The organism is Acinetobacter chengduensis (genome assembly GCF_003664645.1).
GTDB lineage: Bacteria > Pseudomonadota > Gammaproteobacteria > Pseudomonadales > Moraxellaceae > Acinetobacter > Acinetobacter chengduensis.
The window spans coordinates 1-115,343 of record NZ_RCHC01000006.1 but is presented as its reverse complement, the minus strand read 5'-3'; the positions used below and the strand labels follow the sequence as shown (position 1 = coordinate 115,343).

Genomic DNA, 115,343 nt, shown 5'->3' with positions numbered 1-115,343 from the left:
TATGGCAATAGCAGTATCAACAAATCCTCTTACAATTCTATGAGCGCTGGTGGTGCATATTCATGGTTGGTGTCTCATCCATTACCAGATATGAAGCGCGTAAGCTCTGATTTTGGCGGTCGTACCATGGGTGGTCGTGCTGAAAATCATTCTGGCTTAGATTTATCTGCGCCAAGTGGTACACCTATTTATGCAACTGGCCCAGGTATTGTAACAAAATCGGGTTGGGGTACAGGCTATGGTCAATATGTTGAAATTAACCACGGCAATGGCTATTTAACACGTTATGCGCACGCATCTCGTTTGGTTGCGCGTGTAGGCGATCGTGTACAAGCAGGTGAGCTTATCGCTAATGTGGGTTGTACAGGACGTTGTACTGGCCCTCACTTGCACTATGAAGTTGTGAAAGATGGCCAGCGTAAGAATCCATCTACGTATTTAGCGATGTTGCCATAATTTAGGTAAAACACCGCACCAAATAGCAAACCTCTTTTTTTAAATACCACTGTTGTCCTTTGAAGAAATACTCAAATGGTCGCGGTGGTATTTTTTTGGAAGCTTAAACTTCTGAGTGGTTAATTCTGAGTGGTTAATAATGTTTTCACATTGATTAAAGATCACACTATCACTAAAAATGCATAGCAACTGTATATAAAATGCACGAAATTGGCTTTTTATTGTGCTTTTGTGTAATAAAAAGTCAGTCATTATTTATTTTATAAATAGTGGTCCAAAAGCGTATTCACCTGCGACCATAACTGCCACCGACCTAAATATGATACATATAAGAACATTACATTAGGCTTATAGAATAGGTGAATTATGGCGTTTTACGGCGATACTGATGCGCAAGAAACCCAGGAATGGCAAGAAGCATTTGACTCAGTTTTACAGCATATGGGCACAGAGCGAGCGGCATTTTTGCTCGAAAAACTGTATCAGCAAGCAATCGCTAAACACGTTCCTATTCAGCGCCTAAATACCCCTTATTTAAATACTATTTCTGTGAAAGAAGAGCCAGCTATGCCAGGCGATCAGGATATGGAGCGTCGTATCCGCGCTTTGATCCGTTGGAATGCCTTAGCAATGGTACTTCGCGCGAATAAAACGGGCGATGATTTAGGTGGTCACTTGGCCAGCTTTGCATCTTCTGCAACCTTATATGATGTGGGTTTTAACCACTTCTTCCGTGCCAATAGCGATAGCTTTGGTGGCGACATGATCTATTATCAAGGTCACTGCGCACCGGGTATTTATGCGCGTTCATTCCTTGAAGGTCGTTTGACTGAAGAACATCTGAATAATTTCCGTCGTGAAGTGGACGGCATTGGCTTACCTTCTTACCCGCATCCATACTTAATGCCGGACTATTGGCAGTTCCCTACAGTATCGATGGGTCTCGGCCCGATCATGTCAATTTATCAAGCGCATATTCAAAAGTACTTGATGAACCGTGGCTTGATTAAAGAAGAAAATCGTAAAGTCTGGGCTTATCTTGGCGATGGTGAGATGGATGAGCCAGAAAGTACAGGTGCAATTTCACTGGCGGGTCGTGAAAAGCTCGACAACTTAATTTGGGTAGTGAACTGTAACTTACAGCGCTTAGATGGCCCTGTACGTGGTAACGGTAAAATTATTCAAGAACTTGAGTCGTTATTCCGTGGTGCAGGCTGGCGTGTGATTAAAGTCGTGTGGGGCCGTCACTGGGATCCACTCCTTGATAAAGATGATAGCGGTGCCTTAAAAGCCGTAATGGAAGAAGCTGTTGATGGTGATTATCAACGCTACCAAGTGAAAGGCGGCGCTTATACACGCGCGCATTTCTTTGGTAAATATCCTGAAGCTGAAGAGCTGGTGAAGGGCTTGAGCGATGAAGACATCGACAACCTGAATCGCGGTGGTCATGACCCATACAAAGTGTATGCAGCGTATGCTGAAGCGATGAAAGCCAATGGTCAGCCAACAGTTATTCTTGCGAAGACTGTAAAAGGTTACGGCTTGTCTGAAGAAATTGAAGCGGTGAATAAAACTCACCAAATCAAGAAAATGCAGTTGGAATCTTTAAAATACGTTCGTAACCGTTTTAATCTGCCATTTACCGATGAGCAGTTGGACGAAGTGCCGTTCTATCGCCCAAGCGAAAACTCACCTGAATTGAAGTATATGAAGGCGCGTCGTGAAGCTTTAGGGGGTTACCTGCCAGCACGTCGTAAAGAAAGTGAACAGTTGGCGATTCCAGAACTTTCTGTGTTTGATGCCGTGTTAAAAGGTTCTGCAGGTAAAGAACAATCAACGACTATGTTGATGGTGCGTTTGATTTCATCGCTATTAAAAGAAAAAGCGATTAAAGATCGTGTAGTACCGATTGTTCCAGACGAAGCGCGTACTTTTGGTTTAGAAGGCATGTTCCGTCAGCTGGGTATTTATGCCGCGCATGGTCAAAAATATACCCCAGAAGACCAAGAACAATTAATGCATTACCGTGAGGCGAGTGATGGTCACATGCTTCAAGAAGGTATTAACGAAGCGGGTGCGATGAGTGCATGGGCGGCGTTGGCAACCAGTTATTCAACCAATAACTTGCCAATGATTCCAATGTATATGTACTACTCGATGTTCGGTTTCCAACGTATCGGCGATATTGCATGGGCTGCAGGTGATGCGCAGGCGCAAGGCTTCTTGTTAGGTGCAACAGCAGGTCGTACGACGTTGAATGGTGAAGGCTTGCAACATCAAGATGGTCATTCGCATATTTTAGCCAATACGATTCCAAACTGTATTTCATACGATCCATGTTTTGGTTATGAATTGGCTGTGATCGTACATGACGGCTTAAAACGCATGTATGTGAATCAAGAGCGTGTGTACTATTACTTAACTGTAATGAACGAAAACTACGAACATCCTGCAATTCCTGCAAATGCGGAAGAAGGAATTAAACGCGGTTTGTATTTATTTGAAGAAGATGAAAAAGCAACAGTTCAGTTGATGGGCTCTGGTGTGATTCTTCGTGAAGTGATTAAAGCTGCGCAAATTCTTCGTGATGAATATCAAATTCATTCAAACGTGTGGAGTGCAACAAGCTTTAACGAGCTTGCGCGTGACGGTATGGCGGTTGAAGAATATAACCGCTTACATCCAATGGCTGATGCGAAAGAATCTTGGGTATCTCAGCAATTGCGTGGCACCAAAGGTATTGTGGTGTCTGCAACAGATCACGTCCGTGCATACAGTGAACAGATTCGTGCTTATCTACCAGACAACCGTCCATTTGTGGCGTTGGGTACAGATGGCTATGGCCGTTCGGACACACGTGCGAAATTACGTAGCTACTTTGGTGTAGATGCTGCACACATTGTGGTGGCAACATTGAAGAAATTGGCTGATGAAGGCGAAGTAGATGCGCGCTTGGTAAAAGATGCGATTTCGAGTTTTGAGTTGGATACAGACCGTCCAGTGGCTTGGTTGCCACAAGCGACACCTGAACTTCACTCTGTTGCTGACTACAAAGAGGAGAACTAAGTATGAAAATTACCACTCCTGATATTGGTGTAGATAAAGCCACAGTCGCTGAAATTTTAGTAAACGTTGGTGACACGATTAGCATTGATGACAGCATCGTGCTTTTAGAATCAGACAAAGCCTCTGTTGAAGTGCCAAGCACTTCGGCAGGTGTGGTCAAAAGCATTTTAGTCAGCCAAGGCGACGAAGTTGCCGAAGGTGCGGTATTGGTTGAACTTGAGGCTGAAGGTCAAACTGCAGCGCCAGCTGAAGAAGCGCCTCAAGCAGAAGCTACACCAGCACCCGTTGCTGAAGTAAAAGCTGAAACGGTTGCTCCAGTCGTTGCACAAAATACTTCTACTGCAAGTGTTGATGTGCAAGTACCCGATATTGGCGTTGAAAAAGCCATTGTGGGTGAAATCTTGGTTGCTGTAGGCGACAGTATTGAAGTTGATCAAAGCATCGTAGTGGTTGAATCGGATAAAGCGACTGTAGAAGTGCCAAGCACAGCTGCAGGTGTGGTTGAGTCAATCAGCATTCAAGTTGGCGATAGCGTGAAAGAAGGCGTGGTGATTTTGCAAGTGAAGTCTGCTTCATCTGCGACGCCTGCAACACCAGAAGCGCCAAAACCAGCAACAGAGTCTGCACCAGTAGCAGAAGTGTCAAAGGAAGAAACACCAGTGGCAACGGCACCTGCGGGTGATGTTGAAATTGCTGTGCCTGACTTGGGTGTAGACAAAGCTACTGTGGCTGAAATTTTGGTTGCAGTAGGCGATAAAGTCGAAAAGGACCAAAGCATTATTGTAGTTGAGTCAGATAAAGCGACTGTAGAAGTGCCAAGCACAACTGCTGGCATTATTAAAGCGATTCATGTGACCTTGGGTCAGAACGTGGCTGAAGGCATTGGATTGGTGACGATTGAAGCTGAAGGTCAGGCGGCGCCTGCTGCTGTAGCTAAAGCACCTGCATCTACACCAGCACCGACTAAAGTGGAAGCGCCTAAAGCTACTGCACCTGTGACTCAAGCACCTGTCTCTCAAGGATCAGATAAGCTAACCAAAGAGCAAAATGCTGCCAATGCTAAAGTGTATGCAGGCCCAGCTGTTCGTAAATTAGCACGTGAATTGGGTGTGGTGCTTGCAGAAGTGAAAGCGTCTGGCCCACATGCACGTTTAATGAAAGAAGACTTGTTTGCCTATGTGAAAACGCGTTTAACCACGCCACAAGCAGCACCTTCGGCAACAGTTGCTCAGGTATCAGGTTTACCAAAACTTCCAAGTTTTGATGCCTTTGGTGGTGTGGAAGAGAAAGTATTGACACGTTTACAACAAGTGTCGATTCCGCAGTTGTCATTAAACAACTACATTCCACAAGTAACGCAGTTTGATCTTGCTGATATTACAGAACTTGAAGCTTGGCGTAATGATCTAAAAGCTGGATTTAAGAAAGACGGCATTAGCCTTACGATCATGGCGTTCATCATCAAAGCTGTATCTCATCTTCTGAAAGAGGAACGTGAGTTCGCAGGTCACTTGTCTGATGATGGCAAATCTGTATTGTTACGCAATGAAATCCACATGGGGATTGCGGTCGCAACGCCAGATGGTTTAACCGTTCCTGTGTTACGTAACCCAGATCAAAAATCAATTAAGCAAATTGCAGTTGAATTGGGTGTATTGGGTCAAAAAGCACGGGATAAGAAACTTTCTCCAAAAGATCTTCAAGGTGCAAACTTCACTATTTCAAGCTTAGGCGCAATTGGTGGTACTGCATTTACGCCGTTGGTGAACTGGCCACAAGTTGCAATTTTGGGTATTTCACCTGCAACCATGCAACCTGTATGGAATGGTCAAGGATTTGATCCAAAACTGATGCTTCCATTGTCATTGTCGTATGACCATCGTGTCATTAACGGTGCAGATGCAGCACGCTTTACCCATAAATTAACTAAGTTACTTAAAGATATACGTACCTTGTTAATCTAAAGCTTAAGTTAAAGCCCCTAGCTGTACTCCTGAGTTGGAAGTAGAGAGTATGGGGCGAATAGATAAAAAACACCTTGCTACGGCAGGGTGTTTTTACATGTGTAAATTTAATGGGCAGAAGATTGAAAATTTTCTATGCACAGCTTAAAATGAACACACTTCATTGGGGAGTAGCCGCTGTTCAGCTTGAACAGGTGATGGTCAACATATTTGCTCTAAAACGAGCATGGTCATCATAGCAAAGAACCAAATGAGCTTCCTAAAGCTTTCTTTTGTTGGCAAGACCTTTGATTTATCACTCTGCACATTTGGCTAGCAGGAGGGATAGGTCATTGGTATATGTTATTGCTAGCCAGAGAAATGCATCATGTTATCAGCTTTCTTTATTTCCCTCGCTGTTGTTGCTCTATCAGAGATGGGTGACAAAACACAGCTTCTTGCCTTACTGCTTGCCGCAAAATTTCGAAAACCTCTTCCTATTCTGGCTGCTATTTTTTTAGCCACTGTGGTTAACCATGGTGTGTCTGCTGTTTTAGGCCAATGGATTACCACCGTACTGAGTCCAACAGTATTATTGTGGATTGTGTCTTTAGGCTTTATTGCCATGGCTGGCTGGATGTTAATTCCAGATGAGTTAGATGATGAGTCTGAAAGCATTAACAAATGGCAAAAATATGGCGTCTTTGGTGCGACCTTTGTGTTGTTCTTCTTGGCAGAAATTGGAGATAAAACCCAAATTGCAACCGTGGCTTTAGCTGCGCGTTTTGACAGTATTGGTTGGGTCACTTTGGGGACGACGCTAGGCATTATGTTAGTGAATGCGCCTGCCGTATTTATTGGCAATAAGTTAGCAGAAAAACTTCCAATTTCTTTAATTCATAAAATCGGCGCATTGGTGTTCTTGGTGATTGGTGTGGCTGCTTTGACACAACATTATTTATTTTAAACATAATATATAAAAATAATATTCAATTAAATCCTGAGTTAAAAGCTCAGGATTTTTTGCTTATAAATGTGAACCAATTCACTGATATTTCAGACAATATAGTCTGTTTTGCTTGTTGTAACTTTAATTAAATCTCTATATCGTAGACGTATATATAAATTCAATTTTTAAAAGAAAATTTTGGGGAATTGGTATGGCTTTTGAACGTACTACATCGCAGGTCTTATTTGATAATGGCATCCATAAATGCATCAGCTTTACCAGTTTGGTTAAAGGTGAAGGTGTACAGGCCAACCAATTCCTGATTATTGATAATGGTCGTGCTGCGGTACTTGATCCAGGGGGTGATTTGACTTATGTGCCTCTGACTATGGAGCTAAACAAGTATACCCGTTTGACCAATTTAGATTTGGTGATGGCATCGCATCAAGATCCAGATATTATTACCTCAATGCCACGTTGGTTGGTTTATACCGATGCCAAAATTGTGGCATCAAAGCTATGGGCACGTTTCTTACCGCACTTAAACTCTTCATTTATGAGTGATCGTATGAAGGGCAATTGGTTAGATCGTTTGATCGAATTACCAGACCATGGTCAGGTGATTAGTTTAGGTGAAAGTAAGATTATTGCTGTGCCTGCGCATTTCCTACATTCGGTGGGTAATTTCCAGTTTTATGACCCGATTGCCAAAATTTTATTTTCTGGTGATATGGGTGCATCTATGGTGGAAGATGCCTCAAAACCATTAGAAAACTTTGCGGCGCATATTCCAAAAATGAAAGGCTTTCATCAACGTTATATGTGTTCGAACAAAGTTATTCGTTTATGGGTACAAATGGTTCGTACCATGGATGTCGAAATGATCGTGCCACAGCATGGCACTCCATTTGTGGGCAAAACGCAAATTAATCAATTTTTAGATTGGATTGAAACGCTGGAATGCGGTATTGATTTAATGGATGAAACGGTCTTTACCTGCCCAGAATAATGAACGTGGTATTCAAAGAAAAATATTGAGTTGAAAATCAGCATTTTTTAAAATTTTTCGTCCAAAAATTAATGTTTTAGATGACGAGAATAGTAAAAAATGTTGTCTCAAGTTCCAACACAGGATGCGTGTTTAAGTTGTGGCGCCTGTTGCGCCTTTTTTAGGGTCTCATTTTACTGGGCAGAGGGTTTGAATTTACCCGAGCACTATACAGAGCCAGTGACGGCGGTATATTCATGTATGGTTGGAACGAATCAAAGCTCACCACGTTGTATCGCCCTACAAGGAGAAATTGGTCAACACGTGAGTTGTGGGGTGTATCACCAGCGCAGTGAATCTTGTAAGGATGTCCAAATTGCAGATGTGCAATGTAATAAAGCACGTCGGGCATATAATTTAATTCCATTACTGGCTATAGAGACCACGCCAGCTGAACATTTTGATCAAGTGAGTTAAATCAACCACCACCACAAGAGTGAAGCCAGCACTTCGCTCTTGTAACATAAAAATTGAGATTTTTAAAAAAGTAAAAACCTTCAAATAAAGCACGATAAAATCAATAGTTGAGAGAGTAATAAAAAAATTAATATTCACTTTTGACAAAAAAAATCTGCATTGCTTGAAATAGGCATGAATAAAAAGCAAATTTTTGTTTATAATAGCGCACGGAAATTACCAGTGAGACTGTTATGTTGACCATCGTTCAAGACGCTTTGACTTTTGATGATGTCTTATTACTCCCTGCCTACTCGACTGTCCTCCCAAAAGATGTCTCATTAAAGACACGATTCACTCGCGGCATTAATTTAAACATTCCTCTTGTTTCAGCAGCTATGGATACAGTGACTGAGTCACGTATGGCCATTGCGATGGCGCAAAACGGCGGTATTGGTATTTTGCACAAAAACATGGATATTGCTGCTCAAGCTACAGAAGTACGCCGTGTGAAAAAATTCGAAGCGGGTATGGTGAAGGATCCTATCACTGTAACGCCAGAAACTTCTGTTCGTGATCTGATCGCAATTACACAAGCCAACAACATCAGCGGTGTGCCCGTTGTAAAAGATGGCAAAGTGGTTGGTATTGTGACAGGCCGTGATACACGTTTTGTGACTAATTTAGAACAACCTGTAAGCAACATCATGACCGGTCAAGACCGTTTAGTGACTGTACGCGAAGGTGAATCTAAAGAAAATATTCAAGCATTACTACAAAAGCACCGCATTGAAAAAGTTTTGGTTGTTGGTGAATACAACGAGCTTAAAGGCTTAATTACGGTAACTGATTTCCGTAAAGCAGAAAGCTATCCAAATAGCTGTAAAGATGACTTAGGTCGTTTACGTGTAGGTGCGGCAGTAGGTACAGGTGCTGAAACACCAAGCCGTGTTGAAGCATTGGTTGAAGCAGGTGTAGATGCGATTGTTGTAGATACCGCACATGGCCATTCAGCTGGCGTCATCGAACGTGTTCGTTGGGTAAAATCAAACTATCCTCAAGTTCAAGTGATTGGCGGTAACATTGCAACTGGTGATGCTGCGCTGGCACTGCTTGATGCGGGTGCAGATGCAGTTAAAGTAGGTATTGGCCCTGGTTCAATCTGTACAACACGTATTGTTGCTGGTATTGGCATGCCACAAATTTCTGCAATCGACTCTGTTGCAAACGCGCTAAAAGATCAAATTCCATTGATCGCTGACGGCGGTATCCGTTTCTCTGGCGACATGGCGAAAGCGATTGGCGCGGGTGCAAGCACAATTATGGTTGGCTCATTACTTGCGGGTACTGAAGAAGCACCTGGCGAAGTCGAATTCTTCCAAGGTCGTTACTACAAAGCATACCGTGGTATGGGTTCATTGGGCGCAATGGCAGGCTCTACAGGCTCTGCAGACCGTTATTTCCAAGATGCTAAAGCAGGCGCAGAGAAGTTAGTACCAGAAGGTATTGAAGGTCGCGTACCATACAAAGGCCCTATGGGTAATATCGTTCACCAAATGATGGGCGGTTTACGTTCTTCAATGGGTTATACAGGCTCTGCAGTGATTGAAGATCTTCGTCAAAATGCGAAGTTTGTTAAGATCACTTCAGCAGGTATGTCTGAATCACACGTACATGATGTAACTATTACTAAAGAAGCGCCGAACTATCGTGTTGGTTAATTTTTAGTAGTATTTACTCGAAAAGCCGTCATTAATATGACGGCTTTTTTTGTTTTTGGTGTAAAGTATTTTGAGTTTAAATCGGCTGATAAATATCACCGCACGTGAATAAGAAAGTGAGTAAAAAATGAGTTATTTTGGTACTGATGGTATTCGTGGAAAGTTTGGGGAACTTCCTATTACACCTGAGTTTGCATTAAAACTGGGATTTGCCGCAGGGAAAGTTTTAAAACGTACAAGTAAAAAAAGCAAACCAATTGTTGTTTTGGGTAAAGATACACGTCTATCAGGCTATATTTTAGAAGCCGCATTGCAGGCGGGCTTAAATGCTGCCGGTGTTTATGTGCATTTGTTGGGGCCACTTCCAACACCTGCAATTGCACATTTGACACGTGCATTGCATGCCAGCTTAGGTATTGTCATTTCTGCATCGCATAACCCTTACTTTGATAACGGGATTAAATTTTTCTCGAGTGAAGGTAAAAAATTACCTGATGAATTGCAGGATGCAATCAATCAAGAAATTGAACTCGATATGGTGATTGAAGACACGGCTAATTTGGGTAAAAGCGTGCGTGTGAATGATGCCAATGGTCGTTACATCGAATTCTGTAAATCAACCTTTCCATATCACTTAGATTTATCTCATCTAAAAATTGTTGTGGACTGTGCCAATGGTGCGGCGTACAGCGTAGGGCCATCTGTTTATCGTGAATTGGGCGCCAAAGTGATTGCGCTTTATAATGAGCCAACAGGTTTGAACATCAATGAAAACTGCGGTTCTACACATCCAGAAAATCTGCAAAAAGCAGTGATTGAGCATGGTGCAGATGTAGGGATCGCTTTTGATGGTGATGCAGACCGCGTGATTATGGTCGACAAAAATGGCGAGCAGATTACCGGCGACCATATTCTGTATATCTTAGCGACGCAAGGTACACATAAGCCAGCAGGGATTGTGGGTACAGTCATGAGTAACATGGCGCTGGAAATTGCTTTAGATAAAGCAGAAGTTCCATTTGTTCGTGCGAAAGTTGGCGACCGTTATGTACTTCAAGCTTTAGATAACAATAAATGGGTGACTGGTGGCGAACCATCGGGCCATATTTTAACGCTAGACAAGAGCACCACAGGTGATGCGATTATTGCGTCTTTACAGGTGCTTACGGTGATGGTTGAGCAACAAAAAGCGTTAGATGAATTGGTTGCAGGCTTTAAACTTTTACCAAATGTATTGGTGAATGTGCGCTTAGAAGCGATGTTTGACCCGTACGCTGTACCTGCTTTAGTGACTGAGTTTGAAAAAGCAGAAGCGCAGTTGAAAGGTCGAGGTCGTCTATTAATTCGTAAATCAGGTACAGAGCCTGTGATCCGTGTAATGGTTGAAGGAGATGACTTGGCAGAAGTAACCGCTTTGGCTCATCATTTGGCGGATGCTGTTCGTGCCAATGCTATTTAATTGGGAGTCGTGCTGTGAGTGATGTGATTAAAGACTTAAGTGAGCTACGTTTGAGTTATCAAAAAGCGGAGCTACATGAAGATCAAGTGAATATGGATCCACATGAGCAGTTTTTGGCTTGGTTTAATCACGCATTAGAGGCTCAATTACCTGAGCCTTATGCAATGTCTTTGGCAACGTGCAATGCGCAAGGTCGTCCACATGTACGGACGGTCTTGCTGCGCGGTGCAACCGTGTTGGGTTATGATTTTTATACCAACTACGACAGCCAAAAAGGCAATGATCTTGCTGAAAATCCGTATGCGGAATTGTTGTTTTATTGGCAAGAGCAAGAGCGTCAAATTCGTGTGAGCGGGCGTGTGGTTAAAATTGATGAAACTGAATCAATAGACTACTACCACAAGCGCCCACGTGACAGTCAAATTGCTGCGCATATTAGTACGCCGCAAAGTGGTGTCATTGAAAGTCGTGAAGAGCTTCAAGATCGCTTTCAGCGTTTACATGATCGGGTAGAAGGTCAAGCAGTACTGAATAAGCCAGAATTTTGGGGGGGTTACCGTTTACAGCCAGATCATTATGAATTTTGGCAAGGCCGACCAAACCGTTTGCATGATCGCCTAAGCTATGAAAAAGTAGATGGTGTCTGGACTCTTCAAAGATTAATGCCTTAATGCCAAAGATGTTGATAAAACATAGACCTTTATTGTCGCGCCCTGAATCTTTTCAGGGCGTTGCGCCCTTTATTGCCGAAATTTTGGCACGTCGTGGTGTCAGGTCAGAACAAGAATTAGATTTAAAACTTAAATTTTTACTTGCGCCTGAAATGAAAGGGCTAGAGCAAGCCATTCAGCTTATTGATCAAGCCATAGATCAGCAACAGAAGATTGTCATTGTGGGCGATTATGATGCGGATGGCGCGACCAGTACCGCACTGATGGTCTTGGTACTTCGGCAGATGGGAGCACAGGTTGAGTATTTAGTCCCTGATCGTTTTAAATATGGCTATGGCCTAACGCCTGCGATTGCCGATCTGGCATTTTGTACCTATACCCCAGATTTACTGATTACCGTCGATAATGGTATTTCCAGCCATACAGGTGTTGCGCAAGCGCAAGCGCATGGCATGAAGGTGATTATTACAGATCACCATTTAACCACTAAACCTACGCCTGATGCAGAGGCAGTGGTCAATCCGAATCAGCTCGGATGTCCATTTCCAAGTAAAGCTTTAGCAGGTGTGGGGGTGGCTTTTTATGTATTGGCCAATTTGGCGACCCACCGTAAACAACTTGGAAAATCCACTGCGGCCGTGGTGCAATATTTAGACTTGGTTGCATTGGGCACTTATGCCGATGTCGCAAGTTTAGATTATAACAATCGGATTTTGATTGATGCAGGCTTAAAGCGCATCCAGCAAGGGCAATGCCGTGCGGGAATTTGCGCGTTGTTAGATATAGCAGGCCGTGACCCTGCAAGCCTTAAAGCACAAGATTTAGGCTTTGTGCTTGGGCCACGGATTAATGCCGCAGGACGCATGGAGACCATGGACATTGGAATTGAGTGTCTATTGGCACAAGACTTAAACCATGCCTATGCTTTGGCCCAGCAATTGAATCAATTAAATATGGAACGTCGCCAAGTTGAGGGCAAAATAAAGCAAGAAGCCTTGGCTGAGTTAGAAATGATTCAACTGGATACACAAGACTTACCAGCAGCCCTCATTATGTATGAGCCACATTGGCATCAAGGCGTAATTGGGATTGTGGCAGGGCGTTTAAAAGAGCAGTTTCATCGACCAAGTATCGTGTTTGCTTCGGATGAAGATGGACTACATATTAAGGGTTCGGCGCGTTCAATTGAAGGTATTCATATCCGAGATTGTATTGAACAAATAGCAGAGCAACATCCGCATTTGATCAGTCATTTTGGTGGACATGCGGCAGCGGCGGGCTTAAGTATATTCAAAGAGCATTTTGAAGAATTTAAGCAAGCTTTTGAGGCGCTCATGGCTACGCAGGATGAACAGCTATTCCAAGCAGTCTTGTGGACAGATGGTGAGTTGCCTGAGCAGGTTTTTAATATTGAAACGGTCGATCTTTTACAAAACCTCAGTCCTTGGGGGCAAAAATTCCCAGCCCCTATTTTTGATGGCTTTTTTAAAGTGGTCGATTATCGTTGGTTAAAAGATACACATTTAAAATTACGTTTGGCTTTGGCTTCAGGTCAAGTCATCGATGCGATTGCATTTAATGCAGCTGATAAATATCAGTATGATCCAATGCAATCACAAATTCGTTTGGTATATGAACTGGATAAAAACACGTTTAATGGTGTGACCAACTTACAGCTCAGAGTTTTACATTTGGAGCAGTAGTCGGGCAGGGTTTATATCGCTGTAGGTTTAAGGCAGCATAAAAAAACCGCTCTTAAGAGCGGTTTTTTTATGGGGAAACTTGTTTGGATTAGAAGCGGTATTTCGCTGCTACACCAAATGAGTTGTAATCATTTTTGCCAGCTTCACCAAAACCAACGCGACCTTCTAAGCTCACTTGTTGATTAATAAATTTACGTGCATTGATACCCACTTCACTACGATCAGTTAGATCGTTGTTGTAGTAGTCTGCGCCAACGCTGAACGTTTTATCAATGAAGTAATCTGCTTTCACATTGAATTCATCAAGATCACCAAATGAAGCGCCAGCTTCTAAGTTGATGTCTTTACCGTTACTTAGAGTTGTTACGTATTTGGCACGAATCGTTGGATCTGCACCGCTGTCGTTGTCGTTGTCATAACCTTTCACACCCGCAGCCACCAAGAAACCAGGTGCTGGGAGGTAACCGACTTCAGCTGCATAATATGTAGTGTCGAAGTCACGTTTGCCTAGCGGTGTTTTCACTTCTAAATTATTACGGCTAATATCGCCACTTAAGTAAAAATCAGAGTTTGGCACGAAGTATTCAACGCCAGCGCCATAAGTGTTGTCATCTACATCACCACGGTCTGCAAATGTTGCATGTGCACTCACGTTACTTGCACGGTCAAGGAATGCTGCTTCTGCAAGTGGAGCATTACGAGTTTGAACTGGTTTGAAGTAATATTTACCATTTACACCAAATTCGCTACCTGAACTGCCATTGTCTGGATCAACATACGCTGCTGACGCGCCAACTTCGGCTTGGTATGCATGAGCAGTACCTGTAATTGCAACAACTGAAAGTAGTGCTGAAGCAAGTGCTAATTTTTTCATGGATCATACCCCTCTGAAATTTGCCTGAATAAATACATTTTTTGTTACAAGTTTTAGTCTAGAGAAATTTTTAGCGCCGTCAAATTGTTCAAAGTTACAGAAATGTTTCCACGGTAATTTTATGTAAAATAAATTCATTATGTTATTGAATAATAGGTTAAAAAATATAATGTTTAGTTTTATTAAAATTAAGGATTTTTTGTGAATTTAATTGTTTTTGTTGGTTTTTTGAGCAAAATTGTTAGCGCGCTCATTTTCTTTTCAGAAAAAAAGACACGCTTAAAACGTGTCTTTTTTATGCGATTTCACTGCAAATTTAGACGATTAGAAGCGTAAAGTCGCATTGATATTGTAGGTGTTTAGGTTATCACCAAAACCAATTGCACCACCTACTGCCAAGTTTGGATTGATGAAGTATTTGCTACGAATGAGGAAGGTATCTTCATCAGGCGTATTGTTACTGTAGTCGATAGACTCATAGCCAATACCAGCACTAAATGCTGGGTTAAAGTAGTAGTCTGCACCTAAACGTACTTCGTCGATATCACCGAATTCAGCGGCAGCTTCTAGGTTAATCGTGTTGCCATTACTAATTGGTGTGACATATTTTGCTTGGATTGCAAAACGGGTGTCATCTGAGTTTGGAAAATCGCTATTGTAACCATCAATCCCTGCTGCCAAGAGCAAGTTTGAAATTGGCATATAACCCGCAAGCGCTCGGTAGGTAAAAAGATCATAGTCTTTTTTCGGTGGTTTAACTGAATCTTGGCCATAGCCTAATTCAGCATTGACATAGAATTGATCAACAAAGTACTCAATCCCTGCTGATAAAAGGTTGGTTTCATATTTTGTGCTTTGACCTAATACTGGATTAAATTTAGTAAAGTCATATCCATAGCCCAAATATACATTGCTATTATGGCCCAAGAAAGCAGCTTCATTTAAAGGACCTTTGCTATTTACATTTTCAAAGTAAAAGGTGCCTTTTAGCTCAAACAATCCAGAAGTGTCTACAGCATTGCTATCAAAATCACGAAATGTATATCCCCCTTCGACTTGGCCATTATAAGCAAAGCTTGTCGTTGCTAAACCCATTAAGCTCAATGCGATGAATAATTTATTCATTGTTTATTATCCTAGTTTTGTATGTAAAAAAAGTGCAGCAAATGCTTCAAAAGCGTGCGTATTGTTTATAAAGTAAGCACCAAAGTCAATCGATGATTCGCATGGCGGGGCTGAAATTGCATAAACGGTCTGTGCTATAATTGCGGGCTATTTAAGCCAAAATTTTGATTTGAGAGAATTCGCGTGGAAATTAATCCTTATCTACTCCAGCTAAAAGACTTAAACGAACGTGGTCAAACGCTACGGGGGTATCTTTGACTACGATCTAAAGAAAGAGCGTTTAGAAGAAGTTCTCCGTGAATTAGAAGATCCAGCGATTTGGAATGACCAAAGTCGCGCACAAGCCATGGCCAAAGAAAAAGGCGAGCTTGAAAATGTCATTAATGTACTTGAAGGTTTGTCTGAGCAATTAGACGATGCACAAGCCATGCTGGATTTAGCCGTAGAAGCTGAAGATGAAAGCTTATTGGCTGACGTACAAGCAGAATTAACGACTGCTGAAGAAGAACTTGCGAAATTAGAATTCCGTCGCATGTTTAGCAATCCAATGGACCCGAACCCATGCTATGTCGAAATTCAGGCAGGTTCTGGTGGTACTGAAGCTCAAGATTGGGCATCTATGCTACTTCGGATGTACTTACGTTGGATCGAACGTCATGGTTTCAAAGCTGAAGTGATGGAAGAATCTGACGGCGATGTTGCAGGGATTAAATCTGCAACGATCCGTGTAGAAGGTGAGTATGCTTACGGCTGGTTACGAACTGAATCAGGCGTACACCGTTTAGTGCGTAAGTCACCATTTGACTCGGGTAACCGTCGTCATACCTCATTCTCTGCAGTCTTCGTTTCGCCTGAGATTGATGACAATATTGAAATTGAAATCAACCCTGCGGATGTTCGTACAGATACTTACCGTGCATCAGGTGCGGGTGGTCAGCACATTAACAAAACTGACTCTGCGGTACGTTTGACGCATGCACCAACGGGTATTGTGGTGGCGTGTCAGAACCAGCGTTCACAACATGCTAACCGTGACCATGCTTGGAAACAATTACGTGCAAAACTCTATGAATTGGAGATGAAAAAACGTAATGATGCAGCACAAGCTTTAGAAGATACCAAGTCTGATATCGGTTGGGGCAGTCAAATTCGTTCATACGTTTTGGATGACTCACGCATTAAAGACTTACGTACCAGTGTTGAGAGTTCAAACACAGGTGCAGTATTGGATGGTGATTTAGATAAGTTTATTGAAGCCAGCTTAAAGCAAGGTCTTTAATTTAAATTTTATTTAAAAACAAAGCGTTTTCAGTTTCTTTATAATATATCTAGAAAAATCGATATTAAAATCGGAAAAATACGATATATTAAGTCTAGAAGCTGGATAACGCTTTGTGTTGCTTTTATTATGAGTTCATTCAACTGGTCTGAATCATGGATATCGATTTAATATTTAAAGCACTGGCAAACCCAACCCGAAGGCAGATTTTGGAATGGCTGAAAGCGCCAGAGCAGTTTTTGTCTGAAGAACAATGTGGCGGTTTTAACCGTGGGGTATGTGCAGGCAATATTGAAAAACTCGGTAATGTTTCGCAATCGACAATGTCCAATCATTTGTCGGTACTGCAACAGGCTGGCTTAATTAAAGCAGAGAAATACGGACAATGGTCTTATTTTTCACGCAATGAAGTGCTTATTCAGCAATATATTGATTTCTTACAAAACTCACTTTGATCTCAAAAAATCGATATCAATATTCGTGAGTAAAGAGGCAAGCATGGCTGAATTTAACACTCCTTTAATTCTTGGCGATTTACATCTTAAAAACCGTGTTGTGATGGCGCCTTTGACTCGAAGTCGCGCAACAGCTGATCGTGTGCCTACTGAGATGATGGCGCAGTATTATGCACAGCGTGCAAGTGCAGGTTTAATCATTTCAGAAGCAACGGTCATTTCTGAAGAAGCCAATGGTTATTTAAATACCCCAGGTCTATTTAGTGATGCACAAGTGCAAGGTTGGAAAAAAGTTACTCAGGCTGTGCACGAGAAAGGTGGCTTAATTGTAGCGCAACTGTGGCATGTCGGCCGTGTATCACATCCAGATTTACTCAATGGCGAAACACCTGTTTCAGCAAGTTCTGTACAACAGGCAGGTCATGTGAGCCTACTGCGTCCAAAACGTGAATATGTAGTACCACGTGCTTTAGAAATTGCCGAAATTCAAGCGATTGTTGAGCAATTTAAGCAAGCGGCTATTCGTGCCAAAGAGGCAGGCTTTGACGGTGTAGAATTACATGCAGCCAATGGCTATTTAATTGACCAGTTCTTACAAACCAAAACTAACTTACGCGATGATATTTACGGTGGTTCAGTTGAAAACCGTGCGCGTCTATTGCTTGAAGTGGTGGATGCCTTAATTGAGGTTTGGGGCGCAGGTCGTGTAGGCGTACATTTGGCACCACGTGGCGACGAGCATGATATGGGTGATAATGATCCACGTGAAACCTTTGGTTATGCATTAGAGCAGCTGGGTCAGCGTAAGATCGCATTTTTCTTTACCCGTGAATATTTGGCCAATGACAGTATCAGTGAATATTTAAAACAGCGTTCAGGCGGTGTGCCATATATTGCGAATATGAAGTTAAGCCGTGATGATGCAATTGATCTGCTTGAAAAATCAAAAGCGGATGCGGTGTCTTTTGGTAAGGCTTATATTGCCAATCCAGATTTGTTTGAGCGTCTTGTACAAAATGCACCTTTAAACGAACTGGTTTTTGAAAATATGATTGGTTCGCAAACTGCGGAAGGTTATATTGATTATCCAAGTTTGCAGGATAAATTTGGTGCAGGTCACGTACAAGACTAAATTAGCGCACCGCTATCGAATCAAATAGTTTTGGGCCGCATCGATTAACAAGTTGATGTGGCTCTGTTATATTCTGCGAGACTATTCGCATCCGAGCATTCTATTTGGCTACTCCTTTTTGGTATAACGCAGCGCTTTCACTTATTAAGCCTTTGTATCGCTCTCGTATTAAAAAACGTGCCGACAATGATGCGCAGTATCAGCAGGAATGTCTTGAGCGTTTTGGCCCATTTCAGCCCGTCAAAAATCTGCATGCCATTTGGTTTCATGTGGTGTCTGTTGGTGAAACCAATGCTGCTCAACCTTTAATAGAACATTATCTTAAAAAAGGACATCCCGTTTTAGTCACGAATACGACAAAAACAGGGCAGGCCCGTGCCAAATCTTTATTTGTAAAAGCGCCTTATGAAGCGCTATTTCAAGCCGTTTATTTGCCCGCTGACCAAAAGCATTTGGTTAAACATTTTATTGAAAAATATCAGCCTAAATTGTTGGCTTTGGTTGAAACTGAATTGTGGCCAAATCTCATCGATCAAGCCAAACAGCTACAAGTACCATGCATATTGATAAATGCACGTTTGTCCGAAAAGTCGGCCAAGGGGTATGGCAAAGTGCCGAGTTTAACCCGTCCAATGCTACAGGGGCTGGATCAGTTATTGGCACAGGATCAGGCCGCACTAGAACGCTTTATTGGCTTGGGTGCAAAAGCTGAACGTAGTCAGGTGGTGGGGAGCATTAAATTTGATATTCATGCCCCACCACATGCCGTTGAGCAGGCTATACAGTTAAAAGCAGATTGGGCTTTGGCGGGCCGAAAAATTCTGACCATTGCCAGTACGCATGCACCTGAAGAACAGACGCTTTTAACTGCATTAAAACCGTATTTACAGCGCCATCCAGAACTACTCTGTATTGTAGTGCCACGCCATCCAGAACGCTTTGATGAGGTTTTTGCAGTCGCACAGACTTTGGACTTACGCACACAGCGCCGAAGTTTGGCACAAGCAATTTTGCCCGATACACAAGTGTATTTGGCAGACAGTATGGGCGAGCTTTGGCTGTGGTTGGCTTTAAGCCAAGCCTGCTTTGTGGGTGGGTCGCTGAATGAACCTGGTGGCGGGCATAATATTTTAGAGCCGATTGCATTGCAGGTGCCAACCGTCTTAGGCAAAAACTATTTTAACTTTCAAACCATCGTGGATGAGTTTGTGGCGGTACAAGGTGTTGAAGTGGTTCAAGACGCTGTACAGGCTGCCAAGGCACTGTTTGAGCTTTTAGAAAATGTGCAAAAAGCACAGGTCTTAAATGTAGCCGCTCAAGCGATCATGCAGAAGAATATGGGATCACTTCAGAAACATATTCAGGTGATTGATCAGTATCTTTGATTTTTTTCAACAATGATTCAAATGAGTTGATGCTTTAAATAGATGAATGAATAGGCACGACGGAGTCTTGTTATGATTCATTTAATTGTTGGAGCTGTTCTTTTTCTTTTGTTTAGGCAAAACTAACAAAACCATTTGTCAGTCACAAAACTCGTCGAATTTTTATGTCTAACAAAATAATCGCAGAAATTTGAGTGATTATATTGAGTGTTGCCTCGAACAGTTGTAGATGACGTTTTCGCGTATCCAATTGAACTGAGTAAGAGAATTTTTATGAACATCGTCTTGCTTGATCCACGTCAAACGGAATCTGAGCTTTGGATTATTAGCGCAAAACGCCAGCTCGAACACTTAGGCACACATGTGGATGTGCAAGTGGGTGATACGCTGAAAGTAGGTATACGTGAAGGTAAACGCTATTTAACAGAAGTGATGAGTGTGTCTGAACAGCAGATTCAACTTAAGCCCCTGCATGAAGAGCCTGTGCCTGCAAAATTACCTGTGACCTTAATTGTAGCGATGCCACGGCCTAAAGTACTACGTCGTTTAATTATGGACAGTGTCACGCTGGGTGTAGAAAAGATCATTCTGCTACACAGCTATCGTGTAGATAAAAGCTATTGGCAAACGCCATTTTTACAGCAGTTAAGTCACTATGTAGATTTAGGGCTGGAGCAAGCTGGTGATACGATAGCGCCCCAAATTCAACTGCATAAGCGCTTTAAACCTTTTGTGGAAGATATACTACCTACGCTGATTTCTGCGGATCGACCGGCCTTTGTTGCACATCCTTATGTTGAGCAGCGCATGCCAGCGGGAATTGGCCATGCTTGTAGCATTATTATTGGCCCAGAGGGTGGCTTTATCCCATACGAGATTGATTTGCTCATAAAAAACGGCTGCCAAGCAGTCAGCTTAGGCAACCGTATAATTCGCACAGAAACAGTGATTCCCTATGTGTTAGGGCGCTTATTTAGTCTCTGATACAACCTCAGTTTCGCCACGGAACACTTTCACTTCCTGTACAGGATAAGGAATAGAAATACCGTGTTGAGTGAAGGCTTCAATCACTTGCTCTTGAACTTCACTCACGGAAGCTGCTGTGGTGGTTTCAGTGGTATCGACCCACCATCGCACATTCAAATTCACTGAGAAATCCGCCAAAGCATTGACGTTCACCGCGAAACCCGGTTGGCTTAAAATCGCTGGGTTTTTGTCTAAAATGCTCAAAATTACCTTTTTGGCTTTTTGGATATCATCTTCATAACCAATGCCCACCACAAATTCGCAACGACGACGTTGGTAAGCTGTATTTACAGTCACAGCGCTGGTATAAACCGTCGCGTTTGGAATGACGATACGACGACCATCTGGAGAGCGAAGGAATGTCGCACGAATTTGAATATCTTCAACAGTCCCTTCCATGCCTGACACAATAATGTCATCGCCAATTTTGAAGGGTTCACTGAGTAAAATAAGAATACCAGACAACAAGTTTTGAAAAATATCTTTAAATGCAAAACCGATCGCTACAGAACCGATCCCCAAGGCACTCATCAATTGGCCCGGTGTGAAGCCCGGAATGGCAATGACCATCGCAATGAGGAAGCCGAAAAATAGAATTGCTGAACTACCCACACGGTTTAAAACTAAAACTAAGTTTTGTTTGGTATAAGAGCGTTCAGAGAGGGCTTTACGGACAAATAGCTTGAATACTTTTGAGAATAAATAAAAGATGGTAAACACTAACAGCGCAATACAAATATAGGGAACGCGTTCCCAGAAACCATCGATAAATTTATCAATGGTGCTATATGCATCATTATATTTTGCAGTGTGCTGTAACACTGTTTGCGCCGTCTTTTCGGTTGCGTCTTGTAGAAGTTGAGTGGTGTCTTGAGCGACGTTACTCAAGCCATTTGCTTGTTCGGCCACGAATATTCCGATTGATAAAAGTTTTCTGTATTTTGCCTTAAATTGAGCAAGAACTTAACTGATAAATACAAGGTATTCTGTGTAGTTTTGCTCAAAGTTTGTAGTTGGCTTAAAAATATTCGGTACTTTTTTGAATCGCTTCTTGTGGTGTTTCAATTTGACCTGATCCCATCATAAATGACACAAGACTCCCTGTAGCCAAGATGCTGAGTATGGTCAAAATAATCATCAGCCATGCCAAAATTTTTTCCCAAATGGCACTTGCACGTGGCCAACCATATTGGTTAGGGCCTGTGTTACCTGCAGCCAATAAGAGATAAAAAAGAAAAAGAATATTCAGCACGGGAATGAAGAGCAATAGCATCCACCAGCCAGATTTATTCAGATCATGTAAGCGGCGACTCACCAGCACAATAAAAAAGTATAGATAGACCAAAAAGAGTAGGGAATAACTTAGCCCAGTCGTGTTGGCAAGCGCCTGAAAGAGCTGGCTGTCTAGACGCAAACTTGTCAGGTTAAAAACACCTGTGAATAAGCTTAAGCCGATACCTATGAAAAACATCACAATGTTAAAAAATACATACCAAGCAATAAAGCTCAGGCGTCCAAAGCGACCGTTAAATGATAATGGATTGTCTGGTGCAGGCTGAGGATTACGTGAGAAAAAAGGCGAAGATTCTTGTGGATTCATGGGCTATGCCAGTGCTGAACAGAGAAAATAAAGAAAACAATAAGGCATATTTTAAGTGTGCATAGATAAATATACTGACAAAAAAACATGCAATATCAGCTGTATTATAAAAGTAATTCGACTGTTCAGATATAAAAATCAGATCGAAAATTGTTGAATTGAGTCGCTTGCTTATGGTTTAAATGAAAGCATCAAGCTGCGACCAAAGCATGATTGATCCGTATAAAAAATAAGCGCAATACTGCATAAAGCACCATAAATAACAGTAAAAAAATGGCAGCACATCTCGTGATGAGATGCATAAGAGCAAGGAAGTAAAATATGAAAGAAAGATATCCTGTACCTGAAAGCTTCAAAAAAACTGCCCGCGTAACGGAGGCTGAGTACTTTAAGCGCTATCAACAATCTATTGAGCAACCTGAGGTTTTTTGGGCGGAACAAGCACAGCGTTTAGATTGGATTAAACCGTTTAGCCAAGTCAAAAATACCAGCTTTGCAAAGGACGATTTTAAAATTGAGTGGTTTGCTGATGGTCAACTCAATGTGAGCGCCAATTGTTTAGATCGGCATTTAAAGGAGCATCCACATAAGCCCGCAATTATTTGGGAAGGGGATCATCCTTCACGGCATAAAATTATTTCTTTTGAAGAACTCCATGATGAAACTTGCCGTTTTGCCAATGTACTAAAAAAGCATGGTGTAGGCAAAGGTGATCGTGTGGTGCTGTATATGCCGATGATACCTGAAGCAGCGATTGCAATGCTGGCCTGTACCCGTATTGGCGCAGTGCATTGCGTGGTCTTCGGGGGCTTCTCACCTGATTCATTGGCCAGTCGTATTGAAGACAGCCAAGCCAAAATGGTGATTACTGCGGATTGTGGTATGCGTGGAGGCAAACCTATTCCTTTAAAAGAGAATGTCGATGAGGCTCTGACCATTGAGGGAACGACCTCAGTTGAGCATGTGATGGTGGTACACCGCACAGGTAATCCAATTGATATGAAGCCTGAGCGTGATTTGTGGTACCACATGGAAATTATGTCGGTAAATGACATTTGTCCACCAGAGCCGATGAATGCAGAAGATCCACTATTTATTTTATATACATCAGGTTCTACAGGAAAACCCAAAGGCGTATTACACACCACAGGGGGCTATTTAACCTATGTGAACACCACCTTCCGTGAAGTCTTTGACCTCAAGCAAGACGATGTATTTTGGTGTACGGCGGATGTGGGCTGGATTACTGGACATTCTTATGTGCTGTATGGGCCATTGTCGAATGGCACCACAACAGTGATGTTTGAGGGAGTGCCTCAATATCCAACATGGGCACGTACAGGACATTTAATTGATAAGCACAATGTGACCATTCTATATACAGCGCCTACGGCCATTCGCGCCATGATGCGAGAAGGCGATGCCTTTGTACGTGAAAGTGACCGCAGTAGTTTACGTTTATTAGGTTCGGTAGGTGAGCCCATTAATCCAGAAGCTTGGAACTGGTACTACACCGTGGTGGGTGAAAGCCGATGTCCAATTGTAGATACATGGTGGCAAACCGAAACGGGTGGTTTCATGATTACACCATTGCCGGGGGCAACCGATTTGAAGCCCGGCTCCGCGACACGGCCATTTTTTGGCGTGCAACCAGCCATTGTGGATGCCGAAGGCAAAGAGCTAGAGGGTGCAGTGGAAGGCAACTTAGTGATTAAGGACTCATGGCCAGGGCAAATGCGCACTATTTGGGGTGATCCTGCACGTTTCATTGAAGCATACTTTTCTACTTATCCAGGCACGTATTTTACGGGGGATGGTGCACGCCGAGATGAAGATGGTTATTACTGGATTACAGGCCGTGTAGATGATGTATTGAATGTCTCAGGGCATCGCTTGGGCACCGCAGAAATAGAAAGTGCTTTGGTGGCGCATGAACTGGTCGCGGAGTCGGCTGTAGTGGGCATGCCTCATGACATTAAAGGACAAGGGATATGTGCCTTTGTCACCTTACAAGCTGATGCAGCTGAATCTGAGGAGTTGCGCAAAGAATTGGTTGCATGGGTACGTAAAATATTAGGTCCTGTTGCGACACCTGATGCCTTGTATTGGGCACCTGCTTTACCTAAAACCCGTTCAGGTAAAATTATGCGCCGTATTCTAAGAAAAATTGCAGCCAATGAGTTAGACAGCTTAGGCGATACCTCGACCTTAGCAGATCCTGCCGTAGTAGATCAGCTGATTGCGGAAGTTCAATCTAAAGGCTAGGCCAGTTGGTATGTTTAGCTTTTGGTCAGGCTTGGTGATGATCAATTGCGATGCTATATGCCCTAAATGCTGCTGTCATGGCAGCATTTTTAATTTTTGAATAAGTACAGCAGGCATTGATATAAATCAAGCATAGGTGCTCTGTTAAGCTTGAATAGAACGAGAACATTAGATTTGAATAATATGAATGCTTCAACGCCTTTGACGGTAGACCCTTTAGAGATTGCACAACAACTGGCTGATGAGTTTGCAAAAACAGCGGCGGTACGCGATAAGCAGGGCGGAAATCCAAAGCATGAGCGTGATTTAATCCGTCAAAGTGGCTTGTTGGCGTTGTCTATTCCGCGTGAATATGGTGGCCAAGATGCAGGCTGGCAACAGATTTTTAAAACTATCCAAACCATTGCACGTGTGGATAGCTCATTGGCACATGTGTATGGCTTCCATCACTTATTGATTGCTACCGTGCAGCTCTTTGCACAGCCTGAGCAATATGGTGCATGGTTTAAACAAACCGCAGAGCAAGATTTATTTTGGGGCAATACCTTAAACCCCTTAGACCGTCGTACGACTGCTGTAAAAATTGCACCAGAAGAATATATCTTTCAGGGCGATAAAAGCTTTTGCTCAGGTTCTATCGATTCCGATATTTTATTGTGTTCAGGTTATAACGAGGCAGGTAAATTACTTATTGGGGTGATTCCTACTGCACGTGAAGGCGTAAGCTTTTTAGGTGACTGGAATAATATGGGGCAACGTCAGACAGACAGTGGGACCAGTCATTTTGAGCAGGTAAAAATTCATGAAAGTGAGCTGTTATTAAACCCAGGACCATTTAGTACGCCGTATTCCAGCTTGCGTCCATTGATCGCGCAACTGATCTTTGTACATCTATTTTTGGGTGTGGCCGAAGGTGCTTACCAAACTGCAATAGAGACAGTGAAAACGCAAAAGGCATGGTCAAAATCTTTAGCTGAAAATGCAGTGAATGACCCCTATACGCAAAAACACTTTGCAGATTTTTATGTACAGCTAGAAGGTGTCCGTTTGTTGGCACACAAAGCGATTGAGCGTTTGCAAGCAGCGTGGGATGTGGGAGAAAACTTAACAGCAGAACAGCGTGGTGAAGTGTCTGTTGCAATTGCCACCGCAAAAATTGCAGCCACCAATGCATCGTTAAATATTACGCAAAATATTTTCCAAGTGATGGGGGCACGTGCCACTACAGCCAAACTGAATTTAGACCGCTTTTGGCGCAATGTGCGTACACAGACTTTGCACGATCCTGTCGATTATAAATATCAGGAAATTGGCGAGTGGATTTTGACAGACAAAGTGCCTGATCCAAGTTTTTATTCTTAAATGAAAGTAGGCAAAAGGGCTTCATAGATGAAGCCCTTTTTTATATTTTTAAAATTACTATTTACGATGAATATTTTCTAAGGTATCTACCAAAGTACGTGTGGTTTGATCAATTTCGTAGTTAATGGGATCACCTGCTTTAACATCCTTCCAAGTGGTTAGACGCAACGTTTCGGGAATCAAATCAATTGAAATTTCTGAGGCGTCGCGATCTACACGGTTCACCGTGAGGCTACAACCATTGAGGCCAATAAAGCCTTTTAAGAAAAAGTATTTGATATTGCCCTGTGGAATTTCAATATCAATATGTACGGTTTCACCCGTGCGACTCAGTTGCTTAACTGTGGCTGTGCCTTCGATATGACCATACAAATTATGGCCACCATTTTCAGCACCCACTTTGGAAGAGCGCTCAATATTAACTTCATCACCTGTATTGAGTTGGCCTAATGTTGTGAGGCTGAGGGTTAAATTAGAAACATCAAAATGAACTTGATTGGCGGCTAAATCGATATGCGTTGCAGTCAGACATGTGCCATTGATCGCAACACTTGCTCCAATAAACACATCATGGAAAAAATCATGATCATTGGAAATGACCAATGTAATAAAGCCATCCCCTTGGCGGATTTCTAGAATTTTTTCTAAGCCTTGAACAATGCCTGTGTACATCTGCAGATTTCCTTTGAGCTGAATGTGGAGCGTTTTAAGTGTAAATGGATTTTATGGTTTTGGTACTGAAATTTGTGCTGGAATTTTACGTTTTAAAAACAGGCTAGCACAGAGCTGCGGTATACACTTGAAAGCCAACTGTCTTTTTGAGTTTAGGATGAAAAACATATTTTCCATGCTTTTTTTGAGTTGCACGCCTATGCTGATGCATGGCTGTGCAAGTACTCAGCCTAAAGTTATGCCAGAAAGCCCAGAATGTATTAACTACCGTGGCATGATGACAGCACCGATGGCACCCGATGCCATGCAACGTTTGAAGCAAGACTGTGAGGATTCAAAACTGAAGGCGAATAAATAATACTTAGTCATAAAAAATCCTCCAAGCCGAGCCTTGGAGGAACAAATCACAATTGCCAAAATTATAGTCGTTATTAGGGTGTGTTGAGTTTGCTAAGCGACTGAGGCCGTCTTTGCTGGAATTTGCTGCTGTGCTTCCAACTCTCGCACCAATGGCAATACTTTTTCACCGAAGTATTCGACTTCTTCAATAAAGTGTAAAAAGCCCGATAAAATTAAATCCACGCCAACGCCTTTGAGCTCTACAATACGTTCGGCAATTTGTTGTGGTGTACCAATCAGATTGGTACGGAAGCCATCGTTATACTGCACCAAATCTTCAAAGCTTGATTTTGCCCAGTTACCTTCACCTTCTTGAGTGGACGCACCAGCTTCACGGGTAGCATCACCAAAGGCATTCACGGCTTCTACATTGGCTTTATCAATGATTTCTTGCAACACGGCTTGTGCTTCTTCTTCGGTATCACGGGCAATAATAAAAGCATTCACCCCAATTTTTACTTGATGGTGATTGAGCTTGGCTTTTTCGCGGATATCATCAATTTGTTTTTTCAGCTCCGCAGGGGTATTGCCATTGGTGAAGTACCAATCCGAAACCCGTGAAGCCATATCGCGGGCTGCGCGTGAGCTACCACCTTGGAAAATTTCAATATGAGGCTTTTGTAGCGGTTTTGGACTCAATGTATAGTCATTAAATTGATAGTACTTACCATCAAAGCTAAAGTTATTTTGTGTCCAAATACCCTTTAAGCTACGAATGAACTCTTCTGAGCGCGCATAGCGTTGATCATGTTCGGGCCATTCTTCACCAATCGCATCAAACTCACCGCGGAACCAACCACTCACCACATTAATGGCAATACGGCCATTGGTCAGATGGTCAATCGTTGCCAGCTGTTTAGCGGCCAGCGCAGGTTTCCATGGGCCAGGTAAAATGGCCGCAATGACTTTTAGGCGCTCTGTTTTGGCCAATATGCCATGACTGAAGCTGACGGACTCATGCTGATTTTCAGCATTGTAGCCAGCCGTAAAGCGGATTTGCGTTAAGGCATAATCGAAACCACTTTTTTCAGCAGCTTGCGCTAAACGGACGTTGTAGTCATAACTCCAATCGGTGCGTTGTTCAATTTGGCTTACCACTAAGCCACCGCTTACATTAGGAACCCAGTATGCAAAGATGATGTTCTGATTATTCTGTGACATGGCATATACCCTCGAATGAGCTCAAGATTAAGCGACTTGTGTTTTTGGTTTTTTATGATGTAAACGCGCTTCAGCAGCATCTAAACTTGGCACTGCGGCTGAAGGTAAAACTTCGGCTTGTTCAATTTGTTTGTTAATACCCAAGTTTTGATTGGCTTGTTGAGATTTTTCTTTAACTGCTTCTGCACGAAGACCTTTGGCAGGTGCCCATTCAAGCACAGGTAAAGCACGTGCTACGGCTAAAGTAATACGTTCACGTAGTAATTCACTATGAATGGTGTATTCAGGTGTGAAGTCGCGATCTGTGGCATATACGCCAATTGGGAGCGTTTGCGCTTGGAAGAAACTAAACAATGGACGTAACTGATGCTCAAGTACCAGTGCATGACGCTCAGAGCCACCAGATGCGGCCAATAGTACCGGTACATCAACCAATGCGGTTTGTTCTACAAAGTCAAAAAAGTGCTTGAATAAGCCCGTAAATGACGCACGGTAAACTGGTGTACCAACAATCAGTGCATCGGCAGCTTCTACAGCGGCCAAATCATCTTGTACGCGTTGAGGTAATTGATTACGGTAAATTGCACCACCTAATAAATGGCCAATTTCACTAAATTTAATAAAATGTACATTAATTGGTGTAGCATCAGCCAGTTCATCTAAAATCGCCTGAACCAAGGCTTCAGTTTTTGAAGGATTATTAAGACCACCTGAAACAGCAACAATATTCAGTGGTTTTTGTAGACTTACATTTGACATTTTTTAACCTGAAAATGGGTTAGCTCGGAATAATATTCATTAAGGCCGACAGGCTAATTTCTGTAAAATAAGGAAAATACGAAAAGTTATCTGTTTTTGAGATATATGTTTTTAAGCACTGTTAAAGTAGATAAATAGGTATTAATTAGTTGAAATTTAAATTTATATTTTTAGTAGCTAAGCATTTTCATGTCGTTGATAAATTTTATATAAAAAAAAGATTAGAAATCCAGATTTAAAGAAATTATCAAAAAGTGGGTAAATTCAGGTGAAAAAAAGCATATTCTTTTAAAAATAGTGAGTTCCTGCATATCCTAAATAGAGCTTGTGTGGTTAGAATAGGGCTATTGTGCACAAGATCTCTTACGCTGCTTATGAATATTTTAATCGTTGATGATCACCCATTGTTTCGTCATGCTTTAATTCAGGCTGTTCGTTATAGTCTACCTCAGGCTCAAATTCATGAGACTGCTGCAGTTAATGAATTTTATGAACGTTTAGAAAGTGGCGCAGAGCCAGATCTTGTTTTACTCGATTTAAATTTACCCGGTGCATCAGGCTTTTCTGCCTTGGTACATGTCCGCGCACAGTATCCTGCGATTCCAATTATTGTGGTTTCCGCGCATGAAGAATCTTCAATTATTCATCGTGCAATTGCACATGGGGCTATGGGCTATATTCCAAAATCAGCACATCCAAGCCATATTGGTGAAGCCATTCGTCAAGTGTTGGAAGGTGATATCTGGTTGCCACCTAATTTGCCAAACAGCGCCGCTTTCGACCCACGTGCAGCAGATGAAACTGCATTGGCAGAACGTATTCAGTCACTTACGCCACAGCAGTTCCGTGTACTGATGATGGTGGCAGAAGGTTTGTTAAATAAACAAATTGCCTATGAATTAGATGTTTCTGAAGCGACCATTAAAGCGCATGTCACCGCAATTTTCCGTAAATTGGGTGTACAAAATCGTACTCAAGCAGTATTGGCGATTAATGCTTTAAATATTGAAGATAAAAAAATGTAAATCTGCTGTGACATGCCTAGCATAGATCGCAGAAAAAAGACCTCGAATGAGGTCTTTTTTTATGTGGTTGCTTTGCTATAGTGATATCCGGCTAGGCTTAAACCACGTAGTTTTGTTTTGGATTCAAATCTGTACAAAACAGTGGATTTAAAGCACATTGCAGTTCTTCAATTTGTTCATCGGTCACATAGCCTTTGCTCTTTAAGTAAGCTGCTACATGGTCATCGCGTAGGCTTAAAAAGGCTGCATCATATACGCCAAGGTCGACAAATAGTGCCGCCGTTTCGAGGCTATTAAAACGATCCAAATAAACCTCTTGCCCTTGCATCAGGAAAATATGATCTTGGGTCGAATTGATGTCGACATCTAGATATTGGGCCAACTCAAAAGGTGAGGTCTTAATAAACAGTAAGTCAGACAGTTCATCAAACTGAGTGGTATCTATTTGGTTGTGGCCAGTTTTGACTTTGCCCAGCCATGCTTTAAAGACTAATACCGCACCACCACGCAGTAACATACTCCAAATCTGATGATGCACCGCCGCATCTAGGTGTTTAGACTCTGCGCGTAAGCGTGCCAAAAGGGCTTGCTCTTGTTCGGCCAATCGATCAAATAAACCTAAACCTTGTGGTTTATAGGCTGCAGGTGTAAATACATCAAAATTTAGTTCTTCAAATACCTGAAGTGCTAGGGGGACAGCACTTTGATACAGCACATCTAGTGCTTGTAATTGTTCGGGTGCTAAGGTGCTGTGATCAAAAACTTCAGTCCAGCAGATTTCTGGTAGGAGTGCATTGGCGCCGTATTGGCGATGAAACTGCTGTGTTTGGGCTAAGCCTTGTGTTAAATCTTTGGACATATCCATAGCGAAATTCCTCTAAATGGGATGAGCCTGATATTGAGCTAAAATATGGCTGTGGTTAGTGTTGTTTTGAGCTTTTTATTGTTTAAAAAAAATACGACTAAAGTATTAAAAATAACAAAAAATACAAAAAATAATTTATATAACAGTTATTTGAGAAATTGTAAGTAAGTGTACAAATGTTCACTTAAAATGAAGTTATATTTCGCCATAGGCAAATAGGTTTTGATATTTTTGGTCAATCAATCTGTTTGTGTTTGCATGTTTTTTGAGCTTTTTTGCACATTTGCCTAAAACTACAGCCAATACAGGAACTGATTACACCGCTATAAGAAAAAAAAGCCTATTTCAAATGCTTGAAATAGGCTTTGATGGCGCTACATTTTGAGTTTAATCGGCACTGGAAATTTTTAAGCCAGAGAGCCAAGAACGCAAAGATGCAGGTTTAAGCGGTTTTTTCAGTAACACAATATTATGCTCCTTAAGGCGCTGCGGTAATTCTGGATCAGAATCCGCCGTAATGAGCGCAGTCGGCACATTTTCTTGGCGATTACTTAAGATAAAGTCGAGCCCGATCTGCCCGTGATTTAAATGCTGATCGACTAACCACACCTGAATATTTTCTTGCTCAATCATAGCCAATGCTTGTTCAGGTTCTGTGGCTTTAAACACTTGATAACCCCATTTGGTGAGTAAGGTGGACATGCCTTCCAAAATGGTTTCATCGTTGTCTAAGCATAAAATCTTATAGGCTTTGGTACGTAGCGGTACTGCTTGTACAGGGGCTGCCACCACTTTGGGTGCTTCCACTAACGGTACTTCAATCATAAAGCATGAGCCTTTGCCCAAATCCGAATACACATGCACAGGGTAGTCGAGTAAGCTGGTCATCCGCTGTACAATGGCCAAACCTAAACCTAAGCCTTGTTCACCCCAAGGAGACGTATGTCCACAGCGTTCAAACTCTTGGAAGAGCTTGATTCGTTGTTCTTCTGCAATCCCTGGACCTGTATCCCATACACCAATGCGAATATGTTGCGGTTTGCTGCTGGAGCGTAATACACCTACTACCACACGACCACGTGCGGTATAACGTAGCGCATTACTCACAAAGTTTTGAATAATCCGTCGAATCCATTGTGGATCGGTGTCAATCCAGAACTGAACATCATGCACTTTAAACTGAATGCCACGTTGCGCCGCAATCGATTTAAACTGCAATTCTAGATCGCTGAGTAAGTCATGCAGTGGATAGGCCTGACGTTTTGGTTGAATCGTGCCACCTTCTAAGCGTGCAATATCGAGTAAAGCAGACAACATGCTCTCAGCACCATGTAGGGCACGGTCAAGCTGTTGTAAGGTACGGCGGTCTTCGTCATTTTGTACACTTTGCTCTAAAGCGGTACTAAATAAACGTGCTGCATGCATCGGTTGTAATAAGTCATGACTGGCGGCCGCAATAAAGCGACTCTTCGACATATTAGCTTTGTCTGCTACTTCACGTGCCAATTGCTGTTCAGATAGTGCATCGGCCAACTGTTGGGTACGATCTTGTACACGGGCTTCGAGCACCGCTTCATTTTCACGAAAAGCTGTAATGTCGGCAAAGGTCGTAACAAAACCACCACCTTCAATTGGATTACCACGCATTTGAATGACACGGCCATCTTTACGAATGCGCTCAAACTCATGCGAACTGCCCACTTGCATCCAATGAATACGCTTACGTACATGCTCTTCTATAGAACCTGGGCCACATTCACCGCGTTCGGCGTTATAGCGAATCAGATCTGAAATTGGGCATCCGACATAGACAATATCTTTTGGATAATCAAACAGCTTGAGGTATTGGTTATTCCATGCCACCAAACACATATTTTCATCTACCACACTTACGCCTTGGGTCATGTGGTCAATCATGGTCATGATGAGATTTTGGTTAAAGCGTTGCCACTGTGAGGCTTGGTCTAAAATGTTGGCCACCTGACCGAGCGCTAGTCCATTGTTGACCATTGCAGTGGTGAGTAGCGTACGAGCAGAAGCAGCACCAATCGTACCAGCAAGATATTGCTCGGTAAAACGCCACCACATGCCATTGGCACTGCTGTTTTCATTAAGGGTGACATTGTTTTGTGTGCAAAACTGTTGGAAAGCACGTACGGTCGGGCCATCCCCAGTAATACGTTTTGCGAGGGTCAATAAATCGCCCACTTTTAAACGCGCAACGTCGTGGTGTAAATAATTAATATCGCTTGAGGCATTGTGTGAGGGCAGTGGCTTGGTTTCATAATAGAAAAAGCTTTCGGCCTGAATTTGCTCAGCAACACTTGGGCGGAAAATACGTGATACCCAAATATATAGCACGATATTTAGACCTAGCGCCCATACCACGCCATGCGTGAGTGGATCAAAAGATTCAAAGCCAAGTAGAGCTTCGGGACGTAACCAACTGATACCAAACGGGCCTTGTTGAATGATCTGCTGGCTTAAGGGTTCAAAGCGTGCAGGCAAACTACGTAAGACGGTTGGGAAGAATAAGGTATAAGCCCACATGGCAAAACCAGTGAGTAGGCCCGCATAAACCCCTTGCTTACTACCACCTCGCCAGTACAAGCCACCAATCAGCGCAGGCGAGAACTGTGCAACTGCACTAAATGCCAATAGACCAAATACAGAGAGTTGATCAATATCATTAAAGAAATGGAAGAACAAAAATCCCATCAGCATGACAGCTAAAATACATACGCGACGGGTGAATTTAAGAACTAATGGCAAGCGTTTATCATGACGTGCCAAAATATTGGTTCGCCAAAGTGCAGGCATAATCAAGTCATTGCTGAGCATGATGGATAATGCTACAGACGACACCAAAAGCATTCCTGTTGATGCTGAAAAGCCCCCTAAGAACGCCAAGAGTGTTAACCAATCTTGGTTATAGCTGAGCGGTAAGGAGAGCACGGCAATATCTGGAATCGCCAAATAAGCAGGCGCTGCATGTAAGGCCCAGCTTGCAATTGGAACAATCGCGATGGTGGTTAAAATCAGATAAATCGCGAACCAACGCCGAGCCCCACGAATGTGTTTTTCATCGCGAAGCTCGACCACCGCCACGTGAAACTGGCGAGGTAAGCAAATAATGGCTAAGGCTGCTAATAAGGTCTGCACCCAAAAGCTTTCGGGTACACCAAACATTTGTACTTCTTTAAAAGTAATGCTGATGTCTTTACTAATTTGATGCAAATTTTCGGGTGCTTCAAACATGAAAAAGGCAGCGACAGCCAATAGTGCAAACAATTTAACAAAAGACTCAAAGGCCACGGCCAGCATGAGGCCACCGTGTTGCTCGGTATTGGCAATTTGTCGCGTACCAAAGATCATTGCTAAAATTGCCAAAATTCCGGTCAGGAACAGTACACCATTGGTGGTCGAGGCCATACCACCGGTTGTTGGCTCTAAAATGACGGTGGCACTTAAGGCAATTGCACGAAGCTGTAAGGCCAAATAAGGAATAATCGCAATGACGGCTAAAATGGTCACAAGGGAGGCCAAGGGCCCACTTTTACCATAACGTGCTGCCACAAAGTCAGCAATCGATGAAATTGCATGGTGCTGACGTACACGCCCCAAACGGCGCCAAATGTCGTAACCAAGTGCAACAAAAATCAGTGGCCCCAAATAGATGGGTAAGAAAATAATACCTTCTCGTACTGCCGCACCTGTCGCACCATAAAAGGTCCAAGACGAACAATACACGCCCAGCGTGAGGCTAAACAGTAACATTCGCCCGCGTGTGCTTAAGCGACTGGCATGCTTTTCACCAAAAAAAGCGCAAATAAAAAGTAATGCGATATAAAGGGCGAGCACCCCAATAATGAGCCAACTGTTCATATTGTCTGCAGCAGATAAATCATGGCTTTATCATACCGCATCTACCGAAGTGCCATCGATAATGATCAAAATTTAACGACCAAAGTCTAAATTACAAACAATAACGAACATTGGTAAGTTTAGCTTCGAAATAATTCGAATTAAAAAATTGACGCCAAGGTTCGGCGTAAGGAGAACATTATGGATGAGAGACAGGTAGAGCAAATTCTACAAAATCCAAAATTTAAGGAAATGGTGAGCCGTAAAAGTAAGCTTAGCTGGACTTTAACCATCATCATGTTAGTGGTGTATGTCGGCTTTATGTTACTGGTCGGCTACAACAAAGAGTTTTTGATGCAATCCGTGAGTGGTGGTGTAACAACCATTGGTATGCCATTAGGTCTCAGTATTATCGTTCTGTCATTTGTGCTTTGTGGTGTGTATTCATATATCGCCAACAACAAATTAGATGCACTGAACGAAGAAGCAATGCGTGAAGTGGAAGCAATTACTCAAGAAAAAGGACCGCACTAAGATGAAATGGAATTCATTGAAAGCGCAGGCGTTGGCTATTCCAGCCCTGCTCATGTCGAGTGTTGCTATGGCTGGCCCAGATTTGGGTGAAGCACAGCAACAAGCAACCAACTGGCATGCAATCATTATGTTTGCCATCTTTGTTGGTTTTACCCTATTAATTACCAAATGGGCTGCGAAGCAAACCACCAATACAGCTGACTTCTATACAGCTGGTGGGGGTATTTCAGGTTTCCAAAATGGTTTAGCGATTGCAGGTGACTATATGTCAGCCGCATCGTTCTTGGGTATTTCTGCCATGGTGTTCAGCTCAGGCTTTGATGGCTTGCTGTACTCATTGGGCTTCATGGTGGGCTGGCCAATCGTATTGTTCTTGGTTGCTGAACGTCTACGTAACTTAGGTAAGTTTAACTTATCAGACGTTGTATCATTTCGCTTAGCAGAAAAACCAGTCCGTACCTTGGCGGCTGTAAGCTCGCTCGTAGTTGTTGCGTTCTACTTAATTGCGCAAATGGTGGGAGCTGGTCAGCTGATCAAATTGTTATTCGGTTTGAACTACAACATTGCTGTGGTGATTGTAGGCCTTCTCATGATGGCTTATGTTATCTTCGGTGGTATGTTGGCGACAACTTGGGTACAGATTATTAAAGCAGTGATGCTTTTGTCTGGCGCAACCTTCATGGCATTTATGGTTATGAAAGGTGTGGGCTTTAGCTTCTCTGAAATGTTCTCACAATCAATTGCGGTATTCTCTAAAGTACATGATGTAACTTTAGCTGAAGCGGGCAATATTATGGGTCCAGGTAAACTTGCAGCCAACCCAATTGATGCGATTTCTTTGGGTCTTGCATTGATGTTTGGTACAGCAGGTCTTCCACACATTTTGATGCGTTTCTTCACTGTAAAAGATGCGAAAGAAGCACGTAAATCTGTGGTAGTTGCAACAGGTTTCATTGGTTACTTCTACTTATTAACTTTCATCATTGGTTTTGGTGCGATCCTTTATGTATCGAACAACCCACAATTCCTTGATGTAGCAAAAATGGCTGTAACTGGCAAACTTGAGCTTGTCGGTGGTAACAACATGGCTGCGGTGCACTTGTCTGATGCTCTTGGCGGTGACTTGTTCATGGGCTTTATTTCAGCGGTAGCTTTCGCAACAATTCTTGCAGTAGTGGCTGGTTTAACATTGTCTGGTGCTTCAGCAATTTCACATGACTTGTATGCAAACGTATTCAAGAAAGGTCAAACTACACCTGAATCTGAACTTCGTATGTCTAAAATTGCAACTTTAGGTCTTGCGATCTTTGCAATGATTTTAGGTATCTTGTTCGAGAAGCAAAACGTAGCATTCATGGTGGGTCTAGCATTCTCTGTAGCTGCATGTGCAAACTTCCCAGTACTTGTTCTTTCAATGTTCTGGAAAGGTTTAACGACACGTGGTGCTGTGATTGGTGGCGTAGTCGGTCTAGTTACAGCGGTTGTATTGATTGTATTGTCTAAAGCAGTTTGGGTAGATACATTCGCAATCTCTGAAACACCAGTTAACCCGTTCAATGGTCCTGCAATCTTTGCAATGCCATTAGCATTCATCTGCTGCTGGTTGTTCTCTGTGACTGATAACTCAGCACAAGCTCAAGCAGAACGTAAAGCATTCGATGCACAGTATGTACGTTCACAAACTGGTATTGGTATCTCAGGTGCTTCAGATCACTAATCTGAACACCTTAAAAAAGCCCCCTAGAGAGGGGCTTTTTTATTGCGAAATGAAATGTCTATACGTTCAAGGTAATTTATATTTTGCAGGACTGATAATGATGTCTTTCCAAGTTTTTGTCACATTATCTTCGAGCGTAACTGTGCCTGCCTGCGCATAGTAAGTTGCATTATCTTTGTTTGTTAAGGCAGTCAATGTCAGGTAACGGGTGCTGTCATTTTTAAATTGAACTTTGAGTTTTCCAAGTGTAGGGTAAGTGTTTCCTGCTAATGTGCTCCAATCAGAATCTTGATCGAAGCTAACGGCATACAGTGTCTGACCGTCTTTATCTGTGACGGTAAGTTCTCCAGAAGCTTTATTGATAAATGCTGAGTTGGTTTCGGTGTTTTTCAGGATAAAGTTTTTGAAATAGAATTTATTTCCAGTTGCTTCAGAGCTAATAACTAAATCATTTGTGCTATGTGTCTCAGTGTTTGCACTGTCTTTAATATTCAGCGTGCCATCCGCAGTGAATACAGCGCCATCAACATCAATTTTTAAGTTACTCAGTTTGGTATTCAAGCCAGTACTGCTTTCTGGATCTCCAGATTCACTAAAGGCGCCAGATAAGCCTTTAAAGGATGAGCCTGCATCATAGGGCACAGTACACTCTTTTGTTAAAGTAAAAGTGCTACCAGCTATGGCTGTTTTTTTATAACAGTCTAAATTATCTGCTTCATCGTCAAGCATATATTCTTGTAGATAGAACAGTCGGTCAATTAAGCCCTTATTGAGTGTTTCAGCTGTAATGGCATGAAGAAAAAATGCTGCAATTTCCTGTGCTTCAATTTTTTCTTTATCGCTGGTTGGGTCGCTTGGAGTAACAGGTGTAGTCGGGATTGAAGGATTGCTTGGAGCGGGCTGTTCTGAACCTGTGCTGGAATTGTTGTCATCATTGCTGGAGCTTCCGCATCCACTTAGGGAAAAGCTTGCGCCAATAAATGTTGCCAAAAGTAGTTTTTTATTCATAGCCGTACCCTGAATTATTTTTTATGAATATTAAGTTTTATTAAATAAATAGGTAAAAAACAAATAAAGAGGATTAATAGGGTGAAAAAGGACAAAATTTCATTAGCCATAGATAAATCAATACATTAACTGTAGATAGTAAGTGTTCTCATTTTAGTTTGACATGTATTGAATTTTTTAGAAAAAATAATCAGTTTTCTTATATGACATATTGATGCTATGAATCAATTTATGAAATTTATCATGTAAATATTTATTGATAAAGATGAACATAATTCTTTTCATCCAAAGCAATATAATAAAGCTTCTTGAATTTTTTGGAGAAATGGTGCCTATTGGCAAACAGCAGTATCAACTTTTAGATAAAGAATCAGTGATCCAAATGGAAGTGGATATTGATGCGATGAAAAACAAAAAGGATAAAGTGTTTATGCGGGCATTTATTGATTTTTGGAAAGGCTTTCGCTTGTTGCCTTCGGCTTGGTTGTTACTCACACAATTTGTGATTTTAGTACTCACAGCTTTTGCCCGTGAAAGTACATCATTTCGCGCTTTATTGTGGGTCTTGGGCGTATTGGTGTTATTGATTATTGCCAAAGTCATTCGACAAACTCCAATGTTTACAATTTTAGGGCTGAGTTTTGTCGGATGTGCGGTGCTATTTTCAACCCTAATTATATTTGGGGTAAATGATCCAAATATTCAGATCATTGCTCATGCATTTGAAGCTTGTGCTTACTTGAGTGCAGCTTATGGTGTAGTGCGTTATATGTTTGCAGATCGATATCTAACCAAAGATGAATTATTTGCAGCGGGTACTGTTTTTACTTTAATTGCATGGGCTTTTGCTTTCTTATATAGCATTTGTCAGTTAATTTATCCTGATAGTTTTATGAACCCAACTAAGCCTGGTTTACAGTCTTGGCTTGACCTCTTATTCTTGAGTTTTAGTTTACAGTCAGCGACAGGTTTGTCTGATTTAATGCCGATGAGCGCGCCAGCACGTGTATTGGCGATGCTACAAATGTTTTGTGGTGTGATGTATTTGGCTTTAATTGTATCGAGGTTAATCGCTTTACATTATATTGCGCATTTACCCAAGCATCATCAATCTAAAGATGAAGAATAAGATGAGCACAAAAAAGGACGCAATTGCGTCCTTTTTTTGATTCAGATTCTAAAATGAATTAGAAACGGAATTTAGCGTTCACGCCAACAGTTTGAGTATCTGTCGGTGCGTTGTTTGTAGCATTCACGTTTACATAGTCAACACCAACAGCAACAGCTGGAGTGATGAAGTAGTTAGCGTTTACGCCCCAAGCTTCTTTGTTGTTTACAGCACCGTTAGCTTGTGCATAAGAAGCACCAACGCTTAGAGCTGGATTGATGTACAAATCAGTTTTTAAACCGTATGCATTTTTTTCAGCAAACAAAGCGTTAGTTTCGAAACCGATTGCCATGTTAGTGCCGTCGATCGCGCCAACGTATTTAGTACGTGCAGTGATCGCGTCTTGGTCTTGACCAATAGTTTGTTGTTCTTGAGCAGCTTGAGCTACGCCATTTGCAAGGATACCGAATGCATCGTAAGCAACTTGGTTAGGAGCACTTGTATAACCAACTGCAACTAAGAAGTTAGGCGCAACTACAGCACCAAGTTCTACAGAGAAACGGTCGCCGTGGTCGTCAGCTTTGTTATCTTTGTTGTCAATAATTGTGTTGCTGTAAGATGCGCTAGCATATACAGGAACATATTTAGTTGGAACGTAAGCTTCAGCTTTAGCACCAATTGTGTGAGTGTTTTGGTCAGCAATACCATTTACATCGTATTCGCCGTAGTTATACGCCAAAGATGCATTTGAAGCTTGGTTTAAAAATGCTGCTTCAGCCAATGGACCTTTAGAAGAGTCAACATTTTTGAAGTAATAAGTACCTTGTACAGCACCAGTGAAGTTTTTAGAGTTAACAGTGTTGTCGATGTATTCTGATTGACCTTGAACTTCTACTTGGTACGCTTGTGCACCGGTCATGGCTAATAATAAAGCAGTGGCTAAACCGAGTTTTTTCATGAGAATTACCAGTTATGTTACTAATGGATTAAACATTGAGCATTGTATTGTAACAATTTATTAAGTCAATGATCTTAAAAGCAATTAAATTCAGGAAATACATTTTGTTTAATTTTTATTCAAAAAGAAGTTTTTCTATAAAATAATGTCAACCAATTAAAAAAATGATTCATAACAATGCACTCAGCGCGCTATATAGCGTATTTTTGAAAAAAAAACGCCCATAAATAAGGCGAATATTGATTGTAAAAAACGATTGATAATTGGGTTTATTGGTAAATTCCAATTGTTTAAAAAGTAAGCTAAGTGAATTTAATCTGCATAATTTGCTAAATAGTGTGACTTAAACCTGTTTAAAATATGCAAAAAAAAGTAAATAGTATAAAAAATAGTCACTAGTCGGTTGGTAATGTGACCAAATAGACAGAATGGTTGCAAAACAGTGTTGTGTTTCAATCCTTACTAAACTAATATGCTTTACAAGTTCTACGATTATTATCATAATTCAGACATCGAATACGACATCGTTTTTTAAAATGTTGTGATTTGATTCTCCATAAATGATTTATTTTTATATGCCCAGCTTTCCCCAAGGTTGGGCTTTTTTTTGTCCGTTTTTTAGTTTTAAGCTTGTCACTTACTTAACTTTGCCTCAATTAAAATGCCTTGATTTGGCAATCAGGAGATTATTTTTTAAATTAATATGCATCAATATGGTGCATTTTTTATAAAGCATAAATATTCAAAACTTTTTAAAAAGCAAAAAAAATCCCAGTTTTGAAACAAAACTGGGATTTTTACGCCAAAATTTGCGGGAAAGCTAAATAATCTGCTGAGGAATTAATTAGATTGCCCTAATGCGGTGCATTATGCACTAATTTGTAGCGTGTGTAAATATTTAAGCCAAAAAATGATTAAAAATAGGCTATATATTTTAAAAAAGCGTGTAATTATTCATGCGAGGCATTTTGCTCGTAGAATCATAAATAATATGCAAATGTATATAAATTTTGTTACATCAACGTTTATAATTTAAACAAGATGTTTATTGAACTGATTGGCACTTCACATGCGATACCGTGTTAGAGAAGCGTTTTATTTGGGAATAATGTAGGAGCGTTTAACCAATGTATGCTTTGCGCTCTCAGCAAATCAGCAAACGCCTATATTGGGCGATGTCGATCATTATTTTGTGTTTATTGTGCATTTGCGTTCCCTTAATGGTAAGTAGTATTCAAAGCTACACCCAAACTTTACGTAGTAGCCAAGAACTGCAAGCGCTACGTGAGGTGGCTGTACTAGCACATAAGATTTCTCGTGAACGTGGCCCAGCCAATAAGCTGATGTCGAGTGCGCCGGAAGATTCACAAGAAGAGCATCAGGTATTAAACGATTTTCGCAACAATGTAGATGCCCAAATGGAGCATACCGCAAAGGTATTAAATCAATTGGGGTTCAGTGATCTGAGTCAGCAGGTCAACACTCAGGTCAGACACAGCCTTGATTTGGGGCGTGCCGAAGTTGATGCTTATGTGAATCTGCCGATGAGTCAGCGCACGGCGACGCGTTTAGATCAGGCAATATTAAAAATGTTTAGCGCTTGGGATGCTAGTCGCGAAATTTTGAAGACTATTGTTTCGGCTTCAGATGCATCTTCGGCAAGTTTGAGCCCATTCATTACTCAGATTTTACTATTGGCTGATTTGCGTGATGAAGCTGGGCGGGTGGCGTCAAATATTATGGCGCCTGTGACTTTTAATGAGCCTATTTCAGCGGCGAATTTAGGTCGTTTGTTACAAACGCAGAAGCAAGTGGATTATTTGCTTGGCATGATTGATACGACACAGCCAGCCATGGCGCAAACCCTAGAATTTAAGCGCTTACATGCAAGAATTCAAACTGAGTTTATTCAAAAGGGTATGCCCGTTGTATCACGGTTGATGCAGGAAAGTATTGAAAAGAAACCTTACTTCCTGACAGGCGTAGGGTTGACTGATGTCATGGTGGACAAGTTCGTTACAGTTGTAGATTTACAGACTTATATGTTGCAACTCACAGAGCAAGTGGCAGAACAAGAAATGGCCCGAACGCTTCGCTATTTGCTGTGGACGTGTGGACTGTCTGTGATTTCGTTGCTGGTGGCATTTTCAACGATGATTTTTGCGCGAAAAAGGATTATTGAGCCTTTGATTGAGGCGCGAAATACCTTATTGGATTTGTCTCATGCTTCAGAAAGAAATACAGGGTACAGCGCGACTCGGCTGGATGATGATCATGATTCTTTATTTGTAGCGATTGAGAAATTACAACGTGTCATGCAACAACGTGATGCTTTTGAATTCCGTTTAAAAAATATTGCACATTCAGACTCTTTAACAGGTCTATCAAACCGTTTTGCTTTGGAAGAATATATCCGTTTTTTGGAGAAGCACCCTGAGCAATTTGCCAAAATTTGTCTGATGGTGATTGATATTGATCACTTTAAACAGGTGAATGACAGTTATGGGCATATTGTTGGGGATGAGGTGATTTGTGCAGTGGCGGACAGCTTGCAATATAACGTGCGTACATCAGATTTGGTGGTGCGTTACGGCGGGGATGAATTCTTAATTTTAATTGAAGATATTGAGAAACAGAATGCGTTGAATGTGGGTCAAAAAATTTGTGATGAGATTGCGACTATGCATATTCCATTGAGGGATGGGCAGGGACTCCATGTTTCGGTAAGTATTGGTATTGCTGTCGGGGCTGATTCTTGGATTGAATTGTTTGAAAAAGCGGATCAAGCGCTGTTTAGTGCGAAGGCAAAAGGTCGGAATACTATTTCGTGGTAATGGTTATTAGATCTATTGTATTTGAAATAACTAACAAGTGAGTTTGGTTTGCCTCACTTTTGATAGGGCAAAATGATAAAACCGCTTTGTTTGATTGAAGATACATCCGTATATCCCAGTCAAACGGGTGACATTCATGTCACTGGTCATGTGATTGAATTTATGATTTTTTGCAGATATAAAGGATACAAGTTATTAATATTTCAAGAAAATGAACCAGTCTCAAGAACAACGTTTAGAAGAAATTTTTAGAAAAAATGAAAATAATGGAATCGCTATAGCGATTATAGGTTGCTGGGGAGTAGGGAAGACCTTTGCTTGGAATAAATTTCTCGAAACACGTGCAAAAGAAGAAGAAGAGAAAATTAAACATTTGCCTGCTTTCAAAAGAAATAACGATCAAAAAGTATTTAGCAAAAAATACGCTTATATATCGCTTTTCGGTATAGAAAATTTGTCGGATCTTAAAGTTGCAATATCTACAAATATGAGTAGCAATTATTTTAATCAAGAATCCTCAAAAAACTTTGAGATACCTGCATTCATTAAAAAGGGGCTTACAGCTTTAAGAGAGGTGAAGTTAACGAGCAGTGAATATGGGGTTAGTTCATCGGCACGAATTTTTGAATCCATGCTCTATGCTCAAGTTAAAGACGCAATTATCTGTTTTGATGACTTTGAACGAATGTCAAAGAAACTTGATATTAAAGATGTTATGGGTTTGGCAAATCAGCTTAAACTTGAAAAAAATTGTCAGATTATTTTAATTTTGGATGAAGACAAAGCTGAGGGTGAAAACAAGAAAAAATATGCTGAATATAAAGAAAAATTGATTGATGAAACAATCAAGATTACATCGGTTGAGCCTTTAATTCGTGAAAATGCAAAAGATATAGATGAGCCCTTAGTAGGCTTGATGGTTAAGTTTGCAGATGAGTTGGATATTCATAATTTTAGATTTTTTCAAAAGGTAATTAAGCTATATCATCAATTTTTAGAGGAATTGCCAAATAAAGTTGTAACTTCAACTAAAGAGATAATTCTAATTCGTGTTTTAGTGGGATATTTTTTAGAATTATTTGGTCAAAGCCAAAAAATTGATTGGGTAGATATAAAAAATGGTGAAGAAAAATTAGATAATGAAAAACTTGAGATTTATAAGAAATTAAGAAATATTTCCTATAGCACTGTTAGAGCTGATCCATTGTTTTTAGAGTTTGAGAAAATATTTCAACAGGTAGGATCTTATGATTCTGAGATACTTATAGATATTGTTAAAAAAGAGTGGTTGCGAAAAGAGAACTTGAATAAAATTCAAAAAATTGAGTTTTTAACTGAAAAATATTATGAAGAGAGTTTTACTAAAGCTGATTTAGATAATTTAATCGGATTAATAAAAAATGATGTAAATTTATTTTCAGGCTATCAATTAAAAAAAATTATTGAATTTTTGTGTGATGAAAATAAAGAAGAAATTATCTCATTGATTAAAATATATATAAAAAGACTTTATTTGGCAGATGTAAAAACAAAAGCTCAATTAAAAGAAGAGTATGGCAAAGACTTTGAAATTTATATAGATCTTTTAGATGAGAAAAAAATAGATATAATTATTGATGATAAAGTTACTGTTTTATATAAAGCTATTACCAGTGGTTTTGATAAGAATACATCTGATCCGGAAATTTTAGACAGTTTCTCTAAAGCTGATTGGAATAGCTTTTTAGGCGAGTCAAGAGGTAATATTTTCCCTGAAAAATATAAATTTGATAATTTTAATCGTATTTTGAGAGCAGTCAGATGGTTGTTTGATAATCAATTTATTTCTGAGGAATGTTTAAAGCAGATTGAAGTTAACTTCGGAGCTGTTTTAACGGATCTAGAAAGTGTAATAGGTGAAAAAGACCCTAAAGAGATTCGATTGCGTTTCAGTCATTGGAAGGAAAAGTTAAAATTAGACTAAACCAAATAGAAATAAAGACTAGGAAATACTGGATTTCCTAGTCTTAAAAAAATTATAACATCGGTTTCAAAAACTTCGCTGTATGCGAAACTTTAGATTTAGCCACTTCTTCAGGTGTACCCTCGGCCACAATCATACCGCCACCAGAACCACCTTCAGGGCCTAAGTCCACAATCCAGTCTGCGGTTTTAATCACATCCAAATTATGCTCAATCACCACAATGGTATTACCCTTGTTGCGTAGCTCATGAAGAATATCGAGCAACTTGGCAATGTCATGGAAGTGCAAACCTGTGGTCGGTTCATCTAACACATACAAAGTTTTACCTGTATCGCGCTTCGCAAGCTCACGAGCAAGTTTCACACGTTGTGCTTCACCACCTGAAAGAGTAGTGGCAGATTGACCCAAACGAATATAGCCCAAGCCAACTTGATGCAAAGTTTCTAAACGACGATGAATCACTGGAATCGCATCAAAGAAATGCATCGCATCTTCAACGGTCATTTCTAACACATCAGAAATATTTTGACCTTTATAACCCACTTCTAGGGTTTCACGGTTATAACGTTTGCCATGGCAGGCATCACAAGGCACGTACATATCGGGTAAGAAATGCATCGCTACTTTAATCATGCCATCGCCTTCACAGGCTTCACAGCGTCCACCTTTTACGTTAAACGAGAAACGACCTGCAGCATAACCACGCGCTTTAGCTTCTGGCGTCTGTGCGAACAACTCACGAATAGGGGTAAATAAGCCCGTATAAGTTGCAGGGTTTGAACGTGGTGTGCGTCCAATTGGGCTTTGGTCAATATCCACAACTTTATCGAGGAATTGCAAACCATCAATCGAATCGAATTTTTCCGCAGTTAACGTGGTTGCACCATTGAGCTGCGTGGCTGCTAAAGGCAGTAATGTGCGGTTAATTAAGGTTGATTTGCCTGAACCTGATACACCTGTCACACAGGTCATAATGCCTAAAGGAATGCTGAGATCAACATTCTTTAAGTTATGGCCTGCAGCGCCCATCAGCTTAATTTGCTCTTCGGGTTTTGGTGGCTGTACGCGTGTTTTAGGCACTTCAATTTTCAGCTTACCAGAGAGGTAATTCCCTGTAAGCGAATTTTCATTTTTCAAAATTTCATCGTATGTACCTTCAGCAATCACATGACCGCCATGAATGCCTGCACCTGGCCCAATATCAATAATATGGTCGGCGGCACGAATGGCATCTTCATCATGCTCTACCACAAGCACGGTATTGCCGAGGTCACGCAAGCGGACTAAAGTTTCGAGTAAACGGTCGTTATCACGCTGATGCAAACCAATCGAAGGTTCATCCAGCACATACATCACACCCATTAGACCTGCACCAATTTGTGATGCCAAACGGATACGCTGCGCCTCACCACCCGATAAAGTTTCAGCAGAACGAGATAGGCTTAAGTAGTTCAAGCCGACTGACACTAGAAAGTGCAAACGCTCACGGATTTCTTTAAAAATCTTATCGGCAATTTCACCTTTAGCACCTTCCAAATTCAGGTCTTGATAATAATTTTCAGCATCGCCAATCGACATTTTAGTAATTTCGGCAATGGTTTTGTCTTTTACGCGGACATGACGTGAGATTTCATTCAGACGTGAACCACCACAGGCATCACAGGCTGCATTAGATAAATACTGCGCTAAATCTTCACGCACATAATTGCTTTCTGTTTCACGGTAACGGCGTTCTAGATGTGGCAAAATACCTTCAAACGCTTGTACACGATTGTGCTTACGGCCACGCTCATCAATATAGCTTAGATCAACTTTTTCTTTGCCTGTGCCGTAAAGGAATTTCTTTTTGGTGTCGGCATCCAGTTCGTTCCAAGGCGTATCCAACGAGAAGCCAAAATGTGCTGCCACTTTTTCAATCATGCTGTAATAGTAAGGGCGCTGACGATCCCAACCACGGATTGCACCTTGGCTAATAGAGACTTCATTATTTGGAATCAGTTTATCTGCACTAAAATGACTACGTGTGCCTAAGCCATCACAAGTCGGACATGCACCAAATGGGTTGTTAAATGAAAATAGGCGAGGTTCTAATTCAGCAACTGCACGGTCACACTCAGGGCAAGAGTGTTTTGCTGAAAACACACGGTCATCTTGCTCACCCTTCATCCATGACAACATTGCAATATCACCGCCTAAACGCAGTGCAGTTTCAAAGCTTTCAGCAATACGATTACCCAAATCATCACGAACTTTAAAACGATCTACCACCACTTCAATGGTGTGTTTTTTCTTTTTGTCTAATTCCGGAATCGGGTCAATGTCGATGACTTCTCCATCGACACGCGCGCGAACAAAACCTTGGCTTTGTAACTGTTCGAATAGGTTGGAATATTCCCCCTTACGCTCGCGAACCACAGGTGCAAGCAACATCAAGGCAGTACCTTCCTCTAAGCTTTTAACCGCATCAACCATTTCAGATACGGTTTGTGCGACCATTGGCAGATCATGTTCAGGGCAGTAAGGTGTGCCTACACGTGCATACAATAAACGTAAATAGTCATAAATTTCTGTAATCGTCCCCACGGTTGAACGCGGGTTATGACTGGTTGATTTCTGCTCGATGGCAATCGCAGGACTCAAGCCTTCAATAGAGTCGACTTCAGGTTTTTCCATTTGCGAAAGGAACTGGCGTGCATAAGCTGACAGCGATTCGACATAGCGGCGCTGTCCTTCGGCATACAAGGTATCAAAGGCAAGGGAAGATTTACCTGAGCCTGACAGCCCCGTAATCACCACGAATTTGTCGCGGGGAATATCAAGGTTCACATTTTTTAAATTGTGGGTACGTGCGCCTCGAATTCGGATATGGCTTTGGCTCATGAAATGATCCTAAAATTTATTTTCAATACAGGTCTATATGATAGCGCATGAAAAATGTTCAAGTGTTGTTCAGATGATTTTAAGGGTCAATTTATGTCGTCTTGAATGTGATTTTTCATATTTGGCCTCATTGTTGTATTGTAAAACGGCATACAAGACATGTAATGCTTCTATTTAATAAAAATAACGTGAATCAAGGAGTGTAAAGATGATACTCGGTCAACTGTGTATTGCATTGGTAGCAATCTTACATATTGGGTTTTTGGTGCTAGAAATGTTTTTATGGGATCAACCTTTGGGCATGAAGATTTTTGGCAATACGCTACAAAAAGCACAACTGACTAAAGTTCTTGCACAAAATCAGGGGTTATATAATGGTTTCTTGGCTGCTGGATTAATCTGGTCGCTTTGTGCCACAGGTTCTTTTGCCATTTCATTGGCCAATTTCTTTTTGGGCTGTATTGTGGTGGCTGGTGTTTATGGTGCAATCACCGTCAGTAAAAAGATTTTATATGTACAGGCTTTACCTGCGTTTATTGCCTTGGTGGTGGTTAATTGGTTTGCATAAAATTTCATGCAGAACAACCATAAAGAGGCCCTAGGATTTCCCCTTTATGGTAAAGATCATTTTAATAATGCTATGAATTAGCAGGCATGCGAGTAAGGGCGTTCAAAAATAGATTCGATGTCTTCAAATACTTGAGTTCGAGGTATTTCATGATGTGTTCGAGCATAAAAATTAATTTCATTTTCTAAAATGCTTAAAAATTGATTGTAGTCGGTTTCAAAATCATGCAAATCAAGTAAATCCATGCGTTGTGACAGATGGCATTGATACTGCTGAATAAATTGCAACATCAGCTTTTGAATATGAACGTTAGTAAAATAAATTAAATACGTGGCAGCGGAGCCACAATGCGTACAGCCTTTTTCTAAATACACTTCTTCACTGTTGAGCCAGCAACATTGCAATGTAAAAAATGCGCGGATGGCTTCAGTGCCTAAATTATTTTGATGCATTTGTTTTGCCTCGCAAGAATTAAATATCCAAAAACTGAATGATAATTATTATCATTTATAATGCATGATTTATAAAATAAAGTCTAATGCAGATTTATTATTTTTTTATGACCGATTAAAAGGAGCGCATGTTTAAAATTGGGCAACCGGCGTAGACTAAGGTCTTTAAATCTCAAACCATTGGATGGGCTATGCTGTCTTTATTTTTGAAATGTGTCATGGGGGCGGCAGTGGTGCTTCTGATTTCTATTCTTTCAAAAAGTAAGGCATTTTATATTGCAGGTTTGGTTCCTCTGTTCCCAACCTTTGCTTTAATTGCGCATGTGATTGTAGCGCAAGAGCGTGGCAGTGAAGCCCTAGCACAAACCGCCTTGTTTGGACTGTGGGCGCTGATTCCTTATTTTGTTTATTTGTTGGTGGTTTACCTGTTGGCAACTCGCATGTCCGTAATTTCGTGTTTGAGCCTTGCGACCTTGTGTTGGGTGTTCGTCGCTGCAGTGCTCATTTATGGCTGGAATGCCTATATGGCACATGGATAATTGTTCCCTAACTATCTCATTTTATGCGTTGGAAGGATGAAGCCCATAGCCTATGAGCTTCTGTATCTGAACGATAATATTTAATTTATTCTGGGCTTAAGCCTGGCCATTTTAATTGATGGTAGGCACTGTCCCAAAACAGCCATTCGAGCTCAGCCCCTTTGCGATAGGCCTGATGCATTTTTTTTAAGGTATCGGCATCGCAGCGACTCGCTATACGATCAATGGTCGCTAATACATTATTCACTGCGTCATTAAATTCATCGCCTGCATAGGTATCAATCCATGCTTGATAGGGGTTATCGGGTGCAGACTGTTGCACAATAGCCTTACCTACTTCAGCGTAAATCCAAAAACATGGTAGTAATGATGCCAATACCACAGGGTAGCTTTCAGACCATGCGGTTGCAGTTAAAAATGAGCTGTAATGGTGACAAGCTAGACTGAGAGGCGTATTGCTAAAATCGGTTGCGCTAATGTGAAAGTTTGCAAAGAAGCTATTATGCATATCACGTTCAAATACAATCGCTAATTTGGCTGCTTCCGAAAACTGAATAATATCTTCTGCATCGAAGGCTTTGGCTGCACAAACAGCGAGGGCACGTCCATAGTTCACTAAATAATGCGCATCTTGAATAATATAATGGCAAAAGGCCTCTTGCTTGAGAGAACCTTGCGCAAGCTCTTGATTAAAAGGGTGGGCCAATATTTGTTGATAAAGATTTAGATTGCGTTGCCAAAGATCCTCAGAAAAACGCATAGACATGTCCTATATAAGCATCGTGTGCTAAGAGTAATGGATAAAGCCTAAAACAAGGTTGTTGTTTTGAAAAATTAGCAGAGTCGGCAGTGGTTTTTACACATAAACAAGCCATAATAAGCACATTTTATGACGTTCTTGATTAAAAGCTTGCGCATTAGTCAGGTCAAATAAAAGTTAAACAAAGCAAAAACCTTAGGTACACGCGTGAAATAACTATATTTAAGTTTTTGTTCTGTCTAATTTTTATGTATTCAAATACTAATTTTAGGTCGATTGAATTATGTGGAAACATTTTGGTTTCTCTATTGTATTTACAATCGTGTGCTTAGCTATTTCTGCATATTGGGGGTTCAATCACGGACCCAATGCAGGCGTACAGGCCATGATTACGGCACTGACCATTACAGCGATTTTAGCGGTAATGGAAGTGTCTTTATCTTTTGATAATGCGGTTGTGAATGCATCTGTACTACGTGGTTGGGATCATTTTTGGAAAATGATTTTCTTGACCGTAGGTATTGTGATTGCGGTGTTTGGTATGCGTTTGGTGTTCCCAATTGTGATTGTGGCGGTTACCGCAGACATGGGAATGCTAGAAGTGGTGAATATGGCGTTGAATGATCCAACGCATTATTCCGAAAAACTCATGGCACATCATGCAGAAATTGCAGCCTTTGGTGGCGCATTCTTATTGTTAGTATTTTTAAACTTCTTTTTGGATGAAGGTAAAGATACCCATTGGTTTAAGTGGATTGAGCGTCGTCTAGCCAACTTGGCTAATGTCCCTGCTATGTCGGTATTTATTGCATTAATTGCATTATTGATCATGGCAGCCAATGTGGATGAAAGCAAACGCTTAGTGGTCACTATGGCAGGTATTTGGGGCATCGTGATTTATATTGGTGTACAAGTATTAAGTCACTTATTGGGTGGCGAGCCAGAAGTGGACGAAAATGGCAACGCGGTTGGCCATGATTCAAATGGTGCGCCGACAGGTGTGATTAAAGCCGGAATTGGTGGTTTTATCTATCTTGAAGTGTTAGATGCCTCATTTAGTTTTGATGGCGTGATTGGCGCATTTGCGATTACATCAGATGTGGTCATTATTATGCTGGGTCTTGCGATTGGTGCGATGTTCGTGCGTTCAATGACGATTTACTTGGTTGATAAAGGCACTTTAGATGCTTATATTTTCCTTGAACATGGTGCGCATTATGCGATTGGTGCATTAGCATTCATTATGCTTGCCAGCGGTACAGGTGTACATATTCCAGAAGTAGTTACAGGCTTGATTGGTGTGGCATTTATTGTTTGGGCAGTGATTGCATCAATTCAGTACAAAAAGCGTCAAGAACAGCTGGGTTAAGCCAGATTTAAGAAAAACCAATACAATAAAAAAGGGTGCAGTCATGCACCCTTTTTTATTGCCTATGAGTCATCAATACATCTGCATTGGTGGCTGGAATGATGTACGATAGTTGCACCAGTTTTCCTTTTTAATTTTCGCTTATTGATATGATGAATGCCTTAGAACGTCGCTCAACCTTTGCCCTAAGCAGTATTTTTGCATTGCGCATGTTGGGCTTGTTCATGATTATCCCCGTATTTTCAGTTGCAGGGCAGTCATATCAATATGCAACACCTGCGCTGATTGGTTTAGCTGTAGGGGTGTATGGTTTAACCCAAGCGATTTTACAGATTCCATTTAGCTTAATTGCTGACCGTTATAGCCGTAAACCTTTGGTGGTCATTGGTCTCTTGCTCTTTGCATTAGGCGGTGCGGTAGCTGCGATGTCTGAAACCATCTATGGCGTCATTATTGGTCGCGCAATTGCAGGTGGTGGCGCTGTATCGGCAGTGGTGATGGCACTTTTGGCCGATGTTACGCGTGAAGAGCAACGTACCAAAGCCATGGCTGTTATGGGTATGAGCATTGGCTTATCTTTTGTGGTGGCGTTTAGTTTGGGGCCTTGGCTCACCAGCATGGTTGGAATTTCAGGCCTTTTTTGGGTGACGACTGTGATGGGCTTGGCTGCAATTGCTATGTTGCTCATGGTTCCCAAAGTCACTCGTCACCATCGTAATTTCCAACAAGGCTACCTCACACAGCTCAAAGAAGTCCTTAAAATGCCAGACTTAAACCGTCTGCATGTCTCGGTGTTTTCTTTGCATTTATTGCTCACAGCAATGTTTATTTATGTACCTTCACAGCTGATTGATTTTGCAAAAATCCCATTATCTAGTCATGGTTTGGTGTATTTGCCACTGTTGGTGATTAGTCTATTTTTTGCCTTTCCAAGTATTATTTTGGCAGAAAAATATCGCAAAATGCGTGGCATATTTCTCACAGCCATAGGCGGGATTATTCTCGGTCTATTGGTATTGATCTTTGGTTTTGAATCCAAATATATTTTGCTCACAGGTTTAGGCTTATTCTTTATTGCATTTAATGTAATGGAAGCTTTATTGCCGTCGTGGCTATCTAAAGCAGCACCGATTCAGTCTAAAGCCACAGCAATGGGTGTGAATGCCAGCAGTCAGTTTTTGGGTGCTTTCTTTGGTGGTATGTTGGGTGGTCAATTGCTTCAAATACAAGATACTTCGGTTGGGTGGGGCATACTTACCGTGATTGCCATTCTTTGGTTAGTGATTAGCTTTGGTTTAGCGCAACCACGTTATTTGTCTTCTATGGTGTTTCGTTTGCCAGAAACACAACAAACAGATGAATGGGCTTCTCAGCTTTTAGCAATTCGTGGTATTGAAGAGGTCGTGGTAATGGCCGACCAGCAAGTGGCGTATGTAAAAGTCGATAAGCAGCTCATAGATGAGCCAGCGCGACAGCACTTAACGCAGTTGCTTGGGAAAGAGCTAGCCATTTAAGCATAACTCTTATAAAGTAAATAATAGAAACAAATAGGAAGAATACGTCTGATGCGTGGTGTAAATAAGGTCATTTTAGTGGGTACTTTGGGTAAAGACCCAGAAACCAAAACTTTTCCAAATGGCGGCTCTTTGACTCAGTTCTCAATTGCGACGAGCGATTCGTGGACTGACAAAAATACGGGTGAACGTAAAGAACAAACTGAATGGCACCGTATTGTATTGCACAATCGCCTAGGTGAAATTGCACAGCAATACCTACGCAAAGGTTCAAAAGTGTATATCGAAGGTTCACTACGTACTCGCCAGTGGACAGATCAAAATGGTCAAGAACGCTATACAACTGAAATCCGTGGCGAACAAATGCAGATGCTAGACAGCAACCGTCAGCAAGGTGATCAAGGCCAGGGCTTTGAGCAACCACGTTTTAACAATAATAATGGCGGTCAGCAAGGCGGTTACGGCCAGCAGGGCGGTTATGGCAATGCGAACTCTAACCAAGGTGGCTATGGTGGCGGTCAGCAAGGTGGTTTTAACAATAACCAATCGAATGGTTATGGTAATAACAACCCTGCAGCTTTTGCGCCAAAACCACAAGCAGCGCCAGCATCTGCACCAGCAGATTTAGATGACGACCTTCCGTTTTAAGTCGAAAGATCGTTATAAAAAAACCGCCTGTTATAGGCGGTTTTTTTATGTCGTATTATTGTGGTTTATTTTTTAGAGACCTGCATGGTAATGACAGCACGGAATACAATATCTTGTGCTTGATCGCTAATTTCGACATGAACCAAATATTCCCCACTATCCGTCCAGACAACATTCGTTTGTGCTGAAGTCGCTATAGCGGTCAAATCGGTTTTGGCTTTTTTAAGATATTCGACGCTCATACCTTTTGGAATCCAGCGATGTGTGCTGGGTACCGTAGCATCGGTCATGGTGCCACCAGCGAGTTCTGCCATGTTGCACATGGCAATGGCATGCACTGTTCCCAAATGATTGAGCACAGCACGGTGCTTTTTCATTTTTATCATGCAACGGCCAGGCTCAAGCTGTTCAAATAGCGGTGAAATACTGCTGAAGTAAGGGGCCTTTAGGCACAGCATTTTAGAAAAAGTCCATTTTCCCGCAGGCTTATTTTCTAGTGCCTTCCATACTTTGAGGGCTTGGCTCATCTTTTTTTCCTTGATTTGTTTTTCTACACTTTAAAACAGAATAATATTCTGTAAATGGCTTTGGTGACGGTTGAGCTCTTTCAAATTGCCATAAAAATATTATGATAAGCACAGGATATAAATGGCGACCATAATGCACGAACAAGATTTACTACAACGCATTTACTCAGGGAAACGAGCTTTACTGAAACGTCAAATCTTGGCAGAAGCATTAGATTGCTTTTTGGAACAGGGCATAGAAACGACAACGATTGAACAGATTTGTGAGCGCTCTGGAGCCAGTGTAGGAGCGATTTACCATCATTTTAAAAATAAAGAAGGCATCGTTAGCATGCTTTATTTGAGTGCTTTACAAGATCAAAGCCAGCAACGTTATCAAGCTTTAAAAGATGTGCAAGGTCTACAACAAGGGATCGCTGTTCTCATACATCATTATATTCTTTGGACTGTGCAACATCCCCAATTTGCACGATTTTTATATACTGCGCGTAGCAATTTTAGCAGTGAGACCCAAAGCCAGATTGAGCGACAGAACCAGCAAAGAAATCAGCACTTGCTCAGCTGGATTGACCAGCAATCAGACGCTACGCAACTGGAAAATATTCCTTATGAACTATTATTTTCTTTGGTGATAGGCCCAACTGAAAATTACTGCCGGGCTTGGCTATCAGGCCGTGTACAAACTTCGCCATTGCACTATCAGGAGCAATTAGCACGTTCTGCGTGGTATTCGTTAAATACCATCTAGCATAGCTAAATTAGATAATTTTGAGAAAAATGATAGAAATTATAAATCGAAATATTCGATTGTTTTTATAAAAAAGAACAGTTTTACCTATGCAGGTATTTTTCGTATTCTAGCTTCAACAGATAAGCAATCCCATAAATGATTGAAGAGGAATACACGATGAGTTTGATTAACACAGAAGTAAAACCATTTAATGCAACGGCTTACCAAAATGGTCAATTTGTTGAAGTATCTGAGCAAGATATGAAAGGCAAATGGTCAGTTGTTTTCTTCTATCCTGCTGACTTTACTTTTGTATGTCCAACAGAATTAGGCGATTTAGCTGATCACTATGCTGAATTCCAAAAATTAGGCGTAGAAATTTACTCAGTATCTACGGATACACACTTCACGCATAAAGCTTGGCATGATTCTTCTGATGAAATTAAAAAAATTCAGTATCCAATGATTGGCGATCCAACTTGGACATTGTCTAAAAACTTTGAAGTACTCATTGAAGCAGATGGTCTTGCAGACCGTGGTACGTTTGTAATTGATCCAGATGGCAAAATCCAAATCGTTGAAATTAACGCTGGCGGTATTGGTCGTGATGCATCTGAATTGCTTCGTAAAGTAAAAGCAGCTCAATATGTACATGCTCACCCTGGCGAAGTTTGTCCAGCGAAGTGGAAAGAAGGTGAAGCAACTTTAGCTCCTTCTATTGATCTAGTCGGTAAAATCTAATCTGAAAAGATCATGATTTAAAAAATCCAGCCACTTGGCTGGATTTTTTTATGGTTTTTTGCACAAATGGTAGATGCTTAAACCAAATAGCCTTTATAAGTTTCTGCATGACTACGCAGGCCTTCTACCAAGTGATCAATTAATTTTTCCATCACCAGACGTTGGCCTTTACGTGAAGCATAGACCAATTGAATTGTGCCGACATTAGAGCACCACTCTGGCAGAATGTGCACTAAGCGTCCTTCAGCAATATCTTTTTCAACGGTCAAATAGGGCAGGTCAGCAATACCAAGGCCATCAATCACAGAATAATACACTCCAGCCAAATCATTACTTTTCACGCGTGGCTCTAAAGGAACAACGATTTGCTCATTTAGCTCTGTATGATGGAGCGTCCACTGATAATTTTGTTTCTGTGTACCCAAAACAATGCTTGGATAATCGTTGAGTTCTGTTGCATAGCGAATAACGCGCCCTTGAAGTAATGCTGGGCTAGCCACTAAGCAATGTGAGGTTCTAATAACGTCACGCACTACAATGCTCGAATCTTCATTGGCTTGAAAATTAGTTCGGATTGCTAAATCAATATCATCGTGCAGTACATCAACCCGACGGCTTGTCAGTTCCATTTCTACGCTAACCTGCGGATACTGCAGTAAAAAACTGTTCAGCAGACTACGGATTTGATAGCGCATCATGACAGATGGACAACTAATTTTGACCAAGCCTTGTGGCTCGCTTTTTTGTTTTAAAAGCACATTGTTAGCACATTCAACTTGATGAATCAGTTTGGTACATTCCTCAAACAGTTCTTGGCCTAAGGGTGTCACTTTAAAATGGCGAGTTGAACGTTGAATGAGCGTAACATTGTATTGTGCTTCTAAGTCTAAAATACGGCGACTCAATTTAGATTTAGTAATGTTGGAGGCTTCGCTGGCGGCACTAAATCCACCGTGTTTAACTACAAGATAGAAATAATAGTAATCATCAAATGAATGCATCGCGGCTCCATGGATAATGAAATGCAAAGGCAAAATGCATGATGAAAATAAGGTGGCTTAAATCAAGCACATGAATAGACTGATAGTACAAGGATTATCGGCATAAAAAAAGCGGTCAAAAGACCGCTTTTTTGTTAGCACAATAAATTATTTTGTGGTGTTTTTGACATAGCTTTGAATCAGGTTTTTATAGTCAGGGATATGAGCTGCAAACAGTGCACCTAAACCATCCACATCGTTGCGCCAGTCACGGTGCAATTCACATGCTGTACCAAACCAAGTCATCAGCTGTGCACCCGCTTGAGACATACGGTCCCATGCTGAGTCACGAGTAAGATGATTGAATGTACCTGAAGCATCAGTGATCACAAACACGTCAAAGTCTTCTGCAAGTGCAGAAAGTGTTGGGAACGCAACGCAAACTTCAGTGACCACACCCGCAATGATCAATTGCTTTTTACCTGTTGCTTTTACTGCTTTAACAAAGTCTTCATTATCCCATGCATTAATTTGGCCTGGGCGTGCGATATAAGGCGCATCTGGGAACATTTCAACTAATTCAGGAACAAGAGGACCATTTGGACCATCTTCAAAACTTGTTGTTAAAATTGTTGGAAGATTGAAATATTTTGCTGCTGCTGCTAAAGCAAGAACGTTATTTTTAAATTTGTCTGGATCAATATCGCGTACAAGAGAAAGAAGACCAGTTTGGTGGTCAACTAAGAGAACTGCTGCGTTATCTTTATCTAAACGAACGTATGGTTTACCCATTTTATATTTCCTCTTTGGTGTTTTGCACAAGGTTGAGGGAGGCGCAAAACGTGTTTAGGGAGTTATATTGCGGTTTTATATTAGTTCTATTATTAAGACAATGAAAGGGTGATAAATGGGAAAAATAATCATATAAATAGGATTATTCGCAATATATTAGGGATTATTACAAAAATACTATAAATAAAAATGTTAAAAACTTTAAATTATCTCATTTTTAAGATTATGAATATTGCCAAGCATCTGTAAAGTGGACCAGCAAAAGAATAAGATAGATCCCATGTTCATCCTATCGCGTATATAGGAGTTAAAGATGAAAAAAGTTGTAGGTGTATACCGTAATCAAAACATGCATTGGGTTGGTGATGGTTTTCCAGTTAAAAATCTATTTTCTTATGATCGTTTAGGTCAGGCCATTAGCCCATTTTTACTCTTGGACTATGCGGCACCTTACCAGTTTAGCCCAACGACTGCACAGCATGGCGTAGGCTCACATCCACACCGTGGTTTTGAAACGGTTACTTTAGCTTACCAAGGTGAAGTGACACATAAAGACTCAAGTGGCGGTGGCGGTACGATCCAATCAGGTGATGTGCAATGGATGACAGCTGGTTCTGGTGTCGTGCATGAAGAGTTTCACTCTCCTGAGTTTGCTCAAGCGGGTGGTTTGTTTGAAATGGTACAGCTTTGGGTGAATTTGCCAGCCAAAGATAAAATGACTGCACCACGTTATCAAGCATTAACCGTGGCTGACATTCCACGTATTGAAATGGATGATCAAGCGGGTCACATTCGTGTGATTGCAGGTGAATTTGGTGGTCATCAAGGTCCTGCACTAACCTATAGCCCAGTCAATGTTTGGGACGGTGAGTTGAAAGCAGAATATGAAACTTTTGTTCATGTGCCTGCGTTGCACAATACCATTGTGGTGGTATTAAGCGGTGAATTGGTCATTAATGGAACTCAAAAAGTGGTGGACAGCTCAATTGTGATGTTTGCCAAAGATGGCGAAACTGCCATTCAGCTTCAGGCTTATCAGGACACAAAATTTCTTGTGTTGACTGGTGAACCTTTAGATGAGCCTATCCAAGGCTATGGTCCATTTGTGATGAACACTAAAGAAGAAATCATTCAAGCATTTGATGATTTCAATAAAGGCAAATTTGGTGAAATTCCAGTTCAAGCTTAATGTTGCAGTTTAAGTTGTTGAAATAAAAAAAGCCCCTGAAGTGATTCAGGGGCTTGATTTTTTACGCTGTATTTTCTTTTTTTGTCGTGATCGCACAAGCTATTAGAATAAAAATATGCGACACAGTTATCGTTTTTATGTGCTTTGAATGATAACGAGAACAGGTATTGAAGTAAAACTGAATTTTAAAAAATGGTTAAAGTATATTGCTTTTTTATAAGGTTTTTTATTTAAAAATGCATAAAATTAAATTAATTCATGTGCTTATTCATGCCGTTTTTGAATGTTAAGATTTGTTAACGCAATGTTTTTTTAGTCCGATTGCGTAGTTTCTGAAAACAACAGAATTTGGCAGTTTTTAATAGCCTATTTTTCTATGGCATGGGTCATAATTTTAGAAAATTTCAAATATGGAATAGAAGATTGGATATTGCAGTCATCGGCAGCGGCATGGCTGGTCTTGCTGCCGCAAGAATTCTGAAAGATGCAGGACATCGCATTACAATTTTTGAAGCGCTTCCTGGGCGTGGCATGGATAGTCATAGCACTGAATTTGAAGGTGGCATTATTGATGCACCTTTGCGCGTGATGAATCCGCATCTATGGAAAAATACGCTCAGTCTGGCAGCTCATCTGGGTATTCCTACTTTTCCAGTGCGTACCTATATGGCCTGTAGCTGGTTATTTGAAGATAAAACCGAAACATGGTTAACCACTTCACGCACACGTATTGGCAATATTCCAATCATTAATAACCGTAAAGGTATTCAGCAGTACGGCTGGCGTTTGGTTAAAGGCATGTTGCAACTAAAAACTGCACTGAGCAAATTCTTCAAATCGAAAGACCAAGACATTACCTTAGCGGAATTTATTAACCGCAATGATATTGAAGAAGTGTTTTGGCATGGCGCGGTGATGCCTGTGCTGTATACCATTTGTACGTGTAACCCTAAAACCATTGGCGATTGGCCAGCCAAACCTTTATTAATTTTTTTACGCCAATTGACGGATGGCGATGCCTTACTGCGTATTCAAGGTGGCACTTCGGCTTTGGTGAGTAAGCTGATTGAAAACATTGAAGTGGTGAGTGGCTCTGCGATTACCAAGGTAGAAGAGCAGGGTGAAAAAGTTTTGGTCGAAAATACCCAAGGTCAGCAGATATTGTTTGATCGTGTGGTGGTAGCAACACCGACAACCAAAATTGAAGAATTTTTAGAGCCAACTCAGTTTGCTGATGATATTGCGCTGTTAAAACAATTTAAGTTTGAACAAGGCGAATTAGTCATTCATACAGACAGCACTGTGATGCCACCAAAGCGTAAAGACTGGTCTGTACTCAGTTATATGATGGATCGTAAATTTACTCGTCAGCAATTTACAGTGTGGTTAAATTCGATTGAGCCAAGTTTGGTTGGCAAAACACCAGTTTTCCAAACGTGGCGACCAGTGACTGAGATTGACCCTAAAAAAGTCATTTCAACTGTGACTCTGACACGTGCAGTTGTGGATTCAAAAACGGTGGCTTTAAATAAGCAATTGCAACAGCGCCATACGACAGCACAGCGTAAAGTTTTCTTCTGTGGTTCATGGTCTTGTGACGGCTTGCCAATTTTAGAATCGGCAGTGACCTCGGCCATGCATATTGCAGAAATTTTGGGTGCACCATTGCCGTTTGTGGGCTTAAAACCTAAAGTAGAGGTTGCACCGCAACTCGGTTATTAAATCCATGAAATGGCTTCAAGCAGTTAAGCAGTATATTCCAACCCATAAATATGCAATTGATACAAAATTTTTGGGTGATGATGCGCTGTTGGCTTGGAGTAATTTAGGATATTGGCAGGCAGAGGATGATCCTTATCCTCAAGCTTGCCAAGCACTTGCAGATCATTTAGCACAGTGTTTAAAGCTACAACCTAATGATCAGCTCTTAGATTTGGGTTGTGGTCAGGGTGCAAGTGTATGGCATTGGCATACGCAGTATCAGGTTTCATCCATCAAAGCAGTTGAGCTACAAGTGGCTTGTGTTCAACGCATTCAAAACGTTTTAAATTCAAAACAAATATCGACCTCACAGATTGAAGTTTTTGCTGATTCATTTTTAAATTTAAATTCAATCTTCCCTCAAAATCGTTTCGATGTGGTGATGTGTATCGATGCGGCGTATCACAGCAATTTAAATTCATTCTTGTTATCCACAGCCTCAGTTTTAAATTCAAAAGGTCGTTTAGGCTTTCATTATTTAATTGTGGATGAGAAATTTTTGAATTTAAATGCAGTACAACAGCTTCATTACCGTGCCTTACTTAAAGTCGCCGATGTTGATGTGACGGGTTTACCCACAGAAAATGACTTAGAAAATCGCTTGAAGCGATTTGAATTTAAAAATATTCAAATTGAAAATATTAGCATGCAGGTATTGGCGGGCTTTGCAGAATATGCACATCAGGTTTTAAATTCAAAAATAACGGCACAGCGTTTGGCACAGTTTAAAATTCAAATGACCGCCAAATTATGTAGCACTTTATTTGAAGAAGGCTTAATTCATTATGTACAGGTGAGTGCAAGCAAAGATGCCTAAATGATGCGTAGGGCACATTGAATAAGGATGGATAGTTAGACTTGCAGAGTGTTTCGTGGGCAAGAAGAGATATGAAAATATACAGCCCAGAAACATCAAAGCCTCACTAAAAAGCGAGGCTAAGATAATGGTGCCGGCACACGGATTCGAACTGTGGACCTACTGATTACAAGTCAGTTGCTCTACCAACTGAGCTATGCCGGCATTATGGGTTGCATTCTACAGAATTTTCTTGAAGCTGCAAGCCAAAAAATAGACAATTGAATTTTAATTTTAAATATTGTTGCCATAACCCAATCAGATCGGGCTATGGCAATGCTTGTAGGGGGATTTCAGGTTATTTTTGTCTTAGGATTTTATCGAGATCTTGGGCGCATTCTTCTAAAGTAAAGGCCATGTCTAGTTGCATTTGTGGCTTAAGTTCGTTGGCCAATTGCCTCCATTGTTCGATCAGTCTGAGGGCTTTTTGAATTTTATGCTTATTTACATCCTTCGCGATGGTGGGAATATAGCCACCACGTTTGGCATTTTTAATTTGTTTGGCGTAGTTATTTGCATTGTTATTCATGCTCACTCCAAAAAATAGCAGGGTTTTGGTACTTGCTGTATGCTGCTGCGTCTTTGTTTAAGCCTTAATAGAAGTGTATGGGGGAATTAGCACCTTGTTTTTTAGTGATGTTTTAAACATAACATAGCTTTTATTGCATGTGTATGAAGCTAAATGTATGCCAAGTTGAATGAGTAGGTTAAAAATAAGAATCTAAAACTGAGGATAAAGGCTATTTATTGAATATGTGATTGATTTTACAAGGCTATAGATGGATTTCACCCATCTTAAATCTGCAGATTTCGCCATTATAAAAAAATCCCTAAATGAAATCATTTAGGGATTTTAAATTCTGGCGGTGAAAGAGGGATTCGAACCCTCGAAACGCTATAAACGTTTACACACTTTCCAGGCGTGCTCCTTCAGCCACTCGGACACTTCACCTTATTGCGCGGAGGATAATAGCGAAAAATAGTGGGACTGCCAAGCTGAAACAATTGATTTAGAGAAAAACTTTTTTTATGGTGATATGATGCGCCAAAATATTGTCTAAATTGAAGACACATAATATGCAAAGTACTGCACAAAAAGCCGCATTGCCCGCTATTACCCTAGCAGCACTCGGCGTGGTGTTTGGTGATATTGGGACCAGTCCGCTCTATGCGCTGCGTCAGTGTTTCCTTACTGCACATTTAGCCATTTCAGAAGCATCGGTGTTGGGTATTCTATCGCTGATTTTCTGGTGCATGATGCTCACCATTAGTTTTAAATATGTCATGATTATTATGCGTGCGGACAATAATGGTGAAGGGGGAATTATGTCCCTACTTGCATTAAACTTACGTACGACACTCATCAATGACAATAAGAAAATTTATCTCATCGCCTTAGGTTTTATTGGTGCTTCGCTGTTTTTTGGCGATGGTATTATTACACCTGCGATTTCCGTGCTCTCTGCGATTGAAGGCCTCAGCATTGCAACGCCAATGTTTAATCAGTGGCTAGTGCCATTGTCGATTGGTATTTTGGCAGGGCTGTTTTTGGTACAAAGACATGGCACAGGAACGATGGGTAAATTCTTTGGGCCAATCACTTTGGCGTGGTTTTTATCTATTGGTTTGTTTGGTCTGTGGAGTGTGATTCAAACCCCGCATGTGCTCCTAATGGTGAATCCTTATTGGGCACTAAGCTTTATTTTCCAACAACCTTATGTGGCCTTTTTGACCATGGGTGCTGTGATTCTAACCATCACAGGGGGCGAAGCTTTATATGCCGATATGGGACATTTTGGGCGCTTACCTATCCGCTTAGCATGGTTTATTGTGGTACTGCCGTGCTTACTCTTCAACTATGCAGGGCAAGGCGCATTACTGCTACGTGATGCAGAAGCATTGGCCAATCCATTTTATATGTTGATCCCTGCTTGGGCGCTCTATCCAATGATTGGTTTGGCAACAGCTGCTGCGGTTATTGCCTCGCAGGCTGTAATCACGGGTGTATTTTCAATGGTGAACCAAGCCATTCAACTGCGCTATTTACCACGCTTAACGGTACGCCATACCTCAGATGTTGAACGTGGCCAAATTTACCTGCCATTCATTAACTGGGCATTGTTTATTTCGGTTCTGATTCTAATTTTGCTATTTGAAAATAGTGCTAACTTAGCCAGTGCTTATGGTGTCGCTGTGACCATGACGATGCTGTGTGGCACGATTCTTATTTCAGTTTTGGCCTATGGTTTATGGCGTTGGCCAGTGTGGAAAGTGGCGCTATTTGCAGTACCATTTTTACTGATTGATTTTGTATTTGTGGCCTCTACATCATTAAAAATTCTATCAGGCGGTTGGGTGCCAATTATGATTGGTGCTGTGCTGTTTACGATTTTAATGACATGGAAAGATGGCCGAGCGTTAGTATTAAACCGTCTAGCTAAAGATGCGTTGCCAATCGACTTATTTATTAAGAGTATTGGTTTTAGTGACGAGACTAAATTTGTACCTGGCGATGCAGTGTTTTTAACAGGAACGCCTAATATAGTGCCTCATGCGATGTTGCATAATATTAAGCACAATAAGGTACTGCATGAGCGTAATGTGATGGTGACTGTGGTCACTCGGGACATTCCTTATGTGACTGAAGCGGAGCGCTTTAAAGTCGAAAAGCTGGATAATCGTTTCTATCGTATTTTTATGTACTATGGTTTTAAAGATCAGCCTGATATCCCGCAAGCTTTAGAGCATGCATATACGCAACTAGGTTTTGACTTTGATTTAATGCAAATCAGTTTCTTTATTTCACGTGATCGTATTATTCATACTTTGGGCGAGGGCATGGCACCGTGGCGAGAAAAACTGTTTATTTCTATGCAGCGTAATACCAGTCCAGTGAGTGATTTTTATCAAATTCCTACCAACCGTGTGGTGGAGTTGGGCAGTCAAATCGAAATTTGATTTCGCAGAGCATAAAAAAACCAGAGCACAGCTCTGGTTTTTTATTGCCAAATTTATTTTATTGGGCAAAAGCGTCTTCATTGATTTGAGGTTGCTCAGGGGATGCTTGTAGTGGGCCGTCAGTTGCTTCAGTGTTAGGCATCGCTTGTACTGGCACTTCCACATTTACGGGTGCATCTGCCGAAGATGACAGTGCTGGGCTTGCCTGTGCTTCAGTATTTGGGTCTGGAAGTTCGGCTTGCGCATTGGCTGGGTTTAATGGAGCATTTGCAGTCGGTTCTGCTTGGGGTGCAGGTGTATTTTCAGGCGTTGTGCTCTCAGTGCCTTGTGCAGGTGCTGTAGCAATCGGCTGAATTTTACCACTCGAAATGAGCTCATTTAAGGAACCAGGTTGGCCATTTACAGTTGTGGTAATTTTGGCCTTAGACAAGCTTTCCAAAGTTTCACCTGGCTGTACAGCAGGCTCTGCAAATACTGAAGCACTAGCAAGACCAGCAATCAGGCCAAGGCCCATAAGTTTAGAATACATAATGACTCCACGAATTGATTTTTCGAATTCTACGTAGCCTTACCATGTCATAAGCAAAGTTCTTTATTCAATGAAACATACTCAATCACGTCAAGACTCGTATGAAACTGATATAGAAGCGCGACAAATTGTTACATCATCTGGTGAATTGTTAGACAATGTTTGCATAAAACTTCATCAATACTGTTTTGCTCACATATACAGGCGTACTTACCCTTGTTAAGCTCCAGAAAAATAATCTGTTTTTAAGAAATCGTTGTAGCAATGGCAAAAAAGAAAAGTAGTTCTGGTGGTGTTCTGTCCCAATTATTCAACCAAAATGGGGTGAAAGCGATTTTGGGTGTGGTTGCTGCAGGGAGTTTTGCCATTGCATTTGGACAAGAAAAAATCCAGCAGTTTGTTTCAAATACAGGCTCAAGTTCAAATAGTGCATGTCTAGATCAGTTTTACCGTGATGTACCGCCGTATTTGATGAAAGAAAGCTTGGATAAGCACAGTTATCCGCTGTGTTTTAACGGCTTTAACGTGATGTATTCAGGGGTATCCAAGACTCCACTTTGGGTCGCAGAGGCATTGACACCTTCTCGCTTGAGCCAAAAAATTCCGCGTGAAGATAGTTTCCATGAGGAAGAACGTATCGACCGTACACATCGTGCAACATTAGCTGACTACAAAGCATCGGGCTATGACCGTGGCCACATGGCACCTAATGCGGATATGCCGAATAAAGAAGCACAGTTTGACAGTTTCTCTTTAGCCAATATGGTGCCTCAAGCCCCAAAGAATAACCAAAAAGTTTGGCGTGAATTGGAAGAAGCAACCCGCGCCATTGTGACCAAGCAAAAGCAAGATGTGTATGTGGTTACAGGGCCAGTATTTGCAGCTAAAAAGCTGAAAACTATTGGCAAAGGCGTGATTGTACCAACAGCAACCTACAAAGCAATTTACTTACCTAAAACGGGCACGATTGGTGCGTACTATGCACCAAATGACAATTCACTACAGGTGAAAGTCGTGAGTGTGTGCTACTTAGAAGAACAACTGGGAATTAACTTATTTCCACAGTTAACAGAAGAGCAGAAGCGCAATACTTACAAACTGCCTTTGACGGCAGCAGGCGTCAAAGCCAATACCCAATTTGCTTATTCACATTGGGATGCTGAAAGCCAATGTGCAGAAGATGTTTCGACAGATCAACTGAATGCAATGCAAAGCCAGTTTAAGTCTGCGGGTGGTTCGAATGTATCAAATAACAATCGTGATCCAGACACAAACAGCGGTACGGGCCAAAACAGCAGTACGCAAGATGCAATGATTATGCAACTCCTTGAAACCTTGTTGCAGTATATTTTGCAGTTGTTGAAATAATGCACTTGCTTTAGGATGAATCAGGGCCATGTCGAAGGCATGGCTATATAACAACGATATGATCAATAAAAAGCGAGAAAATCATGTTTAAGCCTTATGAAAATGGCACAGAATCGTACGCAATTCATGATCTGACCTTAGAAAATGACCTTGATTGCGTCAATCTTTATGGCAATTTACAACTGACTAAAGACCAAGCAGGTTTAGCAGCAGCTAAAGCACTACAAGCCTTATTAAATGATGTGGTCAAAACGCTAGAAGCCGAGGTTAATTTACCCGAGAAGATTCAACGTGCTGAGGCTGATGAAATCGAAAATCCTTTTTTATAAGCATTTATGCATGTACATAAAAATGCCCGCAATATGACGGGCATTTTTATACGTATGACTGTATGTTTAGTCGTGCTTAAGTCTCATCTTTTGCGATGCCACGATAAATCACAGCACCAATCACCGCGCCAACAATCGGTGCAACCCAGAATAACCAAAGTTGACTGAGTGCGGCAGTTTCAGCAAATAGTGCTACACCTGTACTTCGTGCTGGATTTACCGAAGTGTTGGTGACAGGAATACTAATTAAGTGAATGAGTGTGAGTGCTAAACCAATTGCAATGGGTGCAAAACCTGCAGGTGCTCGTTTGTCGGTTGAACCCATAATAATAATTAAGAACATTGCCGTGAGTACAATTTCAATAATCAGCGCAGACATCATCGAATATTTATTCGGTGAGAGTTCACCAAAGCCATTGCTGGCAAAGCCACCTGTTCCTGTAAAGTTTGCTTGACCACTAAAAATGGCATATAGCACCCATGCCGCCAATACTGCGCCAATCACTTGGACAATAATATAAGGTACTAAATCTTTGGTATCAAAACGACCACCGGCCCATAAGCCAATGCTGACTGCAGGGTTAAAGTGCCCCCCTGAGATATGGCCAAGTGCATAAGCACCTGTTAAAACTGTTAGACCGAATGCTAGAGAAACCCCTGAAAATCCAATACCAAGCTCGGGGTAAGCAGCGGCAAAAATTGCGCTCCCACAGCCACCAAACACCAACCAAATGTACCAATTAATTCTGCAATATATTTATTCATGTTGAGCTCCAGAGATCCTTTTTTTGTTTTATGACAATGTGGAGTTTTGCCTGGATTATATTTATCAAAATGTGACTTGGTTCTCAATAAGCATAAGATGAACGGAGTTTATTTTGCGTTTATTGCACCTGTTGTCGCCATTGTAGTGGGGTGATATTACGCCATTGTTTAAATGCACGTTGGAAGGCACTTTGTTCTGAGTAACCAAGTAACAGGGCAATTTCATGTAAGCCTAAGTGCGGATCTCTTAAGTATTCTTCTGCCAACATACAGCGCACTTGTTGCATGCGCTGTTGATAGGTTGTGTTTTGTTGTTGTAAATGGCGTTGCAGTTGACGCACAGAAATATTTAATTGCTGGGCGATATCTTCAATCTGAAATTGATTTTTTTGTAAGCCCGTCAAAATGGCTTGCTGTAAATATTGATCGGTTTGGGTGATATTGGGAAGTTTTTCCAGCAAGGCCTGTGCTTGCTGAATTAACAGCTGTTGTAAGGTGTGATCACTGTGTGAAAACGGGCGAGAGAGTTCTTCTATAGGCAAAAGAACTTGTGAACTTGGCTGAGAAAAGCGCACTTTACAACGAAAAAAATGCTCATATAAGGCCACATGCTTGGGGGTAGGTTGCCGAAAGTGTACTTCATGTATGCGTAGGTCTTCTACATTAATAAAGTGTTTTAAAAAGCCAATCATTAGCGCAATTGCGACTTCATCGGTTAGTTGATTGGACATATTGGGGGGTAAGTCTGACCAACAGATGGACAAGTAATCTGCTAAGCCTTCCACTTTTAATGGAGAGCCATCATAGACCAGACGATGAAAGTCATGGTATCGATACAGGGCTTCACCTAAATTGGCACAGGACATTGCAATATAAGCAATAATGCCCAAATGTTTAGGCTGCACAGATTGAGCAATCTCAAGTCCAAGTGCAGGACGCTGTAATTGTGCATCTAGTAAATTGAGTAAATCGCGCCATACCGAATAATCAAAACGTTCTAAATTTTGAACTTGAGTTAAGGTGCTGGGAATCTCTAACTGTTGTTTCTGGTAAAACGTATAGAGTAGGTGCCCGAGGCCACCATAAACAGTGCCAGTATAATCCTTCAGGTGTTGCATTTCTTATTCTTGGTTTTGTCGTAATTTGTCAATGATATTTAAAAATATGGTCAATATCTAGCCTTTTTGATTGCTTATAGTGAGATAAAAGATAGGAGGTGGCGTATATGTTAAAAGGTTTTATGCTGGGGCTAGTGGTCGCCAATGGTTTTGAGTGGGTTGCACATAAATATCTTTTGCATGGCACTCATCGTACAGGCAAGCCACGTTGGAGCCCATCGCCAAATAATATGAAGTCGCATTGGGAACATCACCGCGAAGTACGCAAAACGGCTTTTGAAGATTATGGCTATGTCGAAGGCTTAAAAAATTGGCGCACAAAAAATGAGGTCATTTCTTTGGCAGTTGCAGTGGGGGTATTTGCGCCACTGTTTTATCCAGTATCTAAAGGGATGAGCTTGGCTGTGCTGTATGCTGCGGGGAATTATTATTATATTCATCGACGTGCACATTTAGAGCCTGATTGGGCTATGAAAAATATTCCGTGGCACTATGATCATCACATGAATTCGAATCAGGATGCCAACTGGTGTGTAACCAAACCTTGGTTTGATTATATTTTGCGTACGCGTGTGATTTCATCACCAGATTTGCAAGAGAAGAATCCTTTAGGCATCCCTTTACCAGCATTGTTGTCAAAAGGTTTAAATCAAGTGGTTACGCACTTCTTTCCTGTTCAGCTGGCCAAACCAGTAGTCGCAGGTTTAAAGACTTTGCCTACAGCTGAAAAGGCGATGAACGGTAGCTAAAAACTCAGTTTTGTCGTGATTGGTCAATAAATCGCCTTGAGATTGTCAATATTCTGCAGTTGTGCAGATACTATAATGCCCTTATCGAAAATGTACTGCATTTGAGATTGACGTATATTGATATTCACGAACCAAGTGCTGTAGTTTTTTCTTGGTTTATAGGAGCCGACAAGGCTCCTTTTTTTATGTTTAATTTAGGGAAGGGTATAATTCTGTGAGTATGAAGCGTCCATTCCAATCATGAATTCCCCTAGCATAACGAAAACAATAAGAATGACCTGATTGTAAATATTGTAACTGCGGAATGTGCTGGAAGGCGATCGGATCACCATTAAATTCTAAAAATTCAGAATGTGCGGTTTTGAATTGAAATGCTGTTTCAGATTGCTGTTTACGACTAATATTAAATTGAATTTGTCGAACGAATACGGCGCATGTACTTATTTGTTGTGCTTCATCTAAGGCTTTTTGATAGTTTGACTCACGGTATCGATCTAAGCCAAATAAATACATATACATAAAACCGCAGATCATCAGCAAGATGATCATCGATTGCGTGTTTTGGCTTATTTTAAGTCCATAAGCAATTAGGCCAAACAACAGCAAGCTACCGAAGCCCGCAATCAATAGTGCAGTGTCTAAGTACATGATGAATCAAAAAAAAGAGCGTATACACGCTCTTTTTTACACAGACTTAAGCAAAGGTCAATTAAAGACGCATTTCAATGCCTTGTTCTGCCAAGTATTTTTTCGCTTCAGGAATCGTATGCTGACCAAAGTGGAAAATAGAGGCAGCCAATACTGCATCTGCACCACCTTGAATAATACCGTCTGCTAAATGTTGTAAGTTACCTACACCACCCGATGCAATCGTTGGAATGGTAACGCGGTCGTTAATTTGACGCATAAGCGCAAGGTCATAACCAGCTTTAGTACCGTCGGCATCCATTGAGGTCACGAGTAATTCACCCGCGCCAAATTCAGCCATTTTGACCGCCCATTCAATGGCATCAATTCCTGTTTCTTTACGGCCACCATGGGTAAAGATTTCCCATTTGTTGTCGCCCGTTTTTTTAGCATCAATTGCAACCACAATGCACTGTGCGCCAAAACGTTGCGACGCCTCTTGTACAAATTCTGGGTTATAAATAGCTGCTGAGTTAATGCTGACTTTATCGGCCCCTGCATTAAGCAATAAACGGATGTCTTCCACTTTACGTACACCACCACCTACAGTAAGCGGTACAAAAACCGATTCCGCCATACGCTCTACGGTACGGTATGTGGTATCACGACCATTTGAGGTTGCAGTAATATCTAAAAAGGTAATTTCATCGGCGCCTTGTTCGTTATAACGACGGGCTACTTCTACTGGATCGCCTGCATCACGAATATCTAAAAATTGAACACCTTTGACTACGCGACCATTGTCGACATCAAGGCAAGGAATAATACGTTTAGCAAGCATAATTTTTTCCAAAAATAACAGCCGATTATGAAACTTCGCGACTTAGATGCTACACCTTAATAGCCGGAGCGGTTATTCTATCAAACTTATGTAAGATTTTTTGCAGGTTTTGTATGTCGGTTTATACCACTTTGACTTTAAAGGAAGCTCAGGACTTCGCTACGCCTTATGGCTTAAACGTGGTGGACCTTATTCCCATTCAAGGCGGGATTCAAAATACCAACTATTTTATCGTCTGTGAAAATGATCAGCAGTTTGTTTTAACGATATTTGAAGAAATGGATGAGCAAGGTGCAGCAGAGCTCGTACCTGTATTGGAACATTTGGGGCAGGCAGGTTTGGCCGTGCCAGTGCCTTTAAATTATGCAGGGCATGCCATTCATACTCTTAAAGATAAGCCCGCACAAATTGCACCGCGTATGCGTGGTGAGCATCCCATGCCGTCTCAGCTGGAGCAAGTGAAGCAGATTGCGATTGCCCAAGCCAAAATGCATGTGGCATTGCAAGATTTTCCTTTGGAGCGTGCATTTTACCGCGACCATGCCTATTGGTTAGGGGTTTCACGTGATTTGCGCCCCAACTTAAATGATGCCGATACGATGCTCCTTAATAATCTTTTAGGGTTATATGAGGTACTAACGGCAATGTATCCAGAGCGTCCAAAAGGCTTTATTCATTCAGATTTGTTCCGCGACAATACTTTATTTGATGGCAATGAACTCAAAGGCATTTTAGACTTTTACGAGTTAAATAAAGATGAATTGCTGTTTGATATTGCAATTACACTCAATGACTTCTGTACAGAGTATCCAAGCGTAGAGTTGAATGAAGAAAAAGCCATTGCCTTTTTGAATGCCTATGAATCGGTACGTCCTTTAACCTCAGATGAGAAGTCATGTTTGGAGTTGTACTTGGCCATGGCTGCAGGGCGTTTTTGGATGATGCGTTTACAAGTGGCGCAAAAAAATGCCTCTGAAGGTCGTACAGGGGATGATATCTTGCAGAAAAACCCAGCAGAAATGCGCAATATGTTGATTGAACGCTTAAAGTTCGTAACGGCCTAATTATTAAGTAACGGGAATAAGCATGCGGGATCAAGGGCGTTTAGTGGAATGGTTGGATGAACAAGGTTATGGCTTTATTCAACCGAGCGACAGCAGTAAAGAACGTGTGTTTTTACACATTAAGGATTTTGCTCGCCCTGGCCCGCGCCCGATTGTTGGCTGTGCTTTGGAGTATTTGGTGATTTTGGATGAGCGTGGGCGTTTTCGTGCACAGCAAGTGACTTATCTAAAGGCTAGCCAAGTGCAACACGCTCAGCCGAACCCGTCGGATAACCTGATTGCGATGCCCAAAAAATTCTCTGTCATGCAAATTCTGTGTGTGCTTTATATTTTGACTATTGTAGGTTTAAGTCTTGTAGGATTACTTAGCGGTATAGCCGTGTTGGCTTTAAGCTTAGTCAATGTGGCAACCTACTGGTTTTATGCACAAGATAAAGAAGCTGCCCATTTGGGTAAGCGCCGTATACCTGAGCAGAGTTTGCACCTATTGGCTTTTTTAGGCGGTTGGCCTGCAGCTTGGTTAGCCCAAGAAAAACTGAGACATAAAACACAAAAACAACCATTTCGCCGGATTTATTTTTGTACTATAGGTTTTAACATACTTTTGATTTTATGGTTGATTTCTCCATTTAATCCATTTTAAACCGAAGTAGAAATAATAGAGCAGAGGGCGTGTATGGAATATTCAGTAGATCAAGATTCGAACCGTACTTTAACCATTGCCTTATATGTGTTGTATATCGTCGCAATTTTTAGTGCTGGTATATTGGCATTGGTGGCATTGGTTATTAATTATATCAAGCGCGATAGTGTGCAAGGTTCCATTTTTGAAAGTCATTTTACTTGGCAAATTCGAACGTTCTGGTGGTATTTAATTTGGAACATCATTGCTTTTATCCCGTTCTTTTTTCTGTTCTTTACAGGAAATAATCCAGATTTATTTGCAGGAACAGCTCTAGGCGCATCTGCATTTTGTATTTTTGTAGTTGCTGCATCATGGGTGTGGATTGTCTATCGAGCTGTACGTGGCATTATTACAGTGAATGACAACAAGCCGATGTATCAATAAACAGGTTGGATTCAAAAATACAGCTTTAAGATGAAAGACATCGCAGTATAGCAGTATAAAAAGGCGCTTTAAAAAGATGGCTATGGTCATCTTTTTTTTGTGCCTCGTGTTTTAGGTCTTGCGCCGCTTTGAGGCAAGTGTTTGCTTCATTGTGGTGATAATCAATTAATTTAGCTTACATTTTAATATTTTAGACTATACTTTTTTAATAAAATTATCTTACATTTTTAATATATTAAATGTACCTTTTTATTTAATTAAATTTACGTTTTTAATATAAATAATTTACTTTTTAATAAAATTAACTTTACATTTATGTACATTTATTTTAATTAATTTAAATCATAAAAATAGTTTAATTTTCGAGTGAAAAAAAGCTTAAGCATAGTAACGACCACGGCGTCTACGCATACCTAAAAGATGAATCGCACGTACCAAAACAGCGTAGGAAACTGCATAGCCAAAACGTTGTTCAAAGAGTGGAATTAAATCACTGATATTTTGAAATTTTACTTCTTTTACAAATACTTGAAATTCGTTCCAATTCTTTATGTGACTAGGCGCGCCACGTTTTTTCCCTGTTTTAGGGTGTAACTCTCCCGTTTCTTCTTCAAGTTTTATCCATGCGTCTAGTGTCACTCGAGAGATGTTGAATTCTTTACAAACCGCCACTTTGTAGTCGGTTTTTTTGTACATTTGAATGGCTAGTTTTCGAGTTTCAATTGAATACTTTGGCATTTACACGCTCAATTTTTAAATATTTATAATTATATTATATGGCATAGTTGTTGCAAAAAAATAATTAACTTTAATAAAATGAATAACTAGGTGGCATTATGGAAAAAGCGCAAGTTTCTTTCAAAAAAATGTCTTTATGGCAAGTGGTGATCATTGGTGTGGCTTATATGACCCCCATGGTTGTGTTTGATACCTTCGGTATTGTGTCTGGCATTACCGATGGTCGTGTACCACTGGCTTATATTTTGGCTTTATTTGCCATGCTACTTACGGCGTTTAGTTATGCGCGTTTTAGTAAGCATTCGGATAAACCTGGTTCTGCCTATACCTACACCGCAGAATCGTGTGGGCCTCAAACAGGTTTTTTTGTGGGATGGTGTTCTTTACTGGATTACATCATGTTGCCGTTGGTTAATGCATTGCTGGCGGGTATTTATTTAGAAGCGGTCATTCCAAGTGTGCCTTATTGGGCATGGGTGATTTTGTTTACCAGCTTAGTCACTTTAATTAACTGCTTCCGTATCAATATATTGGCCAACCTCAGCCTGATCTTTGTATGTGCGCCAGTGTTACTTATGGGCGTGTTTATTTATTTGGTCATTCAAGGCGTAGGCAGTGAGCAAGGCTATGCGCATGTTTTAACCCTTGCACCATTATTTAATGGCGATAGCTCAATTTTGCCGCTGATTGCAGGGGCTTCAATCCTGTGCTTTAGCTTTTTAGGCTTTGATGCAGTGACGACCATGTCACATGAAACAAAAGACCCGAAACGTACCATTCCGCGTGCAGTGATTTTAACAACTTTAACAGGCGGAGCGATTTTTATTACTGCGTCTTGGTTTGTGCAATTGTATTTTCCAACAAATGTGCGTTTTAACAACCCAGATGAAGCACTGCCTGAAATTGTTCTGTATGTGGGTGGGGCATTATTTCAATCGGTGTTTTTATGTGCCCAAATTATGAATACCTTTGCTTCAGGTCTTGCGACACATGCCAGTGCATCTCGTCTCATTCATATCATGGGCCGTGATGGAATTTTTCATAAAGGCACATTTGGTCAAGTGCATCGCAAATTAGGTACGCCCTTATATGCGGTCTTGCTGATCGGTTTGATTTCCTTGGCCGCTATTCGCTTAGATTTGGCTACGGTGGTGAGCATGATTAGCTTTGGTGCGCTCATTGCCTTTACCGCGGTCAATTTCTCTGTATTTATGAAGTTTTATGTACGAGATGGTCAACGCCATGGTCTTAAAAACATCTGCCTGAACATGCTTTTACCCTTCATTTCCGTGGCAACCATTATGTGCCTGTGGGTGAGCTTAGAGCACAATGCATTAGTTTGTGGCGGAATTTGGCTTGCTGTGGGCATTGTGTTGTTCGCTTATAAAAAGCTGAGAAAACAAAATATTGTGATTGGTAACGCGTATTAAGTTGCCTATGCCATCACTGATGCTAAATAGAATTGATTGAATAAATATAGGACGTAAAGAAGATGATGAAGCCAAAATTTGTAGATGATGTTGAATATAAAAACAGTGTAAATGCACAAAGTGGTAAAGAGTGGAATTGGGTCAATCCCTCGCGTGGAAGTTTTGAGTTTCCAGCCAATTATTATGAAAGCTCTTTAGAGGCATGGCAGGCATTTGATGCCCTTAATGCCGATATTGAATGCGATGTAGTGGTGATAGGTGGTGGCTTATTGGGCGCATCGACGGCATTGCATTTAGCAGAACAAGGCGTAGAGACGGTACTGGTCGAAAAAAATCGCATTGGCAGTGCTGCATCGGGTCGAAATGGTGGACAGTTAACCCCTGGGCTGGCACGTTGGGAAGCGGGGGAGATGATTGAACATTTTAGTTATGAAGATGCAAAACGCCTTTGGCATTTCACTTCGACTGAGGCAATGTCTTTAATTGACCAAATTGCGGATCGCTATGGATTAGCATTACAACGTAAACATCAGCATATTACCGCTGCTGTACATCCGGGCCATTTGGTGGGATTAACCGAAGGTGCAGATGCACGTAAATTTTTGGGTGAAGACCATACCCAGATTATGGGTAAGCATGAGTTATTTGAGCACGTAAAATCTGACAATTATTATGGAGGCTTACTCGATACCCTCGGTGGGCATATCCATCCTTTGGCCTTAAACCGTGGCCTTGCGTATGCATTTAGCCAACAAGGAGGCAAAATTTATGAGCAAACTGAAGTTTTATCGGTCGATGAGCGTGAAGATGGTATTTATGTGACCACCACAGGTGGCACGATTAAAGCACGTAAGAGTGCTGTGATTGGAGTGCATCATGCATCGTTTAAGCTACTCCAAAACCATAAGCAAACCACGATTCCATTTTATACCTATGTGTGTACCACAGCGCCCTTAGAGCTTGAGCTGAGTGAAATCCTGCCGAGCGATGCCCCTGTATACGATACCCAGTTCCAAATTGATTATTATCGAGGGGTATCTAAAAATCGTTTGCTGTTTGGTGGTGAAGGCACAGGTTCATGTTGGAGCCCTGAAAAAACCCATGATTATTTATTGGGGCGAATTCAGCATGTATTCCCTCAATTAAAACAGGTTGAATTAGACTTTGTCTGGAGTGGTACAACTGACTTAACCATGAATGGTGCGGCGGATAGCCGTAAGTCAGATGGTAAATACCCAATTTATGCGGTACAAGGTTGGAGTGGTCACGGGGTGGCGCAAACGGTACGAATTGGTAAAGCGATTGCCGATGATTTCTGTGGTAATGCTGATGACTTTAATATGCTCACCACCATTCAACATCAAGATATTTTGTTTGGTCGTGCGCTTGCACCTATGGTGATTCCAATGGCCAAAACCGCTTATGGTCTGGGGGCGATGGTTAACCCTGGCAAGATGGTGTCTTTCTAACATTAAAAAACCCTCTCTTTAGAGGAGAGGGTTAAGCTCAGCTAGGGTATTCAATTACTTTTCAAATTTTCGTTTCAAAAATTTAGGTCGCCATTCGCTAACAATCACGCCAATCACAACGAGCATGCCACCAATTAAAGCCAGTGGCGCTAAACGTTCACCTGCAATACGACCAATGAGTGCAGCCCATAGTGGTTCACCTGCATAAATAATGGCAGCTTGTGAAGGATCGACCATGCGCTGCGCCCAGTTCATCACCATTTGAATCACTGCACTGGCTAAACCTAAGCCACAAAGCGTAGCAATAAGAGGCCACTCAAACTGAGGCAGGCTGATTTCACCATTGAGTGGGGCAATCATAAAACAAATTAATGAAGCAAACGCGAGTTGTAATACCGTGACACGTCGTAAATTCACCGTCTTGGCAAAATAACTGATCAGAATAATTTCAAAAGCGATGGCAATCGAGCCGATCAGGGTAATGATTTGACCAAAATTTAGCTGTATGGCGCCAAAGCCATTTCCTGTTAAAAAAACCAAGCCAACAAAGGCGAATAGTACGCCCAACCATGTCATAAGGTGTGGACGGTGCTTAAAGCACAGCCACATAAAAATGGGCACTAGTGGAACGTAGAGTGCAGTTAAAAATGCCGATTCACTGCTACTAATGCTTTGTAAGCCAATGGTTTGTGTGCCGTAGCCAATCGCAATGACTGCGCCAATACAAAATCCTGCAAACACTTCATGGCGATTCAAGCCTTTGAGGTATTTCCATGACAACACACTGACGGCAAATGTTGCGGCTGCAAAGCGTAGACCGACAAAAATCAGGGGACTACTAAAATTAAGGCCGTATTGTACGGTGAGAAAACTCCCTCCCCAAATAATGGTAATGAGGATAAGGGAAATTTGAGGAAGCCTAGTTTTGATTTGCGCAGATAGAGCAGAGGACAGCATAAAATCGTAAGTAAAAACGCGGTAAATTCTTGACCTACATCTTATACCTTATTTAGATTAGACACTAAGATTCGAATGAAAACTAAAAAAATCGAGCTTAGCATGCGCATCATTTTAATGGGTATTTGTATTTTTCTAGCGCTGTGCTTTGGGTTTTATGCCTATGGTTTAAAAGCAGAAATAAATGCGCTTTATGCTCACTTTAAAAATTTCAGGCAGCAGAACTGTGAATTTATCGCTCAATTTTCTACCAATCATCAATGCAACGAATTGATTGCATATAAATTTAAAACAGTATTGATCAAGCCCCCATACATTAAAGCCAATGAAAATTATGTATTTTTCTACCAGCTTCAAGTGGAGGATGCGCTAAAGCTGGATAATTGGTTGTTACAGCAGGCGTATAAAGAGCGAGTGAATGATGATGAGCTTGGGTTATTTTCAGCATCGTGGCCAAAGAAAAAAGTCCATTTTTTAGCTCAGCTGAAGCGATATTGCTTAGATAAGAATCAGAGCTGTATGGGGCGTTTTTGGAGAATGCATGACAACTCTTATTTTCAACCAAAATCCTACATTGTTTATGGTGATGATCAAAAATATTGGAATGTGGTTCAACAACGTGATTTTCAATGTGATGAAAATATAGAAATAGATCAGCAGGCGTTAAAAGCGGATTTCCCTTCTATCTATCAGCCTCAATCTATGCGTGAGTATCATTATTTATTTTGTTGGGAAGCAGAAAGACGATTACTACGGATCAGTTCAGTCATAACAGAAGCTTATTTGCATTGATCAGCTGTGATCGTAAAGTCGCAGAAATAAAAAAGAGGTCCGTAGACCTCTTTGAAAGCACAACCAGAAGCTGAATTAAGCGTCTAACACTGCTTGAGCTTCACGAAGGTTTAGCGTGCCTTCATAAATTGCACGACCTGTAATCGCACCTAAAATGCCTGGTCGGCCTTTTAAACCGTGTACATCATCAATATTGGTTACGCCACCAGAAGCAATCACGGGTAAACCAGAATGGCTTGCTAGATTAACAGTTTGTTCGATGTTTACACCTTGCATCATGCCGTCACGTGCAATGTCTGTATACACAATGCTTGAAACACCCGCATCAGCAAAACGTTTTGCCAGCTCAGTTGCTTTCACATCTGTCACGTTTGCCCAGCCATCAGTTGCTACCATGCCATTCATTGCATCAATACCTACAATGATGTGGCCTGCAAATTTTTGACAAGCTTCTTCAACAAATTCAGGGTTTTGAACAGCTTTAGTCCCGATGATCACATACGACACGCCAGCATCTAGGTAGTGTTCAATGGTTTCAAGTGAACGAATACCACCACCAATTTGGATTGGGAGGTTGGGTTGAGCTTTTGCAATTGCTTCAACCACAGGCTTATGAATAGGAGTACCTGCAAAAGCGCCATTTAAGTCAACCAAATGCAAGCGACGCGCGCCTTCATTCACCCAATGCTGTGCAGTTGCCACTGGATCATCAGAAAATACAGTATCGTCTTCCATACGACCTTGTTTTAAACGAACACATTTGCCATCTTTCAGGTCAATTGCAGGGATGATCAGCATGCTTGCGCTCCTCGCCCAATCTTAAATTGAATACAATGTGCGCCATCTTAACAAAGTATTCGCAAAACGCTAAGCGTCTGATGCTGGATTTATTTTATTCGGCCGTATACGTAGTTTGAGTGAGGTATTGGGGATGTCCTTTGGTAATAGACCTAAACGTAGAAGCTCTTCAAAAACCAGTACGGGGGCGTAAGCATCGGCAGCAGCATAGGCCACTTGTTGGGGAAGCAATTGCTTTCTAGACCAGTTCGAGGTGCTGACGCTTTTACTTTTCGGAAAGTTGACCCGAAACAGCAGTGCCATGGCATTTTTAAGCCCGACTGGATTGTCTAAACCAAAGGCTTTAAAGCACTTCGATAGCTCAATCACACTGTTCAGTTCGATGCCTTTTTTACGAAATAGATGAGCGTCATTTTTAAGACCAAAGCCGACTTTAATTTGATCTCGATTGGCAAAGATCGGTTTTAAAAACGCTAAAATTTCGGTATTCACCTGAAAGAGATATGCACGTTCATGCGTGGCCAATTGAATTAAGTGCGGGCCAGTCGCGACTTCGCCTTTTTGAAAGGTCGGTTTAGATTCTGAGTCAAAACCTAACAGCGCGGCTTGCATCAGTTCAGTTGCAATAGCCTGGCATTGTTCTTTGCGATCAATCACCATGATCTGCTCAGCAGGCAAGCTCTGAAAGAGAGGGAAGTGCTGAATATCTTCTTTATTAGGCAGTGTGGTATGTTGTAATTGATCCATGGGGTGGACACGAAAGTAAGCAAGTATTTGAGCTTAATATCTTTTCAAAAAATAGGCAAAGTAAGCGTTGTCGTATCAGACAACAACACAGCATCGATGTGCTAACCAAAAAAACCTGCCATGAGGGCAGGTTTTTAAGTGCGAAGTTACAATATGAGCTAACTATGTAATTGGGAGCTATTAGACAAAAGAAGGCAATTGGAATTGATCCAATAAAGATGGTGCAGTGCTTAACACTGTTCCTGCATCGTATAGACCCGCAGTTAAGCCTCCTGCCAATGCACCTACAGCATCGACAGCAACATTCACCACAGGGACTGGGTTGGTTAAATCAGTAATTGGCGCAATGTCATCTAGTAGGCTATCAACCGTACCTGACACCTGTTGAACCAATTCACCGGCAGTAGCAATTGGATTGGTCAGTAAGCTACCTACAAATTGGCCAGCATCAATGCCGCCAATATATTGGCCAGTTTCGCCTAACAAGCCTGTTAAGTTGGTGCCAGTTTCGCTGACCGCACCTACAACACTACCCAATACTGGAATTTGTGAAGCAAGATCAACCAATGGATTTAAGTCTGCTACAAGGTTTGCACCAGAGCCTGCAAGATCTTGTACGATACCACCCAATGTTCCAGTTGGATTAGATGCAAGATCATTTAAAAGATCGGTTGGGTTGATGTCTGCTACATATTGGCCTGTTTCACCTACAAAGCCCAATAAGTTGTCTACTGTACCGCCTACGGCAGAAACTGCACCACCTAATACTGGCACTTGACCGAGTACTTCTGTCAGTGGGTCGGTTAAGCCAACTACATGGTCCGCTAAGCCTGCAACACCTGTAACCGCATTGCCTGCAATGCTAGTGACACCATCAAGCAGGTCAATCACACCGCCTTCAAGGTTACCTGTTTTTAACGTATGTGCAGTTTGGTGTAATTCACCTGTAACTGAATCTAAAAGATTTGTGGTGGTGTCTAAGACTTTATTCACCGTTGTACCCAGCACAGGTACATGGCTTAAAGCGCTTGTGAGTGGAGAGAGAACTACGCCCAATGTATCAATAAGTGCATCGGCTGTATGTACGACGGCATCTAAAATATGGCCCACAGCTTTGGTGAGGCCCTGTAAACCTAGCGTTAAAACGCCACTGATTTTGCCCGAAAATAATTTAAACATTTTGGAATTCTCCGTTTATGCATTTCTTGTATTCGAAAGTTCATGAAGAGGTCTTACCATTTATGTTTAACAGACAAACATAGTGTGAACAAACTATAAAAAATGCATATAAAGGTGATATATGTCACTATTTATGGTTTTTGTGTTAAAAAACAAGCAAATATTGTTATAAAAAAGAATTGTGAGAAAATGTAATTATTTTTTATAAAAAACAGGCCTTTAATGCTACTTTTACACTCAAGAGACTACACTTCATGACACACTGAAAGTGAATTATTAATTAATGTATTAAGTGAATATTTTATTTTTTAAAGTTCAGACTTTTAGTGCTGTTTTAAAAGATAAGATTTTGAAATTATTTAACTTATAGTGAATTAAATTTAAAATCATGACCATGAGTCATAAAAAAAGCCAACATATTTGTTGGCTTTTTAACTTTGAAATGGACTTAAATATCCCATTCCACAAAGTTCTTTAACAATTGTAAACCAGCAGTATGGCTCTTTTCTGGATGGAACTGCGTCGCAAACAAGTTTTCTTGATGAATCGCTGTACAAAATTCTAGGCCATAATCACACGTCGCTGCCACAAGCGCTTTATCTTTAGGTTCAACATAGAAGCTATGTACAAAGTAAAAACGAGCGTCTTGTTCAATGTTATTCCACATTGGATGGCTCGGATCTGCTTGATGCACTTGGTTCCAACCCATGTGCGGTACTTTTAAACCTTCTACATCTGGGAAGCGTTTAACCACACCTTCAAAAATGCCCAGTGCATCGGCACCGCCATTTTCTTCAGAGTGTTGCATTAATGCTTGCATGCCCACACAAATTGCTAAAACTGGCTTGTTGAAGGCTGCCTTACGTACCACTTCATCAATACCAGCTTCGTGCATACCTTGCATGCAGTCGCGCATTGCACCTACACCAGGAAATACAATTTTATCTGCCTGAGCAATTAACTTCGGGTCATTGGTCACATCGACTGTTGCACCAACATGCTCTAGTGCTTTGGCTGCAGAGTGAAGATTTCCCATGCCATAGTCAAGAAGGGCAATACGGGTCATTACAAAGTCCCTTTGGTTGAAGCAACAGTATTGGCAGCACGTGGATCAATTTCACATGCCATACGAAGTGCACGAGCAAATGCTTTAAATGTGCTTTCAATTTGGTGATGACTGTTTTTGCCTTTCAAGTTATCAATGTGTACCGTCATTAATGAATGGTTCACAAAACCTTGGAAGAATTCTGAAAATAAATCAACATCAAAGCGACCAATCATGGCACGTGTAAATGGAATATCCATAAATAGGCCCGGACGACCAGATAAATCGATGACTACACGGCTTAGAGATTCATCCAGTGGCGCATAGAAATGACCATAGCGCTTCAAACCTTTTTTATCGCCCAATGCTTGTGCAAAGGCTTGGCCTAAAGTAATACCGCAGTCTTCTACAGTATGATGGTCATCAATTTCGAGGTCGCCATCACAATGAATATCAATATCAAATAAGCCATGTCGCTTGATTTGATCAATCATATGATCTAAAAATGGAATACCAGTATTGAGGGTGCCTTGACCTGTACCATCGAGGTTCAAACGAACTCGGATTTTAGTTTCGTTAGTGTTTCTTACCACTTCGCTGATACGATCTGTCATAGACACGTTCCTCAAAAACGTTAAAAATGATGTAAAATTTTTCGCCTTAATGACGAAGTCAACGATATTAGATTGCTCAGGAGGGTTTATCAATGCCTATTACCGTACATGCCTATACTTCTTTGGAAAATGATGAAGTACGCAGCCAGCTTGAGCGACTGTATGACACCAGCCCAGAGTTTAGTGACGGCGCGGATGCCATTGAGCAACTAGAACAAAGTTTAACGCAATATACTTTATTCTATACTGCAGAGTTTAACACCAAACTGATTGGTGCAATTTGGTGTACTGGACAAGGTGAAAGTAAAGTCCTCGAAAATATTGTGGTTCATCCAGCAAATCGCGGTCGCGGTGTTGCAGAAAGGCTGGTGAGCGAAGCATGTCGTATGGAAGAAGAAAAAGGTGTCAAAGTATTTGAACCAGGTTGTGGCGCGATTCACCGTTGCTTGGCACATTTAGACAAGCTGTAAAATTTTGCATAAATTATAATGACATCTTAAGCAGTCTTCGGGCTGCTTTTTTATGCCATATAAATACCAGCCCTCTGCAAAAATAAGATAAAAAGAAAATAATCACATTGGATAGCGCCAAGAGGCCATGCTAAAAAGCAAAGAAATAGCGCTAAAAAACTGAGTTTTAAACAAAAAATAATCAATCGGTGTGAAATATTGCTGTAAAAGTAAACAAACACGCAAAAAAGCACTGATGATGCTTGACGGCATGTCGCTTAAACTGTTTAATACGCGACATCGGCGTGATAGCTCAGTAGGTAGAGCAACGGATTGAAAATCCGTGTGTCCCCAGTTCGATCCTGGGTCTCGCCACCATATTCAAAACTTATTTAAAGTTTCAATCCTTGATCCCATCAAGGATTTTTTTTGCCTAAAATTTATTCACTCGGAAAAAATAATCATAATTTTGATTGACTAATGTGACCAGATACGGCTTAATACACCGCATCGGCGTGATAGCTCAGTAGGTAGAGCAACGGATTGAAAATCCGTGTGTCCCCAGTTCGATCCTGGGTCTCGCCACCATATTCAAAAAAGCCTCAAACCATGTTTGGGGCTTTTTTTCGTCTCCACTTTAATAATATGCTTAAAAAGCAACCGTCTGTACTGCAGCTCGATTTCAAATTCAGTCGGCGAACGCCCTATTTGAACTGTGGCTAAAATAAAAATATTCGTGGCCCATGCTTGCGACCTTCGGTCTATTTTGTATTGCATCACAATGTATTAATGTGTGTTGAAAGACCATAAAAACGAGCGGTGCAAGACAGCTGTACTTTGAGGGCAGAGGAAAAATGAAGGATTTATTTTCAGATAACAGTTCGCTGTATCAGCAAGCACGTCCCAGTTATTCTGCGGAAATTATTGAGCAAATCATGTTACATGTAGCTGAAAATGCCTTGGCATGGGATTGTGGTGCAGGTTCTGGACAATTTACAGGTTGGTTGGCACCGTATTTTCAGCAGGTACTCGCAACCGACCTAAGTGCTGCACAGTTGGCGCAGGCACCAAAGCTTGAAAATGTAATCTATCAGGCGGCATCTGCCGAAGAATCAGGGCTTGATGATCATAGTGTAGATTTAGTCACAGTCGCACAGGCAATTCACTGGTTTGATTTTGATGCCTTTTATGCAGAAGTAAAACGAGTTCTAAAACCGCAAGGTTGTTTGGCGGTGATTGGCTATGGTTTGATAGAAGCTTCTGATTTGCGCTTAGATCAGCTGATTCAGCACTTATATAAAGTGACCCTTAAGGGCTATTGGGATGCAGAACGGCGCTATGTAGATGAGTGCTATCAAAGCATTCCTTTTCCTTTTGAAGAGCAGTCTGTACCAGCACTGCAATTGAAGTACAGTTGGACAGGGCAACAGTTGTTGGACTATTTTCAAACATGGTCGGGTTTAAAACATTATGTGCAATTGACAGGACTAAACCCCTTAGCGGAAATGGCTGAATTTTTGCAGCAACAACCACAGCAGTGCTATGAGGTGCAGTTTCCAGTTTTGCTCAGAATTGGACAATAAAAAAGCGTGATGTTTAAGCTTGTGATCTGAGTATCAGCAGCACCGTTTATCTGAGGATTAAAGAAGTAAAGGTGATTTATTGTACAATTTCAAGATGATTTGAAGAAACGAAAGCTTTGAATTTAAATTTGAGAATTGTCTTATGAATCTTCCAAAATACTATATTTTAATGATTGCTAGCGTACTAAGCTTATGTACGGTACATACGTTTGCAACAGAGCCAACGACAGGTGAGAATGCTGAAGCCGTGCGATTGCCAGTTTTAACGGTGATGGCTGACCGTGAGTTAAGAAATGAAACAGTGGTTGAGCCAGCACAAGAAGAGCCTGCAAAACGTAAAGCATTACAGCAAGAGGTCATGAAGCTGGAGCGTAATACACAAAATTATGCGGCGGATCCGACTGTGATTCAAAACCTTGATTTAAAAGCACCAGAACCTGCACCTAATTTAGCGAGTCTATCGCCAGTAATGCAGCAACATATTTTAAATATCGCTGAAGGCTTACAGTCCGCAGACCCGCGTAATGGTCTGTATATTATGCTTCAACCTTTTGGTATTGACCGTAGTGCGACCAATGTACAAATGGGCCGAGAACAACTGAACTTAGGCATATTAGAGCGCACCTTACCTTAACTGCGTATATAGCTATATGTATCTATCTGGAAGGTGGTGTGCGGATCAATAGCCATACATCACTTTGCTTTAAATTTGCCTTAATAACTAGTTTCTTGATTAAGTTATATACCAATATTTGTGACCATTACCTCAAGATTTAGCTCAATTGCAGTTTAAATTTAAAAGCATGTTGAGGATTATTTTTGAAATGAATTTAAACATAAACTGATCTATAAAAATTTGAATTTAAATTCAAACTGAAGCCAAACAAAGCCTACATATTTTAAATTCAAAAGCAAAATAAGATAGAACAACCTGATTGAAGCACACCAAGTTAAAGAATTTATTTTAAATTCAAAGTGGCTTGGGTCACGGCACTCGGAGCTTTTTATGTCACGTATTCCACTTATTTTAACACTGGCCACCGTACTGATTTTTGGTGGATTGTTTTACCAATATTATGTGCAAAAGCAAGATGAGCAAAAGTTGCAAGCCTATCAAGAGGTGTTATTGGATAAAACCGAACAGATTTTAACAGCTGCTCGACATGTCGATACACCTATTCAAGTAGATACTTCCGATGCACGCCTTTCGGGTGATTATCAAATTATGGCGAGTTTTGTGTTGAATCAAATGATTGAAACGGCAGAGGCTCGAAACCGTTATATCCGTGATTTAAAAGCCTTAGATTGGGATCATTTTTTAGATATAGAGCGTTTAAGTCGAGATAAAAAACAGCAATATGTAGAAACAGAAAAAATGCTGAAAGATGTACATGCGGTGGTGGACGCCTATGCTGAGCAAACGAAGGAAATGGAGAAACGTAGCTTAGATCAAGCCAAGCATTTGGCGGTGAGTGGTCGCTATAGCCATCAACTGACACAAAGTTTAAGAGACAGTCAAAAAAATGATGATGCACATGCATTGTTTGAACTAGAGCAGCAAAGTTTAGCCAAAGCGGATCAAATTTTTGAAGTGCTGAAAAATAACCGTTGGGAAAAGAAAAATAAACTATTTATGTTTTATGAAGATGAGCCATTAAAGCAATTTAATGCCTTATATAAAGAGATACTGGCACTGAATCAACAAATGAAACAAGTCAGCCATGCCAATCGTGTAGAACTGGAAAATAGTTTATAGCAGGGCTGTGATGTAAATCATGCGGTCAATGCATGTATTGATTATGAAATACAGGTAATAAAAAAGATGCCATGCGTGGCATCTTTTTTATTTGTTACTTAGAAATATCGCTAGGCGCGCTTATTTCTTAAACCAAGAGAAGAAACCTTTTTTCTCTTCAGTTTGTGCTTTTGCTACTTGTGCTTTTTTCTCTGCACATTTTTTTGCACAGTCTTTTTTCGCTTCTGCATTTACAGCTGGTTTGTTTGCAATATCTTTAATTTCTTTTGCTTTTTCAGCAGTTGCATCTTGAGTAGCTTCAGCTTTTGCTACAGCAGTTTGTTTCATTGCTGTTGCTTTAGCTACATCAGCTTCTTTTGTTGCAACCGCAGTTTTAACAGTGGCATCTTTAGTCGCTACAGCTTTTGCTACAGTCGCATCTTTTTGTGCTACAGCAGTTTGTTTCATTGCTGTTGCTTTAGCTACGTCAGCTTCTTTTGTTGCAACCGCAGTTTTAATAGTTGCATCTTTAGTGGCTACAGCTTTTGCAACAGTTGCATCTTTAGCTGCTACAGTTGTTTTTACAGTTGCGTCTTTTTCTGCAACAACAGCTTTAACAGTAGCATCTTTGGTAGCAACAGTATTGGTTTGTACAGCAGTTGCTGTTTTCATTGCATCTGCTTTTGCTGTTGCAAGAAAGCTTTGCTCAGCAGCCATTGTTGAAGTTGTACCTGCAACTAGAGCAATAGCAATAGTAGTTTTAATCGCATTCATGGGTAGCATCCTGAATTTTGTAATTGGGTTGGAAGAGGGCGCTATGTTAATGCTTAAATGCTTGTTTATTATGGGCTTGATTGTGTAGTGATCTAAAATTGTGTGATTAATCAACTATATTTACAGAGCGATAACATAATGTTTCAGATTGTTACGCTTGGGTTTCTACTTTTGAATCGGTATTTTTATATCGCGCATTTCAGCTTATTTATTAGCCCATATAAAAGCCCCCCAATATTGAGGGGCTTTATTGAAGAATATAAGTTTAAGAAAACCCATACATGAGGGTTAGTCAAAAAGTTTATTGGCGACTTGGAAAGGGAGAGTTACCACATCGATCGCGACAGCAAAAGGCAGGAGTACTAATTTTTCCAAAGGATTCATGTTTGATTTAGATTTATAACTTTCCTGTTGCTGGGTATAAATACTCACCTGATAAGGCTTACTTAAAGCTTTTAAAGACTTTAAATTGTTAGCAGCTGGATAGACCACACCTGCCAATTTAATCTCGAAGCAGAAACGCTGTGCAGACATGCGTTCATCACTAGAGCTTGAACATTCCTTAGCACCATTTTCAATAAAGAATTCTTTATCGCGCTTAGTAATGTCTTCTTTGAGCTTCACATAAGACAATGGCAATATGCCTGTGAAATGGCCATCATTCTTTTCTGAATAAAAACTCAGGTCTCGGGTGACTTGAATATTTTTAGGGTCTAGTTTCCCAATTAAGCTGATAAATTGAGAACCGCCTTGGGTGAGGATATAACTTTTTTGTTGCCCTGCGATGACTAAGCTATCCGCAGGTAAATTTGGCAGATTTTGAGCGGGTTTGCCAAATGCCACGACTTGGTCTTCAATCAAGGTCACTTTATTGGTACGGGTATGGGTTTTATGGTCTTTAGTAATGAGGTTTTTGGTGGTACAGCCTATAAATAATGTTCCCATAACGCTTAAGTAAATGATGGTTTTTAAAGGTGATGTAAACATCGATAAACTCCGTATTATTTTAAATATAGTTAAGCTGAATTCTTATCGTGTTTAAGCCTAGCATTAAAACGCTTAAAAAGTTGTCAAACTCAAAAGTTTAAAGTCATAAAATTTATATGTGTCGTTGAATGCAGTGGAGAGATAGGTATTGCCACTCAGCTAAGCTTTCTATTTAGTTTTAAAGAAGTTGAGTTAAGTGCTTTGTATAAGTGCTACAAGATTAAGACAAACAATGAAAAATATGAGTGATGTGCATAAGTTCAATACAGGGAAGAAAGTGGATTGAATAGCATTTTGGATGCTAAAAGCACTGAAAATCTAACCCTAAAATTGTAATATGTTGAGTTGAAGATATGAGTATCAACTCAACATTTACTTTACTAAATGGTTGAAAAAGGGATCACTATCTAAGTCTAAACTTTAATTTACTTTTGTTTCAAACAAAGGATTTAGGATCTGATCCGCTTGTAAGGTATGGTTTTTTGTTGAATAAATTCTGCCTTTGAGTAAGTCGGATTTATGCCATTCAAATGATTGCTTATCTAAGTCTAATAGGCGAACTGAATATTGCTGACCTTCTTTAGGCATGTATGCTGTAACTATACCAGCACCTGCCCCCATAGTTGCTAGTGTTACACCTAAACTTAAGGTACCCATTGCAAATTTATTTCCTAAAGATGCATTCATGCCATCGAGAGAAACCCAAAAAATATAATTTGAATTTGCCCATTCTTTTAAAGTCTTTACTGTTTTTTCATCAAGCTGAGGCATATCTAATTGAGAATTTTTATTTTGAATGTTTGCTAAATTTACAGCATCTGTTTTGGCTATAAATTGAGTGAGGGCAAGTGCTGCAGCACGTTGATCATCAGGCATATTATTATTTTGATTTAATAAAGGATATGTGTTGATAGGTGTTCTTTTAGAATTTCTATCAGCCTGAAATTCATATTTTTTCAGTTGTTCTTCAGACATTGAACCACAAATAAATGGCGTAGCAGAAGTACTGACAGTTACATTATGTTGGTTGAGCTGTTGTGTAAAAGTTTGAATAAATTTTTCACTTGTCAGTTGACTAGGCTCATGCAGTACTAAATCTTTTCCTAACTCATTGGTTAAAAAACACGAGTTCACAAAAATCGCTACGGGCTTTACCTGAATTGCAACTTGAGTTTGATTTAATTTTTGGCGAGATTCATCAGAGATTTTTGTTGTGGCACAGCCTGTAAATGCAAGACTCGCGATAAGTGGTAACGCAAAATATTTCATAGATACTCTAGTTCTGTTTTGTTTGATTTCTATGCGTATTATGCATTATTAACGTTAATAATCTAATGAAAAATTAATAAAAAACCCCGCTTTCGCGGGGTTTTTTAATCTCAGTGTTTAACTAAAAATTAAACACGTTCGATAATCGTTGCAATACCTTGACCTAGACCAATACACATGGTCGCAAGACCAATTTGTGTATCTTGCTGTTCCATAACGTTCAGCAAAGTCGTCGTAATACGCGCACCAGAACAACCCAATGGGTGACCTAATGCAATCGCACCACCGTTTAAGTTAATGATGTCTTGCTTATCATAAATGCCTAAGCCTTTCATTACTGATAGACCTTGAGCAGCAAATGCTTCATTTAACTCAACAGTTTGAATGTCAGCAATGCTCAAACCAGCACGTTTAAGTGCTTTTTGAGTTGCTGGAACTGGGCCATAACCCATAATTGCAGCATCACAGCCTGCAACTGCCATAGAGCGGATCACAGCACGTGGCTTAAGACCAAGCGCTTGAGCACGTTCAGCAGACATCAATAACATTGCAGAAGCACCATCAGACAAAGCTGAAGATGTTGCAGCTGTTACAGAACCACCTTTCGGATCAAACACAGGGCGTAAAGCTTGGAATGCTTCAAGGTTAGCATCTGGACGAATGACTTCGTCAATGTCGCAAAGCTGTTTAAAGCCATTTGCATCGTGACCTTCGACGCCCACGATTTCATTTTTAAAACGGCCTTCTTGCGTAGCAGCCCAAGCACGACGGTGTGATTCAACACCAAACGCATCTTGTTCTTCACGCGTAATACCATTCATGCGACCTAACATTTCAGCAGTTAAGCCCATCATGTTAGACGCTTTTGCATAGTGCTTAGATGTTTCAGGGTTAAGGTCGATGCCGTGCATCATACCCACATGGCCCATGTGCTCCACACCACCAATGATGAATACATCACCTTGGCCAGTCATAATTTGAGCAGCAGCGGTGTGGATCGCTTGCATAGAAGAACCACACAGACGGTTTACAGTTTGACCTGCAACAGTGCGGGGTAAATCAGCCAATAACGCAATGTTACGGCCAATGTTCATACCTTGCTCTAGGGTTTGGTTGACACAGCCCCAGATTACGTCTTCAACTTCGTTGGTATCAAACTGGTTACGAGCAACTAAAGCACGTACAAGTTCAGCAGATAAGCTGTCTGCACGGACATTGCGGAACATACCGTTTTTGGTTTTACCCATTGCAGAACGTACACCATCAACGATGACAACGTCACGCGGATTTAAAGTAGCCATTCACGTTGCTCCTTAACCGTAGAATTTTTTGTTGTTAGCAGCCATGTCACGCAACATTTGTGGCGCTTCATAAGCTTTACCTAAGTGCGCGTACTTGTCGCAAAGCGCAACGTATTCAGCAACACCTGTTTGGTCGATGTAACGTGCTGGGCCACCACGGAATGGAGGGAAACCTACACCCATAATCATCGCCATGTCAGCTTCAGCTGCAGTTGCAACGATGTTGTCTTCTAGGCAACGAACAGTTTCGTTACAGAATGCCAGCATCATACGGTCAATGATTTCTTGAGCATCAAATTCACGTTTTTCCGCAGTTGCAACAGATGCAACAAGTTCATACGCAGTTGGATCAACCACTTTGGCTTTTTTGCCTTTACGGTCAAGTTCATACTTGTAGAAACCAATGTCGTTCTTTTGACCCAAACGTTTGTTTTCGTACATGGTTTGAATTGAACCTTTGAAGTCTGGCTTCATGCGGTCAGGGAAACCTTCAGCCATGACTTCTGCACCGTGAACGCCAGTATCAATACCCACAACGTCCATCAAGTAAGCAGGGCCCATTGGCCAGCCGAATTTTTCCATCACTTTATCGATTTGCTGGAAGTCAGCACCATCTTTAAGTAATAGGTCAAATGCACCGAAGTAAGGGAACAACACACGGTTTACAAGGAAGCCCGGGCAGTCGTTCACCACGATTGGTGTTTTACCCATTTTTTGAGCAAGAACTACAGTCGTCGCAATAGCTTCAGCAGAAGTCTTCTCACCGCGGATCACTTCAACCAATGGCATCATGTGAACAGGGTTAAAGAAGTGCATACCGACGAAGTTTTCAGGACGTTGTAGGTTTTCAGCCAAACGAGTGATTGAAATCGTAGATGTGTTAGAAGCAATGATTGTGTTATCACGTACATTCTTCTCAGTTTCAGCCAGTACGATACCCTTCACTTTAGGGTTTTCCGTTACAGCTTCAATCACGATGTCCACTTCTTTGAATTCGTCATAACTTAAAGTAGGACGGATGCGAGCAAGTGTTTCACCCATTTGCGCAGGTTTCATTTTTTTGCGTTCAACTTGTTTAGTTAACAAGCCATTCGCTTCTTTCATACCTAAAGCAAGCTGTGGATTACCAATGTCTTTCATGATGATTGGTGTGCCTTTGCTTGCCGCTTGGTAAGCAATACCACCACCCATAATGCCTGCGCCAAGTACAGCTGCTTGGTTTACAGGATGCGCGCCTTTTTCATAGCGCTTAGAGGTTTTCTTCACAATTTGGTCGTTAATGAATAGACCAATTAATGCGCCAGCTTGTGGCGTTACCGCAGCTTTTGCAAAGCCTTGTGCTTCAATTTTTAACGCTTCATTACGTGGAAGGCTTGCACCTGCTTGTAATGAGTCTAAAAGTAGTTTTGGCGCAGGGTATTGAGCAGGATTAGCTTTTGCCAGTACAGCACCTTTTGCTGTATTGAACGCCATCATTTGCTCAAGCATGTTGAGTTTAACAGGCTCTAATTTTTCTTGGCGTTTTGCTTTCCAATCTAGGCGACCAGCAAGTGCTTGCTTCACAAGGTCAATGGCAGCATCGGTAAGTTTGTCCGCAGCCACAACCGCATCTACAGCACCATCTTTAAGTGCAGTAGCCGGTTTTTTCGGCGCAGCCATTGCCATCCATTCAACCGCGTTGTCGATACCAATCACACGGCTTAAACGAACAGTACCACCAAAACCAGGGTAGATACCGAGTTTGATTTCTGGAAGACCGACTTGTGCAGCTTCAGACATGACACGATAGTCACAGACTAAGCACATTTCAAAACCGCCACCCAAAGCCATGCCATTAATAGCAGCAACTTTAGGAAGGTCTAAATCTTCAAATGCATTGAAAATGTCGTGAACAGGCAGTGCCCAGTCCACAATGGCTTGTTCGCCTTGAGCGAAGTTTGCACCAAACTCAGTGATGTCAGCACCAACGATAAACGTTGATTTAGCTGAAGTGACGATTAAACCTTTAACGTCTGCGTTTGCTTTAACAGCGTCAATTGCAGCTTTAAAGTCTTCAATCGTTGCACGGTTAAATTTGTTGACCGACTCACCTTGTAAGTCAAAGCGGAATTCTGCGATTCCGTCCGAAAGCATTTGGACGGTAATGGCATTGCCAGCGTGGATCATGCCTGATCTCCTTTATTTTGGAGGACTTCTAAGTTGATGTTGTGAAGCGTGAGCGCGATTCCTGCGCACATTTCTGCTTCGCCAATCTTACGATAACTATATCCAAAAAGAACATAACAAGTTGTATCAAGCCGTGACGCAAGGGTCATCAAATTTTTTAGTCTTTAAACTTGTATCCCGTAGCTTTAAGGCTTAATTCAGCTGGTCATCATGTGAAGAAACTTTTGTTTCAACTCATATTTTTAGTTTTATCACGTTTATGTATATGAGGAATTAGTCTAATTTTTCAAGAGATCAATGCGTGTCTGTCTAGTCAAAAAGGTCAATCCGCTTATTTTTTATAATTCAATCGACACTACTCACTGGGCACATCATAACGTTATAAGCGGACATAAAAGCGCAGTTTTAATAGCATAATTGACTGTCATTTAAATTTTTTAACGTTAAATTTCTGTATAGAATGAAAGCAATTTGGGGGAATTAAAGTATGCAGAAACAAACATTTCATTCAAAAATTGACTGGTGGGTATGGGGCTTCGTCATTTCAATGACTGGTCTGCTACTTCAATTGTTATTAAATATGTTGGCTAAAGGCAGTCTGCTACACAACTGGCCATTTGCGACTGTTTATGCGCTTACAATTATGGCTTTGTGGTGGCCTTTGTGGAGTACGCGTTATCAGTTGCAGGCCAAAGCGCTGGTGGTTAAGTCTATGTTTTTGACATGGCATATTCCTTTGGCCAGTATACAAAGCGTTAGAGACACAGATTTTTCAACCGTTGCACCTGCGCTATCTTTTCAGCGTGTGCGTATTGATTATGTGCAGGATGGCAAGCCAAAATTTATTTTAATCTCTCCGCGTCAGCTTGCCACATTTAAAGCCAGTTTGAGTGCTACTAAGGTTTAACTGAAAGTGATAATCAGCTCTTAGCTGGCTTGTTGCGTTGCAATACACAATGTGCCATTTTGTGCATCGAGTGTTAAGCTCATGTGCTCTGGATGAGTTAAAAAATATAAGGCCAAAATTGGCTCCAATTCAGTTCGCATTTTTCGGCCTAAATGGCGCGCGCCATAACGGATATCGTGCCCTTGATAAAAATGTGCTTTGGCTGTGGCTGTTAAGGTCACGCTACGCTTTTGATGCTGTAAACGCAGATTTAATTTTTCCAGTTCAATATCGACCAGTTTTGGCAACGCGTCATCTTGTACTGGCAAATAGTGCAAGGTGCGATCAATACGGTTTAAAAATTCAGGGTCGAATTTACGTTGCATTACTTTTTCAATGATGGTTTGTGTTGGTACGCGTTTAAGGCAAAGATCTTGCATTTTTTTGGGTAAAAAATTCAATTTATCGAGATATTGCTGAGCTGCCTGCGCCCCCACATTACTGGTCATAAAGATCATGCAATTGCTGAAATCAATGGTTTTGGTGCCTGCAGTTAAGGTCAAACGGCCTGTATCCAATACATTCATCAGTCCACGAATAACTTCGGTCGATGCTTTCTCTAATTCATCAAATAGCATAATGCCAGGACGGGTATGACTCCCTACAATTGCTGTTTCGTCAAACAGACTGTTGCCTTCTTTTGAACCCACATAGCCCGGAGGTGCGCCCGTAATGGCAGCCGCATAGTGCTCCTGTGCGAGTGTATTCATGTCTATGCGACAGAATGCATTTGGATGCCCGTAAATGGCCTCGGCAATCAGACGCACGGTTTCGGTTTTACCCACGCCAGTTGGTCCAAGCATGAGGGTCACAGACAAGGGGCGGTCTGGACTGGAAAAGTCTGCTTTAACCACAGACAACATTTTTTCAATTTCATTTAGAGCTGCATCTTGTCCAATAATGCGCTCACGTAACTTTTGCATGACAGCTTCTGGTTCAAAATGAAAACGCGGTTTGCCAATCAAGCGGTTTTTTTCTGATGTGCTGTGTGTAGACAGTGCAGGGTGCACAGCATGGAAAGCATGATTGGCATTGCTCATTTGAAAGCGTCCTTTGGTCAGTCAACAGCTTGAGCATAGCAAACTTCAGTTTTGGGACTGATAGTTTTTAGCAATTAGATGATCGTTGAAATGAAGTGCTGGGCGAGAGATTATTGTAAAAAGGACATGGCCTGAAGTGTTGGTCCTATTGGCAAGACTTGAAAAAAGCATCATGCGACTACATCATCGTTTTATATGCCAAACGAAAAGCAACCTGTGAACGAAAACGCACGTGAAAATATTCAAACGATTTTAGCCAACATGACCACGTTGCCTGGCGTGTATCGCATGCTGGGTAAAGACGGCGAGTTGTTATATGTGGGAAAGGCTAAAAATCTAAAAAATCGTGTATCGAGTTATTTTGCCAAAACCATTGAACATCCAAAAACTCAAGCGTTGGTGGCTCGAATTTATGATATTGAAACCTTGGTGGTACGCTCTGAAACAGAAGCTTTATTATTAGAACAAAACCTGATTAAGTTACATCGTCCGCCGTATAACATCATGTTACGCGATGATAAATCATACGTTTATATTTTTATTTCAAGTGACAAGCCCTATCCGAGAATTGCTTCAGGCCGTGGTAAGGGCAAACATCAGGCAGGCAAATTTTTTGGGCCCTATCCAAGTGCTTATAATGCCCGTGATACTTTGGTGGTGCTTCAAAAATTATTTAATGTGCGCCAGTGTGAAAATAGCTATTTTTCACAGCGTAAACGTCCGTGTTTGCAGTATCAAATTAAGCGTTGTTCTGCACCCTGTGTGGGGCTCATTTCCCCAGAAGATTATAAAGAAGACGTCAATAACTCGATTCGCTTTTTGCAGGGTGATACCAAAGAGCTGAATTTGGAATTGATTCAAAAAATGGAAACCGCAGCCGAAGCCTTGGAGTTTGAAAAAGCGGTGTTTTATCGTGACCGGATGGCGCTACTGCGCGATGTACAATCGCAGCAAGCGATTTATAAAGTCAAAGGTGAGGCAGATATTATGGCCATTGCCTATCATGCGGGCGTGACGTGCGTACAAATTATGCATGTGCGTAACGGTAAAATGCTGGGGGGAAAGAGCTATTTTCCAGATATGTTAGGTGATGACTTAACCCAAATGCTATCTGACTTTTTGGCCAATTTTTATTTCCAAGTGGCAGATGAAGTTCCAGCTGAGCTGATTGTGAATGTTGAACCTGCGAACCGCAAAGAGTTGGAAGATGCACTACAACAGCAGTTTGAGAAAAAAATTCAGATTAAGCATAAGGTGCGTGAAACCCGTGCTGAATGGCTAGAATTAGCGCAGATGAATGTACAGCATGCGATTAAAGGCAAGCTTGCCAATCATTTTGAGTTGAATGAGCGTTTCCATCAGTTAGAGCAAGTGGTGGGGCGCCCAGTCGATAGTATCGAATGCTTTGATATTTCGCATACTATGGGTGAAGCAACGGTGGCATCTTGCGTGGTATTTGATTCAGGTGGTGCGCGTAAGCGCGACTATCGTCAGTTTTCAATTCAAGACATTACCGAAGGGGATGATTACGCGGCAATGCGTCAGGCACTGACCCGACGTTATAAAAAAGCGATGCTCCCAGACTTGCTGTTAATTGATGGTGGTAAAGGCCAATTGCACATGGCGATGGAGGTCATGCAAGAGCTTGAACTGGACGCCTTTATGATTGGTGTATCGAAAGGGGAAGGTCGTAAGCCCGGCCTAGAAACCCTACATTTTACCGATGGCCACAAAATTCAATTACCAGAAGATCATAAAGCCTTGCATTTGATTCAACAGGTACGTGATGAAGCGCATCGCTTTGCAATTACCAAGCACCGTGCCAAACGCGATAAAAAACGTAGTTCTTCTGTACTTGAAGCAATTCCGGGCTTAGGGCCAAAGCGTCGCCGTGATTTACTTACGCATTTTGGTGGCATACAGGGTGTGTTAAAGGCATCAGAAAATGATCTTAAATTAGTACCCGGTTTGGGTGATGTAATGGCACGCACCATCTATAAAATATTACATGAGGCGCTTTAAATTCTGCTGTTTCAATGGCTACTATGACATAGGCTTGGTCAAAGTGCTCAATGACGCATGGGTCAATGATCATTCACATCAGTTCCAACTTGCATAACTATACTGACTGAGCGCTTTAGAGAAGGATGTCCCATGTCGTTAACGCAAATGTATGCACAAATTGATCAAGCTGAATGGGTGGATATCCCACAAGGATGGCTACAAGGACGAACCATTTATGGTGGCTTGGTTGCCAGTATGCTAATGCATAAAGCCATTGCAAGCATTGCAGATGAAAGCAAAGGCTTGCTGAGTGCCAGTGTTACCTTTGTGGGGCCTGTGCAATTGGCTAAGGTGAGACTGAGTGCAGAAATCTTGCGTCAAGGTAAGTCAGTCACCACCATTGAAGTACGTTTATGGCAAGATGACGCCGTACAAACGATTTTGGTCGCAAGTTTTGGTGTGCTACGGGACTCGAGTATTCGGGTTCATCAAGAAATGCCTGCTCCTGCATACCCAGCCGTTGAGCAACTCCAGATTGCACAGCATCATCCGCTTGCGCCTGAATGCTTCAAGCAAATGCAAATGATTTGGGCGGAAGGACAATATCCGTGTACAGCAAGCCCAAAGCCAGACTTTGGTGGCTGGTTCCGCTTCGATCCTGCATTGCATGAAAATAGAGCATTACAAACTGCAGATTTGATGGCGGCATTTGATATGTGGCCACCGGGTGTGTTGCCTATGTATAAGATGATGGCGCCTGCCAGTTCATTGACTTGGCAATTGACTTGCGTGCATCCCTTGCAATCAAATTTGCATGATTGGTTAAAATATAAAGTCGTGACCGACTATGTTGCGCACGGTTATTCGACAGAACAAGCACACCTTTGGGACAGCTCTGATCGTCTGATTGCGATCTCGCGTCAAGTGGTGACGGTCTTTGCCTAGTGACACTGTAGGGCATTTCGTATAAAGTGAACGCAATTAATAATGATGGATAAATCCTCAGAAAATTGTGCATTTACATCATGCACGATGGGGGTAAACACTGGCGGTGTCTATGGCAGCAGGTCGAATCCTGAATATTCCAAATATTTTAACTTTAGCGCGAATTGGGCTAATTCCCGTGTTTCTTGCGGTGGCGTATTGGCCACCAGCAATGGGCGTAGAAGGTCATGATGCAAGCATGTCGCGTCATATTTTGTTGACGGGTATTTTTGTTGTGGCTGCAGTAACTGATTGGTTTGATGGTTATTTGGCGCGTACTCTCAATCAAACATCTGCATTTGGTCGTTTTCTCGATCCTGTCGCAGATAAATTGATGGTGGCGGCTGCGCTGATTGTTCTGGTGCAATGGCAACCGACAATTTCTATGGCTTTTGCTGCCATTGTAATTATTTCCCGTGAAATTACTGTGTCTGCATTACGTGAGTGGATGGCGGAATTGGGTGCACGTACCAGTGTGGCTGTATCTACGGTAGGTAAGTATAAAACTGCTTTTCAGATGATTGCGATCACCGTGTTTTTATTAAACTGGCAACCGCTTGAAATGTTAGGTTATGGCTTGTTGTATATGGCTGTGATCTTAACTTTATGGTCGATGTTTATTTATTTGAAAGCCGCTTGGCCGTATTTAAAGCAACCATAATTCAGCCAGATGATCGAAATCAAGCTCCTCCAAATGAGGGGCTTTTTTATGGCTTGTATATTTAAAAAATACGACGTTGTTTTGAGTATTCCGTGATGGCAGTAGAAGTGACACAAAAAAAGGATAAAAAAATTCCCAGACTTTGGGGGAAGACTGGGAATAAAAATCGGGGATATTTGTGGTTATAGAAGAAGAGTCTAACTCTCTATCCTTAATTGCCATTATAGGCACCTAAGCGTCAGGAATCATGTGGCTTCTTGTAGTGTAATGTTGAGTTTTATGTGCGTTGTGTATATGCATGTTTACATTAAATTATTTTGATACAAAGCTGCGTGGTTGAAACATTTCTAATGAATGAGTCATTCTTATCCATTCTACTTTACTTCAAATAAATCACGGGTCAATGAAAGCTTTAATTGCTGTGTCTTGGTCTTGAAATGTGGCGGAGCAATTTTAGAAATAAAAAATTAGTCTTTTATATTCCTTTACAACATTTGAAGCCACGTACTTCGCTTGTCTTGCCTAATTTTTAAGTAATGCATAAAAAAAGAATCCCCTAAGATGGAGATTCTTTTTAGATTAAAGCCTACGCGCGCTTTCAGCGCTTGCCTTGCGTAAGGGTGGAACATTAAAAAAGGAGCCTTTGCGGACTCCTTTTTGACATTTGAAACTATGCGCTTCGCTTGTCTTGCAGAAAAATAAGGCAATGCCTTATTTTCACTCGAAGCTTAGCTTCTCGTCTTGCAACGTGGCGGAGCAGTGCTCCGCTTTATCACGCTTCAGGCTTCAGCCCTTCAGCTTTTTCGAGTGATTCATCATTGCTGAAGAATTTTTCGCGCTGTTCTTCAAGGAACTTTTTTGCATCAGGTTCAAACACATTTAAACGCTTTTCATTAATCAGCGTTGTTTGGTGCTTTAACCATTCGCTCCATGCCTGTTTAGACACGGTGTCAAAAAGTTCTTGGCCTTTTGCACCAGGGAAGGGTGCAAAGTCTAAGCCTTCCATTTCAGCCTGATATTTACGGCAAAAAATTTGTCGAGACATATCAATACTCCAAAGTTGTATAAAGCAATTAAGCGTAAAGCTGTTCTAAACGTGTATATGCACGTGCAATTGCAGCTTCAACTTGTGCAGGCGCGGTACCACCAATGTGGTTACGTGCATTCACAGAAGCTTCAAGTGTTAATGCTTTTTCAAATACGTCGGCTTGAATTAAGTCAGAGAACTGTTGAAGTTGTTCAAGTGTTAATTCAGACAAGTCTTTGCTTTCTTGCACGCCAAGTGCAACGGCTTTGCCTACAATTTCGTGTGCATCACGGAATGCTACGCCATTTTTCACGAGGTAGTCTGCTAGGTCAGTTGCTGTAGAGAAGCCACGAAGTGCTGCTTCACGCATAATTTCAATGTTTGGAACCAAAGCAGGAATCATGTCAGCAAATGCCATGAGTGAGCCACGAACTGTATCGATGGCATCAAACAAGGGTTCTTTGTCTTCTTGGTTATCTTTGTTGTATGCCAAAGGTTGACCTTTCATCAGCGTTAATAAGCTCATGAGGTCGCCATATACACGGCCAGTTTTACCACGAATCAACTCAGGTACATCTGGGTTTTTCTTTTGTGGCATGATTGAAGAACCCGTACAGAAGCGGTCTGGAATATTCACAAATTTAAATTGTGCAGATGTCCAAAGGATCATTTCTTCTGACATACGAGACAAATGCATCATGATCAGTGAAGCTGCAGCATTAAATTCAATACCAAAGTCACGGTCAGATACAGCGTCTAGTGAGTTTTCAGCAACTGCTTCAAAGCCTAGAAGTTCTGCTGTATATGCACGGTCTATTGGGTAAGTTGTGCCTGCAAGTGCAGCTGAACCCAATGGCATACGGTTGGTACGCTTACGGCAGTCAATTAAACGCTCAGAGTCACGTACTAGCATTTCAAACCACGCCATTAAATGGTGACCAAAAGTCACTGGCTGTGCAGTTTGTAGGTGAGTAAACCCTGGCATAATGGTATTGGTGTTTTTAGCAGCTAAGCCCAAAATACCTTTTTGTAGTTTTTGCAACAATTCCAAAATAGCATCAATTTCATCACGTACATATAAACGGATGTCGGTTGCTACTTGGTCGTTACGGCTACGACCTGTGTGTAATTTTTTACCTGTGATGCCAATACGCTGAGTCAAACGTGACTCAATGTTCATGTGCACATCTTCTAGGTCAATGCGCCACTCGAAGTTGCCTGCTTCAATATCTGCTTTAATCGCAGTTAAGCCAGTGATGATGTCATCACGTTCTTGTTCTGTTAAAACGCCAACTTTTGCAAGCATGGTTGCATGCGCAATAGAGCCTGCAATATCTTGTTTATAAAAGCGTTGGTCAAATTGAACAGATGCTGTAAATTCAGCTACAAAAGCATCCGTTGCTTCAGCGAAACGGCCGCCCCACATACCCGAAGTTTGGGCTTGTGACGGATTAGAGGAATTAGAAGATGTGGTCATGTCGGCTCAATAAGATAAAAAGCGGTAGAACTAAAAAGAGTATAGCAAATTCAACGCCCATTGCCGAAGCAGACCTGCAAACTTTTCGCGAGCGGTCAAGAACCACAACTTTGAGTTACTTTGCAATGCGTTTTGGTCGAGGTAAGTATTTACTAGAATTGTTGTGGGCCGGGAATATTTTGGCTTTGGTATTGGCCTTGGCACAGGCCAAAGCATGGGAGTATTTAAGCTTTACCAATACCATGCAATATGTGCTGTTTATTAATTGGATTTTATTATCTTTTGCGGCCTTAACAGAATATTTTGAGGCGAGGCTATCGCCATTAAACCTACAATTTAAGTTGTTTTTGGGCTTTTTACTCCTGCAAGTGTTGGTGCTGTTCACCACCTTGAGTATCAATGGCTTAATTTATTTTGGTGAAAACCTGAGCCTAGCAGGTTTGAGTGTAACGCATGTGTGGGATGGCGCGTTAATGCATTTAAGTTTTGGTGTGCTTTTGGGCATGATCTGTTTTCGTTATATTTATTTAAGAGAGTTATGGTCGCGTAAACAAAATAGTGAGCTAAATGCACGTATTCAAGCGATGCAAGCGCGTATTCATCCGCATTTTTTATTTAATAGTCTGAACAGCGTTATTAGCTTAATTGCAATTGATCCAGATAAAGCTGAACAAATGCTGTTGAATTTATCACGCTTATTTCGTGCGAGTTTTCAAGAACTCAAATTGGTCAGCCTCAAAGACGAGGTGGAGTTATGTCAGCGTTATTTGGCTATTGAACAAATTCGTTTAGGTGAGCGCTTAAATGTAGAGTGGAAATTAGTTAATCCAGAAATGTACGATCGCGTACAAATTCCGCTACTAACTTTACAACCTCTAGTGGAAAATAGTATTTTTCATGGAGTTGAAAAAATTCTAACAAAGAGTACGATAAGCATATTGATTGAAATTTCGCAAAATCAAGTCAATATCGTCATTACTAATCCATTTGTTCAGGATAAAATAAAGTTACGCCAAGGACATGGTATTGCAGTTGAAAATGTACATCAGCGCTTAAAAGCCTATTATGGGCCACAAGTGACATTTCAAACGTATGCGGGCAAAGAAATGTTTACGACCGTTGTACAGTATCAATATAAGTAAAAACAGCACCGTGCACTTATAAAAATAAATAAAGTGAACTGTGTAAGGAGGAGAAATGGACATCCTGATTTGTGATGATGAGTCTCTGGCAATAGAGCGATTATCACGTTTGGTCACACAGATGGGACATCAAGTTGTGGCAACTGCATCGCATGGACAACAAGCGATTGATTTGGCACAAAGCCTAGAACCCGATGTCATCTTATTAGATATTCAAATGCCTGAAATGGATGGTTTAGCTTGCGCGCAGCATTTGCGTGAACTCGATCCAATGCCAGCCATTGTTTTTTGTACTGCTTATGACCATCATGCACTTGATGCATTTAAGTCGAACGCAGAAGGATATTTGCTAAAACCCGTGATGCAACAGGAATTGCAGCAAGTTTTAGATCATCTCGTTAAACTCACCCAAGCTCAAATGAGCGGTATAAAACAAAAAGAAAATATGGAAGAACTCAAAATCAGCCGTCATCAAATTGCGGCAAAGACCTATCGTGGCGTGGAATTGGTCCCTGTTGAAAATATTTACTATTTTTTGGCAGATCAAAAATATGTCACGGTAAGGCATAAAAATGGCAGTGTATTAATTGATGAAACACTCAAAGATTTAGAACTTGAATTTGGTGATCAATTCATCAGGATTCATCGTAATGCATTGGTGTCAGTCAATTATTTAGATGGTTTAGAAGTAGTGAGTTCAGGGCAATATCAAGTACGGTGTCGTGAATTAGAAGAGCGCTTGGCAGTCAGTCGCCGACATTTACCCAATTTAAGAGAGCGAATACAAAAACTCTAAGTTTTAATCGTATTTTTTGCCTTAAAGATATTGCATTTCAATGTAAGACAGTTAAGTTTAGAATATGCTCATATTGACTGTTATTTGAATGTTATGAAAACCCTGAAGATTGCAACACGACAAAGCCCGCTTGCACTTTGGCAAGCAGAGCATATTAAAGCTCGTCTCGAAGCATTACACCAAGGTTTGCAGGTCGAGTTGGTTACATTTGTAACTCAGGGTGACAAAATCTTAGATACACCATTGGCTAAGATTGGTGGGAAAGGCTTATTTGTAAAAGAACTTGAAGCCGCTTTACTCGATGGTCGTGCAGATTTGGCTGTACATTCGATGAAGGATGTACCCATGGCATTACCAGAGGGTTTAACGCTCGCGGTCATTTGTGAACGTGAAGATCCACTTGATGCTTTTGTTTCCAATACTTATGCAAGTTTTGCAGATTTGCCTCAAGGGGCAAAAGTTGGCACATCAAGCTTACGCCGTAAATGTCAAATTTTAAAAAGCCGTCCAGACTTAGAAATCATTGATTTACGTGGCAATGTAGGTACGCGTTTATCTAAACTGGATGCAGGCTTATATGACGCAATTATTTTAGCCAGTGCAGGTTTAAAACGTCTTGGTTTGGCTGAGCGCATTCGCCATACATTGGCACCTGAACTAAGCTTACCTGCCGTGGGCCAAGGTGCATTAGGTTTAGAGTGCCGTGAAGCCGACACTACAGTATTAGATTACATTTTGCCTCTTATGCATGCCGAAACCAATGCATGTGTACGCGCAGAGCGCGCTTTTAATGCGTATTTGGAAGGCGGTTGCCAAGTGCCTATCGCAGGTTATGCCACATTGCAACAGGACAGTTTACACATTGAAGGCCGTGTCGGAAGTGTTGATGGTTTAACACTACTCAAAGCAACACAACAAGGTGTTATTGCAGATGCAGAAGCTTTAGGCGTGGCCTTAGCCAAAGACTTGCTTGAGCAAGGTGCTGGCGATTTATTAAAAGCACTGTACTAAGACTACTTTATCCTTTGTGCCATGTTGTTTATTAATACCCGACCCTCAGACCGTGCCCAGCAGCTCACACAAGCATTGCAAGCTGAGGGGATGGATGTATTAGAGCTTCCTTTGTTAGCGCTTGAGGCGATGCCGTGGTCTGAGTCACTTGCGCATTTGTTTGCACAAATCGACCGAGTAAAGGTCATTGTAGTGGTTAGTCCTGCAGCGGTCACATTTGGTATGCAAGCCTTGGCTCAGGCTGGTGGCAAGCCCGAAGATTTGCACCGCATTCAGTGGATTGCGGTCGGGCAGGCAACAGCACAAGCACTTTTGCAGTATGGCTTTGAAAGCCATGTGCCTGAGGTTGAAACATCAGAAGGCATGCTAAGCTTACCTGTATTGCAACACTTAGATTCATCTGCGCAAATTGCTTTTTGGCGTGGTGAAGGTGGCCGTCAATTTATGATGGATAGCTTAGCTAATCAAGGGGTTCAGGTGCTTAACTTTGTTTTGTATCGACGGGATTGCCCTGTGTCTGCGACACAAACCTTGCAGGCACATTTGGATGTCATTCGTGAAGCATTAGCTTGTGTATTACTGATTACAAGTGAGGCTAGCTGGAACAACTGGCTAAGATTAGCACAGCACTATTTGTGTGAGCAGACATCAATGTACTGTTTTGTTTTGGCAGAGCGAGTGACTCGTCTCGTTGAGCAATCTTGTCATGAGCATCAACTGGACTATCAAGTGATACAGCTTGAAGACTTAAAACAGGATACTATTTTAAAGCAGCTTCATGCTGTACAAGGGAATACATGAAGAAACTGTCTATCTTGTTGGTGGTTGTACTGGCATTGTGGTTGCTGAAGTTGAGTTATGATGTTTATTTTTTGCAAGCGCAGCAACAGCAAGCGCAACAACAGCAGAGCCAACTTGAACAAAGCAATGCCAACTTAAATGATCAAATGGCGGCGTTAAAACGACAAATAGGACAACCATTAGCGACAAGTTCTACGCCAACGACACAGGTTGACTCAATTCCAGTCGAGCAAATGGCACCGAGTAAGCTGATTGCCATGCAATTAGATTACATTGAATTTGCGCTACAGCAACAACAATATGCATTGGCTTTAGAGAAGTTAATGCACTTAGATCAAAGTTTAGAAAGTTATCCTTTAGCGCCTGCGTTAAAAGCCAGTTTGCATCAAGTCATTGAAAAAGATCGTGGCAACATTGTGCAATTTGTACAAGCGCGCAACACACAAAATCAAAAGACAGTCAGTTTGCTACAACAGCTGGATGTAGAACTCGCTAAAGAAATTCAAAAACAACATATTAGTTCGCCGACACAACAAGATCAGTCATTTTTAAAACGCTGGATTCAAATTGAATCAGTTGATCGACCAAGTGCGGTTTTAATGCAACGGTCATTGGTTTTAAAAGAAGCACAATTACGCTTGTTAAATGCACAGCAACTGTTGCAAAAAGGGCAGTATCAAGCCTTTCAAGTTGAGCTTAGTTCAATTGAAAAAAACTTAAAGCAATTGCCTGATTCAAACACACAGCATTTTATTCAGCGGATACACCAATTAAAACAATCACCTGTATTTACTGCACCAGTATTAAATACACGAACTTTAATTGGATAAGCCAACATGAAACAGATCATTTTTGCCTATGTTTTTGTTGCCCTATTATGTACGGCATTATTTAGTTTACTGAGCTATGGTTATGGCGCGGGCTATGTGTATTTATATTGGCGTGAATGGCAAATACAAACCAACCTTTGGTTTTTAATTTTCAGCTTAATTTTATTTAGCTTTCTGGTTCAAATGCTTTGGTTGGCAGTCAAACGTTATTTAAGCCGTGAGCAACGTAAAATAGAAACAGTATTTAATTTTAATCAACTGCATCCTTATGAGCAATTGGCTGTCGTGTGGTTATTAAATGCAGGATCAGATCAACAAAATTTTATTCAGCAAGTTTTTAGTCAGTCTGGCTTATTAAAAGGAATTATTAGCGCACGTTTATATTGGATGCGTCAGCAATATGACGAAGCTTTAATGGTCTTAAATGAAGCGAACCCCACAGCATTTGAGTTAGCAGAACAGCAACGGATCGAAATTTATTTATCAAAAAATGATGGCGAGCAAGCATTAACACATCTTGAATTTTTAAATCAACATGAGTTATCGCCGTGGTTGGATAATGTTAAAGAGTCTTATCAGCAACGTTTAATTAGCTTATGGGGACAGTTTGCTGCTCAGTTCCCGTGGTTATATTTACATTCTACGCGCTATGGTCATTTAGATGAAACAGCCAAGCAAATTTGGTTGAAGCAGTTGTTGAAGGCATTTGATCAAGCCTCTGTGGCGGATTTGCAGCGTTTACAACAGCGCTATTTAGATTTAAACGAGCAAATAGAAGTCCGCCCTTATGAGATTAAGGTGCTTTGGTTAAAAGTTTTAGCCCGTTTGCCTGAACTGGGAATGCAACATCAGCAGTTAGCCGAACACTTGCTGGGGGAGCAATTTAACCAAGAAGTGTTCTATTTATGGTTTGAGCAGCAGTTATTGTGTCAAAACCCAGACTATCAACATGCTGAACAGCAGATTAATCTTTGGGAAAGTCGTTATCCGGCTTTGCCTGTATTAAGTTTTGCAAAATGGCATGTCTACATGGCAACAGGCCGAACTCAGGATGCGCAGACTCTATTGCAGTTATATCCAGATGATGTGCTGATGAGTTATTTAAGAATTAAGTCCTTGTTACAAGGTCAAGAAGATTTAGAACAACAGTTAAATCTTATTTTTGAAAATAATGCGAATTTCGTAAAAATTAAAATCTAAAAGGACGCGATAAATGGACTTCATTAATCACTATCCGATTATTCTTAAGCAAGCTGTTGCATGGGGGGATATGGATGCTTATGGCCATGTCAATAATACGGCATATTATCGTTATATGGAAAGTGCACGAATTCTATATTTTGATGCTCTAGATATATTTTCTACAGATATATTTACTGTAGTGGCATCCAACCAGTGTCAGTATTTAAAACCCGTATTTTATCCAGATACATTAAGTGTGGCGACACGTATTGAAGAGCTCCGAAATAGTGCATTAAGAATGAGTTATATTTTATGGAGTGAAAAACAACAGGCTGTTATAGCTCAAGGTGAGGCTGTGATTGTTTGTGTAGATAAAATCAATATGAATAAAACACCGATTCCAGAAACGCTACGTTCAAAAATGAAAGAATTAGAATTAAAGGTATCAAATGTGATTTAAATAAGTGGAATATTTATTTTGTGAAGATTGGTGAAAACATGTTTTTTATTTTTATTTATATTGAATATTAATTGTAATATAAATATGATGAGCGTGTTTTACAAAACAAAATAAAATGAAACTCGGAGTTAATGTAATGCCAGACATCAGTAATTTATCTGTAGAGGAATTAAAAAGACTACAGGTTGAAGCGGAAGCTTTAATTGCCTCTAAAAAAGATCAAGCAGTTGAAGACGCTTATAATCAAATCGTAGAAATCGCTGAAAATTTAGGTTTAACCATTGAACAAATTTTAGAATTTGGCGCAAGTAAACGTAAAAAAACAGTACGTAAATCAGTAGAGCCACGCTACCGTAGCAAAGCAAACCCAGAAGATACGTGGACAGGCCGTGGTAAACAACCTCGTTGGTTAGTTGCTGAGCTTGAAAAAGGCGCGAAATTAGAAGATTTTATTATCTAAGCCTAAGCAAACTTCGAGGCAATTGGTCACGACATGGTCATGATTGGACGCTAAGATAAAAAACCAAGCATTTTTGCTTGGTTTTTTTATCTCTATGAATTGGCGTTGTGGAAAAAGTGTGCATAATGTGTCTATAAAGAAAGCAAGTTTCATGGAAGAAAAATGATAAGTTCAGTTGAGGCAGGATGAGCAAGAAACCAAAGCAAATCAGATGGTTGATATTTGCTCTCATTAGTTTTTTTATTTTTATCCTGTTGCAAGTTCCAGCAGCATGGATTTTTTCAAAATTTTATAAAAATAATCAGACCCTTCATAACGTCAGTGGCAACATTTGGCGTGGGCAAGCCGATTGGAAAAAAGACCAGCTAACAGGATCTGTGAGTTGGAAAACTCGGCCTTGGGATTTAATTTTATTGCGTGTTGGCGCAAATGTTGAAATTCATAGTGGCAATACCAAGCTTGATGCAGTGGTGGGTTATGGCCTAGGAAAAACCCTGCGTATTCAAAATTTAAATGGACAAATTGCACCAGAAACACTGAAAAGTTTAGCGGATTGGCAGTGGCCAGTGAATGCGATTCAACTTAAGGATGTAGCTACTCGCTATAATCCAAGTCAAGGGTTTACGCAAGCAGAAGGTCAATTGCAATGGGCGGGCGGTGAGTTAATTTATACCTTTGCCCAGCGCCAAGATCGAATGACGATACCATCGTTACTGGCAAAGCTTTCAGATGATCAAGGTAAATTGTTCATTGATGTGCGTGATCAGCGCGAACAAAAAATGATGAATTTGCAATTGGACAACAGCTTGATGCTGGACGTGCAATTGACGCAACGTCTTTTGATGAATGTTGCTTCTTATGATGGTAAGGCAGGCTTAGACACCTATGTGGTGAGCTCGCGTCAACCCTTGATCCGAGGTGGCATGTAATGAGTGCATGGATCGACAAAATTAAACAACTCGATTTAAAGCAAGCGGATCGTCTTGCACCTGTGGCATTGGCCCTTGCTATTTTAGTTTTATGCTGGAAATTGGCGGCTTTACTGTGGTTATTATTGGCACCCCCCCAAGTCATGCAGATTGAACGTGTGGAATTGGGTTCACAGCAAGCTCAGGTGCCAAATATCAGCGCATTTGCACTTTTTCAAGAAGCAACGAATACCTCTGCAAGTGATCAGCAGTTAAATATGACGCTACAAGGGGTTGTACAGGGCTATCCAAGTCAATTTTCCTCGGCTGTCATTAAAGTCAATGAAGTCGCTGACCGTTATCGCGTGGGGGAGCCTATCTTAGGTTCCAACTATAGTTTGTCTGAAGTCTATTGGGATCGAGTGATTTTAAGAACCAGTAGTGGTGCTGTACGTGAACTACAGTTTAAGGGCATGGAAAATGGTTTAGATCAACCCATTGTGCCAGAAGTAAAGCCCAATGCACAAAATGGCAATGTAGGTGATTCTTCCTCAAACAATATGGGAAACAATCAGCCCAGTAGTGCCATAGGTCAAGCGGTACAACGAATACAAGAAAATCGCGATCAGTATTTACAAGATATGGGTATTGGTGCATCCGGAAGTGGCAATGGTTACGAGGTGACAGCGCGTACACCTGTAGGGTTACGTAATAAGCTTGGCTTACAGCCAGGTGATCGAATTATGTCGCTGAATGGTCAAACTGTCGGCCAAGGACAAACAGAAGCACAATTATTAGAACAAGCTCGACGTGAGGGTCAGGTCAAGCTCGAAATAAAACGCGGTGATCAAGTGGTAACCGTACAACAGGATTTGAAGTGATGTGTGATCACTAAAGCAGGTTAGGAAATACGAGTAGTTATGGCTTTATTTAATAATAATCGTCCAATATTGGCCGCCTATGCTTTGGCGCCGCTGGTGGCTATGGTCAGCACTGCCAGCTATGCACAGACATGGAAAATTAATTTACGTGATGCAGATTTAACAGCATTTATTAACGAAGTCGCAGATATTACGGGCAAGAATTTTGCGGTTGATCCAAGGGTTCGAGGCAATGTCACGGTCATTTCAAATAAGCCACTCAATAAAACTGAGGTCTATGATCTCTTTTTAGGTGTATTGAATGTAAACGGTGTGGTGGCCATTCCTTCTGGCAATACCATTAAATTGGTTCCAGACAGCAATGTGAAAAGCTCGGGTGTGCCTTACGATGCGCGTCATCGCGCGACGGGCGATCAAATTGTGACTCGTGTTATTTGGCTGGACAATACCAATGCCAATGATTTGATTCCTGCGCTACGCCCACTTATGCCTCAGTTTGCGCATTTGTCTGGGGTTGCAGGGACGAATGCTTTAATCATTTCAGATCGTGCAAGCAATATTTATCAGCTTGAAACCATTATTCGTAACCTGGATGGTACAGGCCAAAATGATATTGAGGCTGTGACCTTACAGTCGAGTCAAGCAGAAGAGATGATTGGCTTGTTGGACTCTATGAGTTCTACGGGAGCGGCTAAAGATTTGAAAGGTGCGCGTGTTCGTATTATTGCGGATAATCGTACCAATCGAATTGTTATTAAAGGGGATACGGCCTCACGTAAACGTATCCGCCAAATGATTGAAATGCTGGATGTGCCTTCAGCAGATCGCTTGGGTGGTTTGAAGGTTTTCCGTTTAAAATATGCCAGTGCAAAAAACTTGGCAGAGATTTTACAAGGTTTAGTCACGGGTCAAGCAGTTTCATCGAATGATTCTTCAAAAGGATCATCTTCTTCGAACTCTAATTCGAGCATGAATAGTTTAATGAATAACAATTCAGCATCGAATAGTGGCTCAAACAATAATACGGGTTCGAGCATTAATTTAAACTCAAATAATAGTAGTAATAATAACCAAAATAACATCACGACATTTAGTAGTAATGGTATCAGTATTATTGCCGACGCAACTCAGAATGCATTGGTGGTGAAAGCTGATCCTCAGTTAATGCGTGAAATTGAATCTGCGATTCAGCAATTAGATACGCGTCGTCAGCAAGTATTAATTGAAGCTGCCATTATTGAAGTTGAAGGTAATGATGCAGATCAGTTGGGTGTGCAGTGGGCTTTGGGTGATATTAGTAGCGGTATCGGGATTATTAATTTTGATAATATCGGCTCTAGTTTGGGGAGTATTGCTGCAGGTGCTGTGGCGAATGGTGCCTTAGGAGCGGCTGGTGCAATTAGCGCAGGCACATCGTTGGTATTGGGTGATTATAAAGAAGGCAGTGATGGTTCACGTAAACTGTATGGTGCAATGATTCAGGCCTTAAAAGAAAACACTAAGTCGAACTTATTGTCTACGCCTTCGATTGTGACGATGGACAATGAAGAAGCCTACATCGTTGTGGGTGAAAACGTACCTTTTGTTACGGGATCGGTGTCTACTAGTTCTACGGGTACAGCCAATCCATATACGACCATTGAACGTAAAGATGTGGGGGTGACCTTAAAAGTGGTTCCGCATATTGGTGAAGGTGGTTCTGTACGCTTAGAGGTAGAGCAAGAAGTTTCAGATGTAAAAGCAAATAAAGGGCAAGCGTCTGACTTGGTCACCAGCAAGCGCGCCTTAAAAACCTCTATTTTGGCTGAGCATGGGCAAACCATTGTGCTTGGTGGCCTCATTTCAGACAACACATCTTATTTACGTCAGGCCGTTCCTGGCTTGGGTGCTATTCCTGGTTTAGGTCGTTTATTCCGTTCGGATGGCAAGAGCAATAAGAAGCGTAACTTACTGGTATTTATTCACCCGACTATTATTGGGAATAGCAACGAAATTCGTCGTTTGACCCAGCAACGCTATAACCAATTATATAGTTTACAGTTGGCTTTAGATTCAGATGGTAGTTTTGCGAAACTGCCAGAGCAGGTTGATGATGTATATCAACAGCGCTTACCTGTTTCGAAGCTATCGTCTAATACAACAAACAAGACTTACCAGACCGTACCGACTGCACCCGTGATAGTGACTACACCTGTGGCCATAGAGCCAACAGTGAAGCGCCAAACCGTTACTGTGCCAAATGGTGTGCCAGCAAATAAAAATATCCAATAAGCATTGCGTTAACATGCTGAATCAAACTTTAACAGGGGGTTAAAGTTTTCTTGATTCAGCATGCTATGATGCTAAAAAATCATGTAGAGAAGCATATTTCATGACTTGGAAAATAAAAGCCCACGCAGGCGATTCAGCTACGCAAGAGATCAATATTGAGCGTGATCTATTGGTGGGACGCCATCAAGCGACCGATATTGTGTTGCCACAAGCAGATATCTCACGTAAACATGCTGCTTTTTTACTGAAAGAACAAGCGTTATGGGTACAGGATTTGGGTTCTTCAAATGGCACTTTTGTTAATGACGTGCGTATTGCTATGGATGCGGTAGAATTGCATGCAGGCGATGTGGTGCAGTTTGCCAGTGCTGCTAGATTTACAGTAGATGTTGCTGAACAGCCTATAGAAGTACCTGTGAGCCCAATACGTCAACCTGCAGAAGCTGTTGCTGTATCTGAGCTTAATGTTCAGCCTAAGGTGGAAGATGTTGCACCTGTCGTTGAAGAAGAGTTTAAAACCGCTGCTCAACAATTGAGTGATCAGGGCATGACGCAGTTGAATGAGCGCGATAATAATGTCCAGCTCAGTCGTGATGGAATGCCTCAAAATATTTCTGTACCTAAACCTGCGCCAATTCCTGAAGGTGTAGATATTAGTGCAGCGACGCCAGAGCCTAAGCCAATTCCTGTCGAGCAACCAATTACACGTGCCGAAGAAGAAAAGCTTGAGCAAAAAAATGCGTCTTTGGGCCTAATGAGTCTGATTGTATTAATTATTCTTGCACTCGTTGCATGGTTTATTTTTAAATAAACTCGAAGTTGCGAATTCTAAAGGCATGCAATCGCATGCCTTTGTTGTATTGATATAAAAGATATCAACCATAATTGCATCTAGGGTCGATGGAATGTATGGTTTGAAATGAAAATGAAAAAATAGAGGGCGTTATGTTTGATGTGAAGTTGCAAGACCGTGAAGTCATCCTTTTTGACTTAGATGGGACCTTGGTCGATTCTGCAGCTGACTTATATCTGGCCATGAATATGAGTTTGAATGTATTGCAACTTCCAACGGTGAGTGAAGAACAAGTCCGTGTTTGGATTGGAAAGGGCACTTCTCTGTTTTGTCGTAGCGTATTGGAGCATTTAACCGTAACGGTGGATGCGGCACAGCACCAACAATTGTTGGCAACCTTCTTAAAAATTTATAATGCCGATCCATGCGCAGAGACACGCCCATTTGTTGGGGTACTTCAGTTTCTAGACTGGGCAAAAGCACAAGGCAAAACATTGGTCTGTGTGACCAATAAGCCAGAGCAGCCAGCACGAACTATTTTAGAAACTTTAGATATGTTGCATTATTTTGATGATGTGATTGGTGGAGATCGCTTTGAAGAGCGTAAACCTCATCCACGTCAATTAAATCATTGTGTTGAACATTATCAGGTGGAAACCGCGCAAGTATTAATGGTGGGGGATTCTTCAAATGATGTTGAAGCGTCACGCCGTGCGGGTATTGATTGTATTGTGGTCAGCTATGGCTATAATCATGGTGAGAATATAGCAGACTGTCATCCGCAGTTAATTGTGGATGATTTACGTGAGCTGCTGGCTTAGCAAAGGGTACTAAGGAAGAAACATGAATAGTTGTAAGGTTTTTCGATGGCGTCGCTCAGTTCAATTTTATTTACATACTGAGTAACCCTAATTTAAAAGAGAAAAACCACATGACAACATCAGCACAATTTCAGCAACTTGCTCAGCAAGGCTATAACCTTATTCCAGTCTATCGTCAGCGTTTAGCAGATACAGATACACCACTGTCTATCTTTGCGCGTTTAAAGCAACACCAGCAAGCGTATTTATTTGAATCGGTAGAAGGTGGTGAAAACTGGGCGCGCTACTCAATTATTGGTTTGGGCGAGTCCACTGTATTTTCATGCAATGAAGGTGTGCTGACTATAAAAGCTACAGATGGTAGTCTGAGTGAGCAACCGTGCCTCGATCCATTTCAATTTATTCGCGACTTTCAATCTCAGTTTAAAGTTCCAACCCAGCAGGACTTGCCAGGCTTACCGAGCTTTACAGGTGGCCTGGTGGGATACTTTGGCTATGATGCTGTACGTTATATTGAGCCGAAGCTCAAAAATGTGCCTGCGGACGATCCTGTAGGATTACCTGATATCTGGATGATGTTATCAAAAACTGTAATTGTCTTTGATAACTTAAAAGATACTTTGTTTTTAATTGTGCACGCAGATGTAAATGATGCAGATGCCTATACCCAAGCACAGGCACAATTAGATCAACTCGAAGATATTCTCGCGACACCTGTCAGCTTAAAAGCAATTAAACACACTGCGCCACACTTTGAGTCTTTAACTGGACATGACAACTTCTTGGCGTCTATTGAAAAAGTCAAAGATTACATCCGAGCAGGGGATGTGATGCAGGTGGTACCAGGTCATCGTATGGTGTCAGACTTTGATGGAGAGCCATTACAAGTCTATCGTGCCTTACGCCACTTGAATCCTTCGCCGTATTTGTTCCTTGTACAAGGGCAGACCTTAGGCAATAACACGCCATTTCATATTGTTGGATCTTCACCCGAGATTTTGTCACGCTTAGAAAATGGCGTAGCCACTGTACGCCCATTGGCGGGTACACGTCCACGTGGCAAAACCAAAGAAGAAGATTTGGCATTAGAAAAAGATCTACTTTCGGATGAAAAAGAAATTGCTGAGCATTTAATGCTGATTGACTTGGGGCGAAATGACGTCGGTCGTGTTTCCAAAATTGGTAAAGTGCAAGTGACTGATCAAATGGTGATCGAACGTTACTCGCATGTCATGCACATTGTGTCAAATGTGCAAGGTGAGGTACGCGATGATGTTGATGCTTTGGATGTTTTTAAGGCAACATTCCCAGCAGGAACGCTTTCTGGTGCTCCTAAAATCCGTGCTATGGAAATTATTGACGAAGTTGAGCCAGTAAAACGTGGAATTTTTGGTGGGGCTGTTGGTTATTTAGGCTGGCACGGCGAAATGGACATGTCGATTGCGATTCGTACCTGTGTTATTCGTGAAAATAAGGTCTATGTTCAGGCAGGAGCTGGTGTGGTTTACGACTCAAATCCTGAATCTGAATGGAATGAAACGCAAATAAAAGCTCGTGCAGTGATCAAATCGGTTGAATTATCATCAAATGGATTGATTTTATGAGTTTTTCACGTTTTTTTTAGAAAAAACACTTGCAAGGATTTCAAGTTTTGCTAAACTGCACACCGTTCCGATACGAAACGTACGAAACACTAAGAAACGCCGGCATAGCTCAGTTGGTAGAGCAACTGACTTGTAATCAGTAGGTCCACAGTTCGAATCCGTGTGCCGGCACCATCTTAGAAAGTTTGAGTATGGTTGAAGAACGACACTGAAGTAAGTGTAAAATGGTGAGGTTCCCGAGCGGTCAAAGGGGGCGGACTGTAACTCCGCTACGAAAGTTTCGAAGGTTCGAATCCTTCCCTCACCACCAATTTTAAGACTTCAATTAAGTGGAATGTACCAACATCGTGCGGGAGTAGCTCAGTTGGTAGAGCGGCAGCCTTCCAAGCTGCATGTCGCGAGTTCGACCCTCGTCTCCCGCTCCATTGAAGTACTAAATTTGCTCTTATAGCTCAGTGGTAGAGCACTCCCTTGGTAAGGGAGAGGTCTCGAGTTCAAATCTCGATAAGAGCTCCAGATTACAGTTTAGCAACATTGTTGCACAAGATTTCAAAAGCAGGCTTATTAGTCTGCTTTTTAAGTATCAGGGTGTCTATTTTTTTAGGCAAGCAAGTCGATGCTGGGTTTTGCTCAGAATTGTGTTCGACGTAAACGAGGAATATGAACATGGCTAAGGCTAAGTTTGAACGTAATAAGCCACACGTT

Annotated in this window: 104 protein-coding genes, 8 tRNA genes, 1 pseudogene and 1 riboswitch (1 of these 114 running past the window's edge); of the genes and pseudogenes, 72 read left to right on the top strand and 41 right to left on the bottom strand. The window is 41.2% G+C overall.

The genetic code is table 11. The features are described from left to right. The 10 genes from D9K81_RS07140 to recJ all read left to right on the top strand — a co-directional run. Positions 1–456, top strand: the 3' portion of a protein-coding gene (locus D9K81_RS07140) for a M23 family metallopeptidase (protein WP_120374930.1). 240 nt of this gene lie to the left of the window's left edge; the window shows 456 of its 696 coding nt (coding positions 241–696); the start codon falls outside the window, past its left edge; it ends in the stop codon at positions 454–456. A gap of 366 nt (positions 457–822) precedes the next feature. Next, positions 823–3,522, top strand: a complete 2,700-nt coding sequence (gene aceE / locus D9K81_RS07135) for a pyruvate dehydrogenase (acetyl-transferring), homodimeric type (RefSeq protein WP_120374929.1) — start codon at positions 823–825, stop codon at positions 3,520–3,522. Positions 3,523–3,524: 2 nt separating this feature from the next. Beyond that, positions 3,525–5,486 carry a 2-oxo acid dehydrogenase subunit E2 gene (locus D9K81_RS07130; protein ID WP_120374928.1) on the top strand — a complete coding sequence of 654 codons (1,962 nt, stop codon included), beginning with the start codon at positions 3,525–3,527 and terminating at the stop codon, positions 5,484–5,486. A 153-nt stretch (positions 5,487–5,639) separates the two neighbouring features. Further along, positions 5,640–5,779, top strand: a riboswitch (yybP-ykoY riboswitch). 74 nt (positions 5,780–5,853) lie between these two features. After that, complete coding sequence (locus D9K81_RS07120) at positions 5,854–6,432, top strand: TMEM165/GDT1 family protein (RefSeq protein ID WP_120374927.1); 579 nt, start codon at positions 5,854–5,856, stop codon at positions 6,430–6,432. A 193-nt stretch (positions 6,433–6,625) separates the two neighbouring features. Then, positions 6,626–7,423 (top strand): oxygen-binding di-iron domain-containing protein, encoded by a 798-nt coding sequence (locus D9K81_RS07115; RefSeq protein WP_120365493.1) that lies wholly within the window; start codon positions 6,626–6,628, stop codon positions 7,421–7,423. Positions 7,424–7,522: 99 nt separating this feature from the next. After that, positions 7,523–7,879, top strand: a complete 357-nt coding sequence (locus D9K81_RS07110; protein WP_120374926.1) for a YkgJ family cysteine cluster protein — start codon at positions 7,523–7,525, stop codon at positions 7,877–7,879. A gap of 233 nt (positions 7,880–8,112) precedes the next feature. After that, positions 8,113–9,579, top strand: coding sequence for an IMP dehydrogenase (gene guaB, locus D9K81_RS07105; protein WP_120374925.1), 1,467 nt, complete (start codon positions 8,113–8,115; stop codon positions 9,577–9,579). A 127-nt stretch (positions 9,580–9,706) separates the two neighbouring features. Next, complete coding sequence (glmM, locus tag D9K81_RS07100; RefSeq protein ID WP_120374924.1) at positions 9,707–11,038, top strand: phosphoglucosamine mutase; 1,332 nt, start codon at positions 9,707–9,709, stop codon at positions 11,036–11,038. A 14-nt stretch (positions 11,039–11,052) separates the two neighbouring features. Beyond that, positions 11,053–11,709 (top strand): pyridoxamine 5'-phosphate oxidase, encoded by a 657-nt coding sequence (pdxH, locus tag D9K81_RS07095; protein ID WP_120374923.1) that lies wholly within the window; start codon positions 11,053–11,055, stop codon positions 11,707–11,709. Next, positions 11,709–13,412 carry a single-stranded-DNA-specific exonuclease RecJ gene (gene recJ, locus D9K81_RS07090; protein ID WP_120374922.1) on the top strand — a complete coding sequence of 568 codons (1,704 nt, stop codon included), beginning with the start codon at positions 11,709–11,711 and terminating at the stop codon, positions 13,410–13,412. The genes pdxH and recJ overlap by 1 nt, the downstream gene beginning before the upstream one ends. 88 nt (positions 13,413–13,500) lie before the next feature. On the opposite strand, the gene D9K81_RS07085 is transcribed toward recJ, so the two are convergent. Together D9K81_RS07085 and D9K81_RS07080 are read right to left on the bottom strand one after the other, a co-directional pair. Further along, positions 13,501–14,286 (bottom strand): putative porin, encoded by a 786-nt coding sequence (locus tag D9K81_RS07085; protein ID WP_120374921.1) that lies wholly within the window; start codon positions 14,284–14,286, stop codon positions 13,501–13,503. A gap of 324 nt (positions 14,287–14,610) precedes the next feature. Continuing rightward, positions 14,611–15,411 (bottom strand): putative porin, encoded by an 801-nt coding sequence (locus tag D9K81_RS07080; protein ID WP_120374920.1) that lies wholly within the window; start codon positions 15,409–15,411, stop codon positions 14,611–14,613. Positions 15,412–15,594: 183 nt separating this feature from the next. On the opposite strand from D9K81_RS07080, the gene prfB reads away from it, so the two are divergent. The 5 genes from prfB (at position 15,595) to D9K81_RS07055 (ending at position 20,646) form a co-directional block, all read left to right on the top strand. Next, a protein-coding gene (prfB, locus tag D9K81_RS07075; protein ID WP_120374919.1) for a peptide chain release factor 2 occupies positions 15,595–16,690 on the top strand; the annotation gives its coding sequence in 2 pieces (ribosomal slippage) (positions 15,595–15,666 and positions 15,668–16,690; 1,095 coding nt in all). Between the two features lie 155 nt (positions 16,691–16,845). Continuing rightward, complete coding sequence (locus D9K81_RS07070) at positions 16,846–17,145, top strand: ArsR/SmtB family transcription factor (protein ID WP_120374918.1); 300 nt, start codon at positions 16,846–16,848, stop codon at positions 17,143–17,145. 43 nt (positions 17,146–17,188) lie between these two features. After that, positions 17,189–18,277 carry an alkene reductase gene (locus tag D9K81_RS07065; protein WP_120374917.1) on the top strand — a complete coding sequence of 363 codons (1,089 nt, stop codon included), beginning with the start codon at positions 17,189–17,191 and terminating at the stop codon, positions 18,275–18,277. Between the two features lie 104 nt (positions 18,278–18,381). After that, positions 18,382–19,662, top strand: a complete 1,281-nt coding sequence (locus tag D9K81_RS07060; protein WP_120374916.1) for a 3-deoxy-D-manno-octulosonic acid transferase — start codon at positions 18,382–18,384, stop codon at positions 19,660–19,662. A 273-nt stretch (positions 19,663–19,935) separates the two neighbouring features. Beyond that, positions 19,936–20,646, top strand: coding sequence for a 16S rRNA (uracil(1498)-N(3))-methyltransferase (locus D9K81_RS07055; protein WP_120374915.1), 711 nt, complete (start codon positions 19,936–19,938; stop codon positions 20,644–20,646). Here the strand turns inward: D9K81_RS07055 and D9K81_RS07050 are convergent. Beyond that, positions 20,632–21,597, bottom strand: coding sequence for a mechanosensitive ion channel family protein (locus D9K81_RS07050; protein ID WP_120374914.1), 966 nt, complete (start codon positions 21,595–21,597; stop codon positions 20,632–20,634). The two genes, D9K81_RS07055 and D9K81_RS07050, sit on opposite strands and share 15 nt — an antisense overlap. A gap of 109 nt (positions 21,598–21,706) precedes the next feature. Next, positions 21,707–22,288: a DUF805 domain-containing protein gene (locus D9K81_RS07045; RefSeq protein WP_120374913.1), complete on the bottom strand. Its 582-nt coding sequence runs from the start codon at positions 22,286–22,288 to the stop codon at positions 21,707–21,709. A gap of 321 nt (positions 22,289–22,609) precedes the next feature. On the opposite strand from D9K81_RS07045, the gene acs reads away from it, so the two are divergent. Next, complete coding sequence (gene acs, locus D9K81_RS07040; protein ID WP_120374912.1) at positions 22,610–24,553, top strand: acetate--CoA ligase; 1,944 nt, start codon at positions 22,610–22,612, stop codon at positions 24,551–24,553. Between the two features lie 183 nt (positions 24,554–24,736). After that, positions 24,737–25,915 carry an acyl-CoA dehydrogenase family protein gene (locus D9K81_RS07035; protein WP_120374911.1) on the top strand — a complete coding sequence of 393 codons (1,179 nt, stop codon included), beginning with the start codon at positions 24,737–24,739 and terminating at the stop codon, positions 25,913–25,915. A gap of 57 nt (positions 25,916–25,972) precedes the next feature. On the opposite strand, the gene D9K81_RS07030 is transcribed toward D9K81_RS07035, so the two are convergent. Continuing rightward, entirely contained in the window at positions 25,973–26,587 is a 615-nt protein-coding gene (locus tag D9K81_RS07030) for a riboflavin synthase subunit alpha (protein WP_120374910.1), read from the bottom strand. Positions 26,588–26,744: 157 nt separating this feature from the next. Between D9K81_RS07030 and D9K81_RS07025 the strand changes: the two genes are divergently transcribed. Beyond that, positions 26,745–26,945: a hypothetical protein gene (locus D9K81_RS07025; RefSeq protein WP_120374909.1), complete on the top strand. Its 201-nt coding sequence runs from the start codon at positions 26,745–26,747 to the stop codon at positions 26,943–26,945. Positions 26,946–27,037: 92 nt separating this feature from the next. On the opposite strand, the gene sfnG is transcribed toward D9K81_RS07025, so the two are convergent. Both sfnG and msuE read right to left on the bottom strand, forming a co-directional pair. After that, positions 27,038–28,147: a dimethylsulfone monooxygenase SfnG gene (gene sfnG / locus D9K81_RS07020; protein ID WP_120374908.1), complete on the bottom strand. Its 1,110-nt coding sequence runs from the start codon at positions 28,145–28,147 to the stop codon at positions 27,038–27,040. A gap of 27 nt (positions 28,148–28,174) precedes the next feature. After that, positions 28,175–28,906, bottom strand: a complete 732-nt coding sequence (msuE, locus tag D9K81_RS07015; RefSeq protein WP_120374907.1) for an FMN reductase — start codon at positions 28,904–28,906, stop codon at positions 28,175–28,177. 374 nt (positions 28,907–29,280) lie between these two features. On the opposite strand from msuE, the gene D9K81_RS07010 reads away from it, so the two are divergent. Continuing rightward, positions 29,281–29,931: a response regulator gene (locus tag D9K81_RS07010; protein WP_120374906.1), complete on the top strand. Its 651-nt coding sequence runs from the start codon at positions 29,281–29,283 to the stop codon at positions 29,929–29,931. A gap of 97 nt (positions 29,932–30,028) precedes the next feature. Here the strand turns inward: D9K81_RS07010 and D9K81_RS07005 are convergent, their stop codons facing one another. Together D9K81_RS07005 and D9K81_RS07000 are read right to left on the bottom strand one after the other, a co-directional pair. After that, positions 30,029–30,796: a hypothetical protein gene (locus tag D9K81_RS07005; protein ID WP_120374905.1), complete on the bottom strand. Its 768-nt coding sequence runs from the start codon at positions 30,794–30,796 to the stop codon at positions 30,029–30,031. 387 nt (positions 30,797–31,183) lie between these two features. Beyond that, the gene (locus D9K81_RS07000; protein WP_120374904.1) at positions 31,184–34,681 is read right to left on the bottom strand and encodes a PAS domain-containing hybrid sensor histidine kinase/response regulator; all 3,498 of its coding nucleotides are present in this window, start codon (positions 34,679–34,681) and stop codon (positions 31,184–31,186) included. A 180-nt stretch (positions 34,682–34,861) separates the two neighbouring features. Between D9K81_RS07000 and D9K81_RS06995 the strand changes: the two genes are divergently transcribed. Further along, a complete protein-coding gene (locus D9K81_RS06995) occupies positions 34,862–35,194 on the top strand; it encodes a DUF485 domain-containing protein (RefSeq protein ID WP_120374903.1) in 333 nt (110 codons plus the stop codon). Position 35,195: 1 nt separating this feature from the next. Then, positions 35,196–36,911 (top strand): cation acetate symporter, encoded by a 1,716-nt coding sequence (locus D9K81_RS06990; protein ID WP_120374902.1) that lies wholly within the window; start codon positions 35,196–35,198, stop codon positions 36,909–36,911. 66 nt (positions 36,912–36,977) lie between these two features. On the opposite strand, the gene D9K81_RS06985 is transcribed toward D9K81_RS06990, so the two are convergent. Then, a complete protein-coding gene (locus D9K81_RS06985; protein WP_120374901.1) occupies positions 36,978–37,919 on the bottom strand; it encodes a hypothetical protein in 942 nt (313 codons plus the stop codon). Between the two features lie 430 nt (positions 37,920–38,349). Between D9K81_RS06985 and D9K81_RS06980 the strand changes: the two genes are divergently transcribed. After that, on the top strand, positions 38,350–39,048 hold the full coding sequence (locus D9K81_RS06980) for an ion channel (protein ID WP_120374961.1): 699 nt from the start codon (positions 38,350–38,352) through the stop codon (positions 39,046–39,048). 58 nt (positions 39,049–39,106) lie between these two features. Here D9K81_RS06980 and omp33-36 read toward each other — a convergent pair whose 3' ends face one another. Continuing rightward, positions 39,107–39,985 (bottom strand): porin Omp33-36, encoded by an 879-nt coding sequence (omp33-36, locus tag D9K81_RS06975; protein ID WP_120374900.1) that lies wholly within the window; start codon positions 39,983–39,985, stop codon positions 39,107–39,109. 1,127 nt (positions 39,986–41,112) lie between these two features. On the opposite strand from omp33-36, the gene D9K81_RS06970 reads away from it, so the two are divergent. Continuing rightward, positions 41,113–42,819 carry a GGDEF domain-containing protein gene (locus D9K81_RS06970; RefSeq protein WP_120374899.1) on the top strand — a complete coding sequence of 569 codons (1,707 nt, stop codon included), beginning with the start codon at positions 41,113–41,115 and terminating at the stop codon, positions 42,817–42,819. A gap of 211 nt (positions 42,820–43,030) precedes the next feature. After that, positions 43,031–44,782, top strand: coding sequence for a P-loop NTPase fold protein (locus tag D9K81_RS06965; protein ID WP_120374898.1), 1,752 nt, complete (start codon positions 43,031–43,033; stop codon positions 44,780–44,782). A 52-nt stretch (positions 44,783–44,834) separates the two neighbouring features. Here D9K81_RS06965 and uvrA read toward each other — a convergent pair whose 3' ends face one another. After that, positions 44,835–47,663 carry an excinuclease ABC subunit UvrA gene (uvrA, locus tag D9K81_RS06960; protein ID WP_120374897.1) on the bottom strand — a complete coding sequence of 943 codons (2,829 nt, stop codon included), beginning with the start codon at positions 47,661–47,663 and terminating at the stop codon, positions 44,835–44,837. Positions 47,664–47,871: 208 nt separating this feature from the next. Between uvrA and D9K81_RS06955 the strand changes: the two genes are divergently transcribed. Continuing rightward, complete coding sequence (locus tag D9K81_RS06955; protein ID WP_227602031.1) at positions 47,872–48,231, top strand: DUF1304 domain-containing protein; 360 nt, start codon at positions 47,872–47,874, stop codon at positions 48,229–48,231. A 77-nt stretch (positions 48,232–48,308) separates the two neighbouring features. Here D9K81_RS06955 and D9K81_RS06950 read toward each other — a convergent pair whose 3' ends face one another. Next, positions 48,309–48,683 (bottom strand): hypothetical protein, encoded by a 375-nt coding sequence (locus D9K81_RS06950; protein WP_120374896.1) that lies wholly within the window; start codon positions 48,681–48,683, stop codon positions 48,309–48,311. Between the two features lie 191 nt (positions 48,684–48,874). Between D9K81_RS06950 and D9K81_RS06945 the strand changes: the two genes are divergently transcribed. Next, entirely contained in the window at positions 48,875–49,222 is a 348-nt protein-coding gene (locus D9K81_RS06945) for a GlpM family protein (protein WP_120374895.1), read from the top strand. An 85-nt stretch (positions 49,223–49,307) separates the two neighbouring features. On the opposite strand, the gene tenA is transcribed toward D9K81_RS06945, so the two are convergent. Continuing rightward, positions 49,308–49,982, bottom strand: a complete 675-nt coding sequence (tenA, locus tag D9K81_RS06940; protein WP_120374894.1) for a thiaminase II — start codon at positions 49,980–49,982, stop codon at positions 49,308–49,310. Positions 49,983–50,265: 283 nt separating this feature from the next. On the opposite strand from tenA, the gene D9K81_RS06935 reads away from it, so the two are divergent. The 3 genes from D9K81_RS06935 (at position 50,266) to ssb (ending at position 53,513) form a co-directional block, all read left to right on the top strand. Beyond that, positions 50,266–51,351: a DUF475 domain-containing protein gene (locus tag D9K81_RS06935; protein WP_120374893.1), complete on the top strand. Its 1,086-nt coding sequence runs from the start codon at positions 50,266–50,268 to the stop codon at positions 51,349–51,351. Positions 51,352–51,500: 149 nt separating this feature from the next. Continuing rightward, positions 51,501–52,865 carry an MFS transporter gene (locus D9K81_RS06930; protein WP_120374892.1) on the top strand — a complete coding sequence of 455 codons (1,365 nt, stop codon included), beginning with the start codon at positions 51,501–51,503 and terminating at the stop codon, positions 52,863–52,865. 51 nt (positions 52,866–52,916) lie between these two features. Beyond that, positions 52,917–53,513, top strand: coding sequence for a single-stranded DNA-binding protein (gene ssb / locus D9K81_RS06925; protein ID WP_120374891.1), 597 nt, complete (start codon positions 52,917–52,919; stop codon positions 53,511–53,513). Positions 53,514–53,578: 65 nt separating this feature from the next. Here ssb and D9K81_RS06920 read toward each other — a convergent pair whose 3' ends face one another. After that, on the bottom strand, positions 53,579–54,040 hold the full coding sequence (locus D9K81_RS06920) for a hotdog fold domain-containing protein (RefSeq protein WP_120374890.1): 462 nt from the start codon (positions 54,038–54,040) through the stop codon (positions 53,579–53,581). 130 nt (positions 54,041–54,170) lie between these two features. On the opposite strand from D9K81_RS06920, the gene D9K81_RS06915 reads away from it, so the two are divergent. Beyond that, positions 54,171–54,788 carry a TetR/AcrR family transcriptional regulator gene (locus D9K81_RS06915; RefSeq protein WP_171406897.1) on the top strand — a complete coding sequence of 206 codons (618 nt, stop codon included), beginning with the start codon at positions 54,171–54,173 and terminating at the stop codon, positions 54,786–54,788. Between the two features lie 159 nt (positions 54,789–54,947). Further along, a complete protein-coding gene (gene ahpC, locus D9K81_RS06910) occupies positions 54,948–55,511 on the top strand; it encodes an alkyl hydroperoxide reductase subunit C (RefSeq protein ID WP_120374959.1) in 564 nt (187 codons plus the stop codon). Positions 55,512–55,588: 77 nt separating this feature from the next. Here ahpC and D9K81_RS06905 read toward each other — a convergent pair whose 3' ends face one another. Continuing rightward, the gene (locus D9K81_RS06905) at positions 55,589–56,512 is read right to left on the bottom strand and encodes a LysR substrate-binding domain-containing protein (RefSeq protein WP_120374888.1); all 924 of its coding nucleotides are present in this window, start codon (positions 56,510–56,512) and stop codon (positions 55,589–55,591) included. Positions 56,513–56,659: 147 nt separating this feature from the next. Beyond that, positions 56,660–57,283: an isochorismate family cysteine hydrolase YcaC gene (ycaC, locus tag D9K81_RS06900; protein ID WP_120374887.1), complete on the bottom strand. Its 624-nt coding sequence runs from the start codon at positions 57,281–57,283 to the stop codon at positions 56,660–56,662. Between the two features lie 313 nt (positions 57,284–57,596). Between ycaC and D9K81_RS06895 the strand changes: the two genes are divergently transcribed. From D9K81_RS06895 to D9K81_RS06885, 3 genes are all read left to right on the top strand, one after another. Further along, positions 57,597–58,472, top strand: a complete 876-nt coding sequence (locus tag D9K81_RS06895) for a pirin family protein (RefSeq protein ID WP_120374886.1) — start codon at positions 57,597–57,599, stop codon at positions 58,470–58,472. 423 nt (positions 58,473–58,895) lie between these two features. Then, entirely contained in the window at positions 58,896–60,194 is a 1,299-nt protein-coding gene (locus tag D9K81_RS06890) for an FAD-dependent oxidoreductase (protein ID WP_198488379.1), read from the top strand. 4 nt (positions 60,195–60,198) lie between these two features. Beyond that, a complete protein-coding gene (locus D9K81_RS06885) occupies positions 60,199–61,050 on the top strand; it encodes an SAM-dependent methyltransferase (RefSeq protein ID WP_120374884.1) in 852 nt (283 codons plus the stop codon). Between the two features lie 128 nt (positions 61,051–61,178). Here the strand turns inward: D9K81_RS06885 and D9K81_RS06880 are convergent. The 3 genes from D9K81_RS06880 to D9K81_RS06870 all read right to left on the bottom strand — a co-directional run bounded on the left by D9K81_RS06880 (position 61,179) and on the right by D9K81_RS06870 (position 62,041). Continuing rightward, a tRNA-Thr gene (locus tag D9K81_RS06880) sits at positions 61,179–61,254 on the bottom strand. A gap of 133 nt (positions 61,255–61,387) precedes the next feature. Then, the gene (locus D9K81_RS06875) at positions 61,388–61,618 is read right to left on the bottom strand and encodes a hypothetical protein (RefSeq protein ID WP_120374883.1); all 231 of its coding nucleotides are present in this window, start codon (positions 61,616–61,618) and stop codon (positions 61,388–61,390) included. A gap of 332 nt (positions 61,619–61,950) precedes the next feature. Continuing rightward, positions 61,951–62,041: transfer RNA gene (locus D9K81_RS06870), tRNA-Ser, on the bottom strand. A gap of 125 nt (positions 62,042–62,166) precedes the next feature. On the opposite strand from D9K81_RS06870, the gene D9K81_RS06865 reads away from it, so the two are divergent. Then, a complete protein-coding gene (locus tag D9K81_RS06865; RefSeq protein ID WP_120374882.1) occupies positions 62,167–64,047 on the top strand; it encodes a potassium transporter Kup in 1,881 nt (626 codons plus the stop codon). Between the two features lie 58 nt (positions 64,048–64,105). Here D9K81_RS06865 and D9K81_RS06860 read toward each other — a convergent pair whose 3' ends face one another. Beyond that, complete coding sequence (locus tag D9K81_RS06860; protein WP_120374881.1) at positions 64,106–64,576, bottom strand: RodZ family helix-turn-helix domain-containing protein; 471 nt, start codon at positions 64,574–64,576, stop codon at positions 64,106–64,108. A 264-nt stretch (positions 64,577–64,840) separates the two neighbouring features. Between D9K81_RS06860 and D9K81_RS06855 the strand changes: the two genes are divergently transcribed. Continuing rightward, positions 64,841–65,944: a DNA/RNA non-specific endonuclease gene (locus tag D9K81_RS06855; protein ID WP_120374880.1), complete on the top strand. Its 1,104-nt coding sequence runs from the start codon at positions 64,841–64,843 to the stop codon at positions 65,942–65,944. Positions 65,945–66,027: 83 nt separating this feature from the next. Continuing rightward, on the top strand, positions 66,028–66,273 hold the full coding sequence (locus D9K81_RS06850; protein ID WP_120374879.1) for a hypothetical protein: 246 nt from the start codon (positions 66,028–66,030) through the stop codon (positions 66,271–66,273). 76 nt (positions 66,274–66,349) lie between these two features. Here the strand turns inward: D9K81_RS06850 and aqpZ are convergent. Beyond that, positions 66,350–67,038: pseudogene (gene aqpZ, locus D9K81_RS06845) on the bottom strand (aquaporin Z). 119 nt (positions 67,039–67,157) lie between these two features. Further along, a complete protein-coding gene (locus D9K81_RS06840; RefSeq protein ID WP_120374878.1) occupies positions 67,158–68,156 on the bottom strand; it encodes an AraC family transcriptional regulator in 999 nt (332 codons plus the stop codon). Between the two features lie 107 nt (positions 68,157–68,263). Between D9K81_RS06840 and D9K81_RS06835 the strand changes: the two genes are divergently transcribed. After that, on the top strand, positions 68,264–68,905 hold the full coding sequence (locus tag D9K81_RS06835; protein ID WP_227602033.1) for a hypothetical protein: 642 nt from the start codon (positions 68,264–68,266) through the stop codon (positions 68,903–68,905). Between the two features lie 189 nt (positions 68,906–69,094). On the opposite strand, the gene D9K81_RS18570 is transcribed toward D9K81_RS06835, so the two are convergent. Further along, positions 69,095–69,553: a hypothetical protein gene (locus tag D9K81_RS18570; RefSeq protein ID WP_198488380.1), complete on the bottom strand. Its 459-nt coding sequence runs from the start codon at positions 69,551–69,553 to the stop codon at positions 69,095–69,097. 61 nt (positions 69,554–69,614) lie between these two features. Next, positions 69,615–70,373: an imidazole glycerol phosphate synthase subunit HisF gene (gene hisF / locus D9K81_RS06825; protein WP_106984252.1), complete on the bottom strand. Its 759-nt coding sequence runs from the start codon at positions 70,371–70,373 to the stop codon at positions 69,615–69,617. Positions 70,374–70,486: 113 nt separating this feature from the next. Between hisF and D9K81_RS06820 the strand changes: the two genes are divergently transcribed. The 3 genes from D9K81_RS06820 to D9K81_RS06810 are packed head-to-tail and all read left to right on the top strand — an operon-like array spanning position 70,487 to position 72,506. Continuing rightward, positions 70,487–71,437 (top strand): homoserine kinase, encoded by a 951-nt coding sequence (locus D9K81_RS06820; RefSeq protein ID WP_120374877.1) that lies wholly within the window; start codon positions 70,487–70,489, stop codon positions 71,435–71,437. A 22-nt stretch (positions 71,438–71,459) separates the two neighbouring features. Further along, the gene (locus tag D9K81_RS06815; RefSeq protein ID WP_120374876.1) at positions 71,460–72,080 is read left to right on the top strand and encodes a DUF1294 domain-containing protein; all 621 of its coding nucleotides are present in this window, start codon (positions 71,460–71,462) and stop codon (positions 72,078–72,080) included. 33 nt (positions 72,081–72,113) lie between these two features. Further along, positions 72,114–72,506 carry a DUF4870 family protein gene (locus D9K81_RS06810; RefSeq protein WP_120374875.1) on the top strand — a complete coding sequence of 131 codons (393 nt, stop codon included), beginning with the start codon at positions 72,114–72,116 and terminating at the stop codon, positions 72,504–72,506. Between the two features lie 378 nt (positions 72,507–72,884). Here D9K81_RS06810 and D9K81_RS06805 read toward each other — a convergent pair whose 3' ends face one another. After that, a complete protein-coding gene (locus D9K81_RS06805) occupies positions 72,885–73,244 on the bottom strand; it encodes a COG3415 family protein (RefSeq protein WP_120374874.1) in 360 nt (119 codons plus the stop codon). A gap of 98 nt (positions 73,245–73,342) precedes the next feature. On the opposite strand from D9K81_RS06805, the gene D9K81_RS06800 reads away from it, so the two are divergent. Beyond that, on the top strand, positions 73,343–74,674 hold the full coding sequence (locus D9K81_RS06800) for an APC family permease (RefSeq protein WP_120374873.1): 1,332 nt from the start codon (positions 73,343–73,345) through the stop codon (positions 74,672–74,674). A 62-nt stretch (positions 74,675–74,736) separates the two neighbouring features. After that, positions 74,737–76,143: an NAD(P)/FAD-dependent oxidoreductase gene (locus D9K81_RS06795; RefSeq protein ID WP_120374872.1), complete on the top strand. Its 1,407-nt coding sequence runs from the start codon at positions 74,737–74,739 to the stop codon at positions 76,141–76,143. Positions 76,144–76,197: 54 nt separating this feature from the next. Here the strand turns inward: D9K81_RS06795 and D9K81_RS06790 are convergent, their stop codons facing one another. After that, positions 76,198–77,100, bottom strand: coding sequence for a DMT family transporter (locus D9K81_RS06790; protein ID WP_120374871.1), 903 nt, complete (start codon positions 77,098–77,100; stop codon positions 76,198–76,200). A gap of 75 nt (positions 77,101–77,175) precedes the next feature. Here D9K81_RS06790 and D9K81_RS06785 point away from each other — a divergent pair, with 75 nt between their 5' ends. Continuing rightward, positions 77,176–77,892: a hypothetical protein gene (locus tag D9K81_RS06785; RefSeq protein ID WP_120374870.1), complete on the top strand. Its 717-nt coding sequence runs from the start codon at positions 77,176–77,178 to the stop codon at positions 77,890–77,892. Positions 77,893–77,967: 75 nt separating this feature from the next. On the opposite strand, the gene hisA is transcribed toward D9K81_RS06785, so the two are convergent. The 5 genes from hisA to hisB form a co-directional block, all read right to left on the bottom strand. Further along, positions 77,968–78,690: a 1-(5-phosphoribosyl)-5-[(5-phosphoribosylamino)methylideneamino]imidazole-4-carboxamide isomerase gene (hisA, locus tag D9K81_RS06780; RefSeq protein ID WP_120374869.1), complete on the bottom strand. Its 723-nt coding sequence runs from the start codon at positions 78,688–78,690 to the stop codon at positions 77,968–77,970. Between the two features lie 69 nt (positions 78,691–78,759). Continuing rightward, positions 78,760–79,437, bottom strand: a complete 678-nt coding sequence (locus tag D9K81_RS06775) for a 3'-5' exonuclease (protein ID WP_120374868.1) — start codon at positions 79,435–79,437, stop codon at positions 78,760–78,762. Positions 79,438–79,617: 180 nt separating this feature from the next. Continuing rightward, positions 79,618–80,616 carry a hypothetical protein gene (locus D9K81_RS06770; protein WP_120374867.1) on the bottom strand — a complete coding sequence of 333 codons (999 nt, stop codon included), beginning with the start codon at positions 80,614–80,616 and terminating at the stop codon, positions 79,618–79,620. Positions 80,617–81,064: 448 nt separating this feature from the next. Further along, positions 81,065–81,682 carry an imidazole glycerol phosphate synthase subunit HisH gene (gene hisH / locus D9K81_RS06765; protein WP_120374866.1) on the bottom strand — a complete coding sequence of 206 codons (618 nt, stop codon included), beginning with the start codon at positions 81,680–81,682 and terminating at the stop codon, positions 81,065–81,067. Further along, on the bottom strand, positions 81,682–82,275 hold the full coding sequence (hisB, locus tag D9K81_RS06760) for an imidazoleglycerol-phosphate dehydratase HisB (protein WP_120374865.1): 594 nt from the start codon (positions 82,273–82,275) through the stop codon (positions 81,682–81,684). Before hisB ends, hisH begins: the two co-directional genes overlap by 1 nt. 92 nt (positions 82,276–82,367) lie before the next feature. Here hisB and D9K81_RS06755 point away from each other — a divergent pair, with 92 nt between their 5' ends. The 6 genes from D9K81_RS06755 (at position 82,368) to D9K81_RS06725 (ending at position 86,063) form a co-directional block, all read left to right on the top strand. Beyond that, positions 82,368–82,745 (top strand): GNAT family N-acetyltransferase, encoded by a 378-nt coding sequence (locus tag D9K81_RS06755; protein ID WP_120374864.1) that lies wholly within the window; start codon positions 82,368–82,370, stop codon positions 82,743–82,745. A gap of 281 nt (positions 82,746–83,026) precedes the next feature. Further along, a tRNA-Phe gene (locus tag D9K81_RS06750) sits at positions 83,027–83,102 on the top strand. 134 nt (positions 83,103–83,236) lie between these two features. Beyond that, positions 83,237–83,312: transfer RNA gene (locus tag D9K81_RS06745), tRNA-Phe, on the top strand. A gap of 266 nt (positions 83,313–83,578) precedes the next feature. Then, the gene (locus tag D9K81_RS06735; protein WP_120374863.1) at positions 83,579–84,307 is read left to right on the top strand and encodes a class I SAM-dependent methyltransferase; all 729 of its coding nucleotides are present in this window, start codon (positions 83,579–83,581) and stop codon (positions 84,305–84,307) included. 142 nt (positions 84,308–84,449) lie between these two features. After that, on the top strand, positions 84,450–84,941 hold the full coding sequence (locus D9K81_RS06730) for a hypothetical protein (RefSeq protein WP_120374862.1): 492 nt from the start codon (positions 84,450–84,452) through the stop codon (positions 84,939–84,941). A 372-nt stretch (positions 84,942–85,313) separates the two neighbouring features. After that, entirely contained in the window at positions 85,314–86,063 is a 750-nt protein-coding gene (locus tag D9K81_RS06725) for a hypothetical protein (RefSeq protein WP_120374861.1), read from the top strand. Between the two features lie 120 nt (positions 86,064–86,183). On the opposite strand, the gene D9K81_RS06720 is transcribed toward D9K81_RS06725, so the two are convergent. The 5 genes from D9K81_RS06720 to fadB all read right to left on the bottom strand — a co-directional run bounded on the left by D9K81_RS06720 (position 86,184) and on the right by fadB (position 92,539). After that, positions 86,184–86,816: a hypothetical protein gene (locus D9K81_RS06720; RefSeq protein WP_120374860.1), complete on the bottom strand. Its 633-nt coding sequence runs from the start codon at positions 86,814–86,816 to the stop codon at positions 86,184–86,186. Positions 86,817–87,104: 288 nt separating this feature from the next. Then, positions 87,105–87,803, bottom strand: a complete 699-nt coding sequence (locus D9K81_RS06715) for a YidX family protein (protein ID WP_120374859.1) — start codon at positions 87,801–87,803, stop codon at positions 87,105–87,107. A 420-nt stretch (positions 87,804–88,223) separates the two neighbouring features. Continuing rightward, on the bottom strand, positions 88,224–89,072 hold the full coding sequence (locus D9K81_RS06710; RefSeq protein ID WP_120374858.1) for a hypothetical protein: 849 nt from the start codon (positions 89,070–89,072) through the stop codon (positions 88,224–88,226). A 128-nt stretch (positions 89,073–89,200) separates the two neighbouring features. Then, positions 89,201–90,373, bottom strand: coding sequence for an acetyl-CoA C-acyltransferase FadA (gene fadA, locus D9K81_RS06705; RefSeq protein WP_120374857.1), 1,173 nt, complete (start codon positions 90,371–90,373; stop codon positions 89,201–89,203). Between the two features lie 12 nt (positions 90,374–90,385). Beyond that, positions 90,386–92,539: a fatty acid oxidation complex subunit alpha FadB gene (fadB, locus tag D9K81_RS06700; protein ID WP_120374856.1), complete on the bottom strand. Its 2,154-nt coding sequence runs from the start codon at positions 92,537–92,539 to the stop codon at positions 90,386–90,388. Positions 92,540–93,026: 487 nt separating this feature from the next. On the opposite strand from fadB, the gene D9K81_RS06695 reads away from it, so the two are divergent. Next, on the top strand, positions 93,027–93,446 hold the full coding sequence (locus D9K81_RS06695) for a PH domain-containing protein (protein ID WP_120374855.1): 420 nt from the start codon (positions 93,027–93,029) through the stop codon (positions 93,444–93,446). A 20-nt stretch (positions 93,447–93,466) separates the two neighbouring features. Here D9K81_RS06695 and D9K81_RS06690 read toward each other — a convergent pair whose 3' ends face one another. Next, on the bottom strand, positions 93,467–94,525 hold the full coding sequence (locus D9K81_RS06690; RefSeq protein ID WP_120374854.1) for an AAA family ATPase: 1,059 nt from the start codon (positions 94,523–94,525) through the stop codon (positions 93,467–93,469). Positions 94,526–94,741: 216 nt separating this feature from the next. Here D9K81_RS06690 and uvrC point away from each other — a divergent pair, with 216 nt between their 5' ends. The 3 genes from uvrC (at position 94,742) to pgsA (ending at position 98,174) form a co-directional block, all read left to right on the top strand. Next, positions 94,742–96,547: an excinuclease ABC subunit UvrC gene (gene uvrC / locus D9K81_RS06685; protein ID WP_120374958.1), complete on the top strand. Its 1,806-nt coding sequence runs from the start codon at positions 94,742–94,744 to the stop codon at positions 96,545–96,547. Between the two features lie 132 nt (positions 96,548–96,679). Further along, a complete protein-coding gene (locus D9K81_RS06680; protein WP_121523167.1) occupies positions 96,680–97,474 on the top strand; it encodes a thioesterase family protein in 795 nt (264 codons plus the stop codon). A gap of 112 nt (positions 97,475–97,586) precedes the next feature. Then, positions 97,587–98,174, top strand: coding sequence for a CDP-diacylglycerol--glycerol-3-phosphate 3-phosphatidyltransferase (pgsA, locus tag D9K81_RS06675; protein ID WP_106984277.1), 588 nt, complete (start codon positions 97,587–97,589; stop codon positions 98,172–98,174). A 772-nt stretch (positions 98,175–98,946) separates the two neighbouring features. Here pgsA and D9K81_RS06665 read toward each other — a convergent pair. Together D9K81_RS06665 and argH are read right to left on the bottom strand one after the other, a co-directional pair. After that, positions 98,947–99,219: an oxidative damage protection protein gene (locus D9K81_RS06665; protein ID WP_120374851.1), complete on the bottom strand. Its 273-nt coding sequence runs from the start codon at positions 99,217–99,219 to the stop codon at positions 98,947–98,949. A gap of 28 nt (positions 99,220–99,247) precedes the next feature. Continuing rightward, the gene (argH, locus tag D9K81_RS06660) at positions 99,248–100,678 is read right to left on the bottom strand and encodes an argininosuccinate lyase (protein ID WP_171406893.1); all 1,431 of its coding nucleotides are present in this window, start codon (positions 100,676–100,678) and stop codon (positions 99,248–99,250) included. Here argH and D9K81_RS06655 point away from each other — a divergent pair. From D9K81_RS06655 to D9K81_RS06570, 18 genes are all read left to right on the top strand, one after another. After that, the gene (locus tag D9K81_RS06655) at positions 100,669–101,820 is read left to right on the top strand and encodes a sensor histidine kinase (RefSeq protein ID WP_120374849.1); all 1,152 of its coding nucleotides are present in this window, start codon (positions 100,669–100,671) and stop codon (positions 101,818–101,820) included. The two genes, argH and D9K81_RS06655, sit on opposite strands and share 10 nt — an antisense overlap. Before the next feature lie 55 nt (positions 101,821–101,875). Continuing rightward, complete coding sequence (locus D9K81_RS06650) at positions 101,876–102,616, top strand: LytR/AlgR family response regulator transcription factor (protein WP_120374848.1); 741 nt, start codon at positions 101,876–101,878, stop codon at positions 102,614–102,616. 93 nt (positions 102,617–102,709) lie between these two features. Beyond that, positions 102,710–103,627, top strand: coding sequence for a hydroxymethylbilane synthase (gene hemC / locus D9K81_RS06645; RefSeq protein ID WP_120374847.1), 918 nt, complete (start codon positions 102,710–102,712; stop codon positions 103,625–103,627). A 21-nt stretch (positions 103,628–103,648) separates the two neighbouring features. Continuing rightward, positions 103,649–104,428, top strand: coding sequence for a uroporphyrinogen-III synthase (locus D9K81_RS06640; protein ID WP_120374846.1), 780 nt, complete (start codon positions 103,649–103,651; stop codon positions 104,426–104,428). Further along, entirely contained in the window at positions 104,425–105,258 is an 834-nt protein-coding gene (locus tag D9K81_RS06635) for a hypothetical protein (RefSeq protein WP_120374845.1), read from the top strand. The genes D9K81_RS06640 and D9K81_RS06635 overlap by 4 nt, the downstream gene beginning before the upstream one ends. 6 nt (positions 105,259–105,264) lie before the next feature. Further along, positions 105,265–106,458 (top strand): heme biosynthesis protein HemY, encoded by a 1,194-nt coding sequence (locus tag D9K81_RS06630; RefSeq protein WP_120374844.1) that lies wholly within the window; start codon positions 105,265–105,267, stop codon positions 106,456–106,458. 13 nt (positions 106,459–106,471) lie between these two features. Then, positions 106,472–106,900 (top strand): acyl-CoA thioesterase, encoded by a 429-nt coding sequence (locus tag D9K81_RS06625; protein WP_120374843.1) that lies wholly within the window; start codon positions 106,472–106,474, stop codon positions 106,898–106,900. 136 nt (positions 106,901–107,036) lie between these two features. Continuing rightward, entirely contained in the window at positions 107,037–107,360 is a 324-nt protein-coding gene (locus D9K81_RS06620; protein ID WP_120374842.1) for an H-NS histone family protein, read from the top strand. Between the two features lie 185 nt (positions 107,361–107,545). Continuing rightward, positions 107,546–108,289: a type II secretion system protein N gene (gspN, locus tag D9K81_RS06615; RefSeq protein ID WP_120374841.1), complete on the top strand. Its 744-nt coding sequence runs from the start codon at positions 107,546–107,548 to the stop codon at positions 108,287–108,289. Next, positions 108,289–109,149 carry a type II secretion system protein N gene (locus tag D9K81_RS06610; protein WP_120374840.1) on the top strand — a complete coding sequence of 287 codons (861 nt, stop codon included), beginning with the start codon at positions 108,289–108,291 and terminating at the stop codon, positions 109,147–109,149. The genes gspN and D9K81_RS06610 overlap by 1 nt, the downstream gene beginning before the upstream one ends. A gap of 39 nt (positions 109,150–109,188) precedes the next feature. Further along, a complete protein-coding gene (gspD, locus tag D9K81_RS06605; protein WP_120374839.1) occupies positions 109,189–111,420 on the top strand; it encodes a type II secretion system secretin GspD in 2,232 nt (743 codons plus the stop codon). 100 nt (positions 111,421–111,520) lie between these two features. Continuing rightward, complete coding sequence (locus tag D9K81_RS06600) at positions 111,521–112,231, top strand: FHA domain-containing protein (RefSeq protein ID WP_120374838.1); 711 nt, start codon at positions 111,521–111,523, stop codon at positions 112,229–112,231. 134 nt (positions 112,232–112,365) lie between these two features. Beyond that, complete coding sequence (locus D9K81_RS06595; protein ID WP_120374837.1) at positions 112,366–113,034, top strand: phosphoglycolate phosphatase; 669 nt, start codon at positions 112,366–112,368, stop codon at positions 113,032–113,034. A gap of 110 nt (positions 113,035–113,144) precedes the next feature. After that, complete coding sequence (trpE, locus tag D9K81_RS06590; protein WP_120374836.1) at positions 113,145–114,638, top strand: anthranilate synthase component I; 1,494 nt, start codon at positions 113,145–113,147, stop codon at positions 114,636–114,638. A 98-nt stretch (positions 114,639–114,736) separates the two neighbouring features. Then, positions 114,737–114,812: transfer RNA gene (locus D9K81_RS06585), tRNA-Thr, on the top strand. Positions 114,813–114,864: 52 nt separating this feature from the next. Next, positions 114,865–114,948 (top strand) — tRNA-Tyr (locus D9K81_RS06580). A 39-nt stretch (positions 114,949–114,987) separates the two neighbouring features. Then, positions 114,988–115,063 (top strand) — tRNA-Gly (locus D9K81_RS06575). Positions 115,064–115,079: 16 nt separating this feature from the next. Next, positions 115,080–115,154 (top strand) — tRNA-Thr (locus D9K81_RS06570). Positions 115,155–115,156: 2 nt separating this feature from the next. On the opposite strand, the gene D9K81_RS18565 is transcribed toward D9K81_RS06570, so the two are convergent. Continuing rightward, on the bottom strand, positions 115,157–115,343 hold a 187-nt coding region (locus tag D9K81_RS18565; protein WP_207667513.1), incomplete at its 5' end, for a hypothetical protein.

Excerpts from the sequence above, each read along its gene's own strand:
- aceE (WP_120374929.1), top strand. The coding sequence starts at position 823 with ATGGCGTTTTACGGCGATACTGATGCGCAAGAAACCCAGGAATGGCAA.
- D9K81_RS07130 (WP_120374928.1), top strand. The coding sequence starts at position 3,525 with ATGAAAATTACCACTCCTGATATTGGTGTAGATAAAGCCACAGTCGCT.
- D9K81_RS07120 (WP_120374927.1), top strand. The coding sequence starts at position 5,854 with ATGTTATCAGCTTTCTTTATTTCCCTCGCTGTTGTTGCTCTATCAGAG.
- D9K81_RS07115 (WP_120365493.1), top strand. The coding sequence starts at position 6,626 with ATGGCTTTTGAACGTACTACATCGCAGGTCTTATTTGATAATGGCATC.
- D9K81_RS07110 (WP_120374926.1), top strand. The coding sequence starts at position 7,523 with ATGTTGTCTCAAGTTCCAACACAGGATGCGTGTTTAAGTTGTGGCGCC.
- guaB (WP_120374925.1), top strand. The coding sequence starts at position 8,113 with ATGTTGACCATCGTTCAAGACGCTTTGACTTTTGATGATGTCTTATTA.
- glmM (WP_120374924.1), top strand. The coding sequence starts at position 9,707 with ATGAGTTATTTTGGTACTGATGGTATTCGTGGAAAGTTTGGGGAACTT.
- recJ (WP_120374922.1), top strand. The coding sequence starts at position 11,709 with ATGCCAAAGATGTTGATAAAACATAGACCTTTATTGTCGCGCCCTGAA.
- D9K81_RS07085 (WP_120374921.1), bottom strand. The coding sequence starts at position 14,286 with ATGAAAAAATTAGCACTTGCTTCAGCACTACTTTCAGTTGTTGCAATT.
- D9K81_RS07080 (WP_120374920.1), bottom strand. The coding sequence starts at position 15,411 with ATGAATAAATTATTCATCGCATTGAGCTTAATGGGTTTAGCAACGACA.
- D9K81_RS07070 (WP_120374918.1), top strand. The coding sequence starts at position 16,846 with ATGGATATCGATTTAATATTTAAAGCACTGGCAAACCCAACCCGAAGG.
- D9K81_RS07065 (WP_120374917.1), top strand. The coding sequence starts at position 17,189 with ATGGCTGAATTTAACACTCCTTTAATTCTTGGCGATTTACATCTTAAA.
- D9K81_RS07055 (WP_120374915.1), top strand. The coding sequence starts at position 19,936 with ATGAACATCGTCTTGCTTGATCCACGTCAAACGGAATCTGAGCTTTGG.
- D9K81_RS07045 (WP_120374913.1), bottom strand. The coding sequence starts at position 22,288 with ATGAATCCACAAGAATCTTCGCCTTTTTTCTCACGTAATCCTCAGCCT.
- acs (WP_120374912.1), top strand. The coding sequence starts at position 22,610 with ATGAAAGAAAGATATCCTGTACCTGAAAGCTTCAAAAAAACTGCCCGC.
- D9K81_RS07035 (WP_120374911.1), top strand. The coding sequence starts at position 24,737 with ATGAATGCTTCAACGCCTTTGACGGTAGACCCTTTAGAGATTGCACAA.
- D9K81_RS07030 (WP_120374910.1), bottom strand. The coding sequence starts at position 26,587 with ATGTACACAGGCATTGTTCAAGGCTTAGAAAAAATTCTAGAAATCCGC.
- D9K81_RS07025 (WP_120374909.1), top strand. The coding sequence starts at position 26,745 with ATGAAAAACATATTTTCCATGCTTTTTTTGAGTTGCACGCCTATGCTG.
- sfnG (WP_120374908.1), bottom strand. The coding sequence starts at position 28,147 with ATGTCACAGAATAATCAGAACATCATCTTTGCATACTGGGTTCCTAAT.
- msuE (WP_120374907.1), bottom strand. The coding sequence starts at position 28,906 with ATGTCAAATGTAAGTCTACAAAAACCACTGAATATTGTTGCTGTTTCA.
- D9K81_RS07010 (WP_120374906.1), top strand. The coding sequence starts at position 29,281 with ATGAATATTTTAATCGTTGATGATCACCCATTGTTTCGTCATGCTTTA.
- D9K81_RS07005 (WP_120374905.1), bottom strand. The coding sequence starts at position 30,796 with ATGGATATGTCCAAAGATTTAACACAAGGCTTAGCCCAAACACAGCAG.
- D9K81_RS07000 (WP_120374904.1), bottom strand. The coding sequence starts at position 34,681 with ATGAACAGTTGGCTCATTATTGGGGTGCTCGCCCTTTATATCGCATTA.
- D9K81_RS06995 (WP_120374903.1), top strand. The coding sequence starts at position 34,862 with ATGGATGAGAGACAGGTAGAGCAAATTCTACAAAATCCAAAATTTAAG.
- D9K81_RS06990 (WP_120374902.1), top strand. The coding sequence starts at position 35,196 with ATGAAATGGAATTCATTGAAAGCGCAGGCGTTGGCTATTCCAGCCCTG.
- D9K81_RS06985 (WP_120374901.1), bottom strand. The coding sequence starts at position 37,919 with ATGAATAAAAAACTACTTTTGGCAACATTTATTGGCGCAAGCTTTTCC.
- D9K81_RS06980 (WP_120374961.1), top strand. The coding sequence starts at position 38,350 with ATGCGGGCATTTATTGATTTTTGGAAAGGCTTTCGCTTGTTGCCTTCG.
- omp33-36 (WP_120374900.1), bottom strand. The coding sequence starts at position 39,985 with ATGAAAAAACTCGGTTTAGCCACTGCTTTATTATTAGCCATGACCGGT.
- D9K81_RS06970 (WP_120374899.1), top strand. The coding sequence starts at position 41,113 with ATGTATGCTTTGCGCTCTCAGCAAATCAGCAAACGCCTATATTGGGCG.
- D9K81_RS06965 (WP_120374898.1), top strand. The coding sequence starts at position 43,031 with ATGAACCAGTCTCAAGAACAACGTTTAGAAGAAATTTTTAGAAAAAAT.
- uvrA (WP_120374897.1), bottom strand. The coding sequence starts at position 47,663 with ATGAGCCAAAGCCATATCCGAATTCGAGGCGCACGTACCCACAATTTA.
- D9K81_RS06955 (WP_227602031.1), top strand. The coding sequence starts at position 47,872 with ATGATACTCGGTCAACTGTGTATTGCATTGGTAGCAATCTTACATATT.
- D9K81_RS06950 (WP_120374896.1), bottom strand. The coding sequence starts at position 48,683 with ATGCATCAAAATAATTTAGGCACTGAAGCCATCCGCGCATTTTTTACA.
- D9K81_RS06945 (WP_120374895.1), top strand. The coding sequence starts at position 48,875 with ATGCTGTCTTTATTTTTGAAATGTGTCATGGGGGCGGCAGTGGTGCTT.
- tenA (WP_120374894.1), bottom strand. The coding sequence starts at position 49,982 with ATGCGTTTTTCTGAGGATCTTTGGCAACGCAATCTAAATCTTTATCAA.
- D9K81_RS06935 (WP_120374893.1), top strand. The coding sequence starts at position 50,266 with ATGTGGAAACATTTTGGTTTCTCTATTGTATTTACAATCGTGTGCTTA.
- D9K81_RS06930 (WP_120374892.1), top strand. The coding sequence starts at position 51,501 with ATGATGAATGCCTTAGAACGTCGCTCAACCTTTGCCCTAAGCAGTATT.
- ssb (WP_120374891.1), top strand. The coding sequence starts at position 52,917 with ATGCGTGGTGTAAATAAGGTCATTTTAGTGGGTACTTTGGGTAAAGAC.
- D9K81_RS06920 (WP_120374890.1), bottom strand. The coding sequence starts at position 54,040 with ATGAGCCAAGCCCTCAAAGTATGGAAGGCACTAGAAAATAAGCCTGCG.
- ahpC (WP_120374959.1), top strand. The coding sequence starts at position 54,948 with ATGAGTTTGATTAACACAGAAGTAAAACCATTTAATGCAACGGCTTAC.
- D9K81_RS06905 (WP_120374888.1), bottom strand. The coding sequence starts at position 56,512 with ATGCATTCATTTGATGATTACTATTATTTCTATCTTGTAGTTAAACAC.
- ycaC (WP_120374887.1), bottom strand. The coding sequence starts at position 57,283 with ATGGGTAAACCATACGTTCGTTTAGATAAAGATAACGCAGCAGTTCTC.
- D9K81_RS06895 (WP_120374886.1), top strand. The coding sequence starts at position 57,597 with ATGAAAAAAGTTGTAGGTGTATACCGTAATCAAAACATGCATTGGGTT.
- D9K81_RS06885 (WP_120374884.1), top strand. The coding sequence starts at position 60,199 with ATGAAATGGCTTCAAGCAGTTAAGCAGTATATTCCAACCCATAAATAT.
- D9K81_RS06875 (WP_120374883.1), bottom strand. The coding sequence starts at position 61,618 with ATGAATAACAATGCAAATAACTACGCCAAACAAATTAAAAATGCCAAA.
- D9K81_RS06865 (WP_120374882.1), top strand. The coding sequence starts at position 62,167 with ATGCAAAGTACTGCACAAAAAGCCGCATTGCCCGCTATTACCCTAGCA.
- D9K81_RS06860 (WP_120374881.1), bottom strand. The coding sequence starts at position 64,576 with ATGTATTCTAAACTTATGGGCCTTGGCCTGATTGCTGGTCTTGCTAGT.
- D9K81_RS06855 (WP_120374880.1), top strand. The coding sequence starts at position 64,841 with ATGGCAAAAAAGAAAAGTAGTTCTGGTGGTGTTCTGTCCCAATTATTC.
- D9K81_RS06850 (WP_120374879.1), top strand. The coding sequence starts at position 66,028 with ATGTTTAAGCCTTATGAAAATGGCACAGAATCGTACGCAATTCATGAT.
- D9K81_RS06840 (WP_120374878.1), bottom strand. The coding sequence starts at position 68,156 with ATGCAACACCTGAAGGATTATACTGGCACTGTTTATGGTGGCCTCGGG.
- D9K81_RS06835 (WP_227602033.1), top strand. The coding sequence starts at position 68,264 with ATGTTAAAAGGTTTTATGCTGGGGCTAGTGGTCGCCAATGGTTTTGAG.
- D9K81_RS18570 (WP_198488380.1), bottom strand. The coding sequence starts at position 69,553 with ATGTACTTAGACACTGCACTATTGATTGCGGGCTTCGGTAGCTTGCTG.
- hisF (WP_106984252.1), bottom strand. The coding sequence starts at position 70,373 with ATGCTTGCTAAACGTATTATTCCTTGCCTTGATGTCGACAATGGTCGC.
- D9K81_RS06820 (WP_120374877.1), top strand. The coding sequence starts at position 70,487 with ATGTCGGTTTATACCACTTTGACTTTAAAGGAAGCTCAGGACTTCGCT.
- D9K81_RS06815 (WP_120374876.1), top strand. The coding sequence starts at position 71,460 with ATGCGGGATCAAGGGCGTTTAGTGGAATGGTTGGATGAACAAGGTTAT.
- D9K81_RS06810 (WP_120374875.1), top strand. The coding sequence starts at position 72,114 with ATGGAATATTCAGTAGATCAAGATTCGAACCGTACTTTAACCATTGCC.
- D9K81_RS06805 (WP_120374874.1), bottom strand. The coding sequence starts at position 73,244 with ATGCCAAAGTATTCAATTGAAACTCGAAAACTAGCCATTCAAATGTAC.
- D9K81_RS06800 (WP_120374873.1), top strand. The coding sequence starts at position 73,343 with ATGGAAAAAGCGCAAGTTTCTTTCAAAAAAATGTCTTTATGGCAAGTG.
- D9K81_RS06795 (WP_120374872.1), top strand. The coding sequence starts at position 74,737 with ATGATGAAGCCAAAATTTGTAGATGATGTTGAATATAAAAACAGTGTA.
- D9K81_RS06790 (WP_120374871.1), bottom strand. The coding sequence starts at position 77,100 with ATGCTGTCCTCTGCTCTATCTGCGCAAATCAAAACTAGGCTTCCTCAA.
- D9K81_RS06785 (WP_120374870.1), top strand. The coding sequence starts at position 77,176 with ATGAAAACTAAAAAAATCGAGCTTAGCATGCGCATCATTTTAATGGGT.
- hisA (WP_120374869.1), bottom strand. The coding sequence starts at position 78,690 with ATGCTGATCATCCCTGCAATTGACCTGAAAGATGGCAAATGTGTTCGT.
- D9K81_RS06775 (WP_120374868.1), bottom strand. The coding sequence starts at position 79,437 with ATGGATCAATTACAACATACCACACTGCCTAATAAAGAAGATATTCAG.
- D9K81_RS06770 (WP_120374867.1), bottom strand. The coding sequence starts at position 80,616 with ATGTTTAAATTATTTTCGGGCAAAATCAGTGGCGTTTTAACGCTAGGT.
- hisH (WP_120374866.1), bottom strand. The coding sequence starts at position 81,682 with ATGACCCGTATTGCCCTTCTTGACTATGGCATGGGAAATCTTCACTCT.
- hisB (WP_120374865.1), bottom strand. The coding sequence starts at position 82,275 with ATGACAGATCGTATCAGCGAAGTGGTAAGAAACACTAACGAAACTAAA.
- D9K81_RS06755 (WP_120374864.1), top strand. The coding sequence starts at position 82,368 with ATGCCTATTACCGTACATGCCTATACTTCTTTGGAAAATGATGAAGTA.
- D9K81_RS06735 (WP_120374863.1), top strand. The coding sequence starts at position 83,579 with ATGAAGGATTTATTTTCAGATAACAGTTCGCTGTATCAGCAAGCACGT.
- D9K81_RS06730 (WP_120374862.1), top strand. The coding sequence starts at position 84,450 with ATGAATCTTCCAAAATACTATATTTTAATGATTGCTAGCGTACTAAGC.
- D9K81_RS06725 (WP_120374861.1), top strand. The coding sequence starts at position 85,314 with ATGTCACGTATTCCACTTATTTTAACACTGGCCACCGTACTGATTTTT.
- D9K81_RS06720 (WP_120374860.1), bottom strand. The coding sequence starts at position 86,816 with ATGAATGCGATTAAAACTACTATTGCTATTGCTCTAGTTGCAGGTACA.
- D9K81_RS06715 (WP_120374859.1), bottom strand. The coding sequence starts at position 87,803 with ATGTTTACATCACCTTTAAAAACCATCATTTACTTAAGCGTTATGGGA.
- D9K81_RS06710 (WP_120374858.1), bottom strand. The coding sequence starts at position 89,072 with ATGAAATATTTTGCGTTACCACTTATCGCGAGTCTTGCATTTACAGGC.
- fadA (WP_120374857.1), bottom strand. The coding sequence starts at position 90,373 with ATGGCTACTTTAAATCCGCGTGACGTTGTCATCGTTGATGGTGTACGT.
- fadB (WP_120374856.1), bottom strand. The coding sequence starts at position 92,539 with ATGATCCACGCTGGCAATGCCATTACCGTCCAAATGCTTTCGGACGGA.
- D9K81_RS06695 (WP_120374855.1), top strand. The coding sequence starts at position 93,027 with ATGCAGAAACAAACATTTCATTCAAAAATTGACTGGTGGGTATGGGGC.
- D9K81_RS06690 (WP_120374854.1), bottom strand. The coding sequence starts at position 94,525 with ATGAGCAATGCCAATCATGCTTTCCATGCTGTGCACCCTGCACTGTCT.
- D9K81_RS06680 (WP_121523167.1), top strand. The coding sequence starts at position 96,680 with ATGTCGTTAACGCAAATGTATGCACAAATTGATCAAGCTGAATGGGTG.
- pgsA (WP_106984277.1), top strand. The coding sequence starts at position 97,587 with ATGGCAGCAGGTCGAATCCTGAATATTCCAAATATTTTAACTTTAGCG.
- D9K81_RS06665 (WP_120374851.1), bottom strand. The coding sequence starts at position 99,219 with ATGTCTCGACAAATTTTTTGCCGTAAATATCAGGCTGAAATGGAAGGC.
- D9K81_RS06655 (WP_120374849.1), top strand. The coding sequence starts at position 100,669 with ATGTGGTCATGTCGGCTCAATAAGATAAAAAGCGGTAGAACTAAAAAG.
- argH (WP_171406893.1), bottom strand. The coding sequence starts at position 100,678 with ATGACCACATCTTCTAATTCCTCTAATCCGTCACAAGCCCAAACTTCG.
- D9K81_RS06650 (WP_120374848.1), top strand. The coding sequence starts at position 101,876 with ATGGACATCCTGATTTGTGATGATGAGTCTCTGGCAATAGAGCGATTA.
- hemC (WP_120374847.1), top strand. The coding sequence starts at position 102,710 with ATGAAAACCCTGAAGATTGCAACACGACAAAGCCCGCTTGCACTTTGG.
- D9K81_RS06640 (WP_120374846.1), top strand. The coding sequence starts at position 103,649 with ATGTTGTTTATTAATACCCGACCCTCAGACCGTGCCCAGCAGCTCACA.
- D9K81_RS06635 (WP_120374845.1), top strand. The coding sequence starts at position 104,425 with ATGAAGAAACTGTCTATCTTGTTGGTGGTTGTACTGGCATTGTGGTTG.
- D9K81_RS06630 (WP_120374844.1), top strand. The coding sequence starts at position 105,265 with ATGAAACAGATCATTTTTGCCTATGTTTTTGTTGCCCTATTATGTACG.
- D9K81_RS06625 (WP_120374843.1), top strand. The coding sequence starts at position 106,472 with ATGGACTTCATTAATCACTATCCGATTATTCTTAAGCAAGCTGTTGCA.
- D9K81_RS06620 (WP_120374842.1), top strand. The coding sequence starts at position 107,037 with ATGCCAGACATCAGTAATTTATCTGTAGAGGAATTAAAAAGACTACAG.
- gspN (WP_120374841.1), top strand. The coding sequence starts at position 107,546 with ATGAGCAAGAAACCAAAGCAAATCAGATGGTTGATATTTGCTCTCATT.
- D9K81_RS06610 (WP_120374840.1), top strand. The coding sequence starts at position 108,289 with ATGAGTGCATGGATCGACAAAATTAAACAACTCGATTTAAAGCAAGCG.
- gspD (WP_120374839.1), top strand. The coding sequence starts at position 109,189 with ATGGCTTTATTTAATAATAATCGTCCAATATTGGCCGCCTATGCTTTG.
- D9K81_RS06600 (WP_120374838.1), top strand. The coding sequence starts at position 111,521 with ATGACTTGGAAAATAAAAGCCCACGCAGGCGATTCAGCTACGCAAGAG.
- D9K81_RS06595 (WP_120374837.1), top strand. The coding sequence starts at position 112,366 with ATGTTTGATGTGAAGTTGCAAGACCGTGAAGTCATCCTTTTTGACTTA.
- trpE (WP_120374836.1), top strand. The coding sequence starts at position 113,145 with ATGACAACATCAGCACAATTTCAGCAACTTGCTCAGCAAGGCTATAAC.